The 112969-nt window shown below is 71.0% G+C and carries 104 protein-coding genes and 1 riboswitch (1 of these 105 only partly in view); of the genes, 48 read left to right on the plus strand and 56 right to left on the minus strand.

All coding sequences use genetic code 11. The features are described 5' to 3' along the window. From ACFFR3_RS33120 to ACFFR3_RS33155, 8 genes are all read left to right on the plus strand, one after another. Positions 1–2644, plus strand: partial view of an AfsR/SARP family transcriptional regulator gene (locus tag ACFFR3_RS33120; RefSeq protein ID WP_379484417.1) — the 3' portion only. Its footprint begins 680 nt before the window's first position; the window shows 2644 of its 3324 coding nt (coding positions 681–3324); its start codon lies beyond the left edge, outside the window; it ends in the stop codon at positions 2642–2644. Positions 2645–2762: 118 nt separating this feature from the next. After that, complete coding sequence (locus ACFFR3_RS33125) at positions 2763–5288, plus strand: glycoside hydrolase family 9 protein (RefSeq protein ID WP_379484418.1); 2526 nt, start codon at positions 2763–2765, stop codon at positions 5286–5288. A gap of 278 nt (positions 5289–5566) precedes the next feature. Next, positions 5567–5980: a hypothetical protein gene (locus tag ACFFR3_RS33130; protein WP_379484419.1), complete on the plus strand. Its 414-nt coding sequence runs from the start codon at positions 5567–5569 to the stop codon at positions 5978–5980. A 24-nt stretch (positions 5981–6004) separates the two neighbouring features. Continuing rightward, the gene (locus ACFFR3_RS33135) at positions 6005–6949 is read left to right on the plus strand and encodes an ABC transporter substrate-binding protein (RefSeq protein ID WP_379484420.1); all 945 of its coding nucleotides are present in this window, start codon (positions 6005–6007) and stop codon (positions 6947–6949) included. Between the two features lie 54 nt (positions 6950–7003). Further along, positions 7004–7633, plus strand: a complete 630-nt coding sequence (locus ACFFR3_RS33140; protein ID WP_364367393.1) for a TetR/AcrR family transcriptional regulator — start codon at positions 7004–7006, stop codon at positions 7631–7633. Further along, entirely contained in the window at positions 7630–8967 is a 1338-nt protein-coding gene (locus ACFFR3_RS33145) for an MFS transporter (protein ID WP_379484421.1), read from the plus strand. The genes ACFFR3_RS33140 and ACFFR3_RS33145 overlap by 4 nt, the downstream gene beginning before the upstream one ends. Beyond that, positions 8964–10385, plus strand: coding sequence for a pyridoxal phosphate-dependent decarboxylase family protein (locus tag ACFFR3_RS33150; RefSeq protein ID WP_379484422.1), 1422 nt, complete (start codon positions 8964–8966; stop codon positions 10383–10385). The genes ACFFR3_RS33145 and ACFFR3_RS33150 overlap by 4 nt, the downstream gene beginning before the upstream one ends. Before the next feature lie 35 nt (positions 10386–10420). Then, the gene (locus ACFFR3_RS33155) at positions 10421–10567 is read left to right on the plus strand and encodes a scabin-related ADP-ribosyltransferase (protein ID WP_379484493.1); all 147 of its coding nucleotides are present in this window, start codon (positions 10421–10423) and stop codon (positions 10565–10567) included. Between the two features lie 3 nt (positions 10568–10570). Here ACFFR3_RS33155 and ACFFR3_RS33160 read toward each other — a convergent pair whose 3' ends face one another. Both ACFFR3_RS33160 and ACFFR3_RS33165 read right to left on the minus strand, forming a co-directional pair. Then, the gene (locus ACFFR3_RS33160; RefSeq protein ID WP_379484423.1) at positions 10571–11656 is read right to left on the minus strand and encodes a sensor histidine kinase; all 1086 of its coding nucleotides are present in this window, start codon (positions 11654–11656) and stop codon (positions 10571–10573) included. 54 nt (positions 11657–11710) lie between these two features. Beyond that, positions 11711–13645, minus strand: coding sequence for a family 10 glycosylhydrolase (locus ACFFR3_RS33165; protein ID WP_345392097.1), 1935 nt, complete (start codon positions 13643–13645; stop codon positions 11711–11713). Between the two features lie 179 nt (positions 13646–13824). Between ACFFR3_RS33165 and ACFFR3_RS33170 the strand changes: the two genes are divergently transcribed. Next, positions 13825–15375: a golvesin C-terminal-like domain-containing protein gene (locus ACFFR3_RS33170; protein WP_345392100.1), complete on the plus strand. Its 1551-nt coding sequence runs from the start codon at positions 13825–13827 to the stop codon at positions 15373–15375. Positions 15376–15487: 112 nt separating this feature from the next. Then, a complete protein-coding gene (locus tag ACFFR3_RS33175) occupies positions 15488–15727 on the plus strand; it encodes a hypothetical protein (protein WP_345392103.1) in 240 nt (79 codons plus the stop codon). Positions 15728–15980: 253 nt separating this feature from the next. On the opposite strand, the gene ACFFR3_RS33180 is transcribed toward ACFFR3_RS33175, so the two are convergent. Both ACFFR3_RS33180 and ACFFR3_RS33185 read right to left on the minus strand, forming a co-directional pair. Beyond that, positions 15981–16157 carry a DUF397 domain-containing protein gene (locus ACFFR3_RS33180; RefSeq protein ID WP_379484424.1) on the minus strand — a complete coding sequence of 59 codons (177 nt, stop codon included), beginning with the start codon at positions 16155–16157 and terminating at the stop codon, positions 15981–15983. A 37-nt stretch (positions 16158–16194) separates the two neighbouring features. After that, a complete protein-coding gene (locus ACFFR3_RS33185) occupies positions 16195–16986 on the minus strand; it encodes a helix-turn-helix domain-containing protein (RefSeq protein ID WP_364561430.1) in 792 nt (263 codons plus the stop codon). A 194-nt stretch (positions 16987–17180) separates the two neighbouring features. On the opposite strand from ACFFR3_RS33185, the gene ACFFR3_RS33190 reads away from it, so the two are divergent. Beyond that, positions 17181–17564 (plus strand): ATP-binding protein, encoded by a 384-nt coding sequence (locus tag ACFFR3_RS33190; protein ID WP_379484425.1) that lies wholly within the window; start codon positions 17181–17183, stop codon positions 17562–17564. 155 nt (positions 17565–17719) lie between these two features. Here ACFFR3_RS33190 and ACFFR3_RS33195 read toward each other — a convergent pair whose 3' ends face one another. From ACFFR3_RS33195 to ACFFR3_RS33215, 5 genes are all read right to left on the minus strand, one after another. Further along, positions 17720–18490: an SDR family NAD(P)-dependent oxidoreductase gene (locus ACFFR3_RS33195; protein WP_379484426.1), complete on the minus strand. Its 771-nt coding sequence runs from the start codon at positions 18488–18490 to the stop codon at positions 17720–17722. Positions 18491–18501: 11 nt separating this feature from the next. Further along, a complete protein-coding gene (locus ACFFR3_RS33200) occupies positions 18502–19080 on the minus strand; it encodes a TetR/AcrR family transcriptional regulator (protein ID WP_345392115.1) in 579 nt (192 codons plus the stop codon). A gap of 81 nt (positions 19081–19161) precedes the next feature. Next, on the minus strand, positions 19162–20379 hold the full coding sequence (locus ACFFR3_RS33205; RefSeq protein ID WP_379484427.1) for a WD40 repeat domain-containing protein: 1218 nt from the start codon (positions 20377–20379) through the stop codon (positions 19162–19164). Continuing rightward, positions 20376–20888, minus strand: coding sequence for a SigE family RNA polymerase sigma factor (locus ACFFR3_RS33210; RefSeq protein ID WP_364367438.1), 513 nt, complete (start codon positions 20886–20888; stop codon positions 20376–20378). Before ACFFR3_RS33210 ends, ACFFR3_RS33205 begins: the two co-directional genes overlap by 4 nt. Positions 20889–20952: 64 nt before the next feature. Beyond that, entirely contained in the window at positions 20953–21330 is a 378-nt protein-coding gene (locus ACFFR3_RS33215) for a winged helix-turn-helix transcriptional regulator (RefSeq protein ID WP_345392130.1), read from the minus strand. A gap of 143 nt (positions 21331–21473) precedes the next feature. On the opposite strand from ACFFR3_RS33215, the gene ACFFR3_RS33220 reads away from it, so the two are divergent. Then, a complete protein-coding gene (locus ACFFR3_RS33220; protein WP_345392133.1) occupies positions 21474–22325 on the plus strand; it encodes an MBL fold metallo-hydrolase in 852 nt (283 codons plus the stop codon). Here ACFFR3_RS33220 and ACFFR3_RS33225 read toward each other — a convergent pair. Genes ACFFR3_RS33225 through ACFFR3_RS33235 form a run of 3 tightly spaced genes read right to left on the minus strand, consistent with a single transcriptional unit; the run spans position 22322 to position 24581 of the window. Beyond that, positions 22322–22636, minus strand: coding sequence for a hypothetical protein (locus tag ACFFR3_RS33225; RefSeq protein ID WP_364367447.1), 315 nt, complete (start codon positions 22634–22636; stop codon positions 22322–22324). The genes ACFFR3_RS33220 and ACFFR3_RS33225 overlap by 4 nt on opposite strands. Next, the gene (locus tag ACFFR3_RS33230; protein ID WP_379484428.1) at positions 22636–23769 is read right to left on the minus strand and encodes a glycosyltransferase family 9 protein; all 1134 of its coding nucleotides are present in this window, start codon (positions 23767–23769) and stop codon (positions 22636–22638) included. The genes ACFFR3_RS33225 and ACFFR3_RS33230 overlap by 1 nt, the downstream gene beginning before the upstream one ends. Further along, a complete protein-coding gene (locus ACFFR3_RS33235; protein WP_345392145.1) occupies positions 23766–24581 on the minus strand; it encodes a glycosyltransferase family 2 protein in 816 nt (271 codons plus the stop codon). Before ACFFR3_RS33235 ends, ACFFR3_RS33230 begins: the two co-directional genes overlap by 4 nt. Positions 24582–24664: 83 nt before the next feature. On the opposite strand from ACFFR3_RS33235, the gene rfaE2 reads away from it, so the two are divergent. Continuing rightward, the gene (gene rfaE2 / locus ACFFR3_RS33240) at positions 24665–26089 is read left to right on the plus strand and encodes a D-glycero-beta-D-manno-heptose 1-phosphate adenylyltransferase (RefSeq protein ID WP_379484429.1); all 1425 of its coding nucleotides are present in this window, start codon (positions 24665–24667) and stop codon (positions 26087–26089) included. 4 nt (positions 26090–26093) lie between these two features. On the opposite strand, the gene ACFFR3_RS33245 is transcribed toward rfaE2, so the two are convergent. Both ACFFR3_RS33245 and ACFFR3_RS33250 read right to left on the minus strand, forming a co-directional pair. Further along, on the minus strand, positions 26094–26912 hold the full coding sequence (locus ACFFR3_RS33245) for an alpha/beta fold hydrolase (protein ID WP_379484430.1): 819 nt from the start codon (positions 26910–26912) through the stop codon (positions 26094–26096). 54 nt (positions 26913–26966) lie between these two features. After that, positions 26967–28484, minus strand: a complete 1518-nt coding sequence (locus ACFFR3_RS33250; protein ID WP_345392160.1) for an IucA/IucC family C-terminal-domain containing protein — start codon at positions 28482–28484, stop codon at positions 26967–26969. An 81-nt stretch (positions 28485–28565) separates the two neighbouring features. On the opposite strand from ACFFR3_RS33250, the gene ACFFR3_RS33255 reads away from it, so the two are divergent. The 3 genes from ACFFR3_RS33255 to ACFFR3_RS33265 all read left to right on the plus strand — a co-directional run bounded on the left by ACFFR3_RS33255 (position 28566) and on the right by ACFFR3_RS33265 (position 32043). Then, on the plus strand, positions 28566–30065 hold the full coding sequence (locus ACFFR3_RS33255) for an IucA/IucC family protein (RefSeq protein ID WP_379484431.1): 1500 nt from the start codon (positions 28566–28568) through the stop codon (positions 30063–30065). 82 nt (positions 30066–30147) lie between these two features. Beyond that, the gene (locus ACFFR3_RS33260) at positions 30148–30579 is read left to right on the plus strand and encodes an STAS domain-containing protein (RefSeq protein WP_345392166.1); all 432 of its coding nucleotides are present in this window, start codon (positions 30148–30150) and stop codon (positions 30577–30579) included. 57 nt (positions 30580–30636) lie between these two features. Further along, positions 30637–32043: a dihydrolipoyl dehydrogenase family protein gene (locus ACFFR3_RS33265; protein WP_379484432.1), complete on the plus strand. Its 1407-nt coding sequence runs from the start codon at positions 30637–30639 to the stop codon at positions 32041–32043. A gap of 5 nt (positions 32044–32048) precedes the next feature. Here the strand turns inward: ACFFR3_RS33265 and ACFFR3_RS33270 are convergent, their stop codons facing one another. The 3 genes from ACFFR3_RS33270 to ACFFR3_RS33280 all read right to left on the minus strand — a co-directional run bounded on the left by ACFFR3_RS33270 (position 32049) and on the right by ACFFR3_RS33280 (position 34749). Next, positions 32049–32465 carry an STAS domain-containing protein gene (locus ACFFR3_RS33270; protein WP_379484433.1) on the minus strand — a complete coding sequence of 139 codons (417 nt, stop codon included), beginning with the start codon at positions 32463–32465 and terminating at the stop codon, positions 32049–32051. Positions 32466–32557: 92 nt separating this feature from the next. Next, positions 32558–33559 carry a hypothetical protein gene (locus ACFFR3_RS33275; RefSeq protein WP_345392175.1) on the minus strand — a complete coding sequence of 334 codons (1002 nt, stop codon included), beginning with the start codon at positions 33557–33559 and terminating at the stop codon, positions 32558–32560. Continuing rightward, positions 33556–34749, minus strand: a complete 1194-nt coding sequence (locus ACFFR3_RS33280) for a hypothetical protein (RefSeq protein WP_364367476.1) — start codon at positions 34747–34749, stop codon at positions 33556–33558. Before ACFFR3_RS33280 ends, ACFFR3_RS33275 begins: the two co-directional genes overlap by 4 nt. A 318-nt stretch (positions 34750–35067) precedes the next feature. On the opposite strand from ACFFR3_RS33280, the gene ACFFR3_RS33285 reads away from it, so the two are divergent. From ACFFR3_RS33285 to ACFFR3_RS33295, 3 genes are all read left to right on the plus strand, one after another. After that, entirely contained in the window at positions 35068–37209 is a 2142-nt protein-coding gene (locus tag ACFFR3_RS33285; RefSeq protein ID WP_345392181.1) for a transglycosylase domain-containing protein, read from the plus strand. A gap of 226 nt (positions 37210–37435) precedes the next feature. Beyond that, positions 37436–38407 carry a LacI family DNA-binding transcriptional regulator gene (locus ACFFR3_RS33290; protein ID WP_364367479.1) on the plus strand — a complete coding sequence of 324 codons (972 nt, stop codon included), beginning with the start codon at positions 37436–37438 and terminating at the stop codon, positions 38405–38407. Continuing rightward, positions 38394–39698 (plus strand): serine/threonine-protein kinase, encoded by a 1305-nt coding sequence (locus ACFFR3_RS33295; RefSeq protein ID WP_345392184.1) that lies wholly within the window; start codon positions 38394–38396, stop codon positions 39696–39698. The genes ACFFR3_RS33290 and ACFFR3_RS33295 overlap by 14 nt, the downstream gene beginning before the upstream one ends. A gap of 136 nt (positions 39699–39834) precedes the next feature. Here ACFFR3_RS33295 and ACFFR3_RS33300 read toward each other — a convergent pair whose 3' ends face one another. After that, positions 39835–40929: a glycoside hydrolase family 12 protein gene (locus ACFFR3_RS33300; protein WP_345392187.1), complete on the minus strand. Its 1095-nt coding sequence runs from the start codon at positions 40927–40929 to the stop codon at positions 39835–39837. 262 nt (positions 40930–41191) lie between these two features. Here ACFFR3_RS33300 and ACFFR3_RS33305 point away from each other — a divergent pair, with 262 nt between their 5' ends. Next, positions 41192–42253 (plus strand): lytic polysaccharide monooxygenase auxiliary activity family 9 protein, encoded by a 1062-nt coding sequence (locus ACFFR3_RS33305; RefSeq protein ID WP_345392190.1) that lies wholly within the window; start codon positions 41192–41194, stop codon positions 42251–42253. Continuing rightward, a complete protein-coding gene (locus ACFFR3_RS33310) occupies positions 42250–42780 on the plus strand; it encodes a hypothetical protein (protein ID WP_345392193.1) in 531 nt (176 codons plus the stop codon). The genes ACFFR3_RS33305 and ACFFR3_RS33310 overlap by 4 nt, the downstream gene beginning before the upstream one ends. 271 nt (positions 42781–43051) lie before the next feature. On the opposite strand, the gene ACFFR3_RS33315 is transcribed toward ACFFR3_RS33310, so the two are convergent. Together ACFFR3_RS33315 and ACFFR3_RS33320 are read right to left on the minus strand one after the other, a co-directional pair. After that, positions 43052–45892 carry a glycoside hydrolase family 9 protein gene (locus ACFFR3_RS33315; protein WP_379484494.1) on the minus strand — a complete coding sequence of 947 codons (2841 nt, stop codon included), beginning with the start codon at positions 45890–45892 and terminating at the stop codon, positions 43052–43054. After that, a complete protein-coding gene (locus tag ACFFR3_RS33320; RefSeq protein ID WP_379484434.1) occupies positions 45835–48726 on the minus strand; it encodes a glycoside hydrolase family 48 protein in 2892 nt (963 codons plus the stop codon). Before ACFFR3_RS33320 ends, ACFFR3_RS33315 begins: the two co-directional genes overlap by 58 nt. Before the next feature lie 357 nt (positions 48727–49083). Between ACFFR3_RS33320 and ACFFR3_RS33325 the strand changes: the two genes are divergently transcribed. Further along, a complete protein-coding gene (locus ACFFR3_RS33325; RefSeq protein WP_379484435.1) occupies positions 49084–51396 on the plus strand; it encodes a glycoside hydrolase family 6 protein in 2313 nt (770 codons plus the stop codon). A gap of 203 nt (positions 51397–51599) precedes the next feature. On the opposite strand, the gene ACFFR3_RS33330 is transcribed toward ACFFR3_RS33325, so the two are convergent. From ACFFR3_RS33330 to ACFFR3_RS33350, 5 genes are all read right to left on the minus strand, one after another. After that, positions 51600–52001 carry a DnaJ family domain-containing protein gene (locus ACFFR3_RS33330; RefSeq protein WP_364367496.1) on the minus strand — a complete coding sequence of 134 codons (402 nt, stop codon included), beginning with the start codon at positions 51999–52001 and terminating at the stop codon, positions 51600–51602. Between the two features lie 13 nt (positions 52002–52014). After that, entirely contained in the window at positions 52015–52914 is a 900-nt protein-coding gene (gene folP / locus ACFFR3_RS33335) for a dihydropteroate synthase (protein WP_364367499.1), read from the minus strand. 72 nt (positions 52915–52986) lie between these two features. After that, the gene (locus tag ACFFR3_RS33340; protein ID WP_345392220.1) at positions 52987–53460 is read right to left on the minus strand and encodes an ATP-binding protein; all 474 of its coding nucleotides are present in this window, start codon (positions 53458–53460) and stop codon (positions 52987–52989) included. Positions 53461–53553: 93 nt separating this feature from the next. Next, on the minus strand, positions 53554–54603 hold the full coding sequence (locus ACFFR3_RS33345; RefSeq protein ID WP_345392223.1) for an NAD-dependent epimerase/dehydratase family protein: 1050 nt from the start codon (positions 54601–54603) through the stop codon (positions 53554–53556). Between the two features lie 41 nt (positions 54604–54644). Next, positions 54645–55826: a zinc-dependent alcohol dehydrogenase gene (locus tag ACFFR3_RS33350; protein WP_345392226.1), complete on the minus strand. Its 1182-nt coding sequence runs from the start codon at positions 55824–55826 to the stop codon at positions 54645–54647. A 96-nt stretch (positions 55827–55922) separates the two neighbouring features. On the opposite strand from ACFFR3_RS33350, the gene ACFFR3_RS33355 reads away from it, so the two are divergent. Next, positions 55923–56252, plus strand: a complete 330-nt coding sequence (locus ACFFR3_RS33355; RefSeq protein WP_345392229.1) for a hypothetical protein — start codon at positions 55923–55925, stop codon at positions 56250–56252. 7 nt (positions 56253–56259) lie between these two features. On the opposite strand, the gene ACFFR3_RS33360 is transcribed toward ACFFR3_RS33355, so the two are convergent. Then, on the minus strand, positions 56260–58011 hold the full coding sequence (locus tag ACFFR3_RS33360) for a 1-deoxy-D-xylulose-5-phosphate synthase (protein ID WP_379484436.1): 1752 nt from the start codon (positions 58009–58011) through the stop codon (positions 56260–56262). A gap of 119 nt (positions 58012–58130) precedes the next feature. On the opposite strand from ACFFR3_RS33360, the gene ACFFR3_RS33365 reads away from it, so the two are divergent. From ACFFR3_RS33365 to ACFFR3_RS33380, 4 genes are all read left to right on the plus strand, one after another. Beyond that, positions 58131–59180, plus strand: a complete 1050-nt coding sequence (locus ACFFR3_RS33365) for a polyprenyl synthetase family protein (RefSeq protein ID WP_345392235.1) — start codon at positions 58131–58133, stop codon at positions 59178–59180. A gap of 13 nt (positions 59181–59193) precedes the next feature. Beyond that, entirely contained in the window at positions 59194–60135 is a 942-nt protein-coding gene (locus ACFFR3_RS33370; protein ID WP_345392238.1) for a 4-hydroxy-3-methylbut-2-enyl diphosphate reductase, read from the plus strand. Positions 60136–60162: 27 nt separating this feature from the next. Next, on the plus strand, positions 60163–61584 hold the full coding sequence (locus ACFFR3_RS33375) for a family 2B encapsulin nanocompartment shell protein (RefSeq protein WP_364367511.1): 1422 nt from the start codon (positions 60163–60165) through the stop codon (positions 61582–61584). Between the two features lie 81 nt (positions 61585–61665). Beyond that, positions 61666–63882, plus strand: coding sequence for a terpene synthase family protein (locus ACFFR3_RS33380; protein ID WP_379484437.1), 2217 nt, complete (start codon positions 61666–61668; stop codon positions 63880–63882). On the opposite strand, the gene ACFFR3_RS33385 is transcribed toward ACFFR3_RS33380, so the two are convergent. Further along, complete coding sequence (locus ACFFR3_RS33385) at positions 63857–64216, minus strand: STAS domain-containing protein (protein WP_345392247.1); 360 nt, start codon at positions 64214–64216, stop codon at positions 63857–63859. The genes ACFFR3_RS33380 and ACFFR3_RS33385 overlap by 26 nt on opposite strands. A 510-nt stretch (positions 64217–64726) precedes the next feature. On the opposite strand from ACFFR3_RS33385, the gene ACFFR3_RS33390 reads away from it, so the two are divergent. Next, complete coding sequence (locus ACFFR3_RS33390) at positions 64727–65224, plus strand: C40 family peptidase (protein WP_379484438.1); 498 nt, start codon at positions 64727–64729, stop codon at positions 65222–65224. Positions 65225–65443: 219 nt separating this feature from the next. Here ACFFR3_RS33390 and ACFFR3_RS33395 read toward each other — a convergent pair whose 3' ends face one another. The 3 genes from ACFFR3_RS33395 to ACFFR3_RS33405 all read right to left on the minus strand — a co-directional run bounded on the left by ACFFR3_RS33395 (position 65444) and on the right by ACFFR3_RS33405 (position 67017). Further along, the gene (locus ACFFR3_RS33395) at positions 65444–65746 is read right to left on the minus strand and encodes a hypothetical protein (protein ID WP_345392253.1); all 303 of its coding nucleotides are present in this window, start codon (positions 65744–65746) and stop codon (positions 65444–65446) included. Between the two features lie 355 nt (positions 65747–66101). Then, entirely contained in the window at positions 66102–66404 is a 303-nt protein-coding gene (locus ACFFR3_RS33400; protein WP_345392256.1) for a hypothetical protein, read from the minus strand. A gap of 310 nt (positions 66405–66714) precedes the next feature. Then, on the minus strand, positions 66715–67017 hold the full coding sequence (locus tag ACFFR3_RS33405; RefSeq protein ID WP_345392259.1) for a hypothetical protein: 303 nt from the start codon (positions 67015–67017) through the stop codon (positions 66715–66717). A gap of 446 nt (positions 67018–67463) precedes the next feature. Here ACFFR3_RS33405 and mads6 point away from each other — a divergent pair, with 446 nt between their 5' ends. Beyond that, positions 67464–68828 (plus strand): methylation-associated defense system protein kinase MAD6, encoded by a 1365-nt coding sequence (gene mads6 / locus ACFFR3_RS33410; protein WP_345392263.1) that lies wholly within the window; start codon positions 67464–67466, stop codon positions 68826–68828. 38 nt (positions 68829–68866) lie between these two features. Here the strand turns inward: mads6 and ACFFR3_RS33415 are convergent, their stop codons facing one another. Then, positions 68867–71530, minus strand: a complete 2664-nt coding sequence (locus ACFFR3_RS33415; RefSeq protein ID WP_364367523.1) for an AfsR/SARP family transcriptional regulator — start codon at positions 71528–71530, stop codon at positions 68867–68869. A gap of 112 nt (positions 71531–71642) precedes the next feature. Here ACFFR3_RS33415 and ACFFR3_RS33420 point away from each other — a divergent pair, with 112 nt between their 5' ends. Further along, positions 71643–72551 (plus strand): M23 family metallopeptidase, encoded by a 909-nt coding sequence (locus tag ACFFR3_RS33420; RefSeq protein WP_364367526.1) that lies wholly within the window; start codon positions 71643–71645, stop codon positions 72549–72551. Between the two features lie 46 nt (positions 72552–72597). Here the strand turns inward: ACFFR3_RS33420 and ACFFR3_RS33425 are convergent, their stop codons facing one another. Continuing rightward, a complete protein-coding gene (locus tag ACFFR3_RS33425; protein WP_345392269.1) occupies positions 72598–73401 on the minus strand; it encodes an FKBP-type peptidyl-prolyl cis-trans isomerase in 804 nt (267 codons plus the stop codon). Positions 73402–73496: 95 nt separating this feature from the next. Between ACFFR3_RS33425 and ACFFR3_RS33430 the strand changes: the two genes are divergently transcribed. Then, on the plus strand, positions 73497–74540 hold the full coding sequence (locus tag ACFFR3_RS33430; RefSeq protein WP_345392272.1) for a DUF2293 domain-containing protein: 1044 nt from the start codon (positions 73497–73499) through the stop codon (positions 74538–74540). Between the two features lie 11 nt (positions 74541–74551). Further along, positions 74552–74923: an MmcQ/YjbR family DNA-binding protein gene (locus ACFFR3_RS33435; protein WP_364367530.1), complete on the plus strand. Its 372-nt coding sequence runs from the start codon at positions 74552–74554 to the stop codon at positions 74921–74923. 86 nt (positions 74924–75009) lie between these two features. Here the strand turns inward: ACFFR3_RS33435 and kynU are convergent, their stop codons facing one another. Genes kynU through ACFFR3_RS33460 form a run of 5 tightly spaced genes read right to left on the minus strand, consistent with a single transcriptional unit; the run spans position 75010 to position 79985 of the window. Further along, a complete protein-coding gene (gene kynU, locus ACFFR3_RS33440; protein ID WP_379484439.1) occupies positions 75010–76203 on the minus strand; it encodes a kynureninase in 1194 nt (397 codons plus the stop codon). A gap of 14 nt (positions 76204–76217) precedes the next feature. Then, positions 76218–77339: an ABC transporter substrate-binding protein gene (locus ACFFR3_RS33445; protein WP_345392275.1), complete on the minus strand. Its 1122-nt coding sequence runs from the start codon at positions 77337–77339 to the stop codon at positions 76218–76220. A gap of 18 nt (positions 77340–77357) precedes the next feature. After that, positions 77358–77789 (minus strand): RidA family protein, encoded by a 432-nt coding sequence (locus ACFFR3_RS33450; RefSeq protein ID WP_345392278.1) that lies wholly within the window; start codon positions 77787–77789, stop codon positions 77358–77360. Next, entirely contained in the window at positions 77786–78583 is a 798-nt protein-coding gene (locus ACFFR3_RS33455) for a 2-keto-4-pentenoate hydratase (RefSeq protein ID WP_345392281.1), read from the minus strand. Before ACFFR3_RS33455 ends, ACFFR3_RS33450 begins: the two co-directional genes overlap by 4 nt. After that, a complete protein-coding gene (locus tag ACFFR3_RS33460; RefSeq protein WP_345392284.1) occupies positions 78576–79985 on the minus strand; it encodes an aldehyde dehydrogenase family protein in 1410 nt (469 codons plus the stop codon). The genes ACFFR3_RS33455 and ACFFR3_RS33460 overlap by 8 nt, the downstream gene beginning before the upstream one ends. 119 nt (positions 79986–80104) lie before the next feature. Here ACFFR3_RS33460 and ACFFR3_RS33465 point away from each other — a divergent pair, with 119 nt between their 5' ends. The 4 genes from ACFFR3_RS33465 to ACFFR3_RS33480 all read left to right on the plus strand — a co-directional run bounded on the left by ACFFR3_RS33465 (position 80105) and on the right by ACFFR3_RS33480 (position 82676). Next, positions 80105–80809: a dienelactone hydrolase family protein gene (locus ACFFR3_RS33465; protein WP_345392287.1), complete on the plus strand. Its 705-nt coding sequence runs from the start codon at positions 80105–80107 to the stop codon at positions 80807–80809. A 121-nt stretch (positions 80810–80930) separates the two neighbouring features. Continuing rightward, the gene (locus tag ACFFR3_RS33470; RefSeq protein ID WP_379484440.1) at positions 80931–81407 is read left to right on the plus strand and encodes a VanZ family protein; all 477 of its coding nucleotides are present in this window, start codon (positions 80931–80933) and stop codon (positions 81405–81407) included. A gap of 152 nt (positions 81408–81559) precedes the next feature. Then, positions 81560–82312: a GntR family transcriptional regulator gene (locus ACFFR3_RS33475; RefSeq protein WP_364367551.1), complete on the plus strand. Its 753-nt coding sequence runs from the start codon at positions 81560–81562 to the stop codon at positions 82310–82312. Positions 82313–82433: 121 nt separating this feature from the next. Further along, positions 82434–82676: a hypothetical protein gene (locus tag ACFFR3_RS33480; RefSeq protein WP_364367554.1), complete on the plus strand. Its 243-nt coding sequence runs from the start codon at positions 82434–82436 to the stop codon at positions 82674–82676. A gap of 159 nt (positions 82677–82835) precedes the next feature. On the opposite strand, the gene ACFFR3_RS33485 is transcribed toward ACFFR3_RS33480, so the two are convergent. After that, positions 82836–83930, minus strand: coding sequence for a polarized growth protein Scy-related protein (locus ACFFR3_RS33485; protein ID WP_364367557.1), 1095 nt, complete (start codon positions 83928–83930; stop codon positions 82836–82838). Positions 83931–84077: 147 nt separating this feature from the next. On the opposite strand from ACFFR3_RS33485, the gene ACFFR3_RS33490 reads away from it, so the two are divergent. Further along, positions 84078–84599, plus strand: coding sequence for a gamma carbonic anhydrase family protein (locus ACFFR3_RS33490; RefSeq protein WP_379484441.1), 522 nt, complete (start codon positions 84078–84080; stop codon positions 84597–84599). Here ACFFR3_RS33490 and ACFFR3_RS33495 read toward each other — a convergent pair. Then, on the minus strand, positions 84571–85473 hold the full coding sequence (locus tag ACFFR3_RS33495) for a DUF1349 domain-containing protein (RefSeq protein ID WP_364367563.1): 903 nt from the start codon (positions 85471–85473) through the stop codon (positions 84571–84573). The two genes, ACFFR3_RS33490 and ACFFR3_RS33495, sit on opposite strands and share 29 nt — an antisense overlap. 53 nt (positions 85474–85526) lie before the next feature. Between ACFFR3_RS33495 and ACFFR3_RS33500 the strand changes: the two genes are divergently transcribed. Both ACFFR3_RS33500 and ACFFR3_RS33505 read left to right on the plus strand, forming a co-directional pair. Next, positions 85527–86855: a hypothetical protein gene (locus ACFFR3_RS33500; RefSeq protein WP_379484442.1), complete on the plus strand. Its 1329-nt coding sequence runs from the start codon at positions 85527–85529 to the stop codon at positions 86853–86855. A 214-nt stretch (positions 86856–87069) separates the two neighbouring features. After that, complete coding sequence (locus ACFFR3_RS33505; protein ID WP_020540796.1) at positions 87070–87231, plus strand: hypothetical protein; 162 nt, start codon at positions 87070–87072, stop codon at positions 87229–87231. Positions 87232–87426: 195 nt separating this feature from the next. Here ACFFR3_RS33505 and ACFFR3_RS33510 read toward each other — a convergent pair whose 3' ends face one another. The 7 genes from ACFFR3_RS33510 to ACFFR3_RS33540 form a co-directional block, all read right to left on the minus strand. Next, a complete protein-coding gene (locus ACFFR3_RS33510) occupies positions 87427–87708 on the minus strand; it encodes a metal-sensitive transcriptional regulator (RefSeq protein ID WP_080044376.1) in 282 nt (93 codons plus the stop codon). 38 nt (positions 87709–87746) lie between these two features. Further along, positions 87747–88808 carry a glycosyltransferase gene (locus ACFFR3_RS33515; RefSeq protein ID WP_364367569.1) on the minus strand — a complete coding sequence of 354 codons (1062 nt, stop codon included), beginning with the start codon at positions 88806–88808 and terminating at the stop codon, positions 87747–87749. After that, positions 88805–89608 carry a hypothetical protein gene (locus tag ACFFR3_RS33520; RefSeq protein WP_345392305.1) on the minus strand — a complete coding sequence of 268 codons (804 nt, stop codon included), beginning with the start codon at positions 89606–89608 and terminating at the stop codon, positions 88805–88807. Before ACFFR3_RS33520 ends, ACFFR3_RS33515 begins: the two co-directional genes overlap by 4 nt. A 146-nt stretch (positions 89609–89754) precedes the next feature. Further along, complete coding sequence (locus tag ACFFR3_RS33525) at positions 89755–91860, minus strand: (Fe-S)-binding protein (RefSeq protein ID WP_364367572.1); 2106 nt, start codon at positions 91858–91860, stop codon at positions 89755–89757. Positions 91861–91997: 137 nt separating this feature from the next. Continuing rightward, a complete protein-coding gene (locus tag ACFFR3_RS33530; protein ID WP_364367575.1) occupies positions 91998–92582 on the minus strand; it encodes a TetR/AcrR family transcriptional regulator in 585 nt (194 codons plus the stop codon). Between the two features lie 28 nt (positions 92583–92610). Beyond that, positions 92611–93459: a class I SAM-dependent methyltransferase gene (locus ACFFR3_RS33535; protein ID WP_364367578.1), complete on the minus strand. Its 849-nt coding sequence runs from the start codon at positions 93457–93459 to the stop codon at positions 92611–92613. Beyond that, complete coding sequence (locus tag ACFFR3_RS33540; RefSeq protein WP_364367581.1) at positions 93456–94265, minus strand: sugar phosphate isomerase/epimerase family protein; 810 nt, start codon at positions 94263–94265, stop codon at positions 93456–93458. Before ACFFR3_RS33540 ends, ACFFR3_RS33535 begins: the two co-directional genes overlap by 4 nt. Before the next feature lie 91 nt (positions 94266–94356). Between ACFFR3_RS33540 and ACFFR3_RS33545 the strand changes: the two genes are divergently transcribed. The 6 genes from ACFFR3_RS33545 (at position 94357) to ACFFR3_RS33570 (ending at position 99032) form a co-directional block, all read left to right on the plus strand. Then, positions 94357–95055: a class I SAM-dependent methyltransferase gene (locus ACFFR3_RS33545; protein ID WP_345392311.1), complete on the plus strand. Its 699-nt coding sequence runs from the start codon at positions 94357–94359 to the stop codon at positions 95053–95055. Positions 95056–95097: 42 nt separating this feature from the next. Further along, the gene (locus ACFFR3_RS33550) at positions 95098–95466 is read left to right on the plus strand and encodes a MerR family transcriptional regulator (protein WP_355412580.1); all 369 of its coding nucleotides are present in this window, start codon (positions 95098–95100) and stop codon (positions 95464–95466) included. Continuing rightward, positions 95463–95774 carry a thioredoxin gene (gene trxA / locus ACFFR3_RS33555; protein ID WP_345392317.1) on the plus strand — a complete coding sequence of 104 codons (312 nt, stop codon included), beginning with the start codon at positions 95463–95465 and terminating at the stop codon, positions 95772–95774. The genes ACFFR3_RS33550 and trxA overlap by 4 nt, the downstream gene beginning before the upstream one ends. 45 nt (positions 95775–95819) lie before the next feature. Continuing rightward, positions 95820–97223, plus strand: coding sequence for a DNA repair protein RadA (gene radA, locus ACFFR3_RS33560; protein ID WP_364367588.1), 1404 nt, complete (start codon positions 95820–95822; stop codon positions 97221–97223). Between the two features lie 40 nt (positions 97224–97263). After that, positions 97264–98340 (plus strand): DNA integrity scanning diadenylate cyclase DisA, encoded by a 1077-nt coding sequence (disA, locus tag ACFFR3_RS33565; protein ID WP_345392320.1) that lies wholly within the window; start codon positions 97264–97266, stop codon positions 98338–98340. Between the two features lie 131 nt (positions 98341–98471). Next, positions 98472–99032, plus strand: a complete 561-nt coding sequence (locus ACFFR3_RS33570) for a dihydrofolate reductase family protein (RefSeq protein ID WP_364367591.1) — start codon at positions 98472–98474, stop codon at positions 99030–99032. Between the two features lie 7 nt (positions 99033–99039). Here ACFFR3_RS33570 and ACFFR3_RS33575 read toward each other — a convergent pair whose 3' ends face one another. Continuing rightward, positions 99040–99726 (minus strand): hypothetical protein, encoded by a 687-nt coding sequence (locus ACFFR3_RS33575; RefSeq protein WP_379484443.1) that lies wholly within the window; start codon positions 99724–99726, stop codon positions 99040–99042. Positions 99727–99804: 78 nt separating this feature from the next. On the opposite strand from ACFFR3_RS33575, the gene ACFFR3_RS33580 reads away from it, so the two are divergent. Beyond that, the gene (locus ACFFR3_RS33580; protein ID WP_364367597.1) at positions 99805–100680 is read left to right on the plus strand and encodes an iron-sulfur binding domain-containing protein; all 876 of its coding nucleotides are present in this window, start codon (positions 99805–99807) and stop codon (positions 100678–100680) included. 171 nt (positions 100681–100851) lie between these two features. On the opposite strand, the gene ACFFR3_RS33585 is transcribed toward ACFFR3_RS33580, so the two are convergent. Both ACFFR3_RS33585 and ACFFR3_RS33590 read right to left on the minus strand, forming a co-directional pair. Then, a complete protein-coding gene (locus ACFFR3_RS33585) occupies positions 100852–101268 on the minus strand; it encodes a cupin domain-containing protein (protein WP_379484444.1) in 417 nt (138 codons plus the stop codon). A gap of 14 nt (positions 101269–101282) precedes the next feature. Beyond that, on the minus strand, positions 101283–101660 hold the full coding sequence (locus ACFFR3_RS33590; RefSeq protein WP_345392332.1) for a cupin domain-containing protein: 378 nt from the start codon (positions 101658–101660) through the stop codon (positions 101283–101285). 63 nt (positions 101661–101723) lie between these two features. Here ACFFR3_RS33590 and ACFFR3_RS33595 point away from each other — a divergent pair, with 63 nt between their 5' ends. Beyond that, positions 101724–102188: a MarR family winged helix-turn-helix transcriptional regulator gene (locus ACFFR3_RS33595; RefSeq protein WP_379484445.1), complete on the plus strand. Its 465-nt coding sequence runs from the start codon at positions 101724–101726 to the stop codon at positions 102186–102188. A gap of 49 nt (positions 102189–102237) precedes the next feature. Here the strand turns inward: ACFFR3_RS33595 and ACFFR3_RS33600 are convergent, their stop codons facing one another. From ACFFR3_RS33600 to ACFFR3_RS33625, 6 genes are all read right to left on the minus strand, one after another. Beyond that, positions 102238–103176: a TIM barrel protein gene (locus ACFFR3_RS33600; RefSeq protein WP_364367609.1), complete on the minus strand. Its 939-nt coding sequence runs from the start codon at positions 103174–103176 to the stop codon at positions 102238–102240. An 809-nt stretch (positions 103177–103985) separates the two neighbouring features. Further along, entirely contained in the window at positions 103986–106487 is a 2502-nt protein-coding gene (locus ACFFR3_RS33605; protein ID WP_345392338.1) for an ATP-dependent Clp protease ATP-binding subunit, read from the minus strand. 1154 nt (positions 106488–107641) lie between these two features. Beyond that, positions 107642–107974: a histone-like nucleoid-structuring protein Lsr2 gene (locus tag ACFFR3_RS33610; protein WP_090937978.1), complete on the minus strand. Its 333-nt coding sequence runs from the start codon at positions 107972–107974 to the stop codon at positions 107642–107644. Positions 107975–108486: 512 nt separating this feature from the next. After that, positions 108487–108975, minus strand: a complete 489-nt coding sequence (locus ACFFR3_RS33615; RefSeq protein WP_355412607.1) for an RDD family protein — start codon at positions 108973–108975, stop codon at positions 108487–108489. 112 nt (positions 108976–109087) lie between these two features. Next, entirely contained in the window at positions 109088–110461 is a 1374-nt protein-coding gene (locus tag ACFFR3_RS33620) for an RDD family protein (protein ID WP_379484446.1), read from the minus strand. 85 nt (positions 110462–110546) lie between these two features. After that, positions 110547–111122 carry an amino-acid N-acetyltransferase gene (locus ACFFR3_RS33625; RefSeq protein WP_355412611.1) on the minus strand — a complete coding sequence of 192 codons (576 nt, stop codon included), beginning with the start codon at positions 111120–111122 and terminating at the stop codon, positions 110547–110549. A 277-nt stretch (positions 111123–111399) separates the two neighbouring features. Further along, a riboswitch (cyclic di-AMP (ydaO/yuaA leader) is annotated at positions 111400–111551 on the plus strand. Between the two features lie 122 nt (positions 111552–111673). On the opposite strand from ACFFR3_RS33625, the gene ACFFR3_RS33630 reads away from it, so the two are divergent. Next, positions 111674–112603: a C40 family peptidase gene (locus ACFFR3_RS33630; RefSeq protein WP_345392347.1), complete on the plus strand. Its 930-nt coding sequence runs from the start codon at positions 111674–111676 to the stop codon at positions 112601–112603. Positions 112604–112753: 150 nt separating this feature from the next. On the opposite strand, the gene ACFFR3_RS33635 is transcribed toward ACFFR3_RS33630, so the two are convergent. Further along, a complete protein-coding gene (locus ACFFR3_RS33635; protein ID WP_345392350.1) occupies positions 112754–112966 on the minus strand; it encodes a LuxR C-terminal-related transcriptional regulator in 213 nt (70 codons plus the stop codon). Positions 112967–112969 lie beyond the last annotated feature (3 nt).

Consider the following 112969-nt stretch of genomic DNA (forward strand, 5'->3'; position numbering starts at 1 on the left):
CGGCCCCAGCCTCGTCCCGGAGCCCCGGCGGGCGCGCGGACTTCCGTCAGGAAAGCGCCGGCCGGGCACCTTACCCGTCCCCTCGACCGAACTGATCGGACGCGAGGCGGACGTCCGCCGATTATCCGCCCTGCTCGACCGCGAACGCCTGGTCGTCCTCCTGGGACCGGGCGGCATCGGCAAAACCCGCCTCGCCATCGCCGCCGCCGCCCAGTGTCGCGAACCGGCGGAGGCAGCGCGGGGAGAGGCGGGGCGGGGAGAGGCGGGGCGGGCGGAGGCGGTGTTCGTGGGGTTCGCCGGGGTGCGGGGGGAGGCGGCGGTCACGACGTTGGCGCGGGGTCTCGGGGTGGATCTCTCGCCCTCCCGCCCGGCGCTCGATCTGCTGCTCGCCGCCCTGTCAGGACGGCAGCGGCCGCTCCTGCTGGTGCTCGACAACCTTGAGCAGCTGCCCGCCTTCGACGCGGTGATCGGCCGAATCCTGGAGGCCGCTCCGGCCGTGCGGGTCCTGGTCACCAGCAGGCGGCGGCCCGAGCTGCCGGGGCAGACGGCGATCACCGTACGGGAGCTGGCGGCGGACGCGGCGGAGGCGCTGTTCGCCGCCCGCGCGCGGGCCGCGCAGCCCGCGTTCGACCCGGAGCGGGAGGCGGCGCGGGTGGCCGCGATCTGCGCCGCCACCGGCGGTCTGCCGCTGGCCATCGAGCTGGCGGCCGGCCTGCTGCGGGCCGTGCCCTGCGCGGAGCTGGCCCGGCTGCTGGGCGCCGGCCTCGGCCTGCTCTCCGTGGCCGGCCCCGCCGCCCGTCCCCGGCACGCCTGCATGCGGACGGTGTTCGAGACGTCGTGGCGGCTGCTGGATCAGGAGGGGCAGGCGGCGCTCGCGGCGCTGTCGGTGTTCGGCGGCGGGTGCACGCTGGAAGCGGCCGTCGAGGTCGCCACGACCACCCCGGACGTCCTGGTACGCCTGGTCGACCACAGCATGCTCCGGCTCACCCCCTCGGGCAGGTACGCCGTCCACCCCCTGATCAGGCAGTACACCGCCGCCCACCTGACCCCCGCGGAACGCCGCGCCGCCCGCCGCCGCCACGCCGCGTACTTCGGCCGTCTCCTCGAAACCCACGCCACCGCCCTCCAGAACGCCGCCGACACCGAGGTCACCCGCCTGCTGGCCCCCGAACTCGACAACGTCAGAGCCGCCTGGGCCACGTCGGGCCGCCCCCGCTTCCTGGAGCTGTACTGGACGTTGTGCCTGCGCCTGCACCTGTACGAGGAGTCGGCGGCCGTCGTGCGCAGGCACCTGGCGCGTACCGACGAGGAGCCCAGGCTGCGGGCCAGGCACCTGTGGATGGCCGGCACCAGCGAACACCACCTGGCCCGCGAACGCGAGGCCACCTGCCTGGCGAGAACGGCCCTCGCCACGCTGGGCGAGCCTTTGCCCGAGTCCAGAGCGGGCCTCCTCATCGCGACCGCGACCGCCGCCCTGTCCACCGCCCTGTCCAAGACCCCGTCCACCACCCTGTCCGCCGCCGCCCGCCGGCTCCCTCCCGAAGTGGGGCGCAGATCGCACGGCGCGGAGGCGGCGCAGGCGCTGACGATGCTGGCCAGACTGGCCTACCACCAGCAGGACGTGCTCACCATGCTGGCCGCCTCCCTGCGCCAGCTCAAGGCCGCCGACCGGTCGGGCGACGCCGCGCTGCGGGCGGAGGCGTACGCGAACGCCGCCACCATCGCCCGCCTCGCCGGTCTCCGCCGCGCGGCCGACCGCTACGGGACCAGGGCCGATCACGCCCTGGCCGCCGTCACCCACCCCGCGGAGCCCGCCCACCGCGCCCACCTGGCCCGCGGCATCGACCACCTGCACGCGGGCGCCTTCGAAGCGGCCAGGCGCTCGTTCACGACGTGCCGGGCAGGGACCCTCGCGCCCCGCGTGGCAGAGAACTGCGCGGGCATGCTCGCGGAGACCGCCCTCTGGCAGGGCCGCTTCGAGGAGGCCGCGGACCTGTTCGCCGCCACGGCGGAACAGGCGGCCGGGCGGGTGGGCGACGACATCGGCCGCCACTGGTGCTTGGTGGGCCGGGCAGAGGCCCTGCTCAGGCTGGACGGCCTCCCCGCAGCCGACATCGGCGACGTGCTGGCGGCGGCCCGCGCCTCCCACGACCGCCGCCGCACCCACGCCAAGGAGCTGGGCCTGCACGACGGCCCCACCATGACCACCATCCAGGAGATGCGCCTGCTGACCGCCACCGCCCGCCTCACCGGCGAGCCGGAGCGCCGGGTGGTGGGTGAGGCGCTGGGGATGGCGGAGCGGCTGCCCTCGGCGCAGCGGGGGATGCTGGAGTGCTGGGCAGGGCTGGCCGAGCTGCTGTGGGCGATGGATCCGTGGCCGGACCCGGCCGTCGCGCGGCGGCTGCACCGGCATCTCGTCCGGTTCGTCCGCCGCAACCCGGGTGCGGCGGCCCGGGTGGGGTGGGCGAGGGCGCTCGTCCTGGCGGTCGCCGGGAGGCGGGGTGCGGCTCGGCGGGCGGCGGAGGAGGCCGTGCGGGTGGCGGCGCGGCTGGACGCCCCCTATGACCGCGTACGGGCGGAGGCCGTCGTGGCCTGCCTCGCCTACCCCGGCTCGATGAAAGTTTCATCACTTTGGCAGCGGTGATCGTGAGGTGCCGCCGCCGGACGAGGTCGGAGCAGGACGGGGACCGTTGACGGGGAGGCGGTGGGCAAGGAGGATCGGGGCGTTCTGTGGGAGCGCTCCCAAAACCTAAGGAACCTCCATGAAGAGATACCGGGCCGCCTTACTGGCCCTCATCACCACGCTCGCCTTATCCCCCGTCCCCGCCGCGGCGGCGGACGAAGGCCCCGAGCAGATCGTGAACGGTACCTTCGACACCGGCACCGCCCCCTGGTGGGGCACGGCGAACATCACGCTGGCGGTGGAAGACGGCCGTCTGTGCGCCGACATCCCCGGCGGCACCGCCAACCCCTGGGACGTCATCATCGGCCAGGACAACCTACCCCTGGTGGCGGGCGAGACCTACGCCTACAGGTTCTACGCCTCAGGCACCCCGGCCAAGGTCGGCAAGGCGCTGATCCAGCTCCCGGTGGACCCCTGGACGCAGTACTTCGCCGCCAACCCCGAGCTGAGCGTCTCGGGCAACGACTACGCGTACACGTTCACCGCCCCCGTGTCGCTGACGAACGCGCAGGCCGTCTTCCAGCTGGGAGGCAGCGCCGAACCCTGGAGATTCTGCATGGACGACGTGTCGCTCAAGGGCGGGGCGGAGCCGGAGGTGTACGAGCCCGACACCGGCCCGCGGGTGCGCGTCAACATGGTCGGCTACCTCCCGGCGGGCCCGAAGAAGGCGACGCTGGTGACGTCCGAGACGAGCGCCCTGGAGTGGGAGCTGAAGAACGCGGACGGCAAGACGGTGGCGCGCGGCAGCACCGTCCCCAGGGGTGTGGACGACAGCTCCGGCCAGAACGTGCACACGATCGACTTCGGCGCCCACCGCAAGCCGGGCACCGGCTACACGCTGACGGCGGACGGCGAGACGAGCCGCCCGTTCGACATCGAGGAAGACCTCTATGACGAGCTGCCGACGGACGCGCTGAAGTTCTACTACCCCCAGCGCAGCGGCATCGAGATCCTCGACAGCCTCAGGCCCGGCTACGGCCGCCCCGCCGGCCACGTCGGCGTCGCGCCGAACCAGGGTGACGTGGAGGTGCCCTGCCAGCCCGGCGTCTGCGACTACACGCTGAACGTCAAGGGCGGCTGGTACGACGCGGGCGACCACGGCAAGTACGTCGTCAACGGCGGCATCTCGGTCCACCAGCTGATGTCGACGTACGAGCGGGACAAGGCCGCCTTCCGCGACGGCCGGCTGAACATCCCGGAGAGCGGCAACGGCCGCCCCGACATCCTGGACGAGGCCCGCTGGGAGCAGGAGTTCCTGCTGAGCATGCAGGTGCCGGACGGTGAGCCGCTTGCGGGCATGGCGCACCACAAGATCCACGACCAGGCGTGGACGGGCCTGCCGCTGCTGCCGCACCTGGACCCGCAGCCGCGCGAGCTGCACCCGCCGTCCACCGCGGCCACGCTGAACCTGGCCGCGACCGCGGCGCAGGCGGCCCGGCTGTTCGCGCCGTACGACGCGGCGTTCGCGGCGAAGAACCTGGCGGCGGCGCGCAAGGCGTGGGCGGCGGCCAAGGCGAACCCGGAGAAGTACGCCGACCCGAACGACGGCGTCGGCGGCGGCGCGTACAGCGACGGCAATGTCAGCGACGAGTTCTACTGGGCGGCGGCCGAGCTGTTCATCACGACGGGCGAGAAGGAGTTCAAGGACTTCGTGCTCGCCTCGCCGCACCACACGGGCGACGTCTGGCGCGATCGCGGCTTCGACTGGGGCAACACCGCCCAGCTCGGCCGCCTGGAGCTGGCGACCGTGCCGAACGCGCTGCCGGACCGCGCCAGGGTGCGGCAGTCGGTGGTGCAGGGAGCCGAGAAGTATCTGGCGATCCAGCAGGCGCACCCGTACGGCATCCCGTACGACGTGCCCGACTACGACTGGGGCTCCAACAACCTGGTGCTCAACAACCTGGTCGTGCTGGCCACCGCGTACGACCTGACGGGCAAGGAGAAGTACCGGGCGGCGGTCAGGGAGGGCATGGACTACATCCTCGGCCGCAACGCGCTCAACCAGTCGTACGTGACCGGCTACGGCGAGGTCGCCTCGAAGAACCAGCACAGCCGCTGGTACGCCCGCCAGCTCAACCCCGAGCTGCCCAACCCGCCGCGCGGCACGCTGGCCGGCGGCCCGAACTCGGCCATCCAGGACCCGGTCGCGCAGCGCCTGCTGCAGGGCTGCAAGCCGCAGTTCTGCTACATCGACGACATCGAGTCGTGGGCGACGAACGAGCTGACCATCAACTGGAACTCGCCGCTGGCCTGGGTCTCGGCGTTCCTGGCCGATCGGGGCGAGCGCTCGGACTGCAAGGTGCGCTACTCGGCGCACGGCTCGTGGCCGGGCGGGTTCACCACGCAGGTCGTGATCGAGAACGTCGGCAAGAAGGCGGTGGACGGCTGGCAGTTGCGCTGGTCGTTCCTGGCCGGTCAGCAGGTCGGGCACTCCTGGGGGGCCGAGGTCTCGCAGGACGGCTCGGTGGTGACGGCCAAGGGCACCGGCTGGAACGACCGGATCAAGCCGGGCGGGGCGGTGACGTTCGGCTTCAACGGCACCAACCCGTCGGGGCCGAACCCGGCGCCCGAGGTGTTCCACGTGAACGGGGCCCGCTGCGGGTGAACCTCCCCCAGTAGGTTCGCCCGGATTTAGGTAGTTACGTCCTCGGACGGCGCGAAGACCACTACGCTGCCGGACGGAGCCGGAACCGGTCGCCCCTCGCGACCGGACCGGCTTCGCGGGGACGGGCCCTGGCGGCGCCGTAGCGTCTCGGCCCCGGTCACCGGGCCGGGTGTACGCACCCGACCGGCGTGTCCGGGGGCGGGCGCCGGCGCACGGCCATCGCCAGGGCCCTCATGTTCCGCGTGAGCCGATCCGGCCTCGCGTACGTGAGAAGGGGCATGAGGTTCTCCCGGATCGCGCTCGTTCCCCTGTTGCTCCTGCTGCCTGCCACGTCCGTGCCACCCGCCCACGCTGTCAGCAAGAAGGTGCTGGTGGAGCTGCGTAAGGAAGGCGGCTTCGCGGGATTGCTCGACCGCGTGACCGTGTACGCCAACGGCTGCGCGCGCTTCGACCGGCGCAGGGGCCCGGCCGTCGACAAGTGCCTGACCGCCAAGGAGCGCCGCCGGTTGCGGACCCACCTCGGGAAGTTGCGGCTCGGCAGGTCGGAGGCCAGGCCGCAGGGCGCCGACTTCCTCAAGTACACACTGGTGTACGACCGGCACCGCGTCAGCCGCTACTCTTTGCCAGCGACCTGGAAGCCCGTGGTGGGCGACCTGGAGCGGGCGATGGAAAAGTACTGGGCGCCTGACTGAGCCGGTCGCGGGCAGGAGAACGGCGTGCTCAGCATCGGGGTCCCGCTCTCGCTGTCCGGCCGGTACGCCCGGTTCGGCGGCCTGGCCGCGCGCGGCCTCGACGCCTGGCGGTCGCTCACGGACGGCGTGGAGCTGGTGGTCGAGGACGACCAGAGCGACCCCGAGATGGTCGAGCGCGTGCTGCGCGACCTGGCGGGACGCTGCGACCTGCTGCTGGGGCCGTACTCCGCCGAGCTCGCCCGCCGGGCCGGCCGGGTCGCCGTGGAGCAGGGGCTCCTGCTGTGGAACCACGGAGGCTCCGGCGGCCCCGCCTTCCCCGGTCACATGGTCCCCGTCCTCACCCCGGCGAGCCGGTACGCCGAGCCGTTCGTCCGGCACCTCGTACGCGGCGGCGACTCGCGCCCGCTCTGGATCGTCCAGGGCACCGGCCGTTTCGCCCGCGAGGTCGCGCTGGGCGCGGAGCGGCGGGCGAGGATCGCGGGCCTGCCGGTGACCAGGCAGCGGCCGCGCGACCCGTCGTGGCACCTGTTCAGCGCGGGCTCGTTCGACGAGGACGTCACCACGGTGACGCACACGAAGGTGCCAGGCGCGGTGTGCGCGGTGGCGGCAGGCGTGCGCGCGTTCGGCGAGTCCGTACCCGATCCGCGCGGCGTCTACGGCGTCGGCCAGTGGTTCCCCGGCAGCGGCGCCGAGGCGGCGATCGGCTGCGCGGAGGCGGACTTCGTCGCCGCGTACGGCGGGCCGCCCGACTATCCCGCCGTCCAGGCCGCGGCGGCGGCGATCCTCGCCGTCCACTGCGCGGAGCTGGCGGGCGGCACCGCGCCCGATGACCTGTGGCGGGCCGCCGCGCGGCTGCGGACCACCACCCTGTACGGCGCCTTCGCCCTCGACCCCGGCACCGGCGTGCAGACCGGTCACCGGACGGTGCTCACCCGCTGGGAGCCCGGCGGCCCGGTCAGTTACGAGTAAAGCTCTCCATCAAGTGATTGACCAAGAGGCCGGACCAGAACTACCGTCGGCCTCATGACCCCTGGGGAGAGCACACAGGCCGCCCTGATCCTCAAGGTCGCGACCCACCTGTTCGCGGCGCTCGGCTACGACGGCACGTCCACCCGCCAGATCGCCGAGGCCGCCGGGCTGAACATCGCCACCGTCAACTACCACGTGGGCGGCAAGCGGGAGCTCTATCTCGCCGTCATGGAGGCCGCGCACCAGGCGGAGAAGGCCGCGCTGGAACGCGCGCTCGAACGCCTGCCAGGTGACGACCCCGTGGCCGCCCTGCACCGGCTCACCGACGACTACCTCGACTTCTGCGTCGACCACCCCGAGGTGCCCGCCCTGTGGATGCACCGCTGGCTCTCCGACGCCGGCGACATCACCCAGCTCGAACGCCAATACGTCAAACCCCTGATGGAGACGGTGACCGCGGCCCTGCGGCCGGCCGTCGAGTCGGGGCTGATCTCCCCCGACGCCGACGTCGAGTACACCGTCTGGACCGTCATCTGGGCCGTGCACGGCTTCGCCAAGGGCGGCGTGCTCGACGCGGAGGGCCGCCGCAGGGCGGCCGGCGACCGGGCGGCGCTGCGCCGCTTCCGCGCCCACCTGCATCGCGTCGTGCACCGCACGCTCGGCCTGCCCGGCGACCCCCGGTGACCGCCCGCGGCGCCGCGCCGCCGGCCGGATACCTCGGGCGCGGCCGGCTGCTCGGCTACGGCGTCGGCTCCGTCGGCACCGGCGTGTTCTCCGCGGTCCCCGGGCTGCTGCTGCTCTACTACCTGACCGACATGCTCGGCGTGCCCGCCGCCGTGGCCGGCGTCGTGCTGGTCGCGCCCAAGATCTGGGACGTGCTGCTGAACCCCCTGGTCGGCGCCGCCAGCGACCGCGAGGCCGTCAGGACGGGCCGCAGGACGCGGCTGCTGATGACCGGGGCGCTGGCGCTGCCGGTGGCGTTCGCGCTGATGTTCGCGGTGCCGGGTGACGTGCCGGGCGCCGTGTGGGCGGGGGCGGCGTTCCTGCTCGCGGCCACCGCGTTCGCCTGCTTCCAGGTCCCGTACGTGGCCCTGCCCACCGAGATGTCCCCCGACCAGGGCGAGCGGACCCGCATCATGTCCTGGCGGGTGGTCTGCCTGACGGTCGGCATCCTGGTCGCGGGCGGCCTGGCCCCCGCCCTGGTCGAGCTGGCGGGCGGCGGCCGGGCCGGTTACGCCGTCATGGGAGTGACGATCGGCGCGATCATGGGCGCGGCGCTGGTCGCCGCGACGCTGGCCACCCGGTGGGTGCCGTCGCTGCCGGGGCCGCGCCAGCTCGGGCCGGTGGCGGCCTTCCGGCTGGCTCGGGGCAACCGGCCGTTCTTCGTGCTGCTGGCCGCCTTCGTGACGCAGGCGCTGGCCGTGGCGGTGATGCTGGCGGGAGCGCCGTACGTCGCGGCGTACCGGCTCGGTGACGACGCCCTGACCTCGGTGATGTTCGTCTGCCTCGTCGGGCCCAGCATGCTCGCCGTGCCCGCCTGGGCCTGGCTGGCGCGCGTCCACGGGCCGGTGCGCTGCTACCTGGCCGCGTCCATCGGGTTCTGCGGGGTCGCCGGGGCGCTGGTCCCGGCCATCGCGGCGGGCGGGCTGGCCGCGACGCTGGCGCTGACCGCGCTGGCCGGCGTCTGCTACGCGGCGCTGCAGCTGCTGCCGCTGTCGCTGCTGCCCGACACCGTGCACGCCGACGCGGCGCGTACCGGGCAGGCGCAGGCCGGGGCGTTCACCGGGTTGTGGACGGCCGGCGAGACGGCGGGCCTCGCGCTCGGCCCCGGCCTGTACGCGCTGGTGCTCGCCCTGTCCGGGTTCGTCTCCGCGGCGGCCCCCGTCGCGCAGTCCCCTAGTGCGCTGACCGGGCTGCTGCTCGGCTTCACCGCGCTGCCCGCCCTGCTCATGCTCATCAGCCTGCCGTTCGTCCTCCGCTACGGCAGGCTCACCCTCACCGGAAAGGAGGCCGTGTGAACCTCCCCCCTGCCGGACGGCCCGCCGAGGACCTGCTGGCGGAGATCGCCCGGCTCAAGGAGCACGACCTGCCCGTACGCGGCGGCCAGGTGACCGCCTACGTCTACGACACCGGCCGGGCCGCCGTGCACGACGCCGCGACCCGGGCGTACCTGGAGATGCTGGAGGTCAACTGCCTCGACCCGACCGCGTTCCCCAGTGTGGTCGAGATGGAGCGGCAGGTCGTCGGCGCGGTGTCCGACCTGCTCGGCGGCGGCCACGGGATCTTCACCAGCGGCGGCACCGAGTCGATCATGCTGGCCGTGAAGGCCGCCCGCGACCGCGCCGCCCGCGACCGGCCGAACCTGGTGCTGCCCGTCACCGCGCATCCCGCCTTCCACAAGGCCGCCCACTACCTGGGCGTCGAGGTCAAGGCCGTGCCGGTGGACCTGGAGACGTACAAGGTGCGGCCCGCCGACGTGGCCGCCGCGATGGACGAACGGACGGTGCTGGTCGTCGTGTCCGCGCCGTCGTACCCGCAGGGCGTGATCGACCCGATCGAGGAGGTCGCGGCGCTGGCCGCGGCCTCAGGGGTGCCGTGCCACGTGGACGCCTGCGTGGGCGGGTGGCTGCTGCCCTGGTTACGGGAGGCGGGCGCGGCGGTGCCGGCGTTCGACCTGTCGGTGCCCGGTGTCACGTCGCTCTCCTGCGACCTGCACAAGTTCGGCTACGCCCCCAAGGGGGCTTCTGTGCTGCTGTTCGCCGATCCCGCGATGCGGCGCAAGGCGTACTTCGCGTCGGCCGCCTGGCCGGGGTACACGATCATCAACGCGACCGTGCAGAGCTCGCGTTCGGCCGGGCCGCTCGGCGGCGCCTGGGCGACGCTGCAGGCGTTGGGCCGCGAGGGGTACGTGGAGCTCGGCCGGGCCACGCTGGAGGCGACCCGCCGACTGCGCGACGGCCTCGCCGCCATCCCCGGGCTGCGGGTGCTCGGCGAGCCCGAGTCGTCCCTGGTGGCTTTCACGGGTGCCGACGTGGACGTGTTCGTGCTGGCCGACGAGGCGCGGGCGCGCGGCTGGTTCCTGCAGCCGCAGCTCTCGTACGCTGGGATCCCCGCGAACCTGCACATCACGGTCACCGGCGTCACGCTGTCCGGGGTTGAGGCCATGCTGAAGGTCATCGCCGAGTCGGCCGACGCCGCCCGCGAGCGCGGCCCCGCCGTGCTGCCCGACGGTCTCGTGGAGCTGGTCGCGGGGATCGACCTGGACGCGATCGACGACGCCACGTTCGCCGAACTGAGCGCGTCGGTCGGCGTGGACCTGCGACCCGGCTCGGGACAGCCGGAGATGGCCGTGGTGAACGCCGTCCTGGACGCCCTGCCGCCCGCGTCCCGTGAGGCGGTGCTGGTGAGGTTCCTGTCGGTCATCTATGGCGGTTAAACCCAAAAGAGGCCCATGAGGTTTGATATATAGGGATTCGCCGAAGATACGGGGGAGCGAAAGAGCGCGAGGTGGCCTTTCCCGGGGGCGTCGAGGCCCGGTTCATCAAGGGCGCCAAGCCGTACGACGCTGAGACCGGGGAGTTCGGCGACTACGTCGTCAACCCCGGCTACCGGCCCTGAGCGTCAGGTCGGGAACGTGGCCTCGATGCGGTGGCCGCCCTCCGGCAGGGGGGCGCACTCCAGCGTGCCGCCCACCAGCTCCACCTGGCGGCGCAGGTCGAGCAGGCCGATGCCGGAGGTGGCGGTGAAGTGGGGCACGACGGCGTCGGGGCGGCCGCCGGTGTGCCGCACGGTCACGCGTACCGCGCCCGGAAGCCACCGCACCAGCACGCGCGCGCCCGCCCCAGGCGCGTGCTTGCGGGCGTGCGCCAGCGCCGCCTCCACCACCACGTACGCGGTCCGCCCCACCACCCCGGGCACCGGCACCGGCGTGCCGTCCACCGACAGCTCGACCGGCAGCCCCTCCCTGGCCGAATCGATCACCAGGGGCCGCAGGTCGGGCAGCGGCAGCCCGAGGTCGAAGCCCTCGCCGGTGCCGCGCCGTAACAGCGCGACCATGTGGCGCAGCTCGTCCAGCGCCTCCGACCCCGCCGCCCTGATCTCCTCGGCCGCCGCCCTGGCCCGCTCGTCGCCGGAGTTCATCGCCATGACCCCGGCCTGGAGCACCATGCGGCTGACGCGGTGGGTGACGACGTCGTGCAGCTCGCCTGCGAGGCGTTCGCGTTCGACGCGCTGGTCGCGCTCGGCCAGCTCGGCGCGCAGGCGGTCCCTGACGCGGACGTAGCGGCCGTACATGACGGACAGGGCGATGACGGCCTCGGTGCGTCCGGCCAGCGGGAGGCGGTCGGAGAGCGCGAGCACGCCGAGCGCCAGCACGATCACCGGCAGCCAGCGCGCCAGCGGCCGCTCGCCGGAGGCGAACGCCATCGCGGCGTACGCGGCGAACGGCCCGGCGGGCGGCCAGATCGGGGCGCCCGGGGCCGGCGGCGGCACCAGCGAGGGGAAGAGCACCGCGAGGACGGGCAGCGCGACCGCCGTGGCAGCGCCGACCCAGGCCACCGCGAGCGGAGCGCGGCGCAGCCACAACACCGGGACCGCCGCCGCCAGCAGGATCGCCAGGACCGCGCCCGTATGGCCGGTCGCGAGCGTCAAACCGGCCGCGACCAGGACCGCGATGGCGTCGATCGGTCGCGGGCGGGCACCGTCCACCGCCTCATCGTACGATCACCCGCCGTGCCTGCCCACCCCCGATCCGGTAGCCGCTCAGACCCGAGTGATGCGGACGGCGTCGGCGATGACGTACCCGGTGGTGGAGGTCCAGCGGCTCACCCCGACCACGTTGTACGTGCCCGCGTTGAGGGCGAAGGTGCCTATCGACCGCCAGGCTCCGCCGTTGCTCCGCTGGTCCACGGTGACGGTCCGGTTCCCGCCCGAGGCCGCCACCACGTACGGCGTCGCGCTGTTGTACCCCGCGTCGGCCGGATACCACACCTCGACCCGATAGCTGCCCGCGCTCGGAATCGCGGCGCGGAACCACGCGGGATCGCTGGCCGCGACAGGGTCGGCGAAGCGGTAGTCGCTGCCGTGCAGCTGCCCCGAGTACGTCGAGGTGCCCCACGCGGAACCGGCCGTGAAGGCGGCGTCGGCGTTGTCCACCACCACGCTGAACCCGCCGCCGCCACCGCCCGGCGCGCGGCCCTGGCTGGGCGCGCTCTCCTGGTGGGTGCGGTTGAGCGCGGTCACGTAGTAGGTGGGCGACGCGGTCGGCGCGGGGTCGGTGAACGTCTTCTGCCTGGTCGTCCCGATCAGGTTCTTCGCGTCGGCGAACGAGCACTCGCCGGCCGTCCCGTCCACCCGGTAGACCGCATACGCGGTGCCCGAGCCGGTCCAGGCGAGCTGCACGCTCCCGCCCGATCGGGTGGCCGACGTGATCGACGGCACGGCGGGCGCGGCGGCGGAACCGCGCGCGGGCACCAGCGCCGGCCTCGTGTAGTGGTCGCGGACGACCTTGGTGAACGCGCCGATCCTGTCGGCCTTGACGTCCTTCGCGCTGAAGAAGACGTCTCCGGTGATCTCGGGATGCCGGCGGTTGTCGAGGAGGTGGTCGCTCAGCTCGGCCGGGTCCTGCCAGGCGGCGTCCTGCCCCGACGCGCCCGCCCGGTAGGCGGCCTGGCCGACGACGAGCTGCACGCCGGTGCCCCTGGCCACGTCGGACCACCAGGCGGTGAGCACCTCGTACGCGGCCGTCGGGAAGCCGATGTGCCAGTAGATCTGCGGCGCCAGGTAGTCGACCCAGCCCTGCTTGACCCAGGTGCGCGTGTCGGCGTAGATCGCGTCGTACGACTGCAGGCCCGTCGTGCGCGAGCCGAGCGGGTCGGTGCCCGCGTTGCGCCAGATGCCGAACGGGCTGATGCCGAACGCCACGTGCGGCTTGGCCGCGTGGATGCGCTGGTCGAGCTCGCGTACGAGACGGTTGACGTTGTCGCGGCGCCAGTCGCCGACGTTGCCGAACGAGCCGCCGTAGCGGGCGTAGGCGTCGGCGTCGGGGATGTTCTGGCCGCTGACCGGATACGGGTAGAAGTAGTCGTCGAGGTGCACGCCGTCCACGTCGTACTTGCTGACGGCGTCCATGATCGCGTCCTCGATGAAGGCGCGGACCTCGGGGATGCCCGGGTTGTAGTAGAGCTTGCCGCCGTAGGCGAAGCGCCAGTCCGGGTGCTGCCGCGCGGGGTGCGTGGAGACCAGCCGGGAGGGGTCGTCATGGTTGGCGATCCGGTACGGGTTGAACCAGGCGTGGAACTCCAGGTTCCTGGCGTGGGCCTCGGTGACCATGAAGGCCAGCGGGTCGTAGCCGGGGTCGCGGCCCTGGGTGCCGGTCAGCCACTGCGACCATGGCTCGTACGGCGACGGCCAGAACGCGTCGGCCGTCGGCCTGACCTGCACGATCACTGCGTTCATGCGCTTGGAGACGGCCAGGTCGAGCCAGGCGCGGTACTCGGCCTGCTGCGCGGAGACGCTGAGCCCGGTGCGGCTGGGCCAGTCGATGTTGGCGACCGAGGAGATCCACATGGCCCGGAGCTGGCGCTTCGGGGTGGCGGGGTCGGGGGTGCAGGCCGCGGCCGCGGCGGAGAGGGGGTTCACGAGGCTGAGGAGTGCGGCGGTGAGCGCCGCCAGGACGATACGCGGAAGCGCGGTCACGAAGGAAAGTTTCAGCGCAATCGACGGATTGCGCAATGGTCTTCAGAAACATCGGACGACCCAGGCGTCCGTTGAAGGGCGAGAAGTTTCACTTAACTCGGAAGTAATGTCAATTATCGACATTTGTCAGGAGATTGCCGTAGCGTGCTGCCGTCACGTCTGTGAACGAGGAGCCCCCCATGACTCTCGCCCGCACGCGATTAGCAGCCCTCGCCACCGCGATCCTCACCCTCATCCTCATCGGCGCAGGCCAGCCCGCCTGGTCCCAGGCCGCCGAGCCTCCCCTGCCCGCCGCGTTCACCAAGGCGGCCGAGACGCACGACGTACCGCGTGACCTGCTGGTCGCGCTCGCCTACGCCGAGACCCACCTCGACGGACACGGCGGCGAGCCCAGCGCCAGCAACGGCTACGGCGTCATGCACCTGGTCAGCAACCCGACCAACCACTCGCTCGAACAGGCCGCCAAGCTCACCGGCATCCCCGCCGACCAGCTCAAGAAGGACGACGCGGCCAACATCCTCGGCGGCGCGGCCGTCCTGCGCGCCCACGCCGACGCGCTCGGCCTCGACGACAGCGCACGCAAGGACCCGGGCCGCTGGTACCCGGCCGTCGCCAAGTACGGCAACGCCTCCTCCCCTGAGCTGGCCCGCCTGTACGCCGACGCCGTCTACGAGCAGCTCGGACTCGGCATCGACACCAAGGGCGTCCGCGTCGCGCCCCAGGAGATCACCGCGGACCGCGGCGAGTACGCCAAGGCCCGCGACCTGAACGCGCGCGCCGGCGACAAGTCAGGCCAGGCGGCCGAGACCCCCGCCGCCATCGCCAGCGCCGACTACCCGCCGGCCGCCTGGGTCGCCGCCAGCTCCAGCAACTACCGCGTCTCCAGCCGCGAGACCAGCTACAACATCGACAAGGTCGTCATCCACGTCACCCAGGGCTCCTACGCCGGGACCATCTCCTGGTTCCAGAACCCGGCCGCGCAGGTCTCCGCCCACTACGTGGTCAAGTCCTCCAACGGCGCCATCACCCAGATGGTCCGCGACAAGGACGTCGCCTGGCACGCCGGCAACTCCAGCTACAACAACCGCTCGATCGGCATCGAGCACGAAGGCTTCGTCAACGACGCCTCGTGGTTCACCGACGCCATGTACCGGGCCTCGGCCGCGCTCACGCGCTACCTGTGCGACAAGTACAACATCCCGAAGAACCGGACCGGCATCATCGGCCACAACGAGGTGCCCGGCGCCACCCACACCGACCCCGGCTCCAACTGGAACTGGACCACGTACATGAACTACGTGACCGGTGACGGCGGCACCCCGAGCTGGACGACCACGGTCGACAACAGCACCTCCGGCCAGTTCACCGCCAGCGCGAACTGGGGCACCTCCAGCTACTCCAGCCAGCGCCACGGCGCCGACTACCGCTTCGCCGACCCGGTCGCCTCCAGCGACCCGGCCTGGTACTCGGCGACCATCCCCAGCGCCGGCACGTACCGGGTCGAGGTCTGGTACCCGGCCGACCCCGGCTACAACAGCTCGGCGCCGTACATCGTGGCAACATCCAGCGGCAACCAGACCGTGTACGTCGACCAACGCTCAGGCGGCGGAGCCTGGCGATCCATCGGCACCTTCTCCCTGAACGCGGGCACGTACAACGTGGTCGGGGTAAGCCGCTGGACCTCAGGCACCGGCCTCGTCATAGCCGACGCCGTCCGCATCAGCCGCTGACCACCTGAATAACCACGGCCCGCGCCCGCATACCTCCCGGGCGCGGGCCGCATTCCTCCCAGCGACCGTGCCCGTCTCGCGTAGGCTCTCGGTCCTTGGGAGGAGGCTCGGCATGTACGTCTCGAAGCTGGCCATCCACGGCGTCCGCGGCCTCTCCGGCGCGCGGGAAGTCGATCTCGGCTTCGCCCGCCCGGACGGCTCGTACCAGGGCTGGACCGTCCTCACCGGGCCCCAACGGCTCAGGAAAGACGACCCTGCTGCAAGCCACCGAACGAGCCGCGAGGGCCGTACGTCCTGGACCAGGACCTGTACCAACGCGTCGTGTTCGGCAGCGGCGACGACGCCGCCCTGACCGAGCTCTTCGGCATGGACAGCCCTTACTCCCGGCACGCGGACGACCTGAGACGCACACTCGGAGACCTCGAAGAGCAGGTCCTCAGCGGCTCGGCGTCACGAACGGCGTTGGATGAATATCGAAAGCTCAGCGAGACTCTGAAAAGTTCGCTGAGCGCCCGCGTAGACGAAGTCTCAAGCCGACTCTGAGCGCACCGGGGCACCCGCCCGGCCTGCCTCTCACCCGGGCTGCAGTCCCCCGCCGTCACGACTCAGAAGTCGAACTCCCCGAGCTTCGCACCACCCACAAAGGCCCGGAACACCCCACCCCGCAGCACCATCGGCGGAACGTCCGGCTGCTCGGAATCCCGGATCGCATACCGGTCGCCGTTCAGCTTGGCGGCGTAGAGGCAGTCCCCACCATCCGGGCCGGAGAGCGTGGACTTCACCCATCGAGCCTGCGACAGCTCGGCACGCAGTTCGTCACTAATCCCCATACCGTGCCGCCACCTCATGCAGTAGACACTGGCTTATATGTACTGGTTGTGCCCATTTGTGGATCGCGTCATACCTAACCTTGAGAAGCCGCACGATATCCTCCCGAGCCGAGACAACGTCCTGAGCTGCGGCATTGATGCTGACATGGTCGGGTATGCCATCACCTTGAGCTATTGAAAAGCCTCCGGCCACCCCTGCCGTGGCTCCCACATCAAGCGGGACGACCTGCAACGAAATATTGAGGCGCTGAGTCATCGAGAGCAGATGCTGTAGTTGCTCTCGCATCACGTCCTTACCGCCCACCGGCCGGAGGAGGGCGCATTCGTCGATGAGCCCCCAGTACAGGGGCGGCTGCTCGCGGTCGAACACGACCTGCCGCCTCATCCTCGTCTCAACGGCCTCTTCGATCCATCGCTCGGTGGCTTGCGGCGCGGCGGCGAGGACGGCGCGCGCATAACGGGCGGTCTGAAGAAGCCCCGGCACCAAGAGCGGTTGCCAGGTTCGTATGGTGTGCGCTCTTTCTTCGACTTTCGGCCACTCACTGAACCACTTCGGCACGGACATGGCCGTGGTGTTGGGGAGGAGGTCGAAGAGTTCGCCGTTGAGGCCGAGGACTGCTTCCGCGGTGAGCGTGAACTGCCTGGTCGGTCTGCGTTTTCCGCGTTCGATCAGCCCTACCAGGCTTTCGCTGCACGAGAGCAGCTCTCCCAGAGCCGTCTGCGAGAGGCTTGCTCGCTCGCGGGCTTTTCGCAGGATCTCGCCGTATGTCCCCTCGGCCATGGTTCTCACGCCCATCCGTCCGGGTACAGACCGTGACTTCGCGATTACAAAATAGCGGTGAAGCGCCACGCTGGTAAGGGCGTGCGGACAACGGGCTCACCTGCTGTCGGCACGAAACAGCGGCAACTCACAGCAAAGTCGGTGATCGCATGCGTACGGCAACGGAGATTCCAGACGTTCACCTATGGCGGGATATGACCCTGCGTCGAAACGACAGGACCTCGTGGCAGGCGCGGCAGGCGATCGGGCTCTGGCTGGTCGACAGTCACCTCGCCCTGCGAGCGGACGCCCTCCAGGTCGTCGCCGAGCTCGTCGCCAACGCCGTGCGGCATGTGCCGGGTGGGAGGCGGCGGGGCTGGGTGAGGGTGCGGCTCGGGTTCGGGGACCGGTTCGTTCGGATGCAGGTGATCGATCCGGGGACGCGGACGGCGGCGCCCTGCTTCGCCGCCGCGACCGGGGGTCTGGAGGAGTCGGGGCGGGGGCTGGGGATCGTGGCCGCTCTGAGCATCCGGTACGGCACCGAAGTGCTCAAGCGCGGCCACCGTCTCGTCTGGGTCGATCTCGCGGCCACGCTGTGAACAGACGATTCCCCGGGTGGGAGATTCTGGAGGGTGCCGGGGGCGGGTACATCGCGTACCGGACTGTTCTCGTGGCCCGGACCGGTGGGTTGTCCAATGTCCGGTGTGGGGCCACACTCGATGAGTTGTTCCGGCACCTTGCTCAGGAAATGGCGTCAGGCGGTGGCGCCGCCGTCTATGACGTGGTCGGTGCCCACCACGAAGCTTGACTCGTCCGACGACAGCCACAATGCGGCGGCGGCGATTTCGTCCGGGGTTGCGACGCGGCCGATCGGGAGTGAGCTCTTCATGCGGGTGTCGCGGTCTTCGCGGGTTTCGCCGGGGCGCATCGACATGGGGGAGTCGATGGGGCCGGGGCTCAGGGCGTTGATGCGGATGCCGTCGGTGATGTGGTCGCGGGCGGCGGTTCTCGTCAGGTGGCTCACCGCGGCTTTTGAGGCGGCGTAGGCGCTGGCCCCTGCCAGGCGCCAGTGGGCTCCCAGGTTCGACGCGACGTTCACGATCGTGCCGCCGCCGTTGGCTCGCATGTGGGCGATCTCGTGCTTCATCGACAGGAACACGCCCTTGAGGTTGACGGCGACCACGTCGTCCCAGGTGTCCTCGTCGTAGTCGGCCAGCGGGGCCACGGTGCCGAAGATGCCGGCTGCGTTGAGGGCGATGTCGAGGCGGCCGTAGCGGCTTACGGCGGCGTCCACCATGGCGGCGACCGACGCCGAGCGCGTCACGTCCACCGCGTACGCGCTGGCGCGGCCTCCGCTCTCCTCGATCAGTTTCACCAGCTCCGCGAGCCGGGCCTCGTCGCGGCCCGCGACCAGGACGGCGGCGCCCTCCCCCGCGTACGCGAGCGCCGCCGCCCGTCCCACGACCCCGCTCGCGCCCGTGACGAGCGCGACCTTTCCTTCGAACCTTCGCAGCATGAATTCCATACCAATCATTCTCATATTTGGACGGCCATCATGGCCTGGTCGACCGCGTCGCGCAGGCGGCGCGGGTCGGGGTCGGCGCGGGCCAGGACCTGGAGACCCTGCAACAGGACGAGGAGGAACGCGGCCAGCGCCTGCGGGTCCTTGCCCGCAGGGATCTCGCCCTGGGCGCGGGCCCGGACGAGCGCGCCCGTGAGCGCCGTCTCCAGCTCCGTCCAGCTCGCCGCCACCTTCGCCAGCACAGCCGGGTCGCGGGCGGCGAACTCGACGGCCGAGTTGACCACCATGCAGCCCCGCCGCAGCTCGTCGGCCAGGCAGGTGGCGACGTACGAGTCCAGGAGCGCCCGGATGGCGGGCACCGCGGGCCCCGGCTGGGAGAGCGGGCCGATCACGTCGCGCCCCCGCACGTAGCGGTCGAGCGCCTTGACGTACAGCTCACGCTTCCCGCCGAACGTCGCGTAGATGCTCGCCTTCGCGACCCCGAGCCGCTCCACGAGGTCGGCCATCGAGGTCGACTCGTAGCCGCGCTCCCAGAACAGCTCCAGCGCATGCTGCAGCGCCACGTCCGGGTCGAACTCCTTGGTTCTTGCCACGGGCGTGACGCTAGCAGTATCGAGACCGATCGGTCAAAAATCCCTCACACCGAGCTGCCCGTCACGATCGGCTGCCGGCCCTCAGCGCGGCGTGAGGACCGCCCTCCACGCGCCGTCCGCCTGGCTGTTGGAGTTGGCGGCGAGCTGGGTGACCCTGGAGCCGTCCACGCTGACGAGCACGAGCCCGTTCTTGAACTCGTTGCCGCACTTCCCCGCGCACCCGAGCGCGATGACCTCGTCGTCGCCGGCCCAGGCGTGCAGTTGCAGCACCCGCTGACGGCCGGCCACCTCGCCCGTGGCGATGTCGGTGATCTTCGTGGGCAGCCCATCTTCACCGAGCAGCAGCCGGCCGTCCGGCGAGAGCGCCGAGTGGCGCGAGTGGCCGACGTAATGCTGCCCGGCCGGCGCCTCGGCCTCCTCGCCGTCGATCGTGTACCAGACGCGATCGGGACGGTTGATCGTGGGGCTCCAGATCAGCGTGCCGTCGAGGCTCCAGCCAAGGTCCTGGCGCATGTTCCCTTCAAGCCGCCGCTCAGTGGTGCGCGGGAGGGCAAGGCTCGAGCCCATGGTGGGGAGTGGCGCCAGCTCGTGGTAGTCGGTGGTGCCCGCCGGCACGTCGATGACGTAGTAGCCGGTGCGCGGGCTGGGGGCCATGCGTGGGCCGAACTCTTCGCCTTGGGATTCTTGGAGGTCAGGGTATTCGGAGTAGGCGGTGGCGAGGATCCTGGTGCCGTCGGGGGACCAGGCGACCGCGGCCACGTCGTGCTCCAGCTCGTACCAGGCGAGCATCTGCCGGGTGTTCATGTCGAGCACGCCCACCCGCTTGCCCATCACGTCACCCTCGACGACGGCCGCGACCTGAAGGCCGGGGGCGACGTCCACCCACGCGTACGGGGTCCGCTCGTAGCCGCCGGTGCGCGGGTCGTACAGGGACCAGGTGTACCGGATGCGCCGCAGGCCGTTCTCGATGGGCTCGGCGCTGTACTGGTAGTACGCCGAGACGGCCATGGTCCCCGCGGCGATCAGCTTGGCCGGCGGGACGTTCTCCGTGTCGGTGTGCACGTCCGTCGGCGCGGGCGACGGCCTGACGGGCAGCTGCACCCCGTCGGCGGGCACCACGACGGGGTCGGCGCGCCAGGTCACGAACAGGGCGACGGCCGCGATCATGGCGCCCACCAGGAGCGCGGCCCCGATCGGCCGCCAGGGCGCGCGCCTGCGCAGCGCCCGGTCGGCGAGGTCGGCCGGCACCTCGGCCTCGTCCGCCCATTCCTCGAACGTGTCACGCAGCAACCTGGTCATCTGGCCACCTCCTCCATTCCCTGTGCCAGCTCGGGGGCGATCTCACGCAGCCGCGCCAGCGACCGGTGCGCGGTGCTGCGCACGGTGCCGACGGTGCAGCCCAGCATCTTCGCCACGTCCTGCTCAGGCAGGTCCTCGAAGTACCGCAGCACGAGCACCGCCCGCTGCCGGGCGGTCAGCCGGGACAGGGCCGAGCGCAGCACGAGGCGCAGCTCGCTCTGGTGGTGGGCGTCGCGCGCGGCACGTTCCGGCGGGCTCGCCTGCACCACCTCGGGCCGGCGTACGCTCGCCCGCCACCAGCTCACCTGCTGCCGGTACATGATCTGCCGGACGTACGCCTCCGGCGCCGCCACCCGCCGCCATCTGCCCGCCAGCTTCGCCAGCGCCGTCTGCACCAAGTCCTCGGCCGCGTGCTGGTCACCGCCGGTCAGCAGGTACCCGAGCCGCATGAGGGCAGGCGATCGCGCGGCGACGAACTCGCGGAACAGGTGTTCGTCCGCGGCGTCCACGGTCACCTCCAAGGGGATCGACAATCACCCTTGCAGACGCCGTGGAGCCGCCCCGCTATGCGACCTATCGAAGGTCGTGGCGCTGCTGGGCGGCCCGCAGCGCCGGGGTGTGCTCGCTGAACCAGCTCAGCAGCGCGCACAGCTGCCGCGCCAGGCTCCGCCCGAGTGGCGTCAGGCGGTAGCTGACCTGCGGCGGGACGGTCGGCTCCACCAGGCGCTCGACCAGGCCGTAGCGCACCATCGACTTGAGGTGCTGCGACAGCATCTTCTGGCTGATGCCGCCGATGTGCCGGTGCAGGCCGGAGAAGCGCATCGGCCCGGGAACCAGTGCGGCGATGATCAACGCACCCCACCGGCCGGTCACCTCGGCCATGACCGGCCGGGTCGGACAGTCCTTGTCGAAGGAGTCCGCCGGAAGCTCGAACTGCTCACTCACCGCCATGCCATGAGCTTACAAAAAGGTACGTACTTACGAAAGGTGAGCCCCAGCCCTAGAGTCGACTCACCGGAAACCCGACGAACGGATTCAAAGTGGTAGCAAGCCATGTATCCCCTGCCTTCCTCGGCTGGGACCTCGGAGGCATCGTGGTGCGCCGAGTCGACGAGATCGACATGTCACCGGAGACCAGTCAATGGCTGCTGCCGGACGCCACCCCGGAGCACCTGCACCACCCCTTGCTCCACCCCGGCTTCACCGCCGTCGCGATGCACGTCCACCTCTTCGCCATCGAGGCGAACGGCAAGCGCATCCTGGTCGACACCGGCATCGGCAACGACAAGCCCCGGCAGATCCCCGACGCCGACAACCTGCGGACCCCGCTGCTGCACCGGCTGACCGCCGCGGGCTTCGCCCCGGACACCATAGATGTGGTGATCACCACGCACATGCACGTCGACCACGTCGGCTGGAACACGTACCTGGCCGACGGCCGCTGGACGCCGACCTTCCCGAACGCCCGCTACCTCACCGACCGCAGGGAATGGGACCACTGGACCGCCGTCGCGGAAACCGACGAGGACGTCGCCCAGGTGCACCGCGACTCCCTGCGGCCCGTCCGCGACCACGGCCTGTACGACCTGCTCGACGTCCCCGCCGCAGGTCTGGACGTGGCCGACGGCGTCCGCCTGGTGCCGACCCGCGGCCACACGCCAGGCCACCTGTCGGTGAAGCTGACGGGCACCGGCCGCAACGCGCTGATCAGCGGCGACAGCCTGCATCATCCCGTGCAACTGGCGTACCCCGAGATGGCGACCGTCGGCGACGTCGATCCCGCCGAGGCACGGACCACCCGCCGCCGCCTGCTGACCGAGCTGGCCGGCACCGACGACCTGCTGCTGGGCACCCACTTCACGCACCCCACCGCCGGACGGGTCCGGCGGCGGGACGACGGGTTCCAGCTGCTGGACGCGTCCCCCGCCCTGCTCCCGCCCGCCTAGCGACCTTCGCCCTCGGGGCGGGTCGGCGTGGGATTGAGGTAGTCGAGCGACGCGTCATCCCCCGGCACCTCCAGCAGGCCGAGCGTGTCCTGCTCGCCCCTGCGGGTGATGACCGCGTTGATGGCCTCGGTCAGCTCCTGCCTGTCGTAGGCGCCCTCGGGCAGCTCGTTGAGATGCCCGAGCAGGTCGGCGGGCAGGCTGACGTGCCGGGACGCCTGCGCGTACACGTCTCTCATCGCCACCCGCTCGCGCCCCTGGAACGCCTCGTCGATCGCCTGGCGCAGCTCGTCGAGCACCGCGTGTTCCGTCATCAGCTCTCCCCCGGAGTTCCGTGGAGCAGGTCGTCCGCCTGCTCCGCCACCATGTCCACCGTGACGTCGCGCACCCAGGACTCCACGTGCGGGCAGCGCTCGGCCGCCGGGTCCACGCCGTCCGCGCCGCAGGCCGGGCAGGCGGTGGTCCACGAGATCAGCGGCCGGTGCGCGGCCCGGCTGAGCGGGCCCGCGTTGATGAGGTTGCCGCACCAGTAGACGGCGACCGTGGGGGTGCCGACCGCCGCGGCCAGGTGGCGCGGGCCGGTGTCGTTCGCGATGAGCAGGTCGCAGCGCTCGAAGAGCGCGGCGAGGCCGCCCAGCCCGAGGGTGCCGACGACGGGGATCGCGGGCCGCCGCATGGCCGCGACGACGCCCGTGACCAGGTCCTCCTCCGCGCGGGTGCCGGTCACGACCACCGGTCTTCCGGTACGGTCGGCGGCCTCGGCGAAGCGCTCGACCGGCCAGCGCCTGCGCGGGTCTGTGGCGCCGGGATGCACGGCGACCAGCCCCTGCGGCGTCCTGCCGAGCACGCGGGCCAGCTCGTCCCGGTCGCCGCCGGTGACCTCGACGCGCGGCTCGAGTCCGCCGCTCACCCCGCTGCCCACCCCGCCGACCAGCGCCGCGACCTGGAGGAAGCGCAGGGTGTCGTGGTGGTAGTGGGTGTACGGCAGCCACCGGTCCAGGCTCTCCGCCCCCGGCGCGCGCAGCCCTGCGGTCACCCGGGCGCCCAGCCGGCGCACGAACGGGTTGGAGTAGCGCCCGCCGCCGTGGATCTGCACCGCCAGGTCGAAGCGCCGCTCCCGCAGCTCGTCGTAGAGCACGTCGGGGGCGCTGCGCCCGCTCTCGTACGTGGACACTCCCGTGATGGGCGGCAGCGCCACCACGTCGTCCACCGGCCCGGGACGCCCGGTGAGGAACGCGGCATGCCACGGCGTGGCGAGCAGGGTGAGCTGCGCCTCGGGATAGGCCCGCTTGAGCGCGTCGAGCGCCGGCACGGCCATGAGGTAGTCGCCGAGCGCGTTGGCCCGCAACACCGCGATCCGCCGCACATCCGCCACCAGCCCGCCGCCCGCCTCCGAGCCGGCCACGGTCCCCAGCCCGGCGCTCACCGCGGGTTCAGAGGCGATCATGACGGCTCCATCACGTAGTCGTAGCACTCGGCGGCGCGGTCCATGACGGTGGTCGGCAGCTCCAGGTGGTAGGCGCGGCTGGGCAGCAGGCCGGCGCCGCCGTGCCGTTCCATGACGCGCAGCTGCGCCACGACGTCCTCGCCGGCGTGCGCGGCCGGCACCGACCGCCAGAACTCGAACCCGCCGCACCCCTCCAGCAGGGCCCGGTCGTAGAGCACGCACCCGCCGATCCAGGCCACCTTGTACGCCCGCCACGCCGCACTGATCCCCACCTTCTCGGCCAGGTGCAGCGGGTTGGCCGCGTTGTGCAGGGTGTGCCGCCGCCAGGCGGGGCTGTCCCTGCGCACCCGCTCGGGCCACACCTGCCGGGCCCACTCCTCGTACGGCGAAAGCTCGTGGGGCCGCCGGTCGTGCCGGTGGGACAGCCCGTGCAGCCCGTACCCGACGAACCCGCACCCCAGCTCCCCGAGGGCGGACACCAGCACGGAGACCGCACAGGGCTCAAGCCACACGTCGTCGTCCAGGTAGAGGCACCACCGCCGCTCCGCCTGCTCCAGCAGGAACTGCCGCTGCTCGGCGAGCCCCCGCGCGGGCACGTGGCGCAGCAGCGAGACGGGATGGCCGCGATGCTCAAGGATCCGTACGGCGCTCGCCACCAGCGGGTCCCCGGTCACCGGCACGGACGACTGGTCGGAGATCACGACCCGGAACCCGCGCGCGTCCTGCGCCGCGAGCCCGGCCAGCGTCACCGCCAGCGAAGCCGGGCGGTCCTTGGTCGGTACGAGCACATCGAGGTCTCCAGGGCCGTGCATAGCCGCCTGGCTACCCGCCCCCTATCGCGCCTAACTTCCGATATGCCGGGTTTGAGCAGGGCTTTTACTGGTACCTCCCCCTCATGGGCACAGACAAGATCCCCAGCGCCGTGGTCGTCGGCGACGTCATGCTCGACTCGTGGCTCCGTGGCTCTGCCAAGCGTCTCGCCCAGGAGGCGCCGGTGCCCGTGATGAGCCTGGAGGCCACCGAGGACGCTCCCGGCGGCGCCGCCAACACCGCCGCCAACCTGGTGGCGCTCGGCGCCCGCGTCCGGCTCGTCGGCGTGGTGGGCGACGACGAGTGCGGCGCGACGCTCGTCGAGTCGCTGCGCCTGCTCGGCGTCGGCGTCGACCTCGTGACCGTGCCCGGCCGGCGTACGGCGCACAAGCGGCGGCTGATCACCAGCGGCCAGCTCACCGCCCGCTACGACGAGGAGGACCACGGCGAACTCCCCGAGGACGCCGAGCGCGAGCTGCTCAGCCGGCTGACCGACGCCCTGGCCGGGGCCGACGTGGTCGTGGCCTGCGACTACGGGGGCGGGGTCTGCACGCCGGCGGTCCGCAAGGCCCTGGCGGGACTGCCGCTGCTGGTCGTGGACGCGCACGCGGTCGCCCCGTGGCGCGAGTGCGGCCCGTACGTGGTGCTGCCGAACTTCGCCGAGGTCGTCCGCCTGCTCGACGACGAGGACGAGACGGGCGACCGGCCCGCGTACCTGATGGCCAGGTCCGATCAGCTCCTGGAGCTGACCGGCGCGCGCATGGTCGTCACCACCCTCGACGGCGAGGGCACGCTGCTGCACCGCCTGGGGCAGCCGCCGTACCGGACCTACGCCCAGCCAGCGCCGCAGCACATGGCGACGGGCGCGGGCGACACGTACACCGCCGCGTTCGCGCTCTGGCTGGCCGGCGGCGCGGCCCCCGAGGAGGCGGCGCGGGCCGGGCAGGCGGCGGCCGGGGTGGTCGTCCGCCGTCAGGGCACCGCCGTCTGCACCCGGTACGAGCTCCAGCGCGCCCTGCGCCGCCAGGAGGGCCAGGAGGGCACCGTGCAGGCCGCCGAGCAGCTGGCCAGGCTCCTGGACGAGCACCGGCGCAGGGGCGAGCGGGTGGTGTTCACGAACGGCTGCTTCGACGTGCTGCACCGGGGGCACGTGACGTACCTGGAGCAGGCGAGCCGGCTCGGCGACGTGCTGGTGGTGGCGGTGAACGGCGACGCCGGCGTGGCCAGGCTCAAGGGCCCCGGCCGCCCGGTCAACCCGTGCGAGGACCGCATGTCGGTGCTGGCCGCGCTCACTTTCGTGGACTACGTGACCGAGTTCGACGAGGACACCCCTGAGCGGCTGCTGCGGATGATCCGCCCCGAGCTGTACGTGAAGGGCGGCGACTACACCGCCGAGATGCTGCCCGAGGCGCCGCTGGTGCGGGCGCTGGGCGGCGAGGTGCGGGTGCTCGGCTACCTGCCCGACCGCTCCACCACGGCCATCATCGGCCGCCTGCGCCTGCTGCCCTGACTCACTACAGCGCCTTGGCCAGCCACGGGCGGAGGACCGGCAGCACGTTGACCGGCTGCATCGCGCTCATGTGATCGAGCCCGTCGAGCACCTCGACGTCCCAGCCCCGCTCCGCCAGCTCGGCGCGGTGCCGGACGAGCGGGCCGCGCAGGTCCACGGTCACGCCGCCCCACTTCTCCTCGTAGCGGATCTCGTCCTCCGAGCCCGCGAAGCACAGGCGCGGGCAGGTGAGCCCGGCCTTCGTGTCGTCGAAGCCCTGCAGTCCCTCGTAGAGGGTGACGAACTGCCTGGCCTGCTCCTCGCTCGGCAGCCCGTCGGTCGACGACCAGGGGTCGTCGCTCTCCGAGGGCGCGGGCGGGTCGACGGCCATCTCGTACGTCGCCATCGTCACCTTGAGCATCTCCGCGTACGGCCCCGCGTACGGCGGGAACCCGCCCATGACCAGCGCGGAGAGGCGGTCGGTGCGGAGGGCGAGCTGGAGCCCGCTGAGCGCCAGCCACGAGTACCCGTAGTAGGCGAACCGCTCGGCCCCCGCGGCGTCGGCCACGGCCAGGAGGTCGCGGGCGACGTTGTCGGGGGTGAGGGTGCCGGGTTTGGGGTGGTTCATCACGTGCCCCTGGTAGTCGAAGACCACCACCTGGAAGGCGTCCGACAGCCCCTCGATGAAGGTGCGGCCGAGCGCGGGGTCCATGCCCCACTTGCGCATCTCCTCGGCCCGCTCGCCCTCCACAGGCTGTGGATCGACCGGCAGCAGCACGGTGGGACCCGACCCGTGCACCTCCACCTGGATCGTCTCGCCGTCGTGCGTCGTCGCCTCGGCCATGGCGCCCTCCCCTGATTCATTACGCCGTAAAGAGTTGATGGGGCCGACAATAGCTTATGCCGTAAAGAGTCTCAACGGATTGGGGACGGGCACCCAGCGCATGGCCGCGCCGTCGGCGTCCAGCCAGCGCAGCAGCAGGTTGGCCTTGGCCGGCACGGACGCGGCGGCCAGCAGCTCCCGCAGCTCACGCGGATCGCCGTACTCCTTGCCCGCCGCCGCGAAGACCGCCCTGGCCCGCGCCCACAGCTCCGCCCGCAGCCCCGGATGCCGCTCGGTCAGCGCGCCCGCGATCTCGCACAGGTTGTTGGTGACCAGGCAGTAGACCAGCCGCTCCCACGCCCGTACGGCGCCCAGCAGCGGCCCCGCCGCGTGCCGCTCGGCGACCAGCTTGACGCCCTCGTAGTCGCGGAACAGCGCCTGCGCGGGCAGCCCGGCCGCGTCCACCGCGACCAGCACGTTCTGCAGGTGGCATTCGAGCACCACCCCATGCCGCAGGTACGCGTGCAGCACCGGCGGCACCACGTGCTCCAGGTAGCGCTGCCACCACACCAGGGCCGCGTCCTCGTCCAGGGCGTCCAGGGGGTTGCCGGGGAAGCCCTCCGCGATCCCGGCCGCCAGCAGCGGCGTCAGCCCCGGGCGTACGTGCTCGCCCAGCCCGTCCCTGACGATCACCGCCAGCGCCTCGCCGCCGTCGCCGTCCAGCTCGGCACTGCGGTAACCCCGGTCCCGGAGCAGCGACGGGCCCGGCAGGTCGTCGAAGACCGTCTCCAGCAGGGCCGCCACCACGGGGAGGTGGCGCAGGTCGTGCAGCCACAGGCGGCGTACGTCGTTGGTGATCCGCACGTCCAGGCTGAACTTGAGGAACAGGTCCGCGTCCGGCAGGTAGACGGTACGGATGGAGGCCGTCGCCACCGCCCTGCCCTGCGTGTGTCCCAGCCTCCGCAGGTCCGGCAGCCCGCCGAGCAGCTCCACCTGCCAGGGGTGAGCGGGCAGCGGCCCGCCGAGCGCGCTCACGTCCCCGCTTTCGATCAGCTCACCGTCCGGCACGTCCAGCAAGGTCAGCGGAAAGCTGGCCCGCACCTCCGGTGAGTACGGCAGCCACGCCTCCGGCCCCATCCCGCCCCTGGCCTTCGGGGCGGGATGGTAGGGGTGCCCCGCCATCAGCGCCTGCTCGGAGCGCAGGTAGAGGTCGGCGGGCAATGGCGCGTCCCGCCTGGCGGCGAGCAGGGCGGCGGCGACGTCGCGGCTGTGCAGGATCTCGGCCGGCACCACGTCGTTGCCCACCCCGGTGCCCGCCCGCAGCTCGGCGGCGGTCAGCTCGACCAGCTCGTCCAGGGTCAGGGGCCGCCACCCGCCGGCGACGCGCAACAGCGGCGTACCCGGCCGCCGACCACCCGCCACGCGCAACAGCCGCCCGGTGGCGGGCAACCGATGGACCCGCGCGGGCCGTGCGGGCTGGGCCACCTCTCTGATCAGGCAGTTGAGCAGGGCCGTCGTTGCGAGTGCGGCGGCTTCGTCGGCCGGGTCCGGTGGAGGGCCGGTGGGCGGGAGTACGTCGTCGGTGGCTGCCATGGCGACCGTACTCCTACCCTTTTGTCCCCATTGGTGCCCACAGGGTAGCCAGCGGGAATGAGGACGCGGAAGGTGGAGATCATGAGGGCGGTGGAGGCCGCGTTCGCCGGGGAGCTGGCCCGCGTACAGCCCGGGCTGTCCGGCCGCTACGCCGCCGAGCTGCCGGGCGCGCGGGCCGCCGTCATGGGGCGGCTGTGGCGGGGGCTGCTGTACGAGCCGCTGCCCGGCCTGAGAGCGGCCGGACCCGGGTGCGTGGTGCTCGCCGACGGACGCCGGCTCATAGGGCCGGAGCGGCGGCCGTACGACGTCCGGGACGAGCCCGAGCTGCTGCTGGACGGAAGGCCCCGCACCCACCCGGCCGCGCTGCTCGAAGCGCTCGCCCTGCCGGGCACCGCCGCCCTGGTCGAGGACCTGGACAACAGCGTCGCCTCCCTCGCGCTCTCCCGCGCCGGCGCGTCGAAGGAGGCCCCGAAGACGGCCGAGGAGCACGAGCAGAGCGTGATCGACGGGCATCCCTACCATCCGGGGTGCCGCAACAGGCCGGGGGTGTCGGTGGCCGAGCAGCTGGCGTACATGCCGGAGCACCGCCCCACCGTCCACCTCGACCTGCTGGCCCTGCCCGCCCGCTACTGCCTCGTCACCGGGCCATGGCCCTTCGTGGACGGCGACCGGCTGCTGCTGCCCGTGCATCCGTGGCAGAGCCGCCATGTCCTCGCCGGGCTGGGGTTCCGTCCCCAGGCGACGGGAGCGCTGCCCGCGCGGCCTCTCATGTCCGTAAGGACGCTGGCCCCGCTCGACGGCGGCCCCCATCTCAAGACGGCCTTCACCACCCGCATGACCTCGGGGGTCAGGGACATCTCCCCCGGCTCCGTACGCGACTGCGTCCCCCTGTCCGACCTGCTCACCACGGTGGCCGAGCAGTGCGGCGGGCCGCGCATCGCCCGCTACCTGGCCGGAGCCGCCGGATCGGTGGACGGGCGGCCCAGCGCGGACGTGTCGGTCATGCTCCGCGACCCCACCCCGGAACCGGGCCCTGTCCTGCCCCTCGCCGCCCTCCCCACCCGGGCGACGGCCACCTGGCTGGGGGCGCTGGCGCGGCTGCTCTGGGAGGGCGCGCTGGGGATGCTGGCCCACGGGATCGCGCTGGAGGCGCACGGCCAGAACCTGCTGGTGGTCCTGGACGGGGACGGGCGGCCGTACCGGTTGGTCTACCGCGACCTGGCCGACGTGCGGATCAGCCCGGAAAGGCTCGCCCGCCACGGCATCGAGATCCCGCCGGTCAGCGCACGGCTGCTCACCGACGACCCGGCCGTCCTGCACGCCAAGCTGCTCGGCTCGCTGGCCGCGACCACGTTCGGCAGCCTGATCTCCGCCGTCGGCCGGGGCGACAGGGCCGTGGAGGGCGAGCTGTGGCACGTCGTGGCCACCGCCGCCCGCGACGCCGCCGGCGTGCTGCCGGCCGCCGACCGGGCCGCCCTGTTCGCCGAACGGCTCCCGGCCAAAGCTCACCTGCTCACGCGGGTGAGAGGCACCGGCGATCACTGGACGAGCCTGCCGAACCCCCTTCTGGACGTGCCTTGAGTCCGTAGGACCTATCCGATCGCGCGCGGCAGGAGGAGGATGGGGAGCGCTGACGCGCCCCGGACCTGAGAGAGGGCTCGCGATGACGCAGCTTTCCGTCCGGCTCGTCCCCGTGGACGGCCTTACTTTGGTGGTCGCCCTGACCGGCGAGCTCGACCACACGACCAGGCCCGTGCTGTCCTCGATCCTCGACCCCATCCCCCGATCACCGCTCATGCACGTCCTGGTCGCGGCGGCCGACCTGTGGTTCTGCGACCCCAACGGCCTCGAACGGCTCACGCTCACCCACCGCGCGCTGCGGGCCAAGGGCGGGCACCTGGCCGTCGCCGAGGCTCGCCCGCCGCTGCGCCGCCTCATCGCGCTGATGGGCGAGCAGGCCGCCGTCCCGGTGCACGCCACGATGGCAGAGGCGCTGGCCGCCGCCCACGTGGACGCCTACCGCCTCCCCACGCCCGCCCGCCGCCACCTTCCCAGCCTCCGCGGCATCCAGCCCACCCCCCGCCACGCCCGCTGACGGCCGCGACATGAAAACATCTCCTCAAAGGCCGAGCGAGTGCTTGGGGAGGCAGCGGTGGCTGACGAGTTCGATGTGATCGTGATCGGCGCTGGACCCGCCGGCGAGAACGCGGCGGACCGCGCGGTGCGCGGCGGGCTGACCGCCGCGATCGTCGAGGAACGGCTGGCCGGCGGCGAATGCTCCTATTGGGCGTGCGTCCCCAGCAAGGCCCTGCTCCGGCCGGTCGACCTGGCCGCCGAGGTCGCCAGGGTGCCGGGGCTCACGCTGGGCGAGATCGACGTCGCCAGGGTGCTGGCCAGGCGCGACGAGGCGGTCTCCGCCTACGACGACGGCGGGCAGGTGCGCTGGATCGAGAGCGTGCCGATCGAGTTCTTCCGCGGGCGCGGCCGGCTCGACGGCCCCAAGCGGGTGCGGGTCACCACCGAGGACGGCGACGAGCGCGTGCTGACCGCCCGCCAGGCCGTCGTGCTCGCCACCGGCAGCACCGCCGCCGTGCCGCCCGTGCCCGGCCTCGCCGAGGCGAACCCGTGGACGAGTCACGAGGTGACGGCGGCGTCCTCGGTCCCCGAGCGGCTGGTCGTGCTGGGCGGCGGCGTGGTCGCCTGCGAGATGGCGCAGGCCATGCACGGGCTGGGCGCCCGTCAGACGACCGTCGTGGTACGCGGGGGCCGCCTGCTCGGCCGCATGGAGCCGTTCGCCGGCGAGCTGGTCGCGGAGTCGTTCGCCGAGGCCGGCATCGACGTGCGCTTCCACACGCAGATGGAGCGGGTCGAGCGGCCCGAGCCGGGCGGCAAGGTCACCGTGCACCTCGGCGACGGCCCGCCGCTGGAGGCCGACGAGGTGCTGGTGGCCACCGGCCGCGACGTCGCCACCCGGGGGCTCGGGCTCGACACGATCGGCCTGCCCGACGACGCCCCCGTCGAGGTCGACGACAGCATGCGGGCCACCGGCGTGGCCGGCGGCTGGCTCTACGCCGTGGGCGACGTCAACGGGCGGGCGCTGCTCACGCACATGGGCAAGTACCAGGCGCGGATCTGCGGTGACGTGATCGCCGCCAGGGCGCGCGGCGACGAGCTGCCCGCCATGCGCGACCTGGCCGACTCCTACGGCTCGCCCCAGGTCGTCTTCACCGACCCGCAGGTCTGCGCGGTCGGCCGCACGGAGGAGGAGGCCCGCAACGAGGGCTTCCGGGTGCGGGCGGTCGAGTACGACATGGGCGCCGTCACGGGGGCCTACCTGCTGGGCGACGGCTACCGCGGCAAGGCCAAGGCCGTCGTGGACGAGGACAGGAAGGTCCTGCTGGGCGTCACCTTCGCCGGGCCGGGCGCGGCGGAGCTGCTCCACGCGGCCACGATCGCGGTGACGGCCGAGGTGCCGCTCGACCGCCTCTGGCACGCGGTCCCGTCCTTCCCGACGGTGAGCGAGATCTGGCTGCGGCTGCTGGAGACGTACGGGCTCTGAGGCGGTCAGCCCGTGGCGCGGCGGGCGGCGCCGGGGTGTTGTTGCTCGGGCTCCGAGGGGTGCAGGGTCAGCTCGGTGACCGTCTCGGCGACGCTGTCGCGCAGCTCCACGTGTGACAGCAGGTCGGTCTGCCGCAGCACGGTCAGCAGGTGCGCCGACGGCCGGACGAGGATGATCCGGCCGCTGCCGCCCTCCTCCTCCATCCGCTGCAGCGCCATGCCGAGCACCCCGATGATCGAGGCGTCGTAGAAGTCCAGGTCGGCCAGGTCGAACACGAGGACAGGGCCGACCGACCAGTTCCAGACGAGGTCGATGCAGGAGCTGAAGCGCACGCGGCCGGCGTGGTCGAGCACTCCGTCGGCACGGACCACCGTGCAGTGCAGGTGTCGGGTCGTCTCGATCCGCAATCCGCTCGTTCCCACAGAGGAACACTGCCCGCTGAGCGGCATTTTCACAGGTGATCGCGATATAAGCCGCTAAAACTGGGCGGATCCGGCATGCGACCTGGGGCGGGTCAGACCGACTGCGTACCGGACTCCAGTGTCGGCACGCAGTCGGGGCACGGCCCCAGCATGACGAGCAGCGGCGCGGTGGACGGGCTCGGCACCACCAGCTCGGTCACGTTCCCCTGCACGCTCTGCGCGGGCTCGCCCAGGGAGCCGTCCCTGACGCTGAGCACCCGCTCGACCGGCGGCGCGGCCGACTGCAGCAGCTTCCTGGTGGCGTGGCGCAGCCAGCGCAGCTCGCTGTTGACCCGCTTCCACGTCGCGGGGATCATGCTCACGGCCTCGGCCCGCGTACCGAGCCGCAGCGTGATGTCCCCGCTGGAGCCGAACCGATCCTTGAGCACGGGATTGACCACGAACATGCCCGAGCGCAGCACCCGCGCGCCCTGCCGGTTGACGTTCGCCAGCCCGCCCGCGCTGATCAGCGAGTAGAGCTCGCAGCGCGACCCGTCGAGCGTGTCGGGGTCGAAGTCCACGGGCGGCGGCTCCTCGAAGACGACCTTGTCCAGCCGCACCCCGGCCACCCCGTCGGACGCGATCCGCCCGGAGACGGCCTCGCGGACCTCCTCGCTGATGCCGTCGCCCTCGGTGATGTCGAGGACCTCGACGCAGATGAGCCCGTCGTCGGGGATCTCCTCCGGCGTCAGGTCGAAGGCCACCCTGGCGTGCGCCCTGCGGCCGCGCAGCAGCACGCACTGCCGCAGCCGGCCCTGGGACCTGACCTGGAGGAAGCGCGGCACGGGGCCCAGCGGCTCGACCCGCCCCTCGTGCCAGCCGCTCACCGACCGCTCGTCGGCCGACAGCGACACCTGCACCCGCAGCGACCGCCCCTGCGCCGAGACCTTGAACCCGGCCAGCCCCGACGTCTCGAACCTGCCCACGATCTGGCTGCCCCTGCGCAGCCGGTCGGTGACCTGCAGCGGGGCCACCTTGCCGCTGCTCAGATGCACGGGCGGGATGGCGGGAAGGATCACCGGGTCCACGTCGGTGACTGATCCTGAGCTGCTCATCGGGTGTTCCTCCAGGGGGTGCACGTGATGTCCTGATCGTGGAAGTCGAAGCGGGTGAGCACGGGGTCGCGCCGCTCCCACAGCCGGGCGACGGCGCTGAACAGCGGGTCGCCGTCCGGCTCGACGTGCCGCAGGTTGACGGCGAGCACCCGCGCGTAGTCGTCGCCCTGCTCCCAGTGGGGCAGGAGCTGGCTCGGCACGTCGGCGCCGCAGCGGCGCAGCCACAGCCAGAGGCGGGCGCGCTCGCGCTGCTCCGGCCCGAGGATGCTCTCGCCCTTGGCGTGCCTGGCGATGGCCTCGCCCAGCAGCGCGCGCAGCTCCGACGGCGTGGCCGGAGCGTGCACGGCGCCGCACGCGCGGCCCGCCGACCAGCCGGCCTGGACGACGGGGATGCCGAACGCGGGCAGGTCGCTGTCGCCGAACGTGACGGCGGCGTCGGTCATGCTCCACAGCAGGTTCGCCGAGAGCTTGCCGTCCACCCGCCGGGTGCGGGCGTGCCAGGTGACGGGGTCGTGGAAGAGCCAGTTCGCGGACTCGTCGGAGGCGGCGTACTGGGTGATCGCGGCGAACATGCGGTCGTCGCGGCCGGGCGCGTGGGCGTGCACGGCGATCGTGGGGCGGTCGGGGTCGAGGCCGAGCCTGGCGCAGCCGTAGTGGCGGAGCTGGCGGCGCTCGGTCTCCGTACGGACCTGGTAGCCGCGCCGCGCCCGCCTGGTCACCCGCTCGGCGCCCGGCCTGATCGCCTCGCGGCGGGGCCAGACGTGCCGCTCGAAGAACGCGCCTACCCTGGCGGGCAGCTCCTCGTCGATCGAGCATGACCCCTGGTCGGGGAAGAGCGCGTACGCCTGGAGCGAGCCCGTGCCGTGCACGTGCAGGACGGGGATCTCCCTCGGCACCGACCGGTCGGCCACCGTGGTGACCACGGCCGCGGGCGGCTGGTCGGGCGGCGTGTCGGCGGCGCCGAAGGCCACCGCGAGCCGGGCCCACGACGGCCGGGTGCGCGCGACGAGCCGCGTCCCCAGCAGGCCGCAGAGCGCCCGTCCCACCAGCAGTGTCCTGGCCACGGCCCGCAGGTCCTCGTCGTACGCCTCCACGGCGACGTACCCGTCTCCGCCGGGGCGCTCCCCCCAGCAGGTCCTGGCGGCGGCGAGCAGCCGATCGACGTGCTCGCCTTCCCCGACGTGACGCATGAAGCCCCTCCACCAAAGGCGCGGGAAGAAATGGCCTGGTAGACGTTGCCAGATCGGCGTACGGGGACACGGCGGCCGACACGCTTCTTTGCCCGGGGCTGGACGGAATCACAGCCGCCACAGAAGATCACTGGAACCGCAGCGGCCTCAAGCTGGGCAAACGTCGGTTATACCCAGGATCCCGGCAAAAAACGCCGATGTGGATCAACTTTTCGGGGTCAAGGAACGTCCAAGGTTTTACGCGGAGCATGTCATGCCCGGGTTTAGGATGCACCCTATTGCCACGAGGGGGAGGGGATTACCACCATGGGTTCCCGTTTGTCGAGTGTCGCGCGCCTGACGGCGGCCGCTGCCGCGGCCGGCGTGCTGGCCGCCGCGGTCGCGTTGCCCGCGGTCGGCGGCACCGGAGCGATATTCGTCTCGGCATCGGAGGACCTCGGGATCAAACCCGAAGAGCTCAAAGAGCCCCCGCTCGCGGAGAAGACCACCGTCGTCGACGCCAAGGGCAACCCGATCGCGCAGTTCTACGAGCAGTACCGGGAGTCGGTCACGCTCGACCAGGTCGCGCCGATCATGAAGACGGCCATCATCTCCATCGAGGACTTCCGCTTCTACGAGCACGGCGCCATCGACATCGAGGGCACCATGCGCGCCCTGGCCAAGAACTTCGCCTCGGGCGGCATCGCGCAGGGCGGCTCCTCCATCACCCAGCAGTACGTCAAGCAGGTGCTGCTCAACTCGGCCACCACCGACAAGGAGCGCAACGCCGCCCTGGAGGCCAGCTACGCGCGCAAGCTCAAGGAGCTGCGCTACGCGATGGCGGTGGAGGAGAAGTACACCAAGGACGAGATCCTGGAGAAGTACCTCAACATCGCCTACTTCGGCGCCCACGCCAACGGCGTCGAGGCCGCCGCCAAGCGCTTCTTCGGCGTCAAGGCGTCCCAGCTCAACCTCGTGCAGGCGGCGACCCTGGCGGGCGCCGTGCAGGACCCCAACGCGACCGACCCCAACCTCGGCAAGGCCCAGCGCAAGCGGCTGCTCAACCGGCGCAACGTGGTGCTCGACCGGATGGCCGAGCTGAAGAAGATCACGCCCGAGGAGGCCGAGGAGGCCAAGTCCAAGCCGCTCGGCTACAAGGGCACCTCGCTGCCCGGCGGCTGCAGCGCGAGCCAGTACCCGTACTTCTGCATGTACGTGCGCAACGAGGTGCTGAGCAACAAGGCGTTCGGCAAGACGGCCAAGGCGCGCTCGCAGTTCCTCAACCGGGGCGGCCTGACCATCCAGACCACGCTCGACCCGAAGATGCAGCGGGCCGCCGAGCAGGCGATCAAGAAGTACGTCTACGCCAAGGACAACCCGGTCGCCGCCGAGGCCCTGGTGCAGCCGGGCACCGGCGAGATCAAGGCGATGGCTGCCAGCCGCAAGTACGGCAACAACAAGCGCAAGAAGGAGATGTCGTACAACGTCGTGGCCGACGCGAAGCACGGCGGCGGCACCGGCTTCCAGGCGGGCTCCACGTTCAAGACGTTCACGCTGGTCACGGCCCTGAAGAAGGGCTGGAAGATCAACGACGGGTTCACCGTGGGCAGCGGCTACACCGCGCCGTACTACTCCTCGTTCAAGAACTGCAAGGGCGAGAGCATCGGCGACCCCAGCCACACCGTCACCAACGACGAGGGCGGCGGCGGCTTCAAGACGCTGGCCACCGGCACGTGGCAGTCGGTCAACACCTTCTTCGTGATGCTGGAGCAGAAGGTCGGCCTGTGTGAGACGGTCCAGACCGCCAAGTCGCTCGGCATCCACCGCTCCGACGGGCTGGACCTGCTCGAGTTCGAGACGTTCACGCTGGGCACCAACGAGATGGACCCGGTGACGGTGGCCAACGCGTACGCCACGCTGGGCGCGCGCGGCAAGTTCTGCGAGCCGATGGCGATCACCAAGATCACCGACCGCAACGGCAAGGTCACCACCTACAAGCCGGACTGCAAGAAGGCGCTCGACCCCGAGGTCGCCGACGCGGCGGCGAACATCCTGTCGGGCGTCTTCACCAAGGGCACCATGCGCGGCGTGGGCGGCATCGGGCGGCCCGCCGCCGGCAAGACGGGCACCACGGACAACCAGGCCACCGCCTGGTTCGCCGGGTTCACCCCCGACCTCGCCGGCGCGGTCAGCATCGGCGACCCGCGCGGCGCGCAGGACCACAAGCTGAACGGCGTCACCATCGGCGGCAGGTACTACGGCAACGTCTTCGGCGCCACGATCCCCGGGCCGATCTGGAAGGACACCATGCTGGGCGCGCTCAAGGGCGTGCCGGCCACCGAGTTCCACCCGGTCAACACGGCCCGCTTCGGCGGCTGCGGCTCGGGCTGCGCACCGGTGCGTCAGACGCAGCCGGACGACGCGACGAACGACGTCGGCGACGGCCCCCTGGACGAGGCGGACATCGCGGACTTCGGGTGATCACAATGGCAGGGTTTCCTGATTGTCGGATACGACAAATCGGGCACGGAAATATCTCCGTGATCTCGTTCCTGCACAGAAACCTCTGACGGTTACCACCGCATCTAGCTGAGCAAATTCGGAGTGCGTCCGCACAGGCGGACGCACTCTCAGCAAAGGCCCTATTAACAGCGGCGAAACATTGGTAACGTGGGAGCGCTCCCAGGATCTTTCCGCGAGGTGCTCCATGACCGAGCAGCCCACACTGGCACAGGTGGCGGCCGCTGCAGGGGTTTCCCCCGCGACCGCATCAAGAGTCCTCACGGGCTCGGTGCGGGTCAGTACCTCGACCCGCCGCCAAGTCTACGACGCCGTGTCCCGAATGGGATACGTCCGACAACGCGCACCCCGGGGAACGGCCGCCAAGACCATGGCCGACGGAGTCACGGCGGTGATCTGTGACCACCTGCCCCGGCTATTCTCCGAACCCTACTACGCCCGGCTCCTGTCCGCCGCAGGCGCGGTGATCAACGAGCACGGCACCCACCTCATGGTGACCACCGTCACCCCGACCTCGTCCACGCTGCCCGCGTTATCCGGCGCGGTGCTGATCATCGGCGCCAGAGAACGCCATCCCCTGGCGATCAAGTTATCCACCTCGGGCGTCCCGGTCCGCAACATCGGCCGCCCGCCCCACGACCTCAAACTCCCGTTCGCCGACGTCGACAACCTCGACGGAGGCCGCCAGGCGGCCGAGCACTTCCTCCTCTCCGGCCGCCGCAACGTCGCCGCCATCGGCGGCCCGCCCTCCTTACCCGGCGCCCGCGACCGGCTGGAAGGTCTCGTCAGGACCCTCCAGGCGGCCGGGGCTCCCGACGTCCCCGTCGCGTACGGGGACTTCACCGCCGCCTCCGGCACCCACGCCATGCAATGGTTGTTACGCCACGCGCCCGGTCTCGACGCCGTGTTCGTGGCCAGCGACTTAATGGCGGCGGGCGCCATCCAGGCCCTGCGCAGAGCAGGGCGCAAGGTGCCCGCCGACGTCGCGGTGATCGGGTTCGACGACGCGCCGGTCGCCCGGCACACCGTCCCCGCCCTGACCACCATCCGCCAGCCCGTCGAGGAGCTCGCCACGGTCGCCACCCGGCTGCTCCTGACAGGGGCCTCGGGCGTCGACCCCGTACTCCCCACGGAACTGGTCGTCCGTGAGTCGGCTTAATCCAGGGGACGTCCTGGCCCGGCGGTACCTGTTGCTGGACCCGCTGGCCCGCGGGGGCATGTCGGTCATCTGGCGTGCCTTCGACCAGTCCCTGCACCGGATGATCGCGGTCAAGGTGCTCACGGCCTCGCTGCACACCGACCCGGGAGAGCGGGTCAGCGTACGCAGCGAGGCCAGGGCCGCCGCCCGCTTCATCCATCCCGACTCGATCGAGATCTACGACTACGGCGAGACCGTCACCACCAGCGGCGGCGTCGCCGCGTACGTGGTGATGCCGCTGCTCGACGGCACGCCGCTGGCCGAACGCATCGAGCAGGGCCCCCTGCCCTGGCAGGAGGCCGCCTCCATCGCGCTGCGACTGGCGAGGGTGCTGATGGCCGGGCACGCCCGCGGCCTGGTGCACCGGGACGTCACCGCCGAGAACGTGCTGCTCACCACGAGCGGCCCCAAGCTGCTCGACTTCGGCATCGCGGCCTGGGCCGGCGATCCGGAGGACGACCGCGGCACCCCGCCCTACGTCGCCCCTGAGCGGCTGCTGGGCGCCCCCACCCATCCGGCGGTGGACGTCTACGCCTTCGGCGTGCTGCTGCACCTCATGCTGACCGGGCGGACGCCGTACCCGGAGACGACGTGGGAGGAGATCGAGGCGGCGCGCAGGACCGAGCCGCCGCCCCGCGTGCCCGGCGTGCCGAACGCCGTCGCCACGCTCTGTCAGCGCTGTCTGGCGCACCGGCCGGAGGACCGGCCGGCGGCGGCGGAGATCGTCTCCGCGCTGACCTCCGCCCTCGGCACCGCGACGCTGGGCCGTCACGTGCGGCGCGGGCTCACGGTGGCCGGGTCCGCGGTGCTCGCGCTGTCGGCGCTGCTGTGGTTCCAGCAGTCGGGGACGCCGCAGGAGACGATGCGCGACCCTGGGGTGGCGCCGGTGGCGCCGGTGGCGCCGGTGGTGCCGCCGTCGCCGCCGTCGCCGACCGCCCGGCTGGTCGAGCGCTCTCCGGCCTCCGCGCGCACAGTCGAGCAAGCCGCCGCCGAGTTCACCACCACGCTGGAGGCCAGGACGCCGTGCGGCGCGACGGACGACGACGTGGTGCTCGACCTCAAGCAGGTGCTCGCCGGACTGGTGTCCACCGGCCAGGCGCAGGCGCACGGCCCGTCGGAGGAGGTCTCCAGGACGCGGGACCTGCGCCAGAAGCTCTCCGACCGGCTGCGCGAAGGCCGCCTGCGCCCGGCCTGCCTGAGCGAGCTGCAGGCCAGGCTGGACGACATCGAAGCCGCGATGCGGCGCGACTGACCGAGAGATCAGACAGAGATCAGACAGAGATCAGACAGAGATCAGACGCGGAAAGTTGATGAGGGGTACGGCAGCACCAGCCGTACCCCTCGTTCGCGCGGACTGGGCCCCTCGCAAAGCGTGCCCGCGCGAGCCTCTATGCGCAGGTGTATCCGCTGGGCACCTGCGTGTTCCCGTCGGGCCGCGACGCCTGGAAGCCGAAGGAGGTCGCGGCGCCCGGCGCGAGCCCGCCGTTGTGCGACAGGCTCCTGACGGTGACGGTGCCGCCGCTGACCGAGTAGTCGGCGTTCCACATGCCGGTGATCGTGTGGCCGGACGGCAGCGGGAAGGTGACCGTCCAGCCGTTCAGCGCCGAGGTGCCGCGGTTGGTCACGGTCACGGGCTGGACGACGTAGCCGTTGTTCCATGAGCCCTGGGTGGTGGCGGCGGCCGTGCAGCTGCCGTTGCCGCCCCCACCGCCGCCCCCTCCACCGCCGCCGCCGGTGTTGGTGAAGGAGAAGGAGTTGACGCTCAGCCCGGCGCCGCCGATCCAGGGCTCGAAGCCGGCCTGGACGCTGGTCAGGTACCACGACCGCTGGCCGTAGCCGCGGTTGACCACGTCGGAGAAGAAGGTGTCGATGGTGAAGTCGAGCGAGGTGGCGGGTGAGGTGCGCACGTACGAGATGACGTTCCAGCCGGTGTTGCCGAACCAGACCTCCCAGGTGGAGCCGGCCAGGTTGACGGTGCCGACCCGCGAGCCGATGGGCTGGATCGAGCCCTGCCGGTTGAGCCAGATCATCAGCTCGGCGCCGGTGTTCTGGCCGTCGGTACGCGGCGTGGGGTCGAACCACAGGTCGTAGGAGGCGTTGTAGGTGCCCGAGCCCGGGTACGACATGCTGACGCTGCTGCGCAGCGCGGCGAAGCCGGAGGAGTTCGCCCGCATGGGCAGGTTGCTGCCCGAGGTGCAGTTGCCGTAGTGGCAGCCGGCGTAGATGGCGGGGTAGCCGGCCGGTGCGCCGCTGGTGGAGTTGTTGTGCGCGGACTGGGTGACGGTGAAGCCGCCGTTCTGGTTGACGTCGATGCACTGGGCCGTGCTCGCGCCCCAGACGTTGTTCATGACGACGTAGCGGCCGTTCTGGATGCTCGTGGAGCCGTACTTCTCGCAGATCACCGGCGCGGCCTTCGCCGGTGAGGCGAACAGGCCGAGGCTGAGTAACGCCCCGATGATCAGGTAGATGTGCGCGTGCCTCATGGCGTGTAGCTCCCGCCTCTCTGACAGGGGAGTGTAGTGGGAGCGCTCCCACTACGTCAGCCTCCAGCCGCCACGAAACTCCGGCAAGCATTTCGTACGTGCTTCATGGCCCCCACGTACGACCACCAGCACAAACCATGACCAAGATCGGTTGAAAGTTTCACGGAAGATTGTCGAATCCCGAAAAAGCATGATTCAATGCGCAGGCCGGGCGGGCAGGTCGTGGGCAGGTTTCCTCTGTCGTCAGCGCAAGGGAATCTCCATGAAGTTGTTCAAGTCGGCGGCACTCACCGCCGTCCTCGTCCTCATCACCTCAGCGTTAATGGTGCCCACACAGGCACAGGCGCACGGCGTGTCGATGTTCCCCGGCAGCCGTACGTTCCTGTGCTGGCAGGACGCCCTGCGGGAGAACGGGCAGATCCAGCCTTACAACCCCGCGTGCGCCTCCGCCGTCAACCAGAGCGGCGCCACCCCCCTCTACAACTGGTTCGCGGTCCTGCGCTCCGACGGCGCCGGCCGGACCACCGGCTTCATCCCCGACGGCCAGATCTGCAGCGGCGGCACCGGCGGCCCCTACGACTTCTCGGCCTACAACGCGGCCCGCACCGACTGGCCCACCACCCACCTCACGTCGGGCGCCAACATCCAGATGCGGCACAGCAACTGGGCCGAGCACCCCGGCAAGTTCGACTACTACATCACCAGGGACGGCTGGAACCCCAGCTCGCCGCTGAAGTGGTCGGACCTGGAGCGCTTCGGCAGCGTCAGCAACCCGCCCAAGTCCGGCGGAGCGGGCGGCCTCAACTACTACTACTGGAACGCCCAGCTCCCGTCCGGTAAGAGCGGCCGGCACATCATCTTCACCCACTGGATCCGTTCCGACAGCAACGAGAACTTCTACAGCTGCTCCGACGTCGTCTTCGACGGCGGCAACGGCGAAGTGACCGGCGTCGGCCCCGGCGGCAGCTCGCCCGGCCCCGACCCCGACCCCGACCCGACGGACCCGCCGCCCACCGGCGACTGCACCGCCACGTGGAAGGCCACCGACACCGGCTGGGCCGGCCACTTCCAGGGTGAGGTGACGGTCAAGAACAACGGCACCAGCGCCATCAACGGCTGGACCGTCAAGTGGACCTACACCGGCGGGCAGAACTTCGACGGCTCACCGTGGAACGGCGTGCTGTCCGGGCAAGCGCCCAACGTGGCGGTCAAGAACGCCACGTACAACGGGCAGCTCGCGCCCGGCGCGTCCGCCACGTTCGGGTTCAACGCCACCGGCTCGGTCCCGAACCCCGCACCGAGCCTGACCTGCACCAGCCCGTGATCAAAACGCGTCGCGGGCTCATCGCGGCGACCATCACCCTGGCCGGGGTCACCCTGGCCGGGGTGATGTTCTTCGCGGCCAGACAGCCGTCCTCCACGCTGAACGACGAGCTCGCCGCGCAGGTGACCCTGATACTCGAGCAGGCCTCACCCGGCGAGCACCACGCCCACGGGCACAGCTTCGACTCCGGCGTCGTGTGCGCCGTGGAGCCCTTCGGCACCGAACCTCCGAACGCCACCTCCCTGGTCGAGGTGCGCTGGGTCTACGCCCGCCACATGTGCGCCATCACCGGGGAGAGCCCCGAGTGGGCGTCGTCCGTCCGGGCCTCGGGGCCGATCGCCGTGAAGATCAGCATCCCGCCGCAGGTGCGGGTGCCCGAGCCGGGCGCCGGCTACCCCGACAGGGTCAAGCGGCTCATCCCCGAGCGCTACCACCAGGAGGCGTTCGAGGACTTCTCCGACGACGCCGCCATCGAGGCGGCCCGCGAACGCTTCACCCTGGCCACTTCGGCGGCCGGGAAACCCTAGAGACCGAACGGCCGGGGCGGAAGCCCCGGCCGCGCCCTTCAACAAGGCCGTCCGGACGAAGGCCGTCCACGTGGACAAGGGCCGGGTGAGGGTCCGGACGCGAAAAAAAACGGACGCGGCCGAGTGGAGGTTCGGCCGCGTCCGTCCCATCCGGGCGGGGATGGTCTTCGGGCAGGGACTGAAGGGTTCGCCTCACCTCCTCATACGCACGTGCGGGCCGACGGGTTCAGTGGAACCGCCCCCGCCGCTCCTGCGGCGGGGGCGGGGTCTTTCATGCGGGCGTGCAGGTGAGCTCCGGCGTCGTGGACGTCCCGTTGGCGATGAAGCCGAACGTCGCCGACGCGCCGGGCGCGAGCGAGCCGTTCCACGACTCGTTCCGCACCGTCACCGTGCCGCCTGACACGGTGTGCCGGCCACCCCAGAGCTGCGTGATCGTGTTCTGTGAGCTCCAGGTGACCGTCCAGCCGCTGATGGCGGACGTGCCGGCGTTGGTGACCGTCACCTCCGCCTGGAAGGCGCCGCCCCACGAGCCGATCACCTTGTACGCCGCCGCGCACCCGCCCGACGACCCGCCGGACGTGGTGAACGAGGTGGCCTCGGAGGCCGTCGAGCTGTTGCCCGCCGCGTCCCGCGCCACCACGGTCACCGTGTACGCGGTGCTCGCGGTCAGCCCGGTGAGGTCGAACGACGTGGACGTGGCCGTGCCTGCCTTGGTGGACCCCAGGTAGACGTCATATCCGGCCACGCCCACGTCGTCCGTGGACGCCGTCCAGCTCACCCGGGCGCCGGTCGCGGTGATCCCGGACACCGCCGGCTTCCCCGGCCTGCTGGGCGGCGTCCCGTCGGTGGACTCCGTGGTGGTGAAGGCGGTCGCGTCGGACTCCGCCGAGGTGTTGCCCGCCGCGTCCCTGGCCACCACGTGGGCGGTGTAGTCCGTGGCGGGGGTGAGCCCGGTCAGGTCGAAGGACGTGGTGGTGGCCGTGCCTGCCTTGGTGGACCCCAGGTAGACGTCGTACCCGGCCACGCCCACGTCGTCGGTCGAGGCCGTCCAGGTCAGCCGGGCCGACGAGCCCGTGATCGCGGAGACCGCGGGCTTGCCCGGCTTGCTGGGCGGTGTCGTGTCCTCTTCCTCCTGACCCGGGGGCTCACCCCAGATCTTGGTGGCGCCGCTGTAGAGGGTGATGCGGTCCGTCCGCACCGGCGTGGTGCCCGGCGTGGTCGGGATGCTCTGGTACGACCAGTCGTTGGCCGGGTCCCACGTCCCCGAGCTGGCGATCCTGAACTGCACCTCCCTGCGGTGCTGCGACTGCCCGGCGGGCGCGATGGCCTGCCCGGAGCAGTCGATCTCCGCGTAGTACGTACGGCCGCTCGCCTGCCGCAGCACCGGAGCCGCGCACTGCGTGTAGGCGGACGAGACGGTGATCTGCGAGGCCGTCGTGTCGCCGTCGAGCGTGAAGTAGTAGCGGAACTTCCCGTCCGACAGCACCCGCGCCGGCCACGCCGACTGGTTGCGCACGATGGCCTTGATCTCGGTGAACGTCGAGCCGGAGGCGTTCACGCCGGCCTCGACGAAGATCTCGGGGCCGTCGGGGGTCTCCTCGGCGGGGAAGTTCGCCGCGGGCTCGCCGCCGTACTCCTTGTAGAGCCGGGCCACCGCGCTGGTGAAGCCGGCGTTGTAGTCGGTGGCGACCTCGTTCATCACGTAGTCGTCGCGCTTGTCGGTGTAGGCGTCGTTCGGGTCGGGCGGGCCGCCGACGAGGGCGCCGTACAGCGTGTGGCGGGTCTGCTCGGGATTGGTGAGCTGGTCGGTCCACGAGCCGTGCGCCGTACGGTGGTGCGGGTTCTTCGGCGGGTTGGCGCCGAAGCCGATCACGTACGAGGAGTTGCGCGGGTTGTCGCCGAGCGCGTAGTCGATCTGCCCCACCGCGAAGTCGTGGTAGCGGGCCTTGCGCGTGGCGTCGGTGATCGTGTCGCTGTGCACCAGCGCCGCGAACGCGGTGTTGGCCGCGTAGCGCAGCGAGCCCCACCGGTCGAGCACGGCCTGGCCACCCGGCGAGTAGGGCACCTTCTGCCCGTTCACCCCGACCGTCCAGTAGTCAAGCCACCGGTTGGCGTCGTCCAGGTATTGCTGCTTGCCGGTCAGCTTGTGCAGCAGCACGTACGCCCCGTACGACTTGTCGTCCCAGGCGATCGTCCACTTGTACGACTTGGTGCTGGTCTGCGGCTCAGTGCCGAGGTTCGCGTAGCCGGCCTCGGCCTTGGCCAGGTAGGAGGCGTCGTTCGTGGCCCGGTAGAGCCAGATCGCGCCCCACACCAGCTCGTCGTTGTAGCCGCTCCACGAGTTGTAGAAGCTGGAGGCGTCGGTGATGCACTCGGTGTACTTCTTCCTGACCGTGTCGGCGAAGGAGTACAGCTGCTTGGCGTGCGTCACCAGCGTGTCGGCGTAGGAGGGGTTCGTCGGGCGGAAGACGATCGAGGAGGCCGCCATCGCCGCCGCCGTCTCCCCCGCGAGGTCCGACCCGCCGCACGACGCGTCGATCTTGTACGCCGGCCGGTTCATCGCCATCGCCTCGGCCGGCCCCCACCAGGCGTGGTCGGTGCCGCCGTTGCCGACCTGCCCGTAGAGCACGTTCGCCGACGGGTGGGCCTTGATGAAGTAGTCGTTGACGAACTTGAGGTTGTTGAGCAGGTGGGTGAGCTGGCCGGAGGAGGCGTAGGCGTCGCGGTACTCGACCGCGCCCCAGGCCAGCATGGTGGCGGAGAAGGCCATCGGGAAGCCGAACTTGACGTGGTCGCCCGCGTCGTACCAGCCGCCCGTCAGGTCCACCCCGACGTCGTCGCCGTCGTCCAGGCCCGAGTCGCCGCGCCAGGAGACGCGGTTCCAGTCGGGCAGCGCGCCCGACTGCTGGGCCTCGTAGAACCACAGCGACTTCTGCAGCGCCTCACCGTAGGCGAAGGCGGGCGCCGCCTGCGCGGTCTCAGCGGCGTGGGCCGCCGGCCCCGCCCCCAGAAGGGGCAGGACCAGCGACGCCGCAGCGATCAGTGCTGCTTTTCTCACGGGAAGAGCCGCCCGTACTCGGCGAGGGCGACGGCGACGTCCACCTGCGCCCAGAACCGGTGGTAGTTGAAGACGGGGGCGGGGCCGGTGCCGTCGAGGTACGCCTCGACCTTCGGCCAGTCCTGGTCGTCCTCGTAGAACGACCTGATCGACAGGAACGTGGAGTTCGAGTTGATCGGGTCGCCGTTCGGCATGGTGCCGCTCCAGCCCGGCGGGACGTAGACGGGGTCGTTCAGGCGCCGGTAGTCGGCCTTGGTCTCCGGCACCGAGACGCCCTTGTCGTCACGGTTCTCCCAGACGCCGTCGAGCAGCGCCTTGGCCGTGTCGCGCGCCTCGGCGTGGTTGGCCTTGGCCGCGTAGTACATGAGCACCTTGGCGTACGCGCCGACCACGCCGACGTCCTGCGTGTAGTCCTTGACGGTCACGTGCAGGCCGGGGTTGGCCGGCGGCATGCCGGTCGTGGCGTTGAAGTTGCCGGCCGGCTGGCCGGACCACTCCAGTGTGGAGGGCACCTCGTAGGTGCCGTCGGCGTTGACGGTGGTGTGGTCGAGCGCCCACGCCACCCACTTGTCGAGCAGCGCCTTGGCATCGGTGTTGCCGGTGGCGTAGTAGAGCTGCGCCACGCGGTCCATCGTCCACGCCTGGAAGCCGAACCACTGGTTCGACGGCGGGTCGTGGTAGACGGGCTGCCAGTCGTAGGCCATGCCGTGGAACTTCGGCAGGTTCGACGGCGGCGTGCCGTAGCCGCCCTCCCAGCTGTTGGTCGCGCCACCCGCGATCGCGCCCTCATCCGACTGCAGCCAGGTGTAGAACTGCAGCTGCCGGGTGAGGCTGGTGCTCCAGTCGGTGGCGCCGGTGGCGCTCTTCGGCTTGAGCTCGTTGACGTTCGACAGCGCCCAGGCCGCGAACGGGTTCTGGTAGCCCGCGTGGTTGTGGCTGGAGCCGATGCGCCAGGCCCAACCGGCGTTGGCGTCGGTCGCGCCGCCCCACGCGTAGTACCAGCTCAGCAGGTAGTTGGAGGCGTTCTTGCCGGTGCCGGCCGGGCACGAGGGGCTCGTGCAGCCGGGCTGCTTGAAGTACTTGTCGTACATCGCGTAGCGCAGGTAGTCGCCCATCTTGGCGGCCTTCGCCACGGTGGCGGAGATGTCGCCGGCCTTGTTCTGCTCCTTGGCCCAGGTCAGCGCCCAGTAGGCGGCCTGCACGGCGCGGGCGTCCGCGTCGGGGGCGTTGGTGTACTTCCACTGCTTGGCGTACGAGGCGTCCTTGGTGAACAGGTCCAGGAAGCCGTTCGGGCCGCCGTGCTCGAAGGTGTCGCAGGACGGCTGCGGGATCGTCTCGAAGACCGACTCCTCGGCGCCGCGCTGGTAGGTGTTGATGTAGGCGGGCTTGGTGGTGCCGTCGCCGCAGCGGCCGAAGCCGTAGGTGTTGTCGACGTCCAGCAGCCAGTGCATGCCGTAGACGTCGCGGGTGCCGTACGCACTCTGCAGCTCGTTCGCGATCGGGTCGGTGCCGACGCTGACGCCGGTCTCCAGTTCCGTCGGGTACTGGGTGATGTCGTTGTGCTCCGACGCGTACGTGGCCGGCTTCGACGGGTCGTAGAAGGAGTTCGTCGGCTGGTCGGCCGTGGACGGGATGATGTACTTCTCCATCGACGCCCACGCGGTGTTGAACTTCGACCAGTCGCCGGTCACCCGCCCGTAGGCCGCCTCCAGCCACAGGTAGTAGCTGTAGGCCTCGGACGTGGTCTCGTGCCCGTGGTCGGGCGCCTCGACCATGAACGTCTCGATCGAGTGGTACGGCACGCCCTCGGGCGAGAAGTAGCCGTTGGCCGGGTCGTGGATCTCGTTGTAGAGCTCCACGAAGCGCTGCACGTACTCGTTGTCGCCGCCGACGTCGTCGTCCGCCTCGTTGGCGGTCACGTCGACGGCGGTGTAGCCGGTGGCGCTGACCCGGAAGACGGCCGAGCCGGCGGTCGTGTCGTCGTCGTCGGCCGCGCTGATCGTGAAGTTCTGCGCGGTGTTCCAGTTCGACGTGGTGAACGTCCTGGACGACGGCGAGACCGTGAGGTCGGCGTCACCGCTGGCGCGGGCGACGGAGACGGTCACGCTCGACGAGGGCGCCTGCGACAGCCGCACGCCGAAGGTCGCCTCGCCCGTCTCGGGCACGGACACCGTCGTCGGGCTGACGACCAGCGCGGGGCCGCTGTTGGGCGAGACCGTGATGCCGACCGGCGACGAGGTGGTCACCTGGCCGGAGTTGTCGGTGGCACGGGCGGTGATGGAGTAGCTGCCGGCCGCCACGTTCGCCCAGCTGTAGCTGTAGGGCGAGGAGGTGTCGGTGCCGAGCAGGGTGGAGCCCTGGTAGAAGTCGACCTTGGTGACCGTGCCGTCGGAGTCGGAGGCGGTCGCCGCGATCGGCACGGTGGCCGGGGCGGTGAACGTCTGGCCCGCGGTCGGCGAGGTCAGCGCGACGCTGGGCGCACTGCCCGTGCCGCCACAGGTCACGCCGTTCACGCTGAACGTCTCCGGGCTCGGGTTGCTGCCCGTCCAGGTGCCGTTGAAGCCGATGCTGGTGCTGGCGCCGGTGGCCAGGTTGCCGTTCCACGGCATGTTGGTGGCCGTGACGCGGGTGCCCGACTGGCTCCAGTTCGCGCCCCAGCCGCTCGGCGTGTAGCGCTGGCCGGTGGTCGGGAAGTCGAAGGCCAGCGTCCACGACGTGATGGGGTCGCCGGTGTTCTTCAACGTGATGTTCGCGGTGAAACCGCCCTGGCCCTGGCCGCTGGTCCACTGGTTGGCGGCGTACGTCACGTCGCACGCCACGGCCGCCTGGGCGGGGGCCGCCGTGATGGCCGAGGTCAGCCCGGCCGCGAGGACCAGGGAGGTGGCCACGGCGAGCCGCCTCGATAAGCGGGTCAAGAGGATCGGAGGTCTGTGCTTCACGGGGTCTCCATGGGAGTAGGGATGTGGGAGCGCTCCCAAACGGGATTGTGGGTGACCTCGCTCGTATGTCAACGGAATGGCGTCGCGGTAACCCTCGCGTTTCCTCTCACCAGGCTGCCCGGGATGAAAGTTTCATCCACGTTCCGGGGCATTAGACGAGCATGCGGGGCGGCGGCGGCCCTCCAGAGAACCGCGCTCTGTACACCGTCGCGAGGGCGGCAGACCATGGGAGCGCTCCCAGCCACCTAGTACTGGAGATGATCGCAAGTGAGACTCCACCGCGGCCTCCGCAAATGGGCCGTGACCATGACCGCCGCGAGTGTCGCGGCCTTAGGGCTCGTCGCAGGCCAGAGCACGGCCGCGAACGCCGCCGTCGCCTGCGACGTGACCTACACAGCCAACTCGTGGACGAGCAGCCCTGGTCAGGGCGGTTTCACCGCGAACATCACGTTGAAGAACACCGGCGACCCGATCTCCTCATGGACGCTGGCCTTCGACTATCCGACCACGAACCAGAAGTACACCCCCAGCGGCTGGGGCGCGAACTGGAGCCAGTCGGGCGCCCGCGTCACCGGCACCAACATGCCGTACAACGGCAGCCTGGCCACCGGCGCGTCGGTCTCCGTCGGCTTCAACGGCACCTGGACGGGCACGAACCCCAGCCCGGAGACGTTCTCCGTCAACGGCACCACCTGCGGTGACACCACGCCCACCACCCCGTCGGTGATCCTGTCGGCCAGCTCCGTGGCCGTCAACGAGGGCGGCACGGCCACGTTCACCGCGCGCCTGTCGGCCGCGCCCAGCTCGAACGTCACCGTCGCCACCGCCCGCACCAGCGGCGACACCGACCTGACGGTCAGCTCGGGCTCCTCGCTCACCTTCACCCCGAGCAACTGGAGCACCGCGCAGACGGTCACCCTGGCCGCCGCGCAGGACTCCGACACCACCGCGGGCACCGCCGCCTTCAGTGTCGGCGGCAGCGGCGTCACCGGCGCCACGCTCACCGCGACCGAGGTGGACGACGACGCCACGGTGGAGCAGGCCATCGTCGTGACGCCGACCTCGGTGACCGTCCCCGAGGGCTCGACCGGCACGTTCACCGCGCGCCTGGCCGCGCAGCCGTCCTCCAGCGTGACCGTCACCACGACGGCCGGCAGCGGCGACTCCGACCTGACCGTCGGGTCCGGCGGCTCGCTCACCTTCAGCACGTCGAACTGGAACACCCCGCAGACGGTCACCCTGGCCGCCGCGCAGGACTCCGACTCGGCGAACGGCTCCCGCACCTTCACCGTCGCCTCGACCGGCCTGACCTCGCGTACGGTCACCGCCACCGAGGCCGACGACGACGGCGGCCCCACGCCCACCCACGTGGAGAACCCGTACTCCGGCGCCACCGGCTACGTGAACCCCACTTGGAGCGCCAGGGCCGCGGCCGAGCCGGGCGGCGACGCCGTCGCCGACACCTCCACCGCCGTGTGGATGGACCGCACCGCCGCCATCGAGGGCCCGGGCGACGCGCTGAGCCTGCGCGAGCACATGGACGAGGCCGTCAGGCAGGACGCCGCCAACGGCTCCGCGCCGCTGACCATCCAGGTCGTCATCTACAACCTGCCGAACCGCGACTGCTCGGCGCTGGCCTCCAACGGCGAGCTGCGCATCTCGGAGAACGGCTTCAACCGCTACAAGACGGAGTACATCGACCCGATCGCCGACATCCTCGGCGACTCCGCCTACGCGAACCTGCGCATCGTCACCATCATCGAGCCCGACTCGCTGCCGAACCTGGTCACGAACCTCGACAGGTTCGCCGACTGCCGCGAGGCCAACGGCGCCGGCGGCTACCGTGACGGCGTCCGGTACGCGCTCGACCAGCTCCACGCGATCCCCAACGTCTACACCTACGTGGACGCCGCCCACCACGCCTGGCTCGGCTGGGACTCGAACTTCCAGCCCTCCGTCAACCTCTTCTACGAGACGGTGGCCGGCACCGCCGACGGCGTGGACAGCGTGGACGGCTTCATCGTCAACACCGCCAACTACTCCGCCACGGTCGAGCCGCACTTCACCGTCAACACCACGGTGAACGGCACCTCGGTCCGCCAGTCCAAGTGGGTCGACTGGAACTACTACGTCGACGAGCAGTCCTTCGCCGTCGCCCTGCGCAACGCCCTGGTGGCCAAGGGCTTCCGCTCCGGCCTCGGCATGCTGATCGACACCTCGCGCAACGGCTGGGGCGGCAGCGCCCGCCCGGGCGGCCCGAGCACCGCGACCAACGTGGACCAGTTCGTCGACCAGTCCCGCGTCGACCGGCGCATCCACGCCGGTAACTGGTGCAACCAGAGCGGTGCCGGCATGGGCGCCCGCCCGACCGCCGCGCCCGCCAGCGGCATCGACGCCTACGTCTGGGTCAAGCCTCCGGGCGAGTCCGACGGCGCCAGCGAGGAGATCGACAACGACGAGGGCAAGCGCTTCGACCGGATGTGCGACCCGACGTACGAGGGCAACGACCTCAACGGCAACAACATGTCGGGCGCCCTGGCCGACGCGCCGATCTCCGGCCAGTGGTTCTCGGCGCAGTTCCGCCAGCTGCTGCAGAACGCCTACCCGCCGATCAACTAGACCCGGCCGACCGGCGTCCCGCCTGACCCGGGGCGCCGGCCGGCCAGAGGGACCCGCCTGACCCGGGTCCCTCAGCAACCGGACCGGGGTCCGGGCCGCCGCGCCCGGACCCCGGTCCCACGCGTGGGACCGGCCCGGCGGCACGCGGCGCCTTCAGGGAGCCGTGCGGGCATGACCTGGCGCCTACGCGCCTTCAAGGAGGGTCAGCGGTGGGTGCGGCGCCACTCGGCGGCGACGTCGTCCACGTCGAACGGCATCAGGTTGAGCGGCGGCCCCGACAGCCCCGTGCGGATCGCCTCGCGGATGCGCTCGTTGATCTCCTCGACGATCCGCCGCGCCTCGGCCTCGGACCGGGCGTCACGCGCCGCGGCCAGCGCCTTCTCGGCGTCCTTGCGCAGCGCCAGCGTCGGGGGCAGCGGCATCGACAGCCCCTCGCGCTCGATCTTCTGCTTCACCCACCACATCTCGTCGAGCGGCTTGCCCTCACCGGGCAGCGGCCTGCCCTTGCCGGGCAGGTCGTCGAACTCGCCGCGCTCCTCCGCCTCGCGGATCTGCCGGTCGATCCAGCTCTCGAAGGGCATCCCGATGGGCTTGCGCTGAGTCACGTGGCGAACCTCCTCATGCCAGGTTGTGACGGGGGGCGAGCGGGCCGCGCCAGCCGAGCACGGCCTCGATCATGCGGATGGAGGCGACGGTGGCCGCGACGTCGTGGACCCGCAGGATGCGCGCCCCCTTGAGGACGGCGACCACGTTGGCCGCGATCGTGCCCTCTTTGCGCTCGCCCTGCGGCCGGTCGAGCGTCTCGCCGATGAAGTCCTTGTTGGACAGCGCGACCAGCGTCGGATAGCCGATCGCGGTGATCTCCTCGAGGCGGCGGGTCAGCTCAAGGGAGTGGAAGGTGTTCTTGTTGAGGTCGTGGCCGGGGTCGATGATGATCTTCTCGGGCGCGATGCCGGCCTTCAGCGCGTACGCCACCCGCTCCCGCAGATAGTCGGCCACCTCGGTGACGACGTCGGCGTAGCTGGGCCGCAGCACCCGCCGGCCCGGCCCGCCCAGGCTGTGGGTGACGACCACGGCCGCGCCGGTGGCCGCCGCGACCTCGGCGATGCCCGGCTCGCGCAGGCCGTTGGTGTCGTTGATGACGTCGGCGCCGGCCGCGACGGCGGCCTCGGCCACCTCGGGCCGGTGGGTGTCGACCGAGATCACGGCGTCGGTGGCGGCCCTGACCCTGGCGATGACGGGCGCCACCCGGTCGATCTCCTCGGCCACGCTGATCGGAGCCTGGGCGGCGCTGAAAGCGAACCCGCCGATGTCGACCCAGTCGGCCCCTTCGGACACGGCCTTCGTGGCCGCCGCGACCGCCTGGTCGAGCTCGAAGGTGCGGCCCTGGTCGTGGAAGGAGTTGGGCGTCCTGTTGACGATGGCCATGATCGCGACCTGGCGCTCGAAATCGAACTCTCGCCGGCCGAGACGCCGGACGGGAGCGATGATCTCGGGGGATGGCATGTCGCCGCTCACGTGGTGATCCTCTCCGTCCCTACGAGACTACCCGGCGCTGCGCTGGTCAGCCGCGCGCGGGACGGTGAATGATCAGGCGGTGAAGTGGCCGGAGTGCCCGTCTCCGGGGGCGACGACCCTGATCCGCCGCATGCCCCTGCGCACGGGCAGGTCGGCGCCGCGCGGTAACCGCATGGTGAGCAGCACCCGGGTGCCCTCCGGCCCGGTGAGCAGGTCGGCCGCGTCGCACAATCGGCGGATCAGGTAGAGGCCGCGCCCTGTGCACGCCTGTCCTGACGCCTGCTTGTCGCCGTCCACGTACGGCTCCGGGATGCCCGCGCCCCGGTCGCTCGTCTCGGCCCTGATGACGCCGTCGACCGTCCACAGCCGCAACCGGCCGTGCCCGCCCGCGTGCTCGACGGCGTTGACCACGCTCTCGTGCACGGCGAGCACGAAGTCGTCGAGTCTCACCCCGTGGAGCCCGCAACTCCCGGCGCGCTCGGCGACCTCGTGGCGCAGCCTGCCGACGTCGTGGAAGGTGAAGGTCTGGCTGAACAACACGCGCATGCGCTCCTCCGTGCCAATTCCGACACAGGCCGCGCTTCCGGACCTCATGTGATCCTTTTCCCCGACCCCCGGAATTTACACAAAGTCAGAGTGTCAAGGACGTCTGCCCACGCCCGAGGCCAGCTCGCGGACCCGCCCGGCCGGGCCGCCGTCGGGGGCCAGCGGCGCGGTGTCCATGCCCGCGCCCTCCCGCAGCCCTTCGAACAACGCCTGCATCGCCTCGCGCGACGAATGCTCGGGCATCCAGCCCAGCACGTCTCTGGCCCGGTCGGTCCGCATGAGCGGGATCCGCAGCGCCATCTCCAGCAGCCCGGGCGAGGCCGGCACGAGCCGCAGGTTCCAGGCGGCGGAGACCGCCGCCATGGCCAGCTTGGGCGGCACCCGCACCGTGCGCGTGCCCAGCAGCTCGGCGAGGTCGCCCGGGTCCAGCACGGGCTCGGCGGCCAGGTTGAACGCGCCGTGCACGGGCCTGGTCACGGCCAGCCGGTACGCCTGCGCCGCGTCCTCGGCATGCAGCACCTGCAGCCGCAGCCCGGGGATGTCCGGCACGAACGGCACCCGGCCCGCCTTGATCATCCGCCGCGGCACGAGCGGCCCGCCGAACAGCCTGCGCTGCTCGGTCGCCGCCGCCCGCTGGAAGATGAAGCCGGGCCGCATGCGGACGACCCTGATGTTCGGGTGATCGTGCTCGAAGACGTCGAGCACCCGCTCGACGTACGCCTTCTCCCGCCCGTACGCCGCCCCGGGCCAGCCGTGCGTGGGCCAGCTCTCGTCCACCGGCCGGTCCTTGGGCCCCGGCGAGTAGGCCCCCACCGACGAGGCGTGCACCAGCGCCGGCACCCCGGCCTCCGCCGCGGCGCGGAAGACGCGCATGCTGCCGAGCACGTTCGCCCGCCAGGTGATCGCCGGGTCCCTGGTCGGCTGGAACAGCCACGCCAGATGCACCACGGCGTCCGCGCCGTCGAAGATCCTGGTCAGGTCGGCGGTCGCCACGTCGGCCTGGTGCCATTCGGTGCGCTCCGCCCGCCAGCCCGGCAGCCGGCGGGCGACGCCGACGATCGAGGTGACGTCGTCGTCCGCGGCCAGCGCACGCACCACACTGGTGCCCACGTTCCCCGTGGCTCCCACCACTACGACTCTCATGGCAGCACCGCTGCCCGAGCCCGCGGCGGCGAAACCAGCGGTCAGGGCTTGAGCAGGATCTTCACCGCGCCGTCCGCCTTCTTCTGGAACATCTCGTACGCCTGCGGCGCCTGGTCCAGCGGCATCCGGTGGGTGGCGAGGTCCATCACGCCCAGCGGATCGCTGTCGTCGGTGACCAGCGGCATGATCGGGCTCACCCAGCGCTTGACGTGCGCCTGCCCCATGCGCAGCGTGACGCCCTTGTCGAACAGGCGCAGCATGGGCAGCGGGTCCGCCATGCCGCCGTAGACGCCGGTGATGGAGATGACGCCGCCGCGCCTGACGGTCTCGATGGCCTGGTTGAGCGCGTTCAGCCGGTCGACGCCCGCGTTCGCCATGAGCGGCGCGGCCACGGCGTCGGGCAGCAGGCCGGTGAGCGTCTGGGCGAGCTTGGCGGCGGGCGAGCCGTGCGCCTCCATGCCGACCGCGTCGATGACGGAGTCGGTGCCGCGCCCCGACGTGCGCTCCCTGACCTCGCCTGGCACGTCGGTGACCTCGCTGGCGTCGATGACCTCGATGCCGTGGCGGCGGGCCAGCTCCAGGCGGGCGGTGATGCCGTCCACGGCGAGCACGCGGTGGCCGAGGTGACGGGCGATGCGGGCGCACATCTGGCCGATCGGGCCGAGGCCGAACACGGTGACGCTGCCGCCCTCGGGGATGTCGGCGTACGCGACGGCCTGCCAGGCGGTGGGCAGCACGTCCGACAGGTAGACGAACCGCTCGTCCGGCGGCCCGTCCGGGACCTTGATGGGGCCGAACTGGGCCTCGGGCACCCGCAGGTACTCGGCCTGGCCGCCGGGGACCTGGCCGTACAGCTTGGTGTAGCCGAACAGCGCGGCGCCCATGCCCTGCTCGCGCACCTGGGTGGTCTCGCACTGCGCGTACATCTCCAGGCCGCACATGTGGCAGTGGCCGCAGGAGATGTTGAACGGGATGACGACGCGGTCGCCGGGCTTGAGCGTGGTGATGGCGGAGCCGACCTCCTCGACGACGCCCATGGGCTCGTGACCGAGGATGTCGCCCTCGGTCATGAAGGGGCCGAGGACCTCGTACAGGTGCAGGTCGGAGCCGCAGATCCCGCTGCTGGTGACCCTGATGACCGCGTCGTTGGGCTCCTTGATGGCGGGGTCGGGCACTTCCTCGACCCGTACGTCGCGCTTGCCGTGCCAGGTGACTGCCTTCATGCTCGGCTCCTCGATGCCGGGGACAAATGCCGCATACCCCCACGCAGAGCGTCAAACGGCGCCGCCAACCGGGCTCGCCGTCCTAGACTGCGCCGCATGGAGAACCCCCTGGAGCCCCGTGCCGGCGAATCCGTCCTGGAGCCGCACGTCGTGCACCGTCCCGCGCCCGAGACCGGCCGCGTGCGGCCGGCCCCGCTCGACGCCGACGAGGAGGCGCGCTTCTACACCTCCATGGGGCAGTGGCTGGCCCAGGAGCTCGCGCAGAAGGGCTCCGTCCGCCTGGCGTCCGCCGACACCCCCGAGCGGCAGCGCCAGTTCCAGGAGGTGGCGCACCGCGCGAGCGAACTGCTCCGCCGCCCGGTGACCACGACGGCGAGCAGCCACGGCATGACCTTCGAGCTGGGCCGTCCACCGCACACCGCTTGAGGCGGGGTCAGGTGCGGTCGAGGGCGCGCAGGGCGTCGCCGGCCGCCCGCGCGATGCCCTGGCCGGTCAGCCCCGCCTCGGCCAGCAGCTCAGAGCGCCCGCCCTGACCGATGAACGCGCACGGCAGGCCCAGGTTGAGCACTCCCTGGCCGGGCGCGCACCCCTGGCGGACGAGCGCGCCGACCCCCGAGGAGGCGATGCCGTCCTCGACGGTCACCACCAGCCGGCTGCCGCCGACCGCCTTGCGCAGGTCGGGTGAGACCGGGATGACCCACCGCGGATCGACCACGCTCACCCCGATGCCCGACCCGGCCAGCAGCGCCGCCGCGCTCAGGCACGGCCCGGCCATCGCGCCGACCGCGACCAGCAGCACGTCTTGACCGCCCGACGCCAGCACGTCCACCTCGCCCACGCTGCCGACGGGCGGGATCTCCGCCTCGACCGCCACCTTGGGGAAGCGCAGCGCCGTGGGCCCGTCGCAGGCGACCGCCTCGTCCAGCAACTCCCCCAGCCGTACGGCGTCGCGCGGCGCGGCCACCCGCAGCCCCGGCACGACCGCCAGCGTCGCGAGATCCCACATGCCGTGGTGGCTCGGCCCGTCGGGCCCGGTGATCCCGGCCCTGTCGAGCACGAGCGTCACGGGTAGCCGGTGCAGCGCGATGTCCATCAGCACCTGGTCGACGGCCCGGTTGAGGAACGTGGCGTAGATCGCGATTACCGGATGCAGCCCGCTCATCGCCATGCCGGCCGCCGAGGCCATGGCGTGCTGCTCGGCGATGCCGACGTCGAACATCCGCCCGGGAAAGCGCCGCCCGAACGCCGCGACCCCGGTGGGCCCCGGCATCGCGGCGGTGACGGCGACCACGTCACGGCGGCGCTCGCCGAGCGCGCACAGGTGGTGGGAGAAGGCGTGCGTCCAGGTGCCGCGCGGCGGTGACAGCGGCTGTCCGGTGGCCGGGTCGGAAGCCGGGATGGCGTGCAGGTGCTCGTCGAGGTCCTGCACGGCGGGGCCGTAGCCACGGCCCTTGCGGGTGACGCAGTGGACCACGACCGGCGTGCGCAGCTCGCGGGCCGTGCGCAGCGCCTGCTCAAGGGCGGCGATGTCGTGGCCGTCGACCGGGCCGAGGTAGCGCAGGCCGAGGCTCTCGAAGACGCTGAACCCGGGCGCGGCCCGCAGCCGGTCGAGGTGTTCGGCCCACCCGCCGACCGTGGGGGCGTAGGAGCGGCCGTTGTCGTTGAGCACGACCACGACCGGCAGGCCCCGGTCGGCGCCGAGGTTGTTGAGCGCCTCCCATGCCACGCCGCCGGTGAGCGCGCCGTCGCCGACCACCGCGACCACGGAACGGCCGCCCTCGCCGGCCAGCCGGCGCGCCTTGGCCATGCCGTCGGCGTAGGCGAGCGCGGTGGAGGCGTGGGAGCTGTCGACGTGGTCGTGCGGCGACTCGTCCCTGCTGGGGTAGCCGCTCAGCCCGCCGCGCACGCGCAGCCCGTCGAAGGCGTCGCGGCGGCCGGTGAGGATCTTGTGGACGTACGCCTGGTGCCCGGTGTCGAACACGATCGCGTCGTCCGGCGAGTCGAAGACCCGGTGCAGCGCGATCGTCAGCTCGACGATGCCGAGGTTCGAGCCGAGGTGGCCGCCCGCCGCGCTCACCTTCTCGATGAGGAAGTCGCGGATCTCGCGGGCCAGCCCCGGCAGCAGCTCGGCCGGAAGGGCGCGCAGGTCGTCGGGGGTGGACACGTGAGTCAGCAGCGTCTTCATGACATCCCCAGGCCGTGTGACTGCTGTGGCAAAAGAAAGCTTGGGCCGCAAAAGCTACTTTACACACTCTGTATTCAGTGAGTAACTAGGGGTAGTGACGGACGACAGAAGGGCCGCGTATGCCGGTGAGCTTCCCGCAGCACTCCCTTGGTGCCCGCATCGACCAGCGGCTCTGCGGCTTTCTCGAAGACTGGGGCAACCCGGTTTCCGACCCCGGGGTCGAGGCCGCGTACGGGCTGCTGGCGGACTTCATCCTCGGCGGCGGCAAGCGTGTGCGGCCCCAGCTGTGCTACTGGGGCTGGCGCGGCGCCGGCGGCGACGACTGCGAGGAGATCATCAGCGCCGCCGCCGCACTGGAGCTGTGTCACGCGGGGCTGCTGATCCACGACGACATCATGGACGGCAGCGACCTGCGCCGCGGGCAGGCCACCGTGCACCGCAGCCTGTCCGAGCTGCACCGTGGTCCGGGCGCCGAGGCGTTCGGCCGGGCCGGCGGCATCCTGCTCGGCACGCTCAGCCTGGCCTGGTCCGACGCGCTGCTGTCGTCCTGCGGCATCGACCCGGCGCGGCTGCGTGCCGCGCACCACCTGTTCGACGCCATGCGCACCGAGGTCATCAGCGGCCAATACCTCGACGTCCTCGCCCAGTTGCGCTCCGGCGCGACCGAGGCGCAGGCGCTGACCGTGATCCGCTACAAGAGCGCGAAGTACACCGTCGAGCGGCCGCTGCAGATCGGCGGCGCGCTCGCCGGGGCGCCGCCCGACCTGCTCGACGCCTACTCCAGGTTCGGGGTGCCGCTCGGGGAGGCGTTCCAGCTCCGCGACGACGTGCTCGGCACGTTCGGCTCGGCCTCGGAGACCGGCAAGTCGGCGCTGGACGACCTGCGCGAGGGCAAGCAGACCGTGATGTACGCGCACGCCGTGCAGCACGCCTCCCCCGCCCAGCTCGCCCACCTGCGCACCTGGCACGGCAACCCGGAGCTGACCGAGGAGCGCGCCGAGGAGGTGCGCCGCATCCTCATCGACACCGGGGCGCTGGCCCGGGTCGAGGACATGATCGAGGACCGCGTCCGCCAGGCCATGTCGGCACTGAACGAGGCGCAGGTCAAGCCAGAGGCGGCCGGCGTGCTCGCCGAGATGGCCGACCAGCTCGCACATCGCAGCAAGTGAGGGGATCCCCAACATGGGACGGGTACTTCTCGCCGCCCCGCGCGGCTACTGCGCGGGCGTCGAACGCGCGATCGTCACGGTGGAGGAGGCGCTGCGGCGCTTCGGAGCGCCGGTCTACGTGCGTAAGCAGATCGTGCACAACACGTTCGTGGTGGACGACCTGACCAGGCGCGGCGCGGTCTTCGTCGAGGAGCTGGACGAGGTGCCCGACGGGGCGCTGGTCGTCTTCTCGGCGCACGGCGTCGCCCCGGCGGTGAAGGAGGCGGCGGGCCTGCGGGGCCTGCGGACGATCGACGCCACCTGCCCGCTCGTCACCAAGGTGCACAAGGAGGCGGCCAGGATGGCCGAGTCCGGGCACCGGATCGTGCTCATCGGGCACGCTGAGCACGAGGAGGTCGAGGGCACGCTGGGCGAGGCCCCCGAGCGCATCCACGTCATGGACCCGGCGCGGCCGGAGGAGCTGGAGCTGGACGGCTCCGAGCCGGTGAGCTGGCTGTCGCAGACCACGCTGGCCGTGGACGAGACCATGCGGGCGGTCGAAGGGCTGCGCGAGCGGTTCCCCGGCCTGGTCGACCCGCCCAGCGACGACATCTGCTACGCCAGCCAGAACCGTCAGGAGGCGGTCGCGCGCATCGCGCCCGAGTGCGAGCTGGTGGTCGTGGTCGGCTCGGCCAACTCCTCCAACTCGCGGCGGCTGGTCGAGGTCGCGGTGAACGCGGGAGCGGACGCGGCCCACCTGGTCGACCGGGCCTCCGACGCCGACGAGCGCTGGCTCGACGGCGTGCGCACGGTCGGGGTCAGCTCCGGCGCGTCCGTGCCGGAGCCGCTGGTCACGGAGTTACTCGACTGGCTCTCGGCCCGCGGGTTCGCCGACGTCCAGCCGGTGACCCTGACCGAGGAGACCCTGACGTTCTCCCTTCCGCTCGAACTCCGAACCTCCCGCAACCGCGGCTAGCCCGCACATCCAGATTGGTGGTGCACGATGACAGAAACGACCCACTCGACCGCGCCGAGCAACGGCAGCGCCAACGGCAACGGTCAGCTCAGCCTCAGCACCGATGCCGCCAAACAGCTGGCGACGACGACCAAGACGCCGCCGCAGATGCAGGAGATCACCTCCCGCTGGCTGCTGCGGCTGCTGCCGTGGGTCCAGTGCTCGGGCGGTGTGTTCCGGGTGAACCGGCGACTGACGTACACACTGGGTGATGGCCGGATCACCTTCAGCACCACGGGCGCCGACGTGCGGGTGATCCCGGCCGAGCTGACCGAGCTGCCCATGTTGCGCGGCTTCGACGACATGGAGGTGCTGGAGGCGCTGGCCGACCGGTTCACCCAGCGCGAGGTCGCGGCCGGCGAGGAGATCGTCGCCGAGGGCGCAGAGGTGGACCGGCTGGTGCTGATCGCCCACGGGCGGGTGGCCAAGGTCGGGCGGGGCGCGTACGGGGACGACCAGAACCTCGGCGTGCTGGCCGACGGTGACCACCTCGGCGAGCAGGTGCTCATCCAGGGCGGCCAGTACGAGTTCACCGCCCGCGCCAAGACCGCCACCACCGTGCTGACGCTGTCCAGGCAGGACTACGAGCAGGTCGCCGACCGCTCGCCCGCCCTGCGCGAGCACGTCGAGACCTGGCGCACCAGCGGGAACCACGCCCAGAACGACTACGGCGAGGCCGCGATCAACATGTCCGCCGGCCACACGGGCGAGGCCGAGCTGCCCGGCACGTTCGTGGACTACGAGCAGACGCCCCGCGAGTACGAGCTGAGCGTCGCCCAGACCGTCCTGCGCGTGCACAGCCGGGTCTCCGACCTGTACAACCAGCCGATGAGCCAGCTCGACCAGCAGCTCCGCCTCACGATCGAGGCCCTGCGCGAGCGGCAGGAGGACGAGCTGGTCAACAACCGCGACTTCGGCCTGCTGCACAACGCCGACTTCAGCCAGCGCATCCGCACCCGCTCCGGCCCGCCCACCCCCGACGACCTCGACGACCTGCTGTCCACGGTGTGGAAGGAGCCCTCGTTCTTCCTCGCCCACCCGCAGGCCATCGCCGCCTTCGGCCGCGAGTGCAGCAAGCGCGGCGTCTACCCGCAGCAGAGCGAGGTCAACGGGCACCGGGTGCCGGCCTGGCGGGGCGTGCCGATCTTCCCGTGCAACAAGATCCCCGTCTCCGCCGCGCGCACCACGTCGTTCCTGCTGATGCGGACGGGACAGGAGAACCAGGGCGTCGTCGGGCTGCACCAGACCGGCATCCCCGACGAGTACCAGCCGAGCCTGTCGGTGCGGTTCATGGGCATCAACGAGAAGGCGGTCATCTCCTACCTGGTCAGCGTCTACTACTCGGCCGCCGTCCTGGTGCCCGACGCGCTGGGCGTGCTGGAGGACGTCGAGCTCGGCCGCAACGGCTAGACCGTCCCACGGCCCCGTCCGCCACCTGTGGCGGGCGGGGCCGCTTGCCGCCCGAACGTTGACGACGCGAAGGAGACGACCATGACGCAGCCGTTCGAACTGCCGGACTTCTATCTGCCGTATCCGGCCCGGCTCAACCGGCACCTGGACGAGGCCCGCGTGCATTCCCAACAGTGGGCGCGCGACATGGGCATGCTCGAAGGCTCGGGCGTCTGGGAGGAGGCCGACCTCGACGCCCACGACTATCCGCTGATGTGCGCCTATACGCATCCCGACTGCGACGCGGAGGAGCTGGGCCTGATCACCGACTGGTACGTGTGGGTCTTCTTCTTCGACGACCACTTCCTGGAGTTCTTCAAACGGACCGGCGACCTCAAGGGCGGCAAGGAGTATCTCGCGCGGCTGGCCCGCTTCATGCCCATGGGGCTCGACCTGACCGTCCCCGAGCCGGAGAACCCGGTGGAGGCGGGCCTCGCCGACCTGTGGCCGCGTACGGTGCCGAGCATGTCGCTCGACTGGCGGGCCCGCTTCGCCGAGAGCACCCGCAACCTGCTGGACGAGTCGCTCTGGGAGCTGGCCAACATCAACAGGGGCCGCGTCGCCAACCCCGTCGAGTACATCGAGATGCGCCGCAAGGTCGGCGGCGCGCCCTGGTCGGCCGGGCTGGTCGAGCACGCGGTGGGCGCCGAGGTGCCGGCGGTGATCGCGGGCTCCCGGCCGCTGCGGGTGCTCAAGGACGCCTTCTCCGACGCCGTGCACCTGCGCAACGACCTGTTCTCCTACCAGCGGGAGGTCACCGACGAGGGCGAGCTGAGCAACGGGGTGCTGGTGCTGGAGAAGTTCCTCGGCTGCTCCACGCAGGAGGCCGCGAACGCGGTCAACGACCTGCTGACCTCGCGGCTGCAGCAGTTCGAGCACACCGCGGTCTTCGAGCTGGGGCCGCTGTTCGTGGAGCACGGCATCGACCCGCTCAGCGCGGCCGGCGTCGCGGCGTACGTGAAGGGGCTGCAGGACTGGCAGGCGGGCGGGCACGAGTGGCACATGCGCTCCAGCCGCTACATGAACGAGCGGGCGGGGGCGAGCCGGCCGCTCGGCATGTCGTCCGTGATCGACCTGCTGGGGGCCAAGCGGGTGCGCTCGTTCACGCACGTGCCGTACCAGCGGGTGGGTCCTTCGCGGATCCCCGACCTGTACGTGCCGTTCGAGCTGCGCCTGTCACCCCACCTGGACGGCGCCAGGCGCGAGCTGGTCTCCTGGTGCCGCGAGATGGGGATCCTGGAGCCGCCGCACGGCGTCGCCGGGCCCGCCGTCTGGGACGAGGCCAAGCTCGTCGACTACGACCTGCCGCTGTGCGCGGCGGGGCTGCATCCCGGCGCGACGCCCGAGGAGCTCGACCTGGCCTCCGCCTGGCTGGCCTGGGGGACGTACGGCGACGACTACTTCCCCGTCGTCTTCGGCCGCCCGCGCAACCTGGCCGCCGCCAAGGTGGCGGTCGCCAGGTTCGGCGACTTCATGCCCCTCGACGGCACGCCCGCCCCCGCACCCGCCAACGCGCTGGAGCGGTCGCTGGCCGACATCTGGGCGCGTACGGCGGGGCCGATGCCGCAGGAGGACCGGCGCAAGCTGCGGGCGGCCGTGGAGGAGATGTGCGAGGCGTGGCTGTGGGAGCTGGCCGGCGAGATCGCCCACCACATCCCCGACCCGGTGGACTACATCGAGATGCGGCGGCACACGTTCGGCTCGGAGCTCACGATGAGCCTGAGCCGGCTGCGCCACTCCACGTCGATCCCTGAGGAGTTCTACGCCAGCGGGCCGATGGTGGCGCTGGAGAACGCCATGATGGACGCCGGCATGCTGATCAACGACGTGTTCTCGTACCAGAAGGAGATCGAGTACGAGGGCGAGGTGCACAACGCGATCCTCGTCGTCCAGAACTTCTTCGGCTGCGACCACCCGACCGCGCTCGGCATCGTGGCCGACCTGATGGCCTCGCGGGTGCGGCAGTTCGAGCACATCGCGGCGAACGAGCTGCCGATCGTGTGCGACGACTTCGGCCTCGGTGAGGAGGCGCGGCGCGACCTCGACGGCTTCCTGACCGAGCTGGGCGACTGGCTGGCCGGCATTCTCAACTGGCACCAGGGCTGCTTCCGCTACGACGAGCCGTCGCTGCAGCGGCACCACCAGGCGCCGCTGCCGCGCTTCCACGGTCCGACCGGGCTCGGCACCTCGGCCGCGGTCATCAGGCCGCCGGGCGCCGTCAGCCCTGTCGCCGTCAGCCCTGTTGCAGCGGGACGTTGACGTCCTTCGGCTGGTAGAACCAGCCCAGCATGCGCAGCAGGCGCCGCTGGTACGGCGTGACGTTGTGCAGGCGGATCCACCGCTCGGCTGGCGGCAGTGCGGGCATCGCCAGCACGCGCAGCCCCGAGACGTCGATGAAGGTCAGCTCTCCTGTGTCGACCACGATGTAGGTGCCCTGGCGGCAGCTCGCCAGGGTGCTGGCCACCGCGCGGCTGTTGGTCGCGTCGATCTCGCCGATCAGCGCGACCGCCGGCACGGCGGGCAGGCCCGGCGCCACCGCCGTACTGATCGTCAGTTGTCGGTCTTGGTACAGCAGCCGTTCTTGGACGCTCACGCTCCCCGCACCCCCCAACACGCTGGCTCTTGGGGGTTGTCGCCGTGGTCGCACCTGCGGATGTGTCGCACGCGCTTTCCGGCGATTAATCCGAAACCTAGGCTACACGAAGTATGCCGGGGTATGGATTTTTCGTCGGAATATGACCGGTTTTTCGGATAATCCTGAAGTTGACGGTCCAGCGTGCTTCGCGGTGACTCGCCGGGCCTGGGCGGCAGGGCTCTCGAGTCGTTTGCCGAGGATCTAGGGAGGCCCTGGCGCGGGCGGAGAAGGACCCCCAATTGGTGGAAATTTCATCTTTTAGCGGGCTGCCATCGATGGCGTTTTGTCGCCATAGAAGGCGAGAAAAGCCACAGAGGAGACAACTGCGGGCAGGGCGGCGACGGCGGCGCCTGGCGCGGCTCGGATCGGGAGCGTCGATGTGCCATGGACCAGAGACGGAGACAGCGAGGACAGCGGAGCCGGCGTAGGCGGGGCCTGCGGGGACCGGCAGGGCCGTCGGCGCGGCGCGTGGTGGCGGTCTGCCTGGTCGCGCTCGTGGTCCACGCCGCGGGGGCCACGTCGTCCGTGAGCGCCAGGTCGGTGGCGGGGAGCATCGCGCTGCGGGCGGCGCTGGAGATGATCGGGGTGCCGTACTCGTGGGGCGGCGGCGGGATCCACGGGCCCGGGTACGGCATCGGGCGCGGCGCCACCACCAAGGGCTTCGACTGCTCCGGCCTCGCCGAGTACGCCTACGCCCGGGCCGGCGCGCTCATCGGGACCACCACGTACGAGCAGTGGCGCGCGGGCATCAAGATTCCGAAAGAGCTGCTGGAGCCGGGTGACCTGGTCTTCTTCGACAGCGACAAGGCGACCCCGGGCCCCGAGCACGTGGGGCTGGCGGTGGACGCCGAGCGGATGGTGCACGCGCCGCACACCGGCGCCCAGGTCCGCATCGATCCGCTGAACCGCGCGGACCTGCTCGGCATCGTCCGGGTGGAGGCCGGCCGCGGCGACCAGGACCTCTGAGCCATGAGAATGCCGTACGCCTCCGGGCGGGCCCTGATGGGGTCCCGCGCCGGAGGCGTACGGCGTACCGAACATTCGGTCACCGGAGAGGCGGCGCCGTGGCCTCGCGAGTCTCCACGGCCGGCCTCACCGGCTCACCCAGGTCGAGGGAGGACCGTTGGCCACGCGGCCCGTCCGGTAGGGGGCCGCCGCGCCCTCCCCGCCTGCTACGTCCAGGTCCTACCTGGCCTGCGCGCGGCCGTTGTCGATGTCGGTGTTGATGTTGCCGTCACCGACCTGCGGCTGGTTGTTGTTCAGCAGCGCGACGTTGGTCTCGTCCAGGATCTGGAGGATGCCGACCTCGATGTCATTGGCCGAGTGGTTGAGCAGGTTGTTGAGGACGTCGTCGGCTATCTGCCACTGCGTCAGCAGGGCCTGACCCTTGTTGCTCGGGTTGGGGCCGACGTCGGCGGACGCGGCGGAGGTGGCGAAACCGAAGGCGGCGGCCGCCACGGCGGCGCCGGCCAGAATACGACGGATCATTGTGTGCTTTCCTCCATGAATCGGCGCGGAATTACCGGCGCCAGCTTCTTTCGTACAGGGCTGTGCGGTGCCGCTGACGGTGATCGTGGCAGACCTCGGAGATGGCGACTCGTTATGGAGGTCAAGGAGCGCTTGAATGCTGTGGTGCTGATTCCCGGCTTACCGCTGGAAAAGCTCCGATGTACGATCGGTGGTCTTTTTCGGCTTATTTCCGGTGAGCGTTCGCCGACGGCGCCGGCCGTACGGTCCTGGGCGATGTCGCTCGCCGCGACGGCGTACGGCCGTCGAACGCTCCGGTGTTCCAGGGAACCGCTCCGTGGCCTCGCGGATCGCCACGATCGTTCAGGTCTGAGTCCTACCTGGCCTGGGCCTGGCCGTTCTGGATCTTGGTGTCCTTGTTGTGGTTGCCGACCTCGGGCTGGTTGTTGTTCAGCGCGCTCACGTTCACCTCGTCGAGGACCTTGATGATGTTGACCTCGAGGTCGTTGAGCGAGTGGTTGGCGACGTTGTTGAGGACGTCGTCCAGGATCTGGAACTGGCTGAGGACGGCCTGGCCCCCGTTGTACGGGTTGGGCCCGACGTCCGCGGACGCGCCGGACGCGGAGAAGCCCAGAGCGACGGCCGCGATTGCGGCACCGGCCAGAATGCGACGGATCATGTTTGCTTTCCTCCATGGAACGGCCCGGAATTTCCCCGGCGCCATAGTCGTTCGTGCAGGGCTGTGAGGTGCCGCGAATAACAATCGCGGCAGGCGGCTGGGCCCGCAACCCGGAAAGACCTTATGGAGGTCAAGAAGCCGCCTCGATTCCTTGACATCAGGTTTCGCCGGCACGGCGCTGGAAACCGGCGTCCGCATATCGCGGGCGGGCACCCGATGGATCGGCGGCGTCATTGCTGTCGCGGGCCCTCAGCTTTTACACGCGCACCGGCGGCGGGGCGTCGGTCGCCGCCCCTTCCGCCTGCCCGGCCTACTGGGCGCGGGCGTCGCCGTTGTCGATACGCGTGTTCCTGTTGGCGTCGCCGACCTGCGGCTGGTTGTTGTTCAGCAGCGCCACGTTGACCTCGTCGAGCGCGGTCAGGATGCTGACCTCAAGGTTGTTCAGCGAGTGGTTGCCGACGTCGTTGAGCACGTCGTCCAGGATCTGGAACTGGCTCGCGATGGCCGCGCCCTTGTTGTAGGGGTTGGGGCCCACGTCAGCGGACGCGGCCGACGCGGAGAAGCCGAAGGCCGCGGCCGCGACTGCGGCACCGGCCAGAATGCGACGGATCATGTTTGCTTTCCTCCATGGAACGGCGTGAATTTCTGGCGCCGTGGTCGTTCGTTGCAGGGCTGCTAGGTGCCGCGAATAACCATCACGGGAACCCTGGAAAAGCGCAACTGGAAAATCTCTCGGCAAGGTCAAAGAGCCATCTGGATTTTTTGAGTCGGTTTTCCTGCGCTGCACCGGCGGCGCATGGGCGACACCGCGCGGGACCGCCATTGAACCGGTAGCGCCGATCGGCCGCGCCGCTTATGGGGGGTCCGTTCACCGGTCTTTGGGCAATGATCGACCGCTGCTTGGCGCTGGTACTCCGGCAGCAGGAAAACGCTTTTGGAATGGCCGCCGTATCACCGTGGTGAGACCGGGGACACCCGCGATGACGTGCGGGAACCATCGGCCGGCCGGGACGGCTCCCAGCGGGAGTCCGGGCCAGATCCCGTGCGAGGATAGTGGTCATGGCAGAGATCGTCGGCGGAGGACGTCCGGTCAACGACGCCGAGCGGCGCGTGATCGCATATCTGCGAGACCACGCGCCCGCCGACTGGTTGCTGCTGCACAACGTCGAGGTGCCGCGCGGGCACGACGTGTTCGAGGTCGACGTGCTCGTCCTGACCGGTCACTCGCTCGTGGTGGTCGACGTCAAGGGCACAAGGGGCCGCATCGAGGTGTCGGGCACGCGCTGGTTCCCGCCGCGCAGAGAGGCGTTCGGCTCGCCGGTGACGAAGCTGCGGGGCACCGCCAAGGCGCTCAAGGGCCTGCTGGTCTCGCGGGCCACCCAGCTCGAGCGGGTCTATGTCGACAGCCTGGTCGTGCTCACCTCACCCGACGCCGAGCTGGTCGATCCCGTCGGGCGCGACGCGGTCAACGTCACCGACCTGCCCGGCCTGGTGGCCACGCTGAGCGACGTCTCGCGGGTGCGCCGCGGCTGCAGCCCCGACATGCGCCCCTACGTCACGGCGATCCTCGACGCGCTCAACCAGACCGTCCGCCGCAGCACCGCGCCGCCCAGGTTCGGCAACTGGGAGGTCGAGGAGCAGCTCGGCGGCGACGCCAAGGTCACCGAATACCGCGCGTTCAACGCCACGCTGCCCGGCAGCGAGACCGTGCTGCTGCGCGTCTACCAGGCCGACCCGCTGGCCGACCAGGAGTCGCGGGCGGCCGAGCGGCAGCGCATCGCCAACGCCTACCAGACGCTGGCCCGCATCCCGCCCCACCCGTGCGTGGTGCGCTCGCGCGACTTCTTCGCCATCGACGACGAGAGCCGGTTCGTGCTGGTGCTCGACGACGTGCACGGCGAGGCGCTGCACCTGGCGATGGGCAAGGCCGCCCCGATGGGCGTGATCCAGGACCTGCTGCGCGGCCTGGCGCACGCCCACCTGCACGGGGTGGTGCACCGCGCGCTCACCCCCGCCTCCGTGCTGGTCACCGACGACGGCCACGCGGTGCTCACCGGCTTCGACTACGCCAAGCCGGGCCCGCGCAACTACACCGTGGCCCACGAGCTGGGCAACGTGCTCGACGCCCACTACGTGGCGCCCGAGTGCCAGGAGCGGCCCGACCTCATGACCACCTCCTCCGACGTCTACGCCGCCGGCGCCATCGCCTACCAGCTGCTCACCGGCCAGCTCCCGACCAGCTCCGACGCGCAGGGCCCCGACGTGCCCGAGGTGGTCCGCATGATGCTCGACCACTCCCCCGCCAAGCGGCCCACGGCGGCGCAGGCCCTGCAGGCGCTGCGCGACGCCCCGCCGCCGGCCAGGCAGCAGCAGCAGAAGTCGCGGCTCACCAGGTTCGTCCGCCGCATCGTGTCCCGTCCTTAGGCGCCTCACAGGCCGCCGCATCGTGTCCTTTAGGCGCCTCACAGGTCGGCGCGCAGCGCGTCGGCGTGCCTGAGGTAGTCGAGCGCGAGCCCGGTACGCCCCGCCGAGCGGTGCAGCTCGCCGAGGAGCTGCGTGCTCGACGCCTCCCCGCTGCGGTCGCCCAGCTCCTGGAAGATCTCCCGCGAGCGTTCGAGCCCGGTGGAGGCGAGCGTGAGGTCGCCGCTGGCCGCCTGTAAGCCGGCCAGGCTCTGCAGCGCGTACGCCCCGCAGTGCCGGTCGCCCAGCGACTCGAAGATGTCCAGCGCGTGCCGGTGGAACGAGATCGCCCGGTGCAGGTGCCCCATCTGCACGCACACGCAGCCCTCCCGGTGGGCGTCGCCCAGCTCCTGGGCCAGCCGCATGGCCCGGCTCAGCGACTCCGACGCCTGCGCGAGGTCGCCCGACTTCAGGCACACCCGGCCGATGGCCTGCCTGGCGTACGCCTCACCCGGCCTGTCGCCGGTCGCCTCGAAGATCGTCAGGGCGTCCCTGAAGTGGCCGAGCGACTGCGCGTACCGGCCGCGGAACTGGCTGACCGCGCCGAGGCCGCAGATCGAGGTGGCCTCCGCCCTGCGGTCGCCCAGCTCGCGGAAGATGCGGCGGGAGCGGGTGAAGGCGTCGGCGGCCTCGTCGTAGCGATCCTGGTAGAGGGCGACCTGGGCGAGGCCCCTGAGCATGGCGGCCTCGCCGTACCTGTCGCCGGCCGCGCGGGCGGCGGCCAGGGCGGTGGTGTGGGTGCTCCGCCAGGTGTCGAGGTGGCAGCGCAGGTCCAGGTACGGCACCATCGCGGCGGCCAGCCCCCACGCCGACTCGGCGGCCCCGTTGCCCGCCGCCGTCTCCACGGCCGCGCTCAGCGTCTCGTGCTCCGCCTCGAACCAGGTCACCGGGTCGGAGGTGAGCCGGTCGAGCGTGGCGCCGGGCAGCCGCCAGCGCGGCGCGCCCGCCGCCGTCAGGCTGAACACCGTGGTCGGCAGCCGGGCCATCGCGTGCTCCGCGGTCGCCGTCCACGCCGCGAGCACCCGTCCCACGGCCGCCGGGTCGCCGCGCTGGGAGCCGGCGTGCCGGGCGATCAGGTCGGGCACCCGGTAGCGCGGCTGGCCCATCTCGTCGGTGCCGACCGGATCCAGCAGGTTGACGTCCACCAGCAGGTCGGTGACGTCGCCCGCGCCGTGGCGGCCGAGCGCGGCGTCGATCACCCAGCCGGGCTGCGCGGCGGGGCCGAGCAGGCCCAGCGTGGCCAGCGTGCGGGCGGCGTCGGCGGGCAGGCGCGCGTACCCGCGGTCGAGGCCCGTCCGCACCTCGCGCAGCTCGCCCAGCCAGTCGTCGTCCAGCCGCTGCCGCAGCACCGACAGCGACCAGCCGGGGCGGGCGGCCAGGCGGGTGCCCGCGTTCCTGACGGCGAGCGGCAGGTGACCGCAGGCCGCGACGATGGCCTGCGCGGCCTCGCGCTCCCTGGCCACCCGGTCCGCGCCGGCCACCCTGGCGAGCAGGGACAGCGCCTCGTCGGGCGCGAGCGGGCCGAGCTGGACGAGCGCGGCGCCGGGCAGCTCGGTGATCCTGCGCCGGCTGGTGACGATTACCGCGCTGTCGTTGCCGGGCAGCAGGGGGCGTACCTGGTCGGCGTCGCGGGCGTCGTCGAGCAGCATCAGCATGGGACGCTCGGCCAGCAGCGAGCGCAGCAGCGCGGAGCGCTCGGCGGTCGTCGGCGGCGGCGCCGCGACGCCGAGCGCCCTGAGTGCCTCGGCGAGCAGGTCGTCCGGCTCGCGGTCGCCCAGCTCCAGGTAGAGCTGCCCGGCAGGGTACGCCGTGCGTAACGCGTGTCCCGCCTGCACGGCCAGCGCCGACTTGCCGCAGCCCGGCGGCCCCGAGACGACCGCCACGGGATGCGGCAGGGCGAGCACGGCGACGGCCTCGGCCCTGCCGGTGAAGTCGGGCAGGTCGGGCGGGAGCTGCCGGGGCACGACGGGCGCGCTCTCGTCGGCGAGGATCAGCTCGTACGCGCCGCGCAGCTCCGCGCCCGGCTCGACGCCCAGCTCGTCCACCAGCCGGCCGCGCACGGTCGCGTACGCCCGCAGCGCCTCGGCCTTCCTGCCGCCCCTGTGCAGGGTCAGCACCAGCCGCCCCCACAGGTCCTCACGGTACGGCTGCTCCGCCAGCAGGCCGCGCAGCTCCGAGACCGCGCCGTCGTGGTCGCCGGCCGCGATGCGCCGCTCGATCAGCGCCTCGGTGGCCCGCGCGCGCAGCTCACGGAGCGGTTCGAGCCTGCGGTCCCAGACCGGGCTGCCGGGCAGGTCGCACAAGGGCGCGCCGCGCCACAGGGCGAGCGCCGCGTCGTACTCGCCCCGGTCGACCAGCTCCTCGAAGGCCAGCAGGTCCAGCTCGGACGCGGTCACGTCGACGGCGTAGCCGCCGCCGTCGGAACGCAGGACGTCCCCGCCGAGGTCGGTGCGGAGCGAGCTGGCGTAGGTCCGCAGGTTGGCCTGGGCCGAGCGCGGCGGCCGGTGCGCCCAGAGCACCTCGGCCAGCAGGTCGGCGCCCACCAGCCGCCCCGCGTCCAGCAGCAGCGTGGCGAGCAGCAGGCGGGGCTTCCTGCCGGAGATCCGGACGGGGTGCCCGTCGCGGCGGACCTCCAGCGGCCCGAGCACGTGGAAGGTGACCGTCATCCGCATCAGCTCCTCTACAGAGGCCTGACAGCCGTTTGTATCGGTTGTGGACAGTTTCTGTGCGGCTCGTGCGGACCCTGGGTCTCAGAGATCCCACGGAAAGGATCACCCGATGAAGCTCTACGGAGCAATGGTCGCGAGCCTCGTGCTGCTCGCCGGCCTCGGCACGGCCAGCCCCGCGGCGGCCGATCCGGCGCCGGAATCGGCGGAGGCCCAGATACTCGCGACGAACTTCCAGCTCCCCTTCCCCTGTGGCCAGTCGTGGACGGGCAACTCCAGCGCCAGCAGCGCGCACCGGTCGTACGAGATCGACTTCAACCGGGGCAGCACCGCGGACGCCGACCTCGGCGACACCGTGGTCGCCGCCGCCTCCGGCACGGTCGCGATCTCGGCGCACCAGGGCTCTGCCAACGGCTTCGGCAACCTCGTCAAGATCGACCACGGGGGCGGGTGGTCGACGTACTACGCGCACCTGAACGCCCGCTCGGTCAGCGCGGGGCAGTCCGTCTCCCAGGGCCAGAAGATCGGCACCGTCGGCAACACCAGCAAACCGGGCAACAACATCTCGCCGCACCTCCACTACGAGGTACGGCTGGGCAGCAGCTATCCGTCCAACATTCAGCGGGCCGTCTTCAACGGCACCACGTTCGGGTACCCGAACCAGACCGTGACCTCGCGCAACTGCGGCGGCTCATCGAACCCGTACACGCCGCAGGAGGTGTGCGGCTCCGGCTTCAGCGTGATCGACTCGGCCGCGCTCGGCAGCGACGGCACCGTCTACCTGCTCTACAACTCCAGCAACGCCAACAACTGCGTGGTGACGCTGAAGGCGAAGTCGCTCGGCACGGCCACCGCGACCAGCGCCTACCTGGAAGTGCAGGGCAGCACCCGCAAGACCGACTCCGGCAACTTCGCCTACTACGCGGGACCGGTCAAGGCGGCGGCGCGGGCGACCTGCGTCAAGTGGGGCGGCAAGGCCGGCTCCACGGCGTACAACAGCCCATGGGAGCACTGCAGCTGAGCCAAAAGCGTGAACCGGAGGCCGGGCGGCGAGAGGGCCGCCCGGCCTACGCGCTCGTGATCGTGTCGAGGATGTCGATCACGTAGAGCTTGGGCCGCTCGCCGGGCGACGGCACCGCGATCCTGCTGCCGACCCGCTGCCCGGCCAGCGCGCCGACCCAGGCGGCCGGCACCGCGCCCGCCTCCAGCGTGAACGCGCTGGGCCCGCCCCGCCGGTACGAGGAGTCCACGACCTCGCGGGACGGCCAGGACGCGGCGACGTACTGGATGACGACCTTGGAACCGGCGACGACCTGCCTGCCCGAGCCGTCGATGAGCACTCGCGGCGGGTCGGCGGGCCGCAGGTCGGCGGGGACGACCGGCAGCGTGCGGCCGACGAGCCTGGCGTCCGGCGGGTAGCCGCCGAGGATGTCGAAGACGAGCACCAGCGTGTCGTGCGGTGAGACGCCGGTCAGCGGCACGTTGGGGCCGAGCGCCTCGGCGGCCGGGCTGACCAGCATGATCCGGCTGCCGGCGGGCCGGCCGATGAGCGACTGCCGCCAGGTCTCCGACACCTGCCGGCCGTCGAAGACGACCGTGGTGGGCTGGTTGCCGTCGTACGTGCTCAGGTACGGCTGGTTGCCCTTCCAGCGCCGGATGTCCACGTCGGCGAGCACCACGTCACCAGGCACCGTACGCCGCCCGCTGCCCGTCGAGAGCACCGTGATCTGCGGCGTCCTGCCCGGCTTGCCCTTGGGGATGGTGACGATCGGCCGGCTGCCGAACGGTCCGGACACGACGGGTTGCGTGCCCTCGTCCGTCAGCCCGCACGAGGTGGCGAGCACGAGCAGGGCAGGCCAGAACAGACGCACTTCTTCTCCTTCGGGGCCCGGATCCGAAGGAGTTACTTGCCGTAACCGGCCCAAGGAAAGCTTCGTGCCGCGCCATCACACGACAAACTTGGAGGATGTCCAAGCCCAACCTGGCCCGCCGGGTCGCGCAGGCGGCCGAGATCGCGCTGACCACCCGCAAGTACGTGACGTTCCTCGACGTGGTGACGGGGCTGCGCTGGCTGCACACCCGGCACGTGGACGTCTGGCGGCAGGGCAGGGCCGGCACGCTGGCGGAGCTGGCCGCGGTGGACGAGGAGCGGCTGCTCACCACGGCGGCCCTGCTGCGCGACTGGGCCCTGGCCAAGGGCCTGCGGCCGGTCGAGACCCCCTACGTCGCGGGCACCCGTGACCGCCGCGAGCTGCGCTTCACCACAGGTCCCGACCAGAGCCCGTTCCGCGTGCACTGGTTGTCGCCCGACCTGAGCGAGGCCAGGGTGCGCCGGCTCACCGAGGCGCAGAGCAAGGCGCCCGACCTGGTGGTGGTGGCGCCGCTTGAGCCGTTCACGTGCGCGTCCTGCCGCGGCACCGGCCCTTACCTGATCATGGAGGACGACGAGCCCCACTGCCTGACCTGCGCCGACCTCGACCACCTGGTGTTCCTGCCGGCCGGGAACGCGGCGCTCAGCCGCCGCGCCAAGCAGGAGAGCGGCCTGTCGGCGGTCGTCGTCCAGTACAACCGGCGGCGCAAGGTCTACCAGCGCCAGGGCCTGCTGGTGGAGGAGGCCGCGCTGGCCGCCGCCGAGGAGCGCTGCCTGGCCGACGAGGAGGTACGCCTGCGCCGCCGCGAGCGCGACCGCGTCCGCAGGGCCGAGCAGGACGTCGAGTTCCAGGCCATGATGGCGGCCGAGATCGCCCGGTTGTTTCCCGGCTGCCCCGAGCCGCGCGCCCGCGAGATCGCCGAGCACGCCGGCCAGCGCGGCAGCGGCCGGGTGGGCAGGTCGGCGGCGGCCAGGGCGCTCGACGAGGACGCCATCACGCTCGCCGTGATCGCCTCCATCCGGCATCTCGACACCGACTACGACAAGCTGCTGATGGCGGGCGTGCCCCGGATGGAGGCCCGCGACCGCATCAGGGACGCCATCGAACACAAGCTCGAAGAATTCCGCCGGGCCGGTTAGGGTCGGAGGCTATGAGCGACTGGCACGATGTGCGGGAAGAGCTGCTGGCGTTCGCGCTGGGCCTGCCGGAGGCCCGCGAGGACCACCCCTGGGGCGACACCGTCGTCAAGGTGAACAAGAAGATCTTCGTCTTCCTCGGCTCCGACGAGCCGACCGGCCGGTGGGCCCCCACGTTCACCGTCAAGCTGCTGTCCGAGGCCCATGGCCACGCGCTGAGCGTCGAGGGCGCGCAGCCGAGCGGCCACGGGCTGGGCAAGGCGGGCTGGGTGACGGTGCCGTTCCTGTCGGAGCTGCCCGCGACCGACGTGCTGCTCGACTGGGTGGAGGAGAGCTACCGCGCGGTCGCGCCCAAGCGCGCGGTCAAGGAGCTCGACGCGCGCTGAGGGCCCGCCGCCCGCCCGTTGCCCGCCAGTGCCCGCCCGTGGCCGCCCGTGGCCGCCCATGGCGCCGGTGGGCGCGTGGCGCGCGGTCAGGTGACGGCGAGGCGGACGGCGTACTTCTCGTCGCGCCACAGCTCCTTGTCCAGCACCTCCAGCAGGGTCGCGGCGGCGTCGTGGACGTCGGTGTAGCCGAGGTAGAGCGGCGCGAAGCCGAACCTGAGCGTGTCGGGCGCGCGGAAGTCCCCGTGCACGCCGCGGTCGATCAGCGCCCGCATCACCGGATAGCCCTCGGGGTGGCGCAGGCTGATCTGGCTGCCGCGGGCGGCCGGGTCGGCGGGCGAGGCCAGCTCCAGCCGATCGCCGACGAGGTCCACGAAGAGCGAGGTGAGCGCCATGCTCTTGGCCCTGACCTGCGCCATCGGCACGCGTTCCCAGATGTCGAGCGCCGCGTCGAGTGCCGCGAGCGAGAGCACGTGCGGGGTGCTCACCACGAACCTGCGCATGCCGTCGGCCGGCCGGAAGTCGGTCTCGAACGCGAACGGCGCGGCGTGCCCGTGCCAGCCGGACAGCACGTTCTCGGCCGTGGCCTGGTGGCGCGGGTTGACGTAGAGGAAGGCGGGCGCGCCGGGCCCCGCGCTCAGATACTTGTACGTGCATCCGACCGCGAAGTCCGCGTCCGAGACGTCCACCTCCATCGCGCCCACGCTGTGGCACAGGTCCCACACGATGAGCGCCCCCGCGGCGTGGGCGGCGGCGGTCACCGCGGGCACGTCCTGGCGCGCGCCCGTCCGGTAGTCCACTTCCGACAGCAGCACCACGGCCGCGTCGTCGAAGCGCCCCTCGGCGAGGTCGCGCACCTCGTAGCCGCCGAGCAGCCCGGCCAGCCCCTGCACCATGTAGTGGTCGGTGGGGAAGTTCGCGGCGTCGGAGACGATCACCCGGCGCTCGGGACGCAGCCGCAGCGCGGCCGCCACCGCCTGGAAGATCGCGATCGAGGTGGTGTTGCCCACCACGACCTGGCCGGGGCCCGCGCCGATGAGCGGGGCCAGGCGGTCGCCGACGGTGAGCGGCTGCTCGTACCAGCCGGCGTGGTTCCAGCCGCCGACGAGCTGCTCACCCCACTCCTCCTCGACCGTGCGCCGCATCCGCTCCGCCGTACGGCGCGGCAGCGCGCCCAGCGAGTTGCCGACGAGGTAGATCACGCCTTCCGGCAGGACGAACTCGTCCTTGAAGGCCCGCAGCGGGTCCTGCGCGTCGAGGGCGAGGCACTGGTCGCGATCCAACGGTCGCTCCTAATTCATGGCGGAATGGTGGCTATGACGCTGTTCACCCCATTCTGATACTTGCGGGCGTACCAGTTCTGCACCGGATCGTGCTGATCGTTCAGCCGGAACGGGCCGCGCGGCCCCGCCAGCTCGCCCAACTCCCCCAGCCGCCGCGCCAGGTCGCCGCCCCTCGCCAGCGCGGCGTCGATGACCCGCATCGCGTCCCAGCCCTGCAGCGCCACCGCCGACGGGTTCCGTCCCGTCCTGGCCCGCCAGCGGGCGACGAAGGCGGCGTTGTCCGGGTTGCCGAGGCTGGGGGCGTACATGCCGACGCTCGTGATGCCCTCGGCATCCGGGCCGATCGCGCGCAGCACGTCCTCGTCGGTCAGGTTCATGCAGGCCAGCAGCGGCACCTTGGCGTCGTACCCGAGCTGCTTGTACGCCCGCGCGAACGCCACCGCCTCGCCGCCCGCGTAGAAGGCGAACAGCAGCTCGGCCTCCGCCGGGACGCGGGCGAAGTGCTCCTCGAAGCCGGTGACCGTGCCGGGCGGCGTCATGACGCGGGCCAGCGGCTCGGCGCCGTAGCCCGCCGTGAAGCCCCTGAGCGTCTCGACGCCGGCCTGGTAGTCGGAGGCCATGAGCACCACGGCCCGGCCCGCGTACCGCTCGGCGGCGTACCGGCCGGCCGCGCGGCCGTGCTCGTGGTTGGTGTAGGAGACGCGGAAGATGTGCGGGCCGGTCAGCTCGTCGGCGCCGGCGTTCGCCACGACCACCGGCACGGGACCCGTCGCCTCACCTGCTTCGTCGGCGACCGCCACCGCGACCGGTGAGGAGATCAGGCCGGTGAGGACGTCGGCGCCGTCCTCGATCAGCCGCCTGGCCTCCTGCCTGGCCCGGTCGGGGCTGCCCGCGTCGTCGGCCACGACCAGCCGGGCGGGCCGCCCGCCCAGACGCCCGCCGTGCTCGTCCAGATAGAGGCGCATGGCGGTCTCCATCTCGTCGCCGAGCGCCGCGTACACGCCGGTCTGCGTGATGATCGCGCCGACCTCGACCGGCCGCTCGTCACCGTCGGGCGGCGGCACCGCGCCGCCGCAGCCGGCCGCCATGAGCACCAGGAAACCGGCCACCGGCAGCCCCAGCACAGGGACGCGCATGGGGAGGCTCCCTTCAGCTCACGCCCGCTCCTGGGGGTGGTATGCCACCGCCTGCATCTCGATCAGCAGGTGGGGATGCGGGAGTTGGTGCACCGCGACCGTCGTCCTGGTGGGCCCCTCCTCGTCGAAGAACTCGGCGTAGACCTCGTTGTAGCCCTTGAAGTCGTTCATGTTGACCAAGTACGTGGTGATCTGCACCAGGTCGGCCAGTGACCCGCCCGCGGCCTTCAGGATGTCGCCGACGTTCTCGATGACCGCCCTGGTCTGGGCGCGGATGTCGAGGCTGGTGGCGCCGTACCTGTCCACCTCGACGCCGACGAAGCTGTCGTCGGGCCTGCGGCAGCTCGTACCCGACACGTACAGGAAATCGCCGGCCCGCTTGACGTGCGGGAACCGGCCTCGTGGCATGGCCTTGCCGGGCACCCGGATGGCCTTGGGCGGCGGTCTCACTTGCCGAACACCGCCCGTACCGAGCCGAGCCCCTCGATGCTCGCCTCGAACACGTCGCCCGGCTCGACCGGCACGATCGGGCCGAGCGCGCCGGTCAGCACCACGTCGCCGGCCCGCAGCGCGAACTCGGTGCGGCCGAGCCGGGTGGCCAGCCAGACGGCGGCGTTGAGCGGGTGGCCGAGGCACAGCTCGCCGGAGCCGGTCGAGACCTCCGTGCCGCCGCGCGTCATCGTCATCCCGGCCGCCCGCAGGTCGAGCCCGCTCAGCGGGACCGGCGTGCCGCCCAGCACGAACGCACCCGCCGAGGCGTTGTCGGCGATGGTGTCGGCCAGGGTGATGTCCCAGTCGGCGATCCGGGAGTCGGCGATCTCGATCGCGGGCAGCGCGAAGTCCACCGCCCTGATCACGTCGGCCACGGTGAAAGGACCGCCGGTCAGGTCGGCGCCGAGCACCAGCGCCACCTCTGCCTCGGCGCGCGGCTGCAGGAACCGCTCGTACGGGATCGGCAGCCCGTCGCAGTAGGACGTGTCGGCGAGCAACATGCCGAAGTCGGGCTGGTCGATCCCGAAGCGCTCCTGGAGCACCCGGTTGGTGACGCCGATCTTCCTGCCGACCAGCCGGCGGCCCGCGCCGAGCGCCCGCCTGGTGTGGATCTCCTGGACGGCGTACCCGTCGGCCTGCGTGCTGACCAGGTCCCTGATCGGTGCGCAGGGCTTGCCCGTACGCGCCGCCTCCGCCAGCCGGTCGGCCGCCTGGGCGTGCGCGTCCACTGCCTGGGACCATTCGTCATGCATCGGGCTGCTCCAGTTTGATGGTGATCGTGGTGGGTTCTGAGTAGAAGTCGAGTGACCGGGTGCCGCCCTCCCTGCCGATGCCCGACAGCTTCGCGCCGCCGAACGGGGTCCGCAGGTCGCGTACGTACCAGGTGTTGATCCAGACCAGCCCGGCCTCCAGGCGCTGGGCGACGCGGTGCGCGCGGTCCAGGCCGTCCGTCCAGACCGTGGCGGCCAGGCCGTACTCGCTGGAGTTGGCCAGGTCGATCGCCTCGGCCTCGCTGTCGAAGGGCGCGACGTGACACACGGGACCGAAGATCTCCTCCCGGTTGAACCTCGACCATTCCGACAAGCCTGCCACTACCGTCGGTTCGACGAAATAACCGCCGTCGCGGTGGTCGCCGAACACCGGCACGCCGCCGCCCGTCAGCACCTTGGCTCCCTCCGAGCGGGCCAGGGCGTAGTAGGACAGCACTTTGTCGCGGTGCGCGGCGGAGATCATCGGCTGCGGCTCGACCTCCTGGGCGCGGGCGGCCAGGCGGGCGCAGAACTCCTCGAAGATCGAGCGCTGGACGTACACGCGCTCGGTGCACAGGCAGACCTGGCCGCCGTTGGTGAAGACCGACCTCACCGTGCCCTCGACGGCCCTGTCGAGGTCGCAGTCCTCGAAGACCAGCCCGGCGTTCTTGCCGCCCAGCTCGAACGAGATCGGCTTGACCCGCTGGGCCGCGGTCCGCATGATCGCCGAGCCGGTCCTGGTGGAGCCGGTGAACGTCACCGCGTTCACGTCCGGGTGCTCGACCAGGAGCTGGCCCGCCGGCCCGTGGCCGAAAATGATGTTCACCACGCCGGGCGGCAGGCCCGCGGCGGCGCAGATCTCCGCGAAGATCGCCGCCGAGCCCGGCGTGTGCTCCGACGGCTTGACGACCACGGTGTTGCCGGAGACGAGGGCGGGCGCGAGCTTCCAGGTCATGAGCAGGAACGGCAGGTTCCACGGGATGATCGCGGCGACCACGCCGAGCGGCCTGCGCACGGTGTAGCTGAAGGTGCCGGACAGGTGGAAGGCGTCCTCAGGGCGCTGGGCGGCCATCTCGGCGAAGGCGCGGAAGTTGGCGATGCCGCGCGGGACGTCGAGCGTACGGGTCTGGTCGAGCGGGTTGCCGGTGTCGGCGACCTCGGCCGCCACCAGGTCGTCGAAGCGCTCCTCGATGCCCTCGGCCAGGCGGCGCATCCACCCGGCCCGCTCACCGACGGGCATCGCCGCCCAGTCGCGCGAAGCCTCCCTTGCCGCGCGTACCGCCCGGTCGACCACCTCGGGGTCGGCCTCGTGGACGTGCCTGACCACGGTGCCCGTGACGGGGTCGTGGACGGGGAAGCCCAGGCCCGCAGCCACCGGTCCGCCACCGATGAAATGGGTCAGCACCACACTCTCCTCATCTCTCCCTCGCTCTCCGGTAGGGATCGGGTACGCGGACGACACGGACCCACCGATCGCATCGTCTCGCCGGATCGCGGCGGGCGCCATGCGCGATGCTGGTGAACATGCAGACCCGCACCGATCGGATCACCGCCCACGACGGCACCTTCGACGTACGGACCTGGCTGCCGGAGACCGGCAGCGGGCCCGGCATCCTGCTCATCCAGGAGATCTACGGCGTCGGCCCCTACATCGAGAAGGTCGCCGGCGAGCTGGCCTCCAGGGGTTACGTGGTGGCCGCTCCCGACCTGTTCTGGCGCATCAGGCCGCACTGGCTCGGCGAGCACACGGAGGAGGGCACGGCGGCGTCGATCGAGCTGGCCCGCGACTTCGACCTGCCGCAGGGGGTGGCCGACTGCGCGCTCACGGTGGCGCACCTGCGCGCCATGCCCGAGGTGCGCGGCGGGGTCGGCGCGCTGGGCTTCTGCCTCGGCGGCACGGTCGCGTTCATGCTGGCCACCAAGGTCGGCCTGGCGGCGGTGCTGTCCTTCTACGGCTCGGCCGTGCCGGAGTCGACCGGGCTGATGGAGCGGATCGACGCGCCGCTGCTGCTGGTGTTCGGCGGTGCCGATCCGTTCATCTCGCGTGACCGGGTGGCCGTGGTGGAGGAGGCGGCGCGGTCGCGTCCGAACGTGGTGATGCACATCGAGGAGGAGGCGGGGCACGCCTTCCACAACAGCGAGGCGCCGATGTTCCACCATCCCGAGGCTGCGGAGCGTGCATGGGCGGTGGCGCTCGACTTCCTCGATCGGCAGCTGCCCGTCCGGTGAGACCTGTCCGAATGGACATCTTCCGGTACCCCTAGATCATCGCCATCATGGTCAAATGGCGCGGACGTGGGAATTGTGGGGAAATGTCATTATTGCTGGCACTATTGCACTTCCCCTCGCCTTGCTAGCAATCGTGCTGCTCGCCCGCCATCGCGTCCGCGCCGGCCACCCCGCGCCCCTGCGCGTCTCGATCGCCGACGTCGGCATCGCCGTGGGGACCGCTCCATGGATAGGGATGATCCTCACCCCCGCGGGCGGCGCGAGCGGCGTGGCGCTGGTGCCGTTCAGCGACCTCGCCGACCTGGCCGGCGCGCCATGGGACGAGGTGTTCGTGCAGGTCGGGGGCAATCTGCTGGTCTTCGCCGCACTGGGCGCGCTGCTGCCCGTACGCAGCCGCGCGATGTCCTCCACGGCCAGGGTTGCGGCCCTCGCGGCGGCCTTTTCGGTCATGGTCGAAGTGCTCCAGTACGCGCTTCGGCTCGGCCGCTTCTCCTCCGTGGACGACGTCATCCTCAACGCGACCGGCGCCGCGATCTTCTCTTTGGTTACTCGCCGCTGGTGGGCCGATCGAATACCGGCCGGGACCGTTCCACGGTAACGGTCTGCTAAAACGCTGCGGAATTCACCACTCGGGCACGATCCGCTCAAAATCCGCCCGCGACCATCGCTTGCATCTGTGCGATCGTGGACAAGACGGGGCAAGTTCTCTGGAGACGCCACAACCTGGTTGGTGACAGAGGGTGATCAAAGTTGTCTGAATCCCCGGTACCCCACGAGCCCCCTATCTATCGACGCATCGCCGACGGTCTCCGCGCCCGGATTCTTGCCGGCGAACTGCGCGACGGGGACCGACTACCGGGCGAGAACGCACTGATGGCCGATTACGCAATCGCACGAGCCACCGCCAGGCAGGCGCTTGCCGTACTGATCAACGAAGGTCTGGCGGTGCCCAAACGAGGTTCGGGGGTTTACGTGCGGCTGTTCAAACCGATCCGCAGGCACGGCGCACGCCGCCTGTCGCGGGAGCAGTGGGGTCAGGGCCGGGCCATCTGGGACGCGGACGCACGCGGGCGACCGTTCACCGTGGACGGGGTGGAGGTGGCGTTGGAACGCGCCGCGGAGGAGGTCTCCGCCGTGCTGGACAGCGACCAGGTGTGGGTGCGCAGGCGGCGCTACTCGGTGGACGCCAGGCCCGTGCAGCTGGCCACCTCCTACTTCCCCGCCCACCTGGTCGAGGGCAGTGCGATCACCCGCGCCGACACCGGGCCCGGCGGCGTCTACGCCAGGCTCGGCGACCTCGGCCTGCCCCCCGCCCACTTCACCGAGGAGGTACGCGCCCGCATGCCCCAGCCCCGCGAGAGCGGCCTGCTCGACCTGCCGGGCGGCACGCCGGTCATCGTGATCGCGCGGACCGCGTACACGTCGGGCGGGCTGCCCATCGAGCTCAACGAGATGATCCTGGACTCGGCCGCGTATGTACTTCAGTACGACTTCGACGCCTGATTCAAGGCGATCTGTCAAGCGATAGGTTGACCTGTCCCTCGCGATCATTGAATTCTCTAGAGAGGTGGCGCATCTTCTTAAGAGATGGAACCTCGCCTGGGGCCCGGGAAGGTGGACAGCGATGTCCTTTGATCGGCATCTCGCCGAGATCGCCCGGGAGCACCCCCACTGGACCATCTGGCGGAGCGACGCGGGCCGCTGGTGGGCCACGAGACACCATCCGCTGAGCGCGGCGCAGCGCGAGGCCGGATGTGCGATGACCATCGACGCGGACGACCCGGAAGGGCTGCGCGAGCAGCTCAGGGATCAGGAGAGGCGGGCCGGCGAGCAAGAGGTCTGGGGGGCCGGCCCCGCACCTCCATGACGCGAGACGGCGGAGCGTCACGCCACCTCGCGCACACGAGCAGCCCGGTGCCGGGTCCAGCGTCTCGGCGGCCCCGGTACCGGGCCCCCAAATCAGGAGGGGCCACGAACGCGGAAGCCTCCGACCCTATCGGGGGCGGGGGCTTCCGCTCCCAGCGGCCTAGTTGCGCGCCCTGGAGTCGGGCACGCGCACGATGTGCACGTCCGTGTCGTCCGAGACGTCCTTGGGCTCTTCCTTGACGGCCGGCTCCGTCTCGTCCTCGACGATGACCCGCACGTCGTCCTGCGGGACCTCGACGTCCTGCGTGAGCTCCGGGTCCTGCTGGCTCCTGACGTCCTGCGTGAGCTCCGGGTCCCCATGCTCCTGCGCGGGCGCGGGGGCCCCGGCGGGAGCCCCAGTGGAAGCCGCTGTGGGAGCCGTTGTGGGGGCCTGGGCCTCCGGCACCAGCGGCCCGGCGTTCGACTCGGCCTGCATGAGGTCGCCGAGCACCGAGCTGATCTCGGTGAGCCGCCGCACGACCTCCGTGTGCGTGTTGCTCAGGTAGTCGACCCGGCGGCCCGCCTGCTCGTCGATCGAGGCCGCCCGCTGCTGGGCGGCGGTCAGCAACGCGTCGGCCTCGGCCCGCGCGCCCGACACGATCTGCTCGGCCTGCGCCTGGGCCGAGGCGAGAAGCTGCTCGGACTCCTCGCGGGCGGTGGTGACCAGCCGCTCGGCCTCGGCCCGCGCGCCGGTCAGCGTCTCCTCCGACTCCGTACGGGCCGCGGTCAGCTGCTCCTCGGCGTCGCTGCCCGCCTGCGCCAGCATGCGCTCGGCGGCCTGGGTCGCCTCGCTCACCCGGCGCTCCGCCTCGGCCTGGGCGGAGGTGAGGATCTTGTCGGCGGTCTCGCGTGAGGTGGTGACCAGCCGGTCGGACTCGGTCTTGGCCTCCTCGCGCACCCGGGTGGCCTCGGCCTCGGCGTCCTCCCGCTTGGCCTGGGCCTCCTCCTCTCCGAGCCGGAGGATCTGCGCGAGCCGCGGGCTCAGGTCCTCATAGCTCTGCGGGGTCTCGACCATCCGCCGCCGAGCCTCGGCCAGCTCGATCCGGCCCTGTTCCGCCTGCTCGATGGCCCGCGCCAGCCGCTCCTCAAGATCCCGTATCTGGTTACGGGTGCGCATCATGTAGTCGTGGACCTGGCGGCGGTTGTAGCCGCGCATGACGACCTCGAAGGTGTCCTCTTGCATCAGATCGGGAAAGTTCTCGTGCTGGTTCATCATGGGGGTTACCTAAGGGTTTGCGTGAGGCGGGGGAAAACTGCGGGTTGTGAGGGTCTGGCGACGAGACGTCAGGAAACGACTTTCCTGCCATCGGCCCACGTCCGCAACCCGAACGCCATACCCCGACCAGGAAATAAGATGCCTCGAATGTACATAGCAGCGTTGGATGACGGCGCGACCCCGGACATACATCCCGATGCGTACATCGCGCCCGGCGCCGTCGTGGTCGGCCGCGTACGCATCGGCCGGGCGTCCAGCATCTGGTACGGCTCCGTTCTCCGAGGGGACGACGAGCGGATCGAGATCGGCGAGGAGTGCAACGTACAGGACCTGTCGTGCCTGCATTCCGACCCCGGCGAGCCGGCGATACTCGAAGACCGGGTGAGCCTTGGCCATAAAGCCATGGTGCACGGCGCGCACGTCGAGCGCGGCGCGCTGATCGGCATCGGCGCGATCGTCCTCGGCGGCGCCAGGATCGGCGCGGGCACGCTGGTGGCGGCAGGAGCGCTGGTGGGCCCCGGCAAGAAGATCCCGTCGGGGGTGCTGGTCGCCGGCGTGCCCGGCAAGATCGTGCGCGAGCTGACCGACGACGACCGCGCCTCCTTCGCCCGTACTCCCGACAACTACCAGGCCAAGGCGATCAGGCACCGGCAGGCGTCATCACTTTGACCAGCACCTCGTCCGAGACCGACGCCTCGTTGAGCGGGTCGGCGTACTCCGGCAGCTCGGGCCGCAGGAAGCGGACGAAGTCGACGCTGAGCTTGAGGTCGGGCGTGCCCTTGACCTGCTTGGCGTTGCCCTTGGCGGGGTCCTGCTTGAGCGTGCTGTAGCTGTCCCAGTCGCTGTAGGCCGTCACCCCCCACTGCAGCACGTCGGGCAGCGCCGAGGGCCAGCGCTGACCCACCTTCCACGCGCCGCCCTCCTCCTTGTAGAGGGCGACGAACACCCGGCCGACCCGGCCGAGCACCAGCTCGACCCAGCCGTCCTTGACGGCCAGCTCCTTCGGCTTGGAGCTGCCGTCCTGGGTGTACTTCACCTCGACCTGGCCGCTCTTCTCGCCGGTGCCGGTGGTCACCGACACCCAGTTGGGCTTGGCGTACGAGCCGGGCTGCCTGGCCATCAGCCCGCCGAGCGAGAACAGCCGCTTCGGCCGCCCGCCGCTCTTGCCGCTGACCTTGACCTTGGCGTGCATGACGATGTCGCCCGCCAGCTCCTGATAGACGAAGGGGCCGCGGAAGCCGTCGAACCAGGCGGAGGTCTTGGGCTCCAGGTACATCGAGCCCTTCACGGTCTTGTTCACGTCGAGCTTGGCGATCCTGTCGACGTCCTTCTCGGCGTCGCTCAGCTTGGTCCACATGGTCAGGTCGGCCGCGTCGTCGAACTCGGCCGACGCGCCGCCCACCTCCCCGCCGGGCGCCGGCGCGGTGGCGTTCTGTAGCGTGAGAACTCCCGGCCCTGAGAGCGTCGGCTGCGCCGGCGCCTCCGTACCGCAGCTGGAGAGCACGCTGACGACCGCCACAAAACCCGCAACCTTCGCCCTCATAGCGGCCATTCTGCCGTGAAATGCCAATGGATGATCCACGTTCCCCCAGTACGATGACCGCCGTGCCACCCTGGGATGCGTTCACCGCCACGGAGGCGGAGGTCCGCGCGATGGTCGCGGACCCGCGCTGGCAGGGTCTGTCCGTCCCCGATCGCGCCCACGTCCTCGCGGCCAGGATTCTGGTGACGCCCGACGGCGACCGGTGGCTGTTCGGCGCGCACGCGCGCTGGCACCTGCACGACCCCGCCGACGGCCGCTGGCTCCTCGCGCCGCCGCCCCGGCGGCTGCGCGCCCGCAGGGTCGGCCATACCGCCGCGGTGCTGCCCGACGCCGTGGTGCCGCACGGCTACGACTTCCACGCCGAGCCCGGCTCCACGCAGTCGTTCATCGGCCCCGACGTGCCCGAGGGCCTCACCGAGCAGGTCAGGCGGCTCGTCCGCGCCTCCGGCACCAAGTCCGAGCTCGACTACCCGCTGACGGCCTTCGGCGAGATCTTCGCCTCCGACGTGCCGAGCACGGTCGCGGCCGTGTGGGGCACGGTCATGTGGTGCGCGTACGCGCCCGCCTTCGACGGCAACGAGCGGCTGATCACGGTCTTCGGCGAATACCTGTGCCGCCCGCTGCCCGGTGACGAGTGGGTGCGCTGGCTGCCCGCGCCGCCGCTGCTCGACCTCGCCACGCTGGTGGCCGAGCGGCTGCGGGCAGGACGCCCGCGCGCGGCGCTCAGGCTGGCCGCCGTCATGGCGGACACCGCGCAGATCCTGCTGCTCGACACCCGGTTCAGGCCGCGCGCGCTGGCGCTGCTCACGATGGTGGAGCCGATGCTGCGCCAGGCCGAGATCGGCGAACCGTACGACGACGACGCCGCGCTGCGGCAGGCGTGGCTGGAGCGCTGCCCGGCCCGGCTGTGCCGGGCGCTGCTGGTCGAGAACGACCTCGACGAGCACTTCTCCCACGCCCTGTACGACCTCGTGGACGCCCTTTCCTTCATGCCCGACCCCCGGGAGGCGGCGGCCGCGTTCCTGGCCGACCTGTCCGACTCAAAGGGCGCGCTGCCGGGGCGGCTGGATCACCGGCTGCGGATGGCGTACGAGGAGCTGCGCCGCGCGGGCCTGACGGGCACCTCGGCCGGCGAGGCGACCGAGCCGGAGGGCTTCCCGGTGCGCGGCGGCGTGTCGGTGGCGCCCGCGCCGGTGCTGGAGGTGGCGCCGCCCGACCGGGCGAGCGCGGCGGCGGTGCTGGGGGCCGCGTACGCGACGGGGCAGGCGTGGGAGCGGCTGACGGGGGCCAAGATGCCCGAGCGCGGGCTGGCGGGTCAGACGGCGCTGGTGCGCAGGATCGTCCATGAACGCGACGACCAACACCACACAGGTCACACGTAAACCACTAATACCGCTATTTCCACCTTACCTCGGCTCTATCGTTCTAACACTTCCGATAACAGGCATTTAGCTGAATTGTGATCTCGGGTTCGGGAAATGATCCTCCTGGGGGCCCCGAGGCGACGAAAGGAATGACTCCGATGGGCCATGTCGCCGGAAGGGCCCGCGCCGTAACCTCGTAGAGGGTGTGGGCTGCGGAAGGAAGGACGACGCGGTGGGGCACGACGACCTGGACTCTCGGGTCCACGACCGTGTCGCGTTGGACGAGATTGCGCTCTACGCCGAGGTGCTCACGGCCGTGGCTGTCAGCGAGCGGCGGCTGACCTTGGACGAACTCGACGACGCGCTCGGATTGCGGACTTCGGCGAGCCGCTGAAGAAGCAACACGATTACTAGCCCCGGGGACCTAGTTCCCGGCCCCATGGGGTCGGGAACACCGGTTTCCGGGGTTTCACATAACTAGTCAATCCATCGCCGGACTATCCACCTCACGGATGAGTCCCCGCGATCTTCTTACGACTGCGCGAGGGCTCGCGTCACGACCGCACGAGCCGTGTCCGGCACTCCTGGGTCACGACCGGACGAGCCGCGCGATGGCCGCCGACGCCTCCTTGACCTTCGCCTCGGCCTCGGGCCCGCCGGTGTTGATGGCGTCGGCCACGCAGTGGGAGATGTGCTCCTCCAGCAGCCCCAGCGCCACCGCCTGCAGGGCCCTGGTCGCCGCGGAGACCTGGGTCAGCACGTCGATGCAGTAAGCGTCGTCGTCGACCATGCGCTGCAGGCCCCTGATCTGCCCCTCGATCCGCCGTAGGCGCGTGAGATATGCCTGCTTGTCTCCGCTGTACCCATGCATGCTTCTACGGTACCCGTAAGAGGTATCACCCCGGGGTGCTAGCGCAGTCCCGCGATGAGCTTCTCCCACTGCTCCACGACCTCGTCGGCCGAGTGCCGCAGCGCCGTGTCGCGCGCGCCCGCCGCGAGCGACCGCCGCCGGCGCTCGTCGTCGATCAGCGCCAGCAGCGCCGCCGCGAACATCGGCGGGTCGCCCTCGGGCACCAGCACCCCGTTGTAGCCCGTCGCCACGAACTCCCTGGGCCCCCTCGCGCCCTCGTAGGCCACCACGGGCACCCCGCAGCCCATCGCCTCCAGCACCGCCATGCCGAGGTCCTCGCTGCGCGCCGTGCTCGCCACGATCGACGCCTTGGCGAACTCGCCCGCGAGGTCGGGGGTGGTGCCCATGAAGTAGACGTGGTTGTGCAGGTTGAGCTCGCGCACCAGCGAGCGCAGCAGCCGCTCCTCGGGGCCCGCGCCGTAGAGCCGCAGCCGCCAGTCGGGCCGCTTGTCGGCGACGATCGCGAACGCCCGGATCAGCCGGTCGTACGCCTTCACCGGCGTCCACCGGCCCCCTGCGGCCACGATCCTGTTGTCCATCCGCGAGCGCGGCCACGGGCCGCCCGGCAGCGCGTCCAGCACGCTGTGCACGGCGGGGCCGCCGTCCAGCAGCCTCGTCCACTCCTCCTGCGCCGACTCCGTGGCCGTCACGACGGCGCTCAGTCGCGGGTAGAAGCGCTTGACGGGGCCTGGGACGACCGGCCTGCCCCACTCACGGGCGATCTTGATGGTCTCGCGCGGCGCGTGCCTGGCCGCCTGCACGCCGATGCCCGGCCTGGTGGTGATCAGCACGTCGGACCTGAGGTTGCGCAGCACCCGCCAGAGCGCGACCTCCGTGCGGACCTGACCCCGTGGCAGCAGGTGACGCACTCCGGGGCGGGCGTCCACGACGCTGCGCAGGGCGACCTTGGGACTGACGGGGAAGAACGGTTTCTCCTTCTGCCGCCTGACGCTGATCACCTCGACGTCATGGCGTTCGGCCAGCGCGGTGGCCAGGTTCAGCATGGCGCGCACATCTCCCCGCATGCCGTACGCGGAGGCGAGCACCAGGCTGATCCTCATCCACCGACCTCGATCCGCAGCTCGTCGTCGGCGGTGTAGCAGGGTTTGATGAGCACCCCGTCGACCCTGGCCGACGGGTAGTGCAGGCGGCGCCGTTTGCCGTCCACGTCGTCGAGCCGCGAGCCGAGCCTCAGCGCCGTGGGCACGTCGGCGACCTGGAGCGCGGGCTCCCACGTGCCGGAGCCCGCCGCGCCCTCCGGGTCGGCGGCGAGCACGTCCACCAGCGACACGGCCGCGTGGAAGCGCACGCCCTGCACGGTCGCCGTGGCCGTCAGGCGGGCGCCGGTCTGCCTGCGGTCGAGGGTCAGCACCGCCTCGTGGCGGGAGTCGTCGTCCTCCAGGCCGGTGTAGGCCAGCAGCCCCATCACCTCGAAGCGGCCCTCCCTGAACCAGATCGAGCGCACCTCGGCCACCGGCTCAGCCTCGGAGATCTTCAGCGCCAGATAGCCGTTGCGGGTGCGGTAGGAGCGGTAGGCGAGGGTGCGGCGGCACAGCGCGTACGCGTCGAGGTGGTCGAGCGAGAAGCCGGGATCGACGCTGCGCAGCCTGCTGCGCCTGCCCTCATGGCGCAGGTAGGCGTCCCACCGGCCGGCGGTCAGCTGCAGCGGCTCCAGCGAGACGGCCAGGGTGGCCTCACGAGCCCGCGCGCCTGGCGTGCCGAGCAGCACGTCGCGTTCCACCCCCGTGGTGCGATGCCGGAGAACGAGTTCGGTGCCTTCGCCCAGTGGCTCGTCGATGGCGAGTCGCAGGGAGAACACGTCGGCCAGGGTGACTTCGGCGTCCGTGACGACGACGCCCATCCTGAGCCCCCTCCCCGTCGAATAGAGCCATGCGACGTTGAGGTTACCGTGATTTTCCCGTTATGTGGATGCCAGATTTCTTCCTGTCACATGCGATGACATGCGACTCCTCCACATCACATGTGGAGGAGTCCGACATGTTACGGTCAGGACGCGCTCTTGACGGACTTGATCAGGAGCTGGGCGACGTCCACGACCTCCAGCGATTCCTTGGCCTCGCCGTTGTTCTTCTTCTCGTTGATCGCGTCACCGAGCATCACCATGCAGAACGGGCACGCGGTCGAGACCGTGTCGGGATTCGTGGTCAGCGCCTCGTCCACGCGCTCGGTGTTGATGCGCTTGCCGATGCGCTCCTCCATCCACATGCGCGCGCCGCCGGCGCCGCAGCAGAAGCCCCGGTCCTTGTGACGGTGCATCTCCTGGGTCTGCACGCCGGGCACCTTCGCCATGATGTCGCGCGGCTGGGAGTAGACCTTGTTGTGGCGGCCGAGGAAGCACGGGTCGTGGTAGGTGATCTTCTCCTCGATCGGGGTGATCGGGGTCAGCAGGCCCTCGTCGACCAGCTTGGCCAGCAGCTGGGTGTGGTGCACGACCTCGTACGTGCCGCCGAGCTGCGGATATTCGTTGGCCAGCGTGTTGAAGCAGTGGGGGCAGGTGGCCACGATCTTCTTGACGCCCGCCTCGTTGAGCGTCTCGATGTTCTGCTGGGCGAGCGCGTTGAACACATATTCCATGCCCAGCCGCCGCGCCGGGTCGCCGGAGCACGCCTCCATCGGGCCGAGCACCGCGAACTTGACGCCCGCGATGTGCAGCAGCTCCGCCACGGCCTTGGTGGTCTTCTTCGCCCGGTCCTCCAGCGCGCCCGCGCAGCCCACCCAGAACAGGTATTCGGCGTCCTCGGGCATCTTGTCCTCGACGACCTCGACCTCGAAGTCGAGCTCGCCGATCCAGTCGGCCCGCTTCATCTCGGACATGCCCCACGGGTTGCCCTTGTTCTCCAGGTTCTTCACCATCACCCCCGCCTCGGACGGGAACGACGACTCCACCATCACCTGGTAGCGGCGCATGTCGAGGATGTGGTCGATGTGCTCGATGTCCACCGGGCACTGCTCGACGCAGGCGCCGCAGTTGGTGCACGACCACAGCACGTCGGGGTGGATGACGCCCTCTTCGCCGACCAGCGGCTTCTCCAGCAGCGCGAGCACGTCGGTGTCCTTGTGCTCGACGCCGTTCTGGGCGGCCATCAGGTAGGGGGCCACCGCGAAGGCGTGGTCGCGCTGGTCGAGGATGAGCATCTTCGGCGACAGCGGCTTGTCGGTGTTCCACGCCGGGCACTGCGACTGGCAGCGACCGCACTCGGTGCAGGAGTAGAAGTCGAGGAAGCCCTTCCACGTGGTGTCGGCGATCTTGCCGCGGCCGAGCCGCTCGGGGTCGAGGTCCTCGTCCTCGAAGTCGACCGGCTTGCCGTCGATGCGCAGCTCGGGCGCGCCGCCCAGCCCGTCGGGGCGGCGGGAGAACAGCACGTTGAGCGGGGCGGTGAAGATGTGCAGGTGCTTGGAGTTGACCACGATGACCAGGAACACCAGCATGAAGCCGATGTGCAGGAGCAGCGCGATCTCCTCCAGCAGCGCGCTCTGCGGCAGCACGTCACCGAGCGCGAGCGAGACGAACGCGCCGGAGGAGTAGGGCAGGTTGCCGTTGGCCGCGGCGGCGCCCCTGGCCAGGAAGAGGGTCCAGATGATGTTGAAGATCATGAACAGGACCAGCCAGGCGCCGCCCAGGTGCGAGCCGGAGAAGCGCGAGCCGCGGCCGAGCTGCTTCGGCGAGTTGCGCACGCGGATGATCGCGAAGGCGACCAGGCCGAGCACGCAGGCCACCGCGATGAAGTCCTGGAGGAAGCCCAGCACCGCCCAGGTGCCGATGAGCGGGATGTGGAAGTCAGGAGTGCCGGTGATCGCGCCCTGGATGATCGCGCCGTACGCCTCGATGTAGACGGTCAGCAGGATGAAGAACGCCCACATGACGAAGAAGTGCGCGACGCCCGACGGCGTCCACTTCAGCAGCTTCTTCTGCCCGAACACCTCGACGAGCTGGGCCTTGATCTCGTCGCCCACGTGGGTCCTGGCGTACTCGGTGCGTTCGGGCGCCGGTGGGCCCACGGTCGCGAGCTTGTACAGGAACAGCACCCTCCGGCCGGCGACGGCCACCGCCGCGACGGTCATGACGAGCCCGATGACGGCTACCCAGAGCACGGGTCCTCCCACAGACGACGTTGGCTGTCAGCGTACGGTCACCCGCTGCGCAGGCATGTGCCACAATCCTACCCACGAGTAACTTTACTGGCTCACGCGACATACCCTAAGGTCATCGCCCATTCTAGAACAATGCTCTACCCGCAGAAGTAGCGCTGAACCGTCGGCCCCAGCAGCTCGACCAGCTCATCGTGGCTCGCACTCGCCAGGGGCTCCAGCTTGAGCACGTAACGAGCGAGGATCACGCCGAACATCTGCGCGAAGGCCGCCTCCACCCGCAGATGCGGCACCCCCAGCCGGTCGGCCACCTGGTAGAGCAGCGCGTTCGAGATGAACTCGCGGAACATCGTGGCCGACTGCTCGTGGGTCATCGCCGAGCGCAGCAGCGCCACCATCGGCTCGCGCGTCTCCGGCTCGGACGTCACCCGCAGCAGCATGCGCACCAGCCGCGTCCCGATCTCCTCGCGCGGCCCCTCCAGCAGGAGCGGGATCACCTCCTCCGGCGTGACCGGCAGCCGTAGGGCCGCCACGAACATGCCCTCCTTCGTGGCGAAATAGTGGTGCACGAGCGCGGGATCGACGCCGGCCTCCCGCGCGATGCCGCGTACGGTCGCCTTGTCGAACCCCTTCTCCGCGAACACCTTCCGCGCCGCCGCCAGGATCTCCCCGCGCGTGTCGGCCGAGCCCGGCCTGCGCCCCGGCCGCCGCCGCTGATTGGTCATCGCGGCACCCCGCCCGGCCGGCAGCGCCTCACCGGCCCACCGCCAGATAGACCCGCATCGGCACCGACAGCACGCCCTCGGGGAACGCCGCCCGCAGCTCCGCCCGCCGCCGGCCCACCACCTCGTCGGCCCGCTCCGGCGACAGCGCCGCCATGTACGAGTGGGAGCGCAGGTCGAGCAGGAAGTGCTCGATGCCGACCAGCCGCGTCCACGGGATCCAGCGCTCCCCCACCACCTCGAACGCCGACGCGATCGGCGGCACCGACCACTCCTCGACCGCCGGGCCGTAGTAGGTGGGCACCTCCTCGGCCAGCCTGGTCTCGTAGGCGGCCAGCCAGTCGGCCTGGGCGGCGTGGTTGAAGTTCCAGCAGCCGACGATCGCGCCGCCGGGGCGCAGCACCCGCCGCGCCTCGGCGATGGAGACCGCGGGGTCGAGCCAGTGCCACGACTGCGCGTACGTCACCAGGTCGGCCACGCCGTCGGTCAGCGGCAGCGCGTTCCCGTCACCCAGCACCGCCGCGAGCGGCACCCTCGCCCCACCGCTCACGCCGGCCTGCGCCTCGGGCTTCCGCCCGCCGTCCGCCCCGGGCGCCGGGCGGGCCTCCGGCCCGGCTTCGGCCGCCGCCTTGGCGACCAGGTGGCCCAGCATCGGCTCGCCGGGATCGACCGCGATCACCCGCGAGCCGCGCGCCCGCAGCGCCCGCGTCATGATGCCGGTGCCGGCCCCCACGTCGACCGTGGTGGCGCCGTCGAGCTCGACGCCCGACACCTCCGTCATCGCGCGGTAGACCTCGTCGGGATAGCCGGGCCGCCCCTCGTCGTAGGCGTCGGCCACCCGGTCGAACGTCCGTGCCAGATCCTTGAGCGGCCCGCTCATGTTGACGCCGCCAGGTGCAGCCGGGCGAAGGCCAGGCCCTCCGCCAGGTCGTCGATGCGCTCGGTGCGGCTGGCGGCCTTCCTGGTGTTGATCTCGAGGACCACCAGCCCGGAGTAGCCGTTGCCGGCCAGCCGCTCCAGCATCGGCGCGCACGGCTGGTTGCCCCTGCCCGGCACGAGGTGCTCGTCCTTGTTGGTCACGCCGAGCCCGTCGGCGAGGTGCAGGTGCGCGAGCCGGTCGCCGAGCTTGGTCGCCATCTCCATGGCGTCGGAGCCGGACACGGCGGTGTGCGACAGGTCGAGCGTGACCTGGGGGAAGTCGTAGTCGATGGGATTCCAGTCAGGCGAGTAAGGCACCACGTCGTTGCCCCTGGCACGCAGCGGGAACATGTTCTCCACCGCGAACGTGATGTCGGTCTCGTCGCGCATCCTGGCCAGCCCGTTCTCGAAGTCGCGCGCGTAGTCGCGCTGCCAGCGGAACGGCGGGTGGACCACGACCGTCGACGCGCCGAGCCGTTCGGCCGCCTTCTGTGCCTTGACCAGCTTGGCCCAGGGGTCGCGCCCCCACACCCGCTGCGTGACCAGCAGGCAGGGCGCGTGGATGGCCAGGACGGGGATCTCGTAGTGATCGGACAGGCGCTCGATCACGTCGATGTCCTGGCTCACGGGATCGGCCCCGACCATGATCTCCACGCCGTCATAGCCCAGGCGGGCGGCGAGCTCGAACGCGTCGGGAGTGCGTTCCGGATATACCGAAGCAGTGGACAATGCGATCTTCGCATTGGGCACGCGGATGACATCAGCCACGTAGCCAGCCTAAGCCGGAGAAGCCGATCTGGCGCGTCAGGCCCTTCTGCCCCGTCCGGTGGAGTGCAAGAAAGGCCCTAGCGTGGGACGCATGCCACGGATCGCGAAGGGCGCAATCCCCAGCCCCAACATCTGGAACACGCCCCAGATCTACGAGCTGGAGAACCGCGCGGCCGACCCCGACGGCGCCGCCGACGCCGCGATGCGCGCACTGCGTCCCTGGGCCGGCGCCACCGTGCTCGACATCGGCTGCGGCACCGGCTACCACCTGCCGATCCTGGCCGCGGAAGCGGCGCGGGTGATCGGCGTCGAGCCGCACGGCGACCTCGCCGCGCTTGCCCGCCGCCGCTGCTCAGGGCTGCCCAACGTGACCGTGCACGCCGCAGCGGCCCAGGACCTGCCGCTGCCCGACGCCGGGGTGGACGTCGCCATGGCGCGGTGGGCGTACTTCTTCGGGCCGGGGTGCGAGCCGGGGCTGCGCGAGCTGTCGCGGGTGGTCCGCAGGGGCGGCGCCGCGTTCGTGGTGGACCTCGACGCGACGCGGGGGCCGTTCGGGCGGTGGTTCTCCCGTACGGTGCCGACCTACTCCGCCCGCGAGGTCGAGGCGTTCTGGGACCGTCACGGCTGGCAGCGCAGGCCGCTCGACCTCAGGATGGTCTTCCAGCGCAGGGCCGACCTGGAGGCGGTGCTGCGCATCGAGTTCGCCCCCGAGGTGGCCGAGCAGGCCATCGCCGAGACGCCCGGCCTTGAGCTGGCCTACCCCAACGTGCTGCGCTGGCGCTTCTTCTGAGCGCTTGACATTGACGCCGATGTCAACGTTTAGCCTGGCCGCATGCGCATCGGTGAGCTGGCGGAACGCACCGGAGTGAGCACCCGCTCCCTCCGCTACTACGAGAAGAACGGCCTGCTCCACGCCCGGCGGGCGTCCAACGGCTACCGGACCTACACCGAGGACGACGTCAGGCTCGTCTCCGAGATCCGCGCGCTGCTCCAGATCGGCTTCACGCTGGAGGAGACGCGGCCGTTCGTCGACTGCCTGCGCCGTGGCCACAGCTCAGGGGGCTCGTGCGCCGAGTCGGTCGAGGTCTACGAGCGCAAGCTCAGCGAGATCGACCAGGAGATCCGGGTGCTGCTCGCCCGGCGCGCCGAGGTGGCCGCCCAGCTCGCCCAGTCCTGCCCAGGTTGCTTCGTGAGGGGATGAAGATGATCAAGCTGACCACCGAGAACTACGAGGAGCAGGTGCTCAGGAACGACAAGCCGGTGCTGGTCGAGTTCTGGGCCGAGTGGTGCGGTCCGTGCCGGATGGTGGGTCCCGTACTCGAGCAGATCGAGGCCGAGCACGGGCTGACGATCGGCAAGCTCAACACCGACGAGAACCCCGAGATCATGGTCCGCTATGGCGTGCTGGCCGTGCCGACGATGCTGCTGTTCGAGGGCGGCGAGCCGGTCAAGCAGATCGTGGGCGCCAAGCCGAAGCGCCTGCTGGAGGCCGAGCTCGGCCTGTCCTGATCCGTACGGGCGGGATTGTCGCCCCCGGGCGCTAGCCTGCTCCTCATGGCCAAGACAGCCCAGAAGCCCGGATACCGCTGTGCCGAGTGCGGCTGGCGCACCCCCAAGTGGGTGGGCAGGTGCGGCGAGTGCCAGGCGTGGGGCACGGTCGACGAAGAGGGCGCCCGCGGCGCCACCGTCGTTCAGGCCGGCGCCACCAGCGCTCCCGCCCTGCCGATCGGCCAGGTCAAGGCCGAGGTGGCGGCGGCGCGCACCACCGGCGTGGGCGAGCTCGACCGGGTGCTCGGCGGCGGCCTGGTGCCCGGCGCGGTCGTGCTGCTGGCGGGCGAGCCCGGCATCGGCAAGTCCACGCTGCTGCTCGAAGCCGCCGCCCGCATCGCCGAGCGCACCACCGTCCTCTATGTCACGGGCGAGGAGTCCGCCGCCCAGGTGCGGCTGCGCGCCGACCGCATCGGCGCGATCCAGGACCAGCTCTATCTCGCCGCGGAGACCGAGCTGGCGGCCCTGGTCACCCACGTCGACAAGGTGCAGCCGCAGCTGCTCGTGGTCGACTCCGTCCAGACGATCGGCACCACCCAGACCACGGGCGTGCCGGGCGGCGTCACGCAGGTGCGCGAGGTGGCCGCCAACCTCGTGCGGCTGGCCAAAGAGCGCAACATGGCCACGCTCATCGTCGGCCACGTCACCAAAGAGGGCTCCATCGCCGGCCCCCGCACCCTTGAGCACCTGGTCGACGTGGTGCTCAGCTTCGAGGGCGACCGCCACTCCCGGCTGCGCATGGTCCGCGCGATCAAAAACCGGTTCGGCCCCACCGACGAGGTCGGCTGCTTCGACCTGCACGAGCGCGGCATCGAGGGCATCACCGACCCGAGCGGGCTGTTCGTCTCCCGGCGCAGCGAGCCGGTGCCCGGCACCTGCGTCACCGTCACCGTCGAGGGCACCCGCCCGCTGCCCGCCGAGGTGCAGGCGCTGGTCGCGCGCACCGACGCCCAGCAGCCCCGCCGCACGTCCTCCGGCCTCGACACCTACCGCGTGCAGATGATCCTCGCCGTGCTGGAGCGGCGGCTCAACGCCAGGCTCGGCGGCTGCGACGTCTTCACCGCCACGGTCGGCGGCATCCGGCTGGCCGATCCGGCCGTCGATCTGTCCGTCATGCTGGCCGTCGCGAGCGCGGCAGGCGACAAGCCGCTGCCCGCCGGTCTGGTGGCGCTCGGCGAGGTCGGTCTCGCGGGCGAGCTGCGTCCGGTCAAAGACGTCCGCAGGCGGCTCACCGAGGCCGCCAGGCTGGGCTTCAAGCGGGCCCTCGTGCCCGCCGGATCGCTCGAAGAGGGCGGCCGCAGGCGCGGCGGCCAGCGCGCGCTGGTGCCGGTCGGGCCGGTCGCGTTCGCTCCCGGGTTCGAGGTGGTGCAGGCGGAGAACGTCTGGGACGCACTCACACACGTCACCTGAGCGCGGCTAAGCTGAGGTGACCGATCGACACGGGGGTCAGGTGGATAGGAGTCTTGACGACCGCCGTCGCGAAGCGCTGGCCGCTGTTGCGCCGGGCACACCTCTGCGCGACGGCCTCGAACGCATCCTGCGCGGGCAGACCGGCGGGCTGATCGTGCTCGGCTACAACCGTGTCGTCGAAGAGCTGTGCAGCGGCGGTTTCGAGCTCGACGTCGACTTCTCGGCCACCCGGCTGCGCGAGCTGGCGAAGATGGACGGCGCCATCGTGGTGAGCGACGACGACAAGATCGTCCGGGCCGCGGTCCACCTCGTCCCCGACCCCTCGATCCCCACCGACGAGTCGGGCACCCGCCACCGCACCGCGCAGCGCGTCGCCCGGCAGACCGGCCTGCCGATCATCGCGATCAGCAAGTCGATGCGGATCATCGCCCTTTACCTCGACGGCATCCGCTACGTCCTCGAAGAGTCGGCGGCCATCCTGTCCAAGGCCAACCAGGCGCTGGCCACCCTTGAGCGCTACAAACACCGCCTCGACGAGGTCTCCGGCACCCTGTCGGCGCTGGAGATCGAAGACCTGGTGACCGTGCGCGACGTCGCCGCCGTGGCGCAGCGCCTGGAGATGGTCAGGCGCATCTCCGACGAGATCAAGGGCTACGTCGTCGAGCTCGGCACGGACGGCCGCCTGCTCTCGCTCCAGCTCGACGAGCTGGTGGCCGGCGTCGACTCCGAGCGCGAGCTGGTCATCCGCGACTACCTCCCGGCCCCGGCCGGCCGCCGCCAGCGCCGCCTGCTGGAGGCCGTGCACGACCTCGACCACCTGTCGGCCGGCGAGCTGCTCGACCTGTCGGCGGTGGCGCGCGTGCTCGGCCACAGCGGCGCCGACCAGCTCGAAAGCCCGGTCAGCCCGCGCGGCTTCCGCCTGCTCGCCAAGGTGCCCAGGCTGCCCGCCACGGTCGTCGACCGGCTGGTCAACCACTTCGGCAGCCTGCAGAAGCTGCTCGCGGCCAGCATCGACGACCTCCAGGCGGTGGGCGGGGTCGGCGAGTCCCGCGCCCGCAGCGTCCGCGAGGGCCTCTCCCGCCTCGCCGAGTCCTCCATCCTCGAACGCTACGTCTGACCCCGTCGCCCCCGCGTTTCCGCAGGCCGGAACGCCTCCCTCCGGCCGGAACATTTTTCCCGCCGCATGTCGAGAACAGCCGATCCGCTCCGACCCCTTCACGACAGCGACCACTGAAGGGACCGGACACCATGCGCAAGCTCATCTTCTGGGTGCACACCTCCATCGACGGCCACATCGACGGCCCCGCCGGCGAGTTCGACTGGCCCATGATGGGCGAGGAGCTTTCGGCCTACTCCGAGGCGCTCTGCGAGCGCAGCGACACCTTCCTGTACGGCCGGGGCGTCTGGGAGGGCATGGTCGCCTTCTGGCCGAACGCCGAGAAGATGTCCGACCACCCCCACGTCCTCAAGTTCGCCCCCCTGTGGCGCAGCACCCCGAAGATCGTCGCCTCGACCACCATCGAGCACGACGACTGGGCCACCGAAGTGATCGGCACCGACCTGGCGGAACGCATCACCGACCTCAAGCGGCAGCCAGGCGCCGACCTGCTGCTGACAGGCGGCTCGGGCCTGGCCGGAGAGCTGACGCGGCTGGGGCTCATCGACGAGTACCACATCGCCGTGCACCCGGTGGTGCTGGGCGGCGGCCGGCCGCTGTTCCCGCGCGGCGGCGACCGGCTGGGGCTGCGGTTCGCGGAGTCGCGGGTCTGCGACGAGGGCGTGGTGGTGACGCGCTACGACCGCGCGTGAGCCAGGGTCAGCGCAGGTGGAAGACGCCCTTCGGGCTGCGGAGCTTGCCCATCCGCACCATGGCCACGTACGTGCCGGGCAGCGCGGACGGCGGGGTGGCGCGGCAGTCGGAGCTGGAGCGCCGCCGGTCCCACTCCAGCGAGCGCACGTACGGCACGCCGCGCTGCAGTTGCTTGACGTCGGTGCCCTCGCCGCTCACGCAGTCGGCCGTGGACCAGATGCGGTCGGAGCCCGAGGTGATGCGGACCTCCATGGCCCGTGGCCCCACGTCGGCCGTGCACATCACCGGACCCGTGTTGACCAGCGTCACCAGGAACGACGGCCGCGCGCCGCCCGCGTAGATCGGCTCCTTGCCGCCGCCCTGCAGGTGGAGGACGAGGTCCTCGTCCGCGCACGGCTCACCCGGTCGCTTGGGCCGGGCGGACGGCGACGGCTTGGGGCTGGCCGTCGGCGTGGGCGACGGGCTCGCGGTGCCCATGGCCAGCGTACGCAGGCCCGAGAGCAGCGGATCGACGGCTGGCGTGGCACTGACGCTCGGTGACGACTGGGCACGGGACTCCCGCTCCGGCCCGCTGCCGCCACTGGAGCACGCCCAGGCCACCACGGCCACCACGACGAGCACTGCCACCAGTACGCTCATCCGGCGCCGCCAGTAGATGTCACCGCCGTCGCCACGCACAGTATCCGGGTCCATACGCCAAGGATGGTGAGAGAGCGACCACGTAGGGTGACGACACGCCGACGGCCTTAATCTACGAATACGCTTGACCGCGTGGTTGAGCCGAACCTCCTGCACACCCCCGTTCTGGACTGGTACGAGGACAACGCCCGGGACCTCCCCTGGCGCGCCCCCGACGCGACACCGTGGGGGGTGCTGGTCAGCGAGATCATGCTGCAGCAGACCCCGGTCGTCCGTGTCCTGCCCATCTGGCACGAGTGGATGGACCGCTGGCCCACTCCCAAGGCGCTGGCCGCCGAGCAGCCGGGCGAGGCCGTACGCCACTGGGGCCGGCTCGGCTACCCGCGCCGCGCGCTGCGCCTGCACGCCTGCGCCCGCGCCATCACCGACGAGCACGGCGGCGAGGTGCCCTCCGACCACGAGACGCTGCTGTCGCTGCCCGGCATCGGCGAGTACACCGCGGCCGCCGTCGCCAGCTTCGCCTACGGCGGGCGGCACGCGGTGCTGGACACCAACGTGCGGCGGGTGTTCGCGCGGGCGATCCGCGGCGAGGAATATCCGCCCACCGCCACCTCGGCCGCCGAACGCCGGCTCGCCGAGAGCCTGCTGCCCGAGCTGGGCGCGCCCCGGTGGGGGGTGGCCGTCATGGAGCTGGGCGCCCTGGTGTGCACGGCCCGCTCCCCCCGCTGCGCCGACTGCCCGATCACGGGGCTGTGTGCCTGGCGCCTGAACGGCAAGCCGCCGCACGCCGGCCCCGCCCGCAAGGGCCAGACGTACGCCGGCACCGACCGCCAGTGCCGCGGCCGCCTCCTGGCCGTCCTCCGCGCCGCCCACGGCCCGGTCCCCAAGTCGGCTCTGGACGCGGTCTGGGACGACGCCGCCCAGCGCGAACGCGCCCTGGACGGTCTCATCACCGACGGCCTGGCCGAAGCATTGGACGACGGCACCTACCGCCTCCCCCACGCCTGAGCCCACCGGCCAGCCCGACCGCCCCGGCACGACCGCCCCGGCACGACCGCCCCGGCACGACCGCCCCGGCACGACCGCCCTGGCACGGCCGCACCGCACAGCGGGTCGACCCCGGTCTTCCACCGACCGCCCGCAGGGGTCACCGCTCCCAGCGGGCTGACCGCACCGGGCTCACCGGACCCACGGGGGCACGAGGCGCTCTGTGTCCTTGGGGGCGAGGTCGCAGGCGTCGGGTTCCGACTTTCCGTCCGGGTTGTAGACCTTGGCCCCGGCCGGTGCGGTCACGATCGAGACGAAGCCGCGCTCGGCGTCGGCGACCATCTGCCGGCTGACGTCCGGGGGCAGCACCATCGTGTCCCCGGCGCCCACCTCGTGCCGCTCGCCGCCCAGCGTCACCACCGCGGCCCCGTCGAGCCACGTCCACACCAGCTCGGCGTCGAACGCGTGCACCGGCCCCACCATGCCCGGCCGCGCCTCCACCCGCCAGACCGCCGCCCCCGCCTGCCCCTGCGTCGGCGAGGCGAGCGTGGTCATCACCCCGTTGGGCGTCTCGACCCGCCGCGCCTCTGACGCCGTGACCACACCCATCGCCATCCCCTCTCTCACGCGATCCACGGCGGAACGCCGTAATCGGCACCATCGGGGGCCAGCGCCCGAGCCCCGGCAGGAGCCGTGACGACGGCGCTGTAGCCGGCGTCGGGGTCGGCGAGCACCCGCCGCACGGTACGGGCCGGCATGACGACCGTGTCCCCGGCGGCGACCGCGTACGTCAGCCCGCCCAGCTCGACGGTCGCCGCCCCGGCGACCCAGCTCCACACCTGCTCAGCATCGAAGTCGTGCACCGGCCCCACGGCACCGGGCCGCGCGTCGACCCGCCACATCGACCGGGCCGCCCCGCCCTGCGCTGGCGAGGCGAACGTCGTCATGACCCCGCCAGGAGTCTCCGACCGGCGCGCCTGCGCGCCTCTTATGACAGCCACCAGGCTTCACCCCTAAGATTTAGGCAACCACGTTGTCGAATATAGTTAACCAGGTTGTCTATAATGTCAAGCCCAGGCTTCGAACTGCCCCTGCGCCTGCTGCTCGCGTTCCGCATGTTCATCGACGAGCTGCACGCCGAGCTGGCCCGCCAGGGCCACCCCACCCTGCGCCCGATGCACGGCTTCGTCATGCAGGCCATCGGCCCTGACGGCACCACCGCCGTCGAGCTCGGCCGCGCACTCGGCGTCTCCAAACAGGCGGCCGGCAAGACCATCGACACCCTGGAGAGCGCCGGCTACGTCGAACGCACCGCCGACCCCCAGGACAGCCGCCGCAAGCTCGTCCGCCTCACCCCGTACGGCATCGACGCCCTCAGCCGCTCGGCCCGCATCTTCGACACCCTGCGCGCCCGCTGGGCCGCCGAGCTCGGCGAGGACCGCCTCAGCGCCCTCGAAGCCGACCTGCGCACCATGACCCCCGCCAACCCCTGGCGCCTGGACACCCCCGGCTGGTTCGGCAACCTCTGAGAACGCCGGAGGGCCCGGCCGACAAGCGACCGGGCCCTCCGAAGACGAATCAGGCGGCCAGCTGCAACCCCAGGCTGGTCAGGTTCGTCCGCGCCCAGGCCAGCTCCTCGGCCAGCAGCGACACCAGCGCGCCAGGCCCCTTGGCCCGGCCGGGCACGGTCAGGTTGTGGGTCTCGACCTCGATGTGCGCGCTCCCGCTCACGGCCCCCGACAGCAGGGCGGTCAGCGTGTCGTGCAGCACGGCCCCGGTGCTGGGCGTCTCGCCGGTGTGGTTGTGCACGTGCCCCAGCTTCACCACGGGCGCGCCCGCCGCGGCGAGCCCCTTGAGCGCCGCGCCCGGCTCCTCGGCCCCGCAGGCCAGGTGGCAGGCGTCGAGGCACACGCCCAGGTGCTCGGAGTCGATGCCGCCCACCCGCTCCAGCGCCTGCTCGGTCGTCTCCAGCACACACCCCGGCCACGGCTCGAACCCGACCCTGATCGTCTTTCCGGTCGTGCTGTAGATGCCGCGCAGCTCGCGGGCCAGCCGCTCGAGCCGGCGGGTGGCGATGGAGTGCAGGTCGGCGGGCCAGTCGCGGCGCCAGCCGATGGGGATGGTGGAGATGCTGCCGAACCGGACGTCCTCCGGCAGCAGGAAGGCGAGGATCTTGGCCAGCGCCATCGTGTAGCGGTAGCGCTCGGGCTTGGCCCAGTCGGGGCCAGGAACGTCCTGGTTGCGGCCGCCGGTGCCGTTGAGGCTGACGACCTCCAGGCCGCGCTCCTCAAGGGAGCGGCGCAGGCGTACGAGCTCGATCCGGTCGGCGGTGAGGTGGTCGGCGACGCTCGGAGACAGCCACAGCCCGATCCCCATCCGCTCCACGCCCAGCCGCTTGCGCACCGGGACCGCGTATCGGGTGAGGTGCGCGATGAGGTTCTCCAGGTCCTCAGCGGGGTGGACGCCTGCGTTGTAGGCGAGGTGAACGAGCGTTCCGTCATCGTGACGCAGGCGCATCGGTTTCCTCCACGGCTTGCTGATGTTGTCCCGTCGCCCGCCTCGGACGTGCGACCAAGTGAGCATGCCTGCCTGCGGCTGCCGCGCGCGTCCGCCCTGAGTTGATGGTCCGCTACTCCTCTGGGAGCAGCCCTCAGTTTGAGATCGCGCTCTTGTGACTCACTTGGATGAGACTTGGCTATGCTCTACGCAGTGTAGTACTACTCGCGGTGGTGGCATAGCCGGCCGTCCAACGATTAGGCAACGACCTCTCTTTCCGGCAGCAACCGGAGTGCGGGCCGCCTGTACCCGCCTCGTACGGCCCCAGAACCGCCCACCCGCCCCGAACACCCGACAAACGCCACCATCCCCCCAAAAGCCCCCTCAGAGCCTTCGGAGCCCACCCTCCAGACCCACCGCGAGCATCCGGCGGCGCTCTGGCAGGGGAGAGCCGCGGGGGGCCGAGGACGCCGTCCTGGTCATCTTGCGCCGGCGAAGGCAAGAACGGCGCCGCGCTCAGAACCTGCCCGTACCTGTCCGAGCACGCCCTCGGCGGCCACCCGTACGTGACGTTCAGCAAGCGGAAGATCCCCGTACGCGTCTACGGGCCTTCCGCCGACCCCGCAGACACGCGAAACCCCGCCAACGCGAGACACGCGAACGCCCCGCCGACTCCAGACACCTGGCGGAGGCCTCCGCCGACCCGAGGGAGACGAAAGGCCCCCACCGACCCCAGACACCCGGCGGAGGCCTCTGCCGACGCCAGACACGCGAAAGCCCCCGTGTGAGTGGCTCACACGGGGGCTTTCGACCGAGCCCTTACAGGGGCGTCAGTTCTGGATCGGCGCGGCGATCGCGGCGGCCGAGTCCGGGATCTTCGAGGAGGTCTCCCCCTTGAAGATGAACTTGGCGTCGTCGCCTTCGCCCTCCACCGTCACCTTCACGACCTGCCCCGGCCGGAGCTCGCCGTAGAGGATCTTCTCCGACAGGGAGTCCTCCAGCTCGCGCTGGATGGTCCGGCGCAGCGGCCGGGCGCCCATGACCGGGTCGTAGCCGCGGTCGGCGAGCAGCTGCTTGGCCTCGGGCGAGACCTCGAGCCCCATGTCGCGGTCCTTCAGGCGGGCGTCGACCTGGGCGAGCATCAGATCCACGATCTTGATGATCTCGTTCGGCGTCAGCTGGTGGAAGACCACGATGTCGTCGACACGGTTGAGGAACTCGGGCCGGAAGTGCTGCTTGAGCTCCTCCTGGACCTTCGCCTTCATCCGCTCGTAGTTGGACTCGGTGTCGTTGGACTTCGCGAACCCGACCCCGATGCCCTTGGAGATGTCGCGGGTGCCGAGGTTGGTGGTCATGATGATGACCGTGTTCTTGAAGTCGACCACCCGGCCCTGGGCGTCGGTCAGTCGACCGTCTTCCAGGATCTGCAGCAGCGAGTTGAAGATGTCGGGGTGGGCCTTCTCGATCTCGTCGAACAGGACCACGGAGAACGGCTTGCGCCGCACCTTCTCGGTGAGCTGACCGCCCTCTTCGTAGCCGACGTAGCCGGGAGGCGAGCCGAAGAGCCTGGAGACGGTGTGCTTCTCCATGAACTCCGACATGTCCAGGCTGATCAGCGCGTCCTCGTCGCCGAAGAGGAACTCCGCCAGCGCCTTGGACAGCTCGGTCTTACCGACGCCGGACGGGCCGGCGAAGATGAACGAGCCGCCGGGACGGCGGGGGTCCTTCAGACCGGCGCGGGTGCGCCGGATGGAGCGCGACAGGCCCTTGATGGCGTCGTCCTGGCCGATGATCCGCTTGTGGAGCTCGTCCTCCATGCGGAGCAGGCGCTGCGACTCCTCCTCAGTCAGCTTGAAGACCGGGATGCCGGTGGCGGTCGCCAGGACCTCGGCGATGAGCTCCTGAGTGACCTCGGCCACGACGTCCATGTCGCCGGCCTTCCACTCCTTCTCCCGCCGCTCGCGCTTGAGCTGCAGCTGCTTCTCCTGGTCGCGGAGCGCAGCGGCCTTCTCGAAGTCCTGCGCGTCGATCGCGGACTCCTTGTCGCGGCGGACGTTGGCGATCTTCTCGTCGTATTCGCGCAGGTCCGGCGGCGCGGTCATGCGGCGGATGCGCATGCGGGAGCCGGCCTCGTCGATGAGGTCGATCGCCTTGTCGGGAAGGTAGCGGTCGCTGATGTAGCGGTCGGCCAGCTGCGCGGCGGCCACGAGCGCGTCATCGGTGATGGACACGCGGTGGTGGGCCTCGTAGCGGTCGCGCAGACCCTTGAGGATCTCGATCGTGTGGCTGAGCGAGGGCTCGGCCACCTGGATCGGCTGGAAGCGCCGCTCGAGCGCCGCGTCCTTCTCCAGGTATTTGCGGTATTCATCGAGCGTCGTCGCGCCGATCGTCTGCAGCTCGCCGCGGGCCAGCATCGGCTTGAGGATGCTGGCGGCGTCGATCGCGCCCTCGGCGGCGCCCGCACCCACGAGCGTGTGCAGCTCGTCGATGAACAGGATGATGTCGCCGCGCGTGCGGATCTCCTTGAGCACCTTCTTCAGGCGCTCTTCGAAGTCGCCGCGGTAACGGGAGCCGGCGACCAGGGCGCCGAGGTCAAGCGTGTAGAGCTGCTTGTCCTTCAGCGTCTCGGGCACCTCGCCCCTGACGATCTTCTGCGACAGGCCCTCGACGACGGCGGTCTTGCCGACGCCGGGCTCGCCGATGAGAACGGGGTTGTTCTTGGTCCTCCTGGAGAGGACCTGCATGACCCGCTCGATCTCCTTCTCACGGCCGATGACCGGATCCAGCTTGCCCTCGCGGGCGGCCTGGGTCAGGTTGCGGCCGAACTGGTCGAGCACCAAGGACGTGGACGGGGCCGACTCCTGGGGGCCGCCCGCCGCGGCCGGCTCCTTGCCCTGGTAACCGTGGAGCAGCTGGATCACCTGCTGCCTGACACGGTTGAGATCAGCTCCAAGCTTGACCAGCACCTGGGCCGCCACACCCTCACCCTCACGGATGAGCCCGAGCAGGATGTGCTCGGTGCCGATGTAGTTGTGACCCAGCTGCAAAGCCTCACGGAGCGACAGCTCGAGGACCTTCTTGGCCCGCGGGGTGAACGGAATGTGCCCCGACGGAGCCGACTGGCCCTGGCCGATGATCTCCTCGACCTGCTGGCGCACACCCTCAAGGCTGATGCCGAGGCTCTCCAGAGCCTTGGCGGCCACGCCTTCACCTTCATGGATCAAACCAAGAAGAATGTGCTCAGTGCCGATGTAGTTGTGGTTGAGCATCCTGGCCTCTTCTTGGGCCAAGACGACAACACGCCTCGCTCGGTCGGTGAACCTCTCGAACATCTCGTCGCTCCTCACAGAGCGGTCAGTCAGGCCGGTAAATCCGGTCCCGTCCTCCCGCATGCTAGCCCTGGCTCGGCGAACCGTGCCCTCTGCCGCTGACACGCTCTATAGCAGACACGTTCCCCGAGAGCAGGGCGTTCACCCTCCATCCAACTACTGTTCGGGGGTGACATGTTCCCGATACGCCGCAAGCGAACGATGTTTAAGCCGCCCCGGCGGGGCGACTGCGAATTGCCACTCGCGGCGCACGCGGATCCCTCACGGATCTGGCCATCTGACGCCTGGCACGAAGGCGGCGTTGGGGACGCCGCTTCGCCCGCGCGTCGCTGATGCCGCGTATCTGTTCTGACGTCATCGTATGTGGTGATGCGAGGCTTGGCCAAGCGAGCGCACTACGCCCTGAGCACAACTCGCCACCCTGCGCGCACCGCGCTTCTGCGCGCGCCCGTACAGACGGTAATCGGTAATGCGGCATCCGGTCAGCCCGGTTACCGGACGCGTCCCGCATGATGAGACGCCGTCACCGGTTGATGCGTCGCATTCCTCGTGATCCTTGCACGAGCAGGTGCACGGCAATCGGAATGCCGGCCGGTCGCGAGTTGGTCGCATTGCGGGCCGATGCTGGGGAACCGGCAATGCGTGAGGCTTGCTCATACTCGCGTCTTATGCCCGCGGGCGGAGGGCGGGGCCGGGATATCGCGCGCGGCCGCGCATCCGTACGCCGCGGGTTTCCCGCCGGATGCGGCGGCAGTGGATCACGCTTTTACGCTACAGCGCGTGAAGAGTTGGGCGGCCGGGTTAACCCCCGGCTGTCGCCGATTTCGCCCGCGCACAAGCGGATGATGCCGGGAACGGGCAATGGGGCGACCGGCCCGGTGTACACGGAGCGTACTCCTGAATGGGCTCGGCCGCCCCACACGGCTTTCGGCGCGCGCTCGCCCGCATAACGCGGCCCCGGCCGGAAACAGCCAGAAACCGGCGCCGGGGATGGCCAGTGAACGCGCGCGCCCAAAACGCCCACATTTGGGCGTCTTAGGAGATCATCCTCCACCGGAGTCCGGATTCGCGGGACGCCGGGGAAACGATCATGCGCTTATGGCGGCCGCCGGGGTCCAAGGCGAACATCATAAGCGCATGGTCGAGTGACGGGCTTGTCAGTGAGCGGCCTCGTACTTCTCCACGACGGTGGAGGCGATGCGGCCGCGCTCGCTGACGGGCAGGCCGTGGGCCTTGGCCCACTGACGGATCTCCGAGCTCTTCTCCCGGCTCATCGCACGGCTGCCGCCGCGACCGCGGCGACGCGTGGATACGGCGCCCGCCCTGCGCGCGTGCTGCACGAAAGGCGTGAGAGCGTCCCTCAGCTTCTTCGCGTTAAGGTCGCTGAGGTCAATCTCATAGGAGGAGCCGTCAATAGCGAAGCTGACCGTCTCATTGGCCTCGCCCCCATCGAGGTCATCGATGAGAATCTCCTGGATCTGCTTGGCCATGTACGCAATCCTTTCGCGGAGCATTGTTTCATTCGCCTGCCCAAACATATACCCGGAAAGGCGTGGAGACAATTCAGCGCTACGGGGATTCGGCTGACTAGCCGATCAGTTCTGCCGCTCGGGCTGATCCTCGCGGTTTCGGCGGCCCCCCAGAGCCTCGGAGCGGACCAACTTCACTACGCCAAAGATGAAGGCGCCGGCCACCACCAGAGGGGGGATGAGCGCTGACAATACGTCCGTTAGGGCTTCCATTCGTCCTTCGCCTCCACGGCTAGCGGGGTTTCGGGGGCGCTTAAAGCGCTCGGCGCGCCGCCACGGGAGCCCGGCTCCTCATGACGCGCGGGCGATGACCACCCGTACCCGACCATAGCGGCACACAGATGCCCTGCGTGTCGCAGGGGCGCCATCATCCGGCAACCCGGACGCCCCATAGCCTAATGCCAGTCTCTCCAGGCTCCTTACCGGATCAACCGAAAATTTTACGAAAAGACATCGCCCCAGGTACGCCGGTCTCACCGAAGATCTTTTACCACCCGCGTTCCCGCCACCCTGTCGTGCGGCCCCCGCTCCAGCGGCTTGTCCATGAGGATGAGCAGCCCCACGCCGAAGAGCAGCATTCCGGCCACCAGATTGACCACCGGAATGCCCATGAGCATCAGCGGCGCCGGATAGACCAGCGACCGTTTCAGCAGCGTACGGGGCGGCCGGTCGTCCGGCGCCAGGCGAATCCGCATGATCGCCTTACCGAACGTGCGCCCGCGCCGTGAATGAGCCCACCAGTCGTAACCGGCATAAGCGAACCCGGCCACCGCCCATCCGATCACCCCGGGCAGCCGGCCACCGAACACCTCCGACATCCCGACAGTCCGCAAGAAGCCCCACAGCGCAATGAACAGAATGTAATAGAAGACCCCGAAGACGAGCGCTTCAATGAAGCGGGCGGCCAGGCGTTCCCACCATTCAGCGGGGCGGGCCTGCGGTCCTGGTGGTGTCCCGGCCATATCTCCCACCTCACGTGTTCGCGGCGCACGGGGACTCTGACCATTTTCACCGGGGGACCCGGACATAACACAAGGGCCGGCGCAGAGCCGGCCCTTGTGTCGCCCTGAAGGGCTACCTGACCTTGACGACCACGGTCTTGCCGAACTTGTCGCCGAACGTCTGGTGCAGCGGCTTGTCCCAGAGCTGCGATGCGCCGTTGAGCGCGTAGATGAGCCCCGCGATCATGGGGCCCAGGATCGGCACCCAGTAGAAGATGTAGCCGCCCACCGTCAGCAGGGCGCGCTTGAGTGCGACGTCGGTCGGCACGCCGTCGGGCTGCAGCTGCCCGCCGACCTGGACGACCTTGATGCCCAGCGCCATCTTGCCGACGGTCTGGCCCTTCATCTTCGTCAGCAGGAAGTCGTAGAGCAGATAGACGATGGTGACGACGATCGAGACGACCACGTAGTACAGGATCCCGAAGGTCAGACCGCTCGTGAGGCCCGTGATCGAGCTGTAGGAGGGGTACAGCGGCGCCAGCAGGAGCTGCACCACGTACATGACGATGCCGAAGATGACGCCGTCGAGGAGCCTGGCGAGCAGGCGCTGCCACCACTCGGCGAGCGGCGCGGGCGCACCGGGCGGCTGGACGCCGACCGGCTGGCCGTAGGGCTGCCCGTAGCCGGGCTGCTGGCCGTAACCGCCCTGACCGTACGGCTGGGGCTGCCCGTAGCCGGGCTGCTGGCCGTACTGCTGTTGGGGGTCGTAGCCCTGCTGGCCGTAGGCCTGCTGCCCATAACCGGGCTGCGACTGCTGCTGCTGGCCGTAACCCTGCTGCTGCCCGTAGGCCTGCTGGGCGTCGTAGCCCTGCTGGCCGTAGCCCGGCTGGGACTGCTGCTGCTGACCGTAGCCCTGCTGGCCGGATGGGGGCTGCTGGCCGTAGCCCTGCTGCTGGCCGTAGCCGGGCTGGGACGGCGGCTGCTGCCCGTAACCCTGCTGCTGCTGCTGGCCATAGCCCTGCTGGGGGTCATAACCCTGCTGCTGCCCGTAGCCGGGCTGCGACGGGGGCTGCTGTCCATACTGGGGCTGCTGGCCATAGCCCGGCTGGGACTGCTGCTGCTGGCCGTAGCCCTGCTGTTGCTGGGGGTCGTAGCCCTGCTGCTGCTGCTGGGGGTCGTAGCCCTGCTGGGGGTAGCCCTGCTGTCCGTAACCGGGCTGCGACTGCTGCTGCTGGCCGTAGCCTTGCTGGCCGTACTGGGGTTGCTGGCCGTATGAGGGCGGCTGCTGGCCGTACTGGGGTTGCTGCTGGCCATAGCCGTACTGTTGTTGTTGCTGTCCGTACTGGGGCTGCTGCCCGTAGGCATCGTCCGCCCGGTAGCCGACCACAGTGACGTCCGGGTCGGGCTCGCCGGGGTGGCGGCCCGCGTTCTGCTGCCCGTAAGGGGTGCCGGGTGCAGAGTTCTCGCCGGATTCGTCCTGTGGATACGGCGGCTGTCCGGTGCTCACCGTGTCACCTCGCTTCGAGTGCGCATGTGGCACGTGTCAGGACACATGCCTGTGCTGCCCAACGTATCGACATAGGTATCAACAATCACCTTTCCATCTGGTCAAGGTCCGCGTCACCCGATGTCAGATGCAGCAGCATGCGGGTGTTGCCCAAGGTGTTCGGTTTGACGTGTTCCAGGTCGAGGAACTCCGCGACACCCTCGTCGTACGAGGCCAGCAGTTCGGCGTACACCTCGGGTGAGACCGGCGTGCCCTGAATCTGGCGAAAGCCCAGTCTTGCGAAGAAGTCGACCTCAAAAGTCAGACAGAATACACGCCGCAGACCTAGATCATTCGCCTGCTGTATCAGCGCCGAGACGATCCGATGGCCGACGCCCATGCCACGGCACTGCGGGTCCACGGCCACGGTACGGACCTCGGCGAGGTCCTCCCAGAGCACGTGGAGCGCACCGCAACCGACGACCTGCCCGCCCCGTTCGGCCACCCAGAACTCCTGTACGTCCTCGTACAGGGTGACGGTGGCCTTCTTCAGGAGCCGCGAGCCCGAGCCCGCCCCCGCGTAGGTGTCCACAAGCCTCCTGATGTCCCGCACATCGGGCGTGCGGGCGCGCCGGACCACCACCGCGGTCTCGGCTGTTGTCAGTTCGGCCACCTGCTCCATGGCCCTCCAGGGTACAGATGTCATTACGGCTCGGCCCTAACTCCCACGTCTCGGCCCATGCTGTTACAACTCGTGCTCATCCGAGCACGAGCTCTGAGCAGGCCCGCGAGTCACCAGATCGAGCGGCAAATCCGTCATAAGTTGCGTTTCGTACGGCCAGGCACGAGATCACCTTGTGACTCTTCGGTTGTGAAACCTCTACAGAGTCGGCAGTTCTGGTTGAGCACGAACCCGGAGTGCATTAGTGTCCAGCGACGATGTTCCCCGCGTGTCGCGCGCGGGCGACACGCCTAATCCTCCGCGAGGAGGAGCCGGGGAACCGCCGGTGACGCCCCCCAGCGCCACCATCGGGGTGAATCCGCAACGTCCGGTAGGGCTGCTCCGGCCCGAACCCGTCAGCTAACCCGGCAGGCGTCGACGAGAGGAGCTGGTTGGTGAAGCGCACGCGCAGGCGTGAGAGGACGATCGCGGGCAAGCACGCCCGCCCTCCGCAACGTGCCTCCCGGCGGTCGCGTCTGCTCGGTGTAATAAGTGTCACACTGGCCACCTTTTTGGTCGCCGCTCCCGTCGGCTCGGCGTCCGCCGACCCCAAGCCCTCGCTCCAAGACCTCGCCAAGCAGGTCGAGAAGATGCACACCGAGATCGAGACGCTGGCCGAGGAGTACAACAGCCAGCGGGAGAAGCTCAAGAGCGCCAAGCGGGCCGCTGACGCCGCGAAGAAGACCCTGGCCACCAGCGAGGCCGATCTCGCCGCCAAGCGCGCCAAGGCCGCCGCACTGGCCGAGAACGCCTACATCACCGGCGGCCTCAGCCGCGCCCTCGCCTTCGCCACCTCCGACGACCCCGACGAGTTCCTCGACCGCGCCGCCACCACGTACGTGCTGCAGCAGCAGCAGGGCGAGGCCGTCAACCAGGTCACCAAGGCCAGGGAGGCCGCCGAGCGGGCCAAGGCGGGCGCCGCGACCCGCATCAAGGAGGTCGAGAAGCTCATCTCCGACCTCGACGGCAAGCGCGACAAGATCACCAAGCTGGTCACCAAGGTCGAGAGCAACCTCTTCAGGCGGGCGCTCGGCGAGGCGGGCCGGCCCGGCACCCGGGCCCAGCGCGTCAACCTGCCCATCGTGGGCAGCGGCAAGGCCGCCCAGGCCGCCAGGTGGGCGCTCACGCAGCAGCTCAAGCCGTACGTGTGGGGCGCAGAAGGCCCCAGCTCCTACGACTGCAGCGGCCTCGTCATGGCCGCGTACCAGCAGGTCGGCATCTCGCTGCCGCACTACACCGGCAGCCAGTGGACGGCGGGCCGTCACATCGACCGCTCCGAGCTGCGCCCAGGCGACCTCGTGTTCTTCTACAGCGACCTGCACCACGTGGGCATCTACCTCGGCGGCGGCATGATGGTGCACGCCCCGCGGACCGGCGACGTCGTCCGCATCGCCTCGATCGAGCGGCGGCCCTTCGCCGGCGCGGTGCGCATCGCCGACTGAGCCGCCCCGACTGGAGCCGCCCCCGATCGAGCCCGCCCCGACTGGAGCCGCCCCAACCGAGCCCGCCCCGATAGGAGCCGCCCTGCGAGGTCCGCAGAAGGCCCTACAGGGGCCCGCAGGGCCCGCCCCACACGAGCCCGTCGCCGGTGATCAGATCAGCTGGCGGCGGGCAGCCCAGGCCACGGCCTCGATCGCCGTGGCGACGCCGATGCGGTCGCAGATGCCCCGCAGTCTCCGGCGTACGGTACGGCCGCTGATGTCCAGCCGTCTCCCCACCCGGTCGACCGTGACCCCTTTCGCCAGCTCCGACAGCAATGCGAGGTCCGCATGACTGAGTTCAACACCTTCAGTGAGCACTTCCATCGG

The sequence above is a fragment of the Nonomuraea salmonea genome (assembly GCF_042428605.1).
GTDB classification, from domain to species: Bacteria; Actinomycetota; Actinomycetes; order Streptosporangiales; family Streptosporangiaceae; genus Nonomuraea; species Nonomuraea salmonea.

What these genes read in the sequence shown, in the direction of transcription:
- ACFFR3_RS33125 (WP_379484418.1), top strand. Translation starts at nt 2,763, where the DNA reads ATGAAGAGATACCGGGCCGCCTTACTGGCCCTCATCACCACGCTCGCC.
- ACFFR3_RS33130 (WP_379484419.1), top strand. Translation starts at nt 5,567, where the DNA reads ATGAGGTTCTCCCGGATCGCGCTCGTTCCCCTGTTGCTCCTGCTGCCT.
- ACFFR3_RS33140 (WP_364367393.1), top strand. Translation starts at nt 7,004, where the DNA reads ATGACCCCTGGGGAGAGCACACAGGCCGCCCTGATCCTCAAGGTCGCG.
- ACFFR3_RS33170 (WP_345392100.1), top strand. Translation starts at nt 13,825, where the DNA reads ATGACTCTCGCCCGCACGCGATTAGCAGCCCTCGCCACCGCGATCCTC.
- ACFFR3_RS33175 (WP_345392103.1), top strand. Translation starts at nt 15,488, where the DNA reads ATGTACGTCTCGAAGCTGGCCATCCACGGCGTCCGCGGCCTCTCCGGC.
- ACFFR3_RS33185 (WP_364561430.1), bottom strand. Translation starts at nt 16,986, where the DNA reads ATGGCCGAGGGGACATACGGCGAGATCCTGCGAAAAGCCCGCGAGCGA.
- ACFFR3_RS33190 (WP_379484425.1), top strand. Translation starts at nt 17,181, where the DNA reads ATGACCCTGCGTCGAAACGACAGGACCTCGTGGCAGGCGCGGCAGGCG.
- ACFFR3_RS33195 (WP_379484426.1), bottom strand. Translation starts at nt 18,490, where the DNA reads ATGGAATTCATGCTGCGAAGGTTCGAAGGAAAGGTCGCGCTCGTCACG.
- ACFFR3_RS33205 (WP_379484427.1), bottom strand. Translation starts at nt 20,379, where the DNA reads ATGACCAGGTTGCTGCGTGACACGTTCGAGGAATGGGCGGACGAGGCC.
- ACFFR3_RS33215 (WP_345392130.1), bottom strand. Translation starts at nt 21,330, where the DNA reads ATGGCGGTGAGTGAGCAGTTCGAGCTTCCGGCGGACTCCTTCGACAAG.
- ACFFR3_RS33225 (WP_364367447.1), bottom strand. Translation starts at nt 22,636, where the DNA reads ATGACGGAACACGCGGTGCTCGACGAGCTGCGCCAGGCGATCGACGAG.
- ACFFR3_RS33230 (WP_379484428.1), bottom strand. Translation starts at nt 23,769, where the DNA reads ATGATCGCCTCTGAACCCGCGGTGAGCGCCGGGCTGGGGACCGTGGCC.
- ACFFR3_RS33235 (WP_345392145.1), bottom strand. Translation starts at nt 24,581, where the DNA reads ATGCACGGCCCTGGAGACCTCGATGTGCTCGTACCGACCAAGGACCGC.
- rfaE2 (WP_379484429.1), top strand. Translation starts at nt 24,665, where the DNA reads ATGGGCACAGACAAGATCCCCAGCGCCGTGGTCGTCGGCGACGTCATG.
- ACFFR3_RS33245 (WP_379484430.1), bottom strand. Translation starts at nt 26,912, where the DNA reads ATGGCCGAGGCGACGACGCACGACGGCGAGACGATCCAGGTGGAGGTG.
- ACFFR3_RS33250 (WP_345392160.1), bottom strand. Translation starts at nt 28,484, where the DNA reads ATGGCAGCCACCGACGACGTACTCCCGCCCACCGGCCCTCCACCGGAC.
- ACFFR3_RS33255 (WP_379484431.1), top strand. Translation starts at nt 28,566, where the DNA reads ATGAGGGCGGTGGAGGCCGCGTTCGCCGGGGAGCTGGCCCGCGTACAG.
- ACFFR3_RS33260 (WP_345392166.1), top strand. Translation starts at nt 30,148, where the DNA reads ATGACGCAGCTTTCCGTCCGGCTCGTCCCCGTGGACGGCCTTACTTTG.
- ACFFR3_RS33275 (WP_345392175.1), bottom strand. Translation starts at nt 33,559, where the DNA reads ATGAGCAGCTCAGGATCAGTCACCGACGTGGACCCGGTGATCCTTCCC.
- ACFFR3_RS33280 (WP_364367476.1), bottom strand. Translation starts at nt 34,749, where the DNA reads ATGCGTCACGTCGGGGAAGGCGAGCACGTCGATCGGCTGCTCGCCGCC.
- ACFFR3_RS33290 (WP_364367479.1), top strand. Translation starts at nt 37,436, where the DNA reads ATGACCGAGCAGCCCACACTGGCACAGGTGGCGGCCGCTGCAGGGGTT.
- ACFFR3_RS33300 (WP_345392187.1), bottom strand. Translation starts at nt 40,929, where the DNA reads ATGAGGCACGCGCACATCTACCTGATCATCGGGGCGTTACTCAGCCTC.
- ACFFR3_RS33305 (WP_345392190.1), top strand. Translation starts at nt 41,192, where the DNA reads ATGAAGTTGTTCAAGTCGGCGGCACTCACCGCCGTCCTCGTCCTCATC.
- ACFFR3_RS33325 (WP_379484435.1), top strand. Translation starts at nt 49,084, where the DNA reads ATGACCGCCGCGAGTGTCGCGGCCTTAGGGCTCGTCGCAGGCCAGAGC.
- ACFFR3_RS33340 (WP_345392220.1), bottom strand. Translation starts at nt 53,460, where the DNA reads ATGCGCGTGTTGTTCAGCCAGACCTTCACCTTCCACGACGTCGGCAGG.
- ACFFR3_RS33345 (WP_345392223.1), bottom strand. Translation starts at nt 54,603, where the DNA reads ATGAGAGTCGTAGTGGTGGGAGCCACGGGGAACGTGGGCACCAGTGTG.
- ACFFR3_RS33350 (WP_345392226.1), bottom strand. Translation starts at nt 55,826, where the DNA reads ATGAAGGCAGTCACCTGGCACGGCAAGCGCGACGTACGGGTCGAGGAA.
- ACFFR3_RS33355 (WP_345392229.1), top strand. Translation starts at nt 55,923, where the DNA reads ATGGAGAACCCCCTGGAGCCCCGTGCCGGCGAATCCGTCCTGGAGCCG.
- ACFFR3_RS33360 (WP_379484436.1), bottom strand. Translation starts at nt 58,011, where the DNA reads ATGAAGACGCTGCTGACTCACGTGTCCACCCCCGACGACCTGCGCGCC.
- ACFFR3_RS33365 (WP_345392235.1), top strand. Translation starts at nt 58,131, where the DNA reads ATGCCGGTGAGCTTCCCGCAGCACTCCCTTGGTGCCCGCATCGACCAG.
- ACFFR3_RS33370 (WP_345392238.1), top strand. Translation starts at nt 59,194, where the DNA reads ATGGGACGGGTACTTCTCGCCGCCCCGCGCGGCTACTGCGCGGGCGTC.
- ACFFR3_RS33375 (WP_364367511.1), top strand. Translation starts at nt 60,163, where the DNA reads ATGACAGAAACGACCCACTCGACCGCGCCGAGCAACGGCAGCGCCAAC.
- ACFFR3_RS33380 (WP_379484437.1), top strand. Translation starts at nt 61,666, where the DNA reads ATGACGCAGCCGTTCGAACTGCCGGACTTCTATCTGCCGTATCCGGCC.
- ACFFR3_RS33395 (WP_345392253.1), bottom strand. Translation starts at nt 65,746, where the DNA reads ATGATCCGTCGTATTCTGGCCGGCGCCGCCGTGGCGGCCGCCGCCTTC.
- ACFFR3_RS33400 (WP_345392256.1), bottom strand. Translation starts at nt 66,404, where the DNA reads ATGATCCGTCGCATTCTGGCCGGTGCCGCAATCGCGGCCGTCGCTCTG.
- ACFFR3_RS33405 (WP_345392259.1), bottom strand. Translation starts at nt 67,017, where the DNA reads ATGATCCGTCGCATTCTGGCCGGTGCCGCAGTCGCGGCCGCGGCCTTC.
- mads6 (WP_345392263.1), top strand. Translation starts at nt 67,464, where the DNA reads ATGGCAGAGATCGTCGGCGGAGGACGTCCGGTCAACGACGCCGAGCGG.
- ACFFR3_RS33415 (WP_364367523.1), bottom strand. Translation starts at nt 71,530, where the DNA reads ATGACGGTCACCTTCCACGTGCTCGGGCCGCTGGAGGTCCGCCGCGAC.
- ACFFR3_RS33420 (WP_364367526.1), top strand. Translation starts at nt 71,643, where the DNA reads ATGAAGCTCTACGGAGCAATGGTCGCGAGCCTCGTGCTGCTCGCCGGC.
- ACFFR3_RS33430 (WP_345392272.1), top strand. Translation starts at nt 73,497, where the DNA reads ATGTCCAAGCCCAACCTGGCCCGCCGGGTCGCGCAGGCGGCCGAGATC.
- ACFFR3_RS33435 (WP_364367530.1), top strand. Translation starts at nt 74,552, where the DNA reads ATGAGCGACTGGCACGATGTGCGGGAAGAGCTGCTGGCGTTCGCGCTG.
- ACFFR3_RS33445 (WP_345392275.1), bottom strand. Translation starts at nt 77,339, where the DNA reads ATGCGCGTCCCTGTGCTGGGGCTGCCGGTGGCCGGTTTCCTGGTGCTC.
- ACFFR3_RS33455 (WP_345392281.1), bottom strand. Translation starts at nt 78,583, where the DNA reads ATGCATGACGAATGGTCCCAGGCAGTGGACGCGCACGCCCAGGCGGCC.
- ACFFR3_RS33465 (WP_345392287.1), top strand. Translation starts at nt 80,105, where the DNA reads ATGCAGACCCGCACCGATCGGATCACCGCCCACGACGGCACCTTCGAC.
- ACFFR3_RS33480 (WP_364367554.1), top strand. Translation starts at nt 82,434, where the DNA reads ATGTCCTTTGATCGGCATCTCGCCGAGATCGCCCGGGAGCACCCCCAC.
- ACFFR3_RS33485 (WP_364367557.1), bottom strand. Translation starts at nt 83,930, where the DNA reads ATGATGAACCAGCACGAGAACTTTCCCGATCTGATGCAAGAGGACACC.
- ACFFR3_RS33490 (WP_379484441.1), top strand. Translation starts at nt 84,078, where the DNA reads ATGTACATAGCAGCGTTGGATGACGGCGCGACCCCGGACATACATCCC.
- ACFFR3_RS33495 (WP_364367563.1), bottom strand. Translation starts at nt 85,473, where the DNA reads ATGAGGGCGAAGGTTGCGGGTTTTGTGGCGGTCGTCAGCGTGCTCTCC.
- ACFFR3_RS33500 (WP_379484442.1), top strand. Translation starts at nt 85,527, where the DNA reads ATGACCGCCGTGCCACCCTGGGATGCGTTCACCGCCACGGAGGCGGAG.
- ACFFR3_RS33510 (WP_080044376.1), bottom strand. Translation starts at nt 87,708, where the DNA reads ATGCATGGGTACAGCGGAGACAAGCAGGCATATCTCACGCGCCTACGG.
- ACFFR3_RS33515 (WP_364367569.1), bottom strand. Translation starts at nt 88,808, where the DNA reads ATGAGGATCAGCCTGGTGCTCGCCTCCGCGTACGGCATGCGGGGAGAT.
- ACFFR3_RS33520 (WP_345392305.1), bottom strand. Translation starts at nt 89,608, where the DNA reads ATGGGCGTCGTCGTCACGGACGCCGAAGTCACCCTGGCCGACGTGTTC.
- ACFFR3_RS33530 (WP_364367575.1), bottom strand. Translation starts at nt 92,582, where the DNA reads ATGACCAATCAGCGGCGGCGGCCGGGGCGCAGGCCGGGCTCGGCCGAC.
- ACFFR3_RS33535 (WP_364367578.1), bottom strand. Translation starts at nt 93,459, where the DNA reads ATGAGCGGGCCGCTCAAGGATCTGGCACGGACGTTCGACCGGGTGGCC.
- ACFFR3_RS33545 (WP_345392311.1), top strand. Translation starts at nt 94,357, where the DNA reads ATGCCACGGATCGCGAAGGGCGCAATCCCCAGCCCCAACATCTGGAAC.
- ACFFR3_RS33550 (WP_355412580.1), top strand. Translation starts at nt 95,098, where the DNA reads ATGCGCATCGGTGAGCTGGCGGAACGCACCGGAGTGAGCACCCGCTCC.
- trxA (WP_345392317.1), top strand. Translation starts at nt 95,463, where the DNA reads ATGAAGATGATCAAGCTGACCACCGAGAACTACGAGGAGCAGGTGCTC.
- radA (WP_364367588.1), top strand. Translation starts at nt 95,820, where the DNA reads ATGGCCAAGACAGCCCAGAAGCCCGGATACCGCTGTGCCGAGTGCGGC.
- ACFFR3_RS33570 (WP_364367591.1), top strand. Translation starts at nt 98,472, where the DNA reads ATGCGCAAGCTCATCTTCTGGGTGCACACCTCCATCGACGGCCACATC.
- ACFFR3_RS33575 (WP_379484443.1), bottom strand. Translation starts at nt 99,726, where the DNA reads ATGGACCCGGATACTGTGCGTGGCGACGGCGGTGACATCTACTGGCGG.
- ACFFR3_RS33585 (WP_379484444.1), bottom strand. Translation starts at nt 101,268, where the DNA reads ATGGGTGTGGTCACGGCGTCAGAGGCGCGGCGGGTCGAGACGCCCAAC.
- ACFFR3_RS33595 (WP_379484445.1), top strand. Translation starts at nt 101,724, where the DNA reads ATGTCAAGCCCAGGCTTCGAACTGCCCCTGCGCCTGCTGCTCGCGTTC.
- ACFFR3_RS33600 (WP_364367609.1), bottom strand. Translation starts at nt 103,176, where the DNA reads ATGCGCCTGCGTCACGATGACGGAACGCTCGTTCACCTCGCCTACAAC.
- ACFFR3_RS33605 (WP_345392338.1), bottom strand. Translation starts at nt 106,487, where the DNA reads ATGTTCGAGAGGTTCACCGACCGAGCGAGGCGTGTTGTCGTCTTGGCC.
- ACFFR3_RS33610 (WP_090937978.1), bottom strand. Translation starts at nt 107,974, where the DNA reads ATGGCCAAGCAGATCCAGGAGATTCTCATCGATGACCTCGATGGGGGC.
- ACFFR3_RS33615 (WP_355412607.1), bottom strand. Translation starts at nt 108,975, where the DNA reads ATGGCCGGGACACCACCAGGACCGCAGGCCCGCCCCGCTGAATGGTGG.
- ACFFR3_RS33625 (WP_355412611.1), bottom strand. Translation starts at nt 111,122, where the DNA reads ATGGAGCAGGTGGCCGAACTGACAACAGCCGAGACCGCGGTGGTGGTC.
- ACFFR3_RS33635 (WP_345392350.1), bottom strand. Translation starts at nt 112,966, where the DNA reads ATGGAAGTGCTCACTGAAGGTGTTGAACTCAGTCATGCGGACCTCGCA.